This window comes from Faecalimicrobium sp. JNUCC 81 (assembly GCF_053667625.1).
This window is the reverse complement of the sequence record NZ_CM132203.1, coordinates 461,370-576,712: the sequence shown is the minus strand read 5'-3', so window position 1 is coordinate 576,712 and position 115,343 is coordinate 461,370. Positions and strand designations below refer to the sequence as shown.

At 29.0% G+C, this 115,343-nt stretch carries 108 protein-coding genes, 1 tRNA gene, 2 rRNA genes, 1 other RNA gene and 1 riboswitch (2 of these 113 cut by a window edge); of the genes, 17 read left to right on the top strand and 95 right to left on the bottom strand.

What is annotated here, in order from left to right; genetic code table 11:
* From JNUCC81_RS02910 to rnpB, 18 genes are all read right to left on the bottom strand, one after another.
* A protein-coding gene (locus JNUCC81_RS02910; RefSeq protein WP_454095231.1) for a cell wall-binding repeat-containing protein crosses the window boundary here: on the bottom strand, window positions 1-657 show its 5' portion. 1,224 nt of this gene lie to the left of the window's left edge; 657 of the gene's 1,881 nt are visible here — the first part of the coding sequence; it begins with the start codon at window positions 655-657; its stop codon lies beyond the left edge, outside the window.
* 355 nt (window positions 658-1,012) lie between these two features.
* The gene (locus tag JNUCC81_RS02905; protein WP_454095230.1) at window positions 1,013-2,191 is read right to left on the bottom strand and encodes an alginate O-acetyltransferase AlgX-related protein; all 1,179 of its coding nucleotides are present in this window, start codon (window positions 2,189-2,191) and stop codon (window positions 1,013-1,015) included.
* Between the two features lie 11 nt (window positions 2,192-2,202).
* Window positions 2,203-3,624 (bottom strand): MBOAT family O-acyltransferase, encoded by a 1,422-nt coding sequence (locus JNUCC81_RS02900; protein WP_454095229.1) that lies wholly within the window; start codon window positions 3,622-3,624, stop codon window positions 2,203-2,205.
* Between the two features lie 110 nt (window positions 3,625-3,734).
* Window positions 3,735-4,613 carry an FUSC family protein gene (locus JNUCC81_RS02895; RefSeq protein WP_454095228.1) on the bottom strand — a complete coding sequence of 293 codons (879 nt, stop codon included), beginning with the start codon at window positions 4,611-4,613 and terminating at the stop codon, window positions 3,735-3,737.
* 163 nt (window positions 4,614-4,776) lie between these two features.
* Entirely contained in the window at window positions 4,777-6,765 is a 1,989-nt protein-coding gene (locus JNUCC81_RS02890) for an LTA synthase family protein (protein WP_454095227.1), read from the bottom strand.
* A 16-nt stretch (window positions 6,766-6,781) separates the two neighbouring features.
* Window positions 6,782-7,954 (bottom strand): DHHW family protein, encoded by a 1,173-nt coding sequence (locus tag JNUCC81_RS02885; protein WP_454095226.1) that lies wholly within the window; start codon window positions 7,952-7,954, stop codon window positions 6,782-6,784.
* Between the two features lie 9 nt (window positions 7,955-7,963).
* Entirely contained in the window at window positions 7,964-9,373 is a 1,410-nt protein-coding gene (locus tag JNUCC81_RS02880) for an MBOAT family O-acyltransferase (RefSeq protein ID WP_454095225.1), read from the bottom strand.
* Window positions 9,374-9,521: 148 nt separating this feature from the next.
* Window positions 9,522-9,959 (bottom strand): COG2426 family protein, encoded by a 438-nt coding sequence (locus JNUCC81_RS02875; RefSeq protein ID WP_454095224.1) that lies wholly within the window; start codon window positions 9,957-9,959, stop codon window positions 9,522-9,524.
* Between the two features lie 145 nt (window positions 9,960-10,104).
* Window positions 10,105-11,955: a cell wall-binding repeat-containing protein gene (locus tag JNUCC81_RS02870; RefSeq protein ID WP_454095223.1), complete on the bottom strand. Its 1,851-nt coding sequence runs from the start codon at window positions 11,953-11,955 to the stop codon at window positions 10,105-10,107.
* A gap of 120 nt (window positions 11,956-12,075) precedes the next feature.
* The gene (locus tag JNUCC81_RS02865; protein WP_454095222.1) at window positions 12,076-13,563 is read right to left on the bottom strand and encodes a PH domain-containing protein; all 1,488 of its coding nucleotides are present in this window, start codon (window positions 13,561-13,563) and stop codon (window positions 12,076-12,078) included.
* On the bottom strand, window positions 13,544-14,047 hold the full coding sequence (locus JNUCC81_RS02860) for a PH domain-containing protein (protein ID WP_454095221.1): 504 nt from the start codon (window positions 14,045-14,047) through the stop codon (window positions 13,544-13,546). The genes JNUCC81_RS02865 and JNUCC81_RS02860 overlap by 20 nt, the downstream gene beginning before the upstream one ends.
* A gap of 175 nt (window positions 14,048-14,222) precedes the next feature.
* Entirely contained in the window at window positions 14,223-15,911 is a 1,689-nt protein-coding gene (locus tag JNUCC81_RS02855) for a L,D-transpeptidase family protein (protein WP_454096366.1), read from the bottom strand.
* A gap of 350 nt (window positions 15,912-16,261) precedes the next feature.
* Window positions 16,262-16,861 (bottom strand): 30S ribosomal protein S4, encoded by a 600-nt coding sequence (rpsD, locus tag JNUCC81_RS02850; RefSeq protein WP_454095220.1) that lies wholly within the window; start codon window positions 16,859-16,861, stop codon window positions 16,262-16,264.
* A 244-nt stretch (window positions 16,862-17,105) separates the two neighbouring features.
* Window positions 17,106-17,450, bottom strand: a complete 345-nt coding sequence (locus tag JNUCC81_RS02845) for a PqqD family peptide modification chaperone (protein ID WP_454095219.1) — start codon at window positions 17,448-17,450, stop codon at window positions 17,106-17,108.
* On the bottom strand, window positions 17,440-19,368 hold the full coding sequence (locus JNUCC81_RS02840; RefSeq protein ID WP_454095218.1) for an OPT family oligopeptide transporter: 1,929 nt from the start codon (window positions 19,366-19,368) through the stop codon (window positions 17,440-17,442). Before JNUCC81_RS02840 ends, JNUCC81_RS02845 begins: the two co-directional genes overlap by 11 nt.
* Before the next feature lie 548 nt (window positions 19,369-19,916).
* Complete coding sequence (gene galE / locus JNUCC81_RS02835) at window positions 19,917-20,933, bottom strand: UDP-glucose 4-epimerase GalE (protein ID WP_454095217.1); 1,017 nt, start codon at window positions 20,931-20,933, stop codon at window positions 19,917-19,919.
* 56 nt (window positions 20,934-20,989) lie between these two features.
* The gene (gene galU / locus JNUCC81_RS02830; RefSeq protein ID WP_454095216.1) at window positions 20,990-21,910 is read right to left on the bottom strand and encodes a UTP--glucose-1-phosphate uridylyltransferase GalU; all 921 of its coding nucleotides are present in this window, start codon (window positions 21,908-21,910) and stop codon (window positions 20,990-20,992) included.
* Between the two features lie 122 nt (window positions 21,911-22,032).
* Window positions 22,033-22,375, bottom strand: an RNA gene (gene rnpB, locus JNUCC81_RS02825) — RNase P RNA component class A.
* A gap of 198 nt (window positions 22,376-22,573) precedes the next feature.
* Between rnpB and srtB the strand changes: the two genes are divergently transcribed.
* Complete coding sequence (srtB, locus tag JNUCC81_RS02820; protein WP_454095215.1) at window positions 22,574-23,266, top strand: class B sortase; 693 nt, start codon at window positions 22,574-22,576, stop codon at window positions 23,264-23,266.
* Between the two features lie 30 nt (window positions 23,267-23,296).
* Here the strand turns inward: srtB and JNUCC81_RS02815 are convergent, their stop codons facing one another.
* The 10 genes from JNUCC81_RS02815 to JNUCC81_RS02770 all read right to left on the bottom strand — a co-directional run bounded on the left by JNUCC81_RS02815 (window position 23,297) and on the right by JNUCC81_RS02770 (window position 34,099).
* Entirely contained in the window at window positions 23,297-23,917 is a 621-nt protein-coding gene (locus JNUCC81_RS02815) for a LuxR C-terminal-related transcriptional regulator (RefSeq protein WP_454095214.1), read from the bottom strand.
* Window positions 23,918-23,933: 16 nt separating this feature from the next.
* Window positions 23,934-24,012: riboswitch (cyclic di-GMP riboswitch) on the bottom strand.
* Window positions 24,013-24,240: 228 nt separating this feature from the next.
* Window positions 24,241-24,867, bottom strand: coding sequence for a response regulator transcription factor (locus tag JNUCC81_RS02810; protein ID WP_454095213.1), 627 nt, complete (start codon window positions 24,865-24,867; stop codon window positions 24,241-24,243).
* 82 nt (window positions 24,868-24,949) lie between these two features.
* Window positions 24,950-25,540: a class D sortase gene (locus JNUCC81_RS02805; protein WP_454095212.1), complete on the bottom strand. Its 591-nt coding sequence runs from the start codon at window positions 25,538-25,540 to the stop codon at window positions 24,950-24,952.
* A 17-nt stretch (window positions 25,541-25,557) separates the two neighbouring features.
* Entirely contained in the window at window positions 25,558-26,043 is a 486-nt protein-coding gene (locus tag JNUCC81_RS02800; RefSeq protein WP_454095211.1) for a signal peptidase I, read from the bottom strand.
* 83 nt (window positions 26,044-26,126) lie between these two features.
* Window positions 26,127-26,933, bottom strand: coding sequence for a hypothetical protein (locus JNUCC81_RS02795; RefSeq protein ID WP_454095210.1), 807 nt, complete (start codon window positions 26,931-26,933; stop codon window positions 26,127-26,129).
* Window positions 26,933-27,544: a TasA family protein gene (locus JNUCC81_RS02790; RefSeq protein ID WP_454095209.1), complete on the bottom strand. Its 612-nt coding sequence runs from the start codon at window positions 27,542-27,544 to the stop codon at window positions 26,933-26,935. Before JNUCC81_RS02790 ends, JNUCC81_RS02795 begins: the two co-directional genes overlap by 1 nt.
* Window positions 27,537-28,442, bottom strand: a complete 906-nt coding sequence (locus JNUCC81_RS02785; RefSeq protein WP_454095208.1) for an LPXTG cell wall anchor domain-containing protein — start codon at window positions 28,440-28,442, stop codon at window positions 27,537-27,539. The genes JNUCC81_RS02790 and JNUCC81_RS02785 overlap by 8 nt, the downstream gene beginning before the upstream one ends.
* A gap of 77 nt (window positions 28,443-28,519) precedes the next feature.
* Complete coding sequence (locus tag JNUCC81_RS02780; RefSeq protein WP_454095207.1) at window positions 28,520-29,083, bottom strand: hypothetical protein; 564 nt, start codon at window positions 29,081-29,083, stop codon at window positions 28,520-28,522.
* Between the two features lie 388 nt (window positions 29,084-29,471).
* Window positions 29,472-32,373: ribosomal RNA gene (locus JNUCC81_RS02775) — 23S ribosomal RNA — on the bottom strand.
* Between the two features lie 223 nt (window positions 32,374-32,596).
* Window positions 32,597-34,099 (bottom strand): 16S ribosomal RNA (locus tag JNUCC81_RS02770).
* The 16S and 23S rRNA genes sit together here, the layout of an rRNA operon.
* Before the next feature lie 357 nt (window positions 34,100-34,456).
* On the opposite strand from JNUCC81_RS02770, the gene pdaA reads away from it, so the two are divergent.
* The gene (gene pdaA, locus JNUCC81_RS02765; RefSeq protein WP_454095206.1) at window positions 34,457-35,335 is read left to right on the top strand and encodes a delta-lactam-biosynthetic de-N-acetylase; all 879 of its coding nucleotides are present in this window, start codon (window positions 34,457-34,459) and stop codon (window positions 35,333-35,335) included.
* 41 nt (window positions 35,336-35,376) lie between these two features.
* Here the strand turns inward: pdaA and JNUCC81_RS02760 are convergent, their stop codons facing one another.
* Complete coding sequence (locus JNUCC81_RS02760) at window positions 35,377-36,750, bottom strand: hypothetical protein (protein ID WP_454095205.1); 1,374 nt, start codon at window positions 36,748-36,750, stop codon at window positions 35,377-35,379.
* A 177-nt stretch (window positions 36,751-36,927) separates the two neighbouring features.
* Here JNUCC81_RS02760 and JNUCC81_RS02755 point away from each other — a divergent pair, with 177 nt between their 5' ends.
* Complete coding sequence (locus JNUCC81_RS02755) at window positions 36,928-37,710, top strand: threonine/serine exporter family protein (protein ID WP_454095204.1); 783 nt, start codon at window positions 36,928-36,930, stop codon at window positions 37,708-37,710.
* Entirely contained in the window at window positions 37,710-38,168 is a 459-nt protein-coding gene (locus JNUCC81_RS02750; RefSeq protein WP_454095203.1) for a threonine/serine exporter family protein, read from the top strand. Before JNUCC81_RS02755 ends, JNUCC81_RS02750 begins: the two co-directional genes overlap by 1 nt.
* Before the next feature lie 11 nt (window positions 38,169-38,179).
* Here JNUCC81_RS02750 and JNUCC81_RS02745 read toward each other — a convergent pair whose 3' ends face one another.
* From JNUCC81_RS02745 to JNUCC81_RS02735, 3 genes are all read right to left on the bottom strand, one after another.
* A complete protein-coding gene (locus JNUCC81_RS02745) occupies window positions 38,180-38,569 on the bottom strand; it encodes a hypothetical protein (protein ID WP_454095202.1) in 390 nt (129 codons plus the stop codon).
* A 125-nt stretch (window positions 38,570-38,694) separates the two neighbouring features.
* The gene (locus tag JNUCC81_RS02740; RefSeq protein ID WP_454095201.1) at window positions 38,695-39,123 is read right to left on the bottom strand and encodes a SoxR reducing system RseC family protein; all 429 of its coding nucleotides are present in this window, start codon (window positions 39,121-39,123) and stop codon (window positions 38,695-38,697) included.
* A 13-nt stretch (window positions 39,124-39,136) separates the two neighbouring features.
* Complete coding sequence (locus JNUCC81_RS02735; RefSeq protein ID WP_208331845.1) at window positions 39,137-39,430, bottom strand: metal-sensitive transcriptional regulator; 294 nt, start codon at window positions 39,428-39,430, stop codon at window positions 39,137-39,139.
* A 150-nt stretch (window positions 39,431-39,580) separates the two neighbouring features.
* On the opposite strand from JNUCC81_RS02735, the gene JNUCC81_RS02730 reads away from it, so the two are divergent.
* A complete protein-coding gene (locus tag JNUCC81_RS02730; protein WP_208331844.1) occupies window positions 39,581-39,829 on the top strand; it encodes a small, acid-soluble spore protein, alpha/beta type in 249 nt (82 codons plus the stop codon).
* A 148-nt stretch (window positions 39,830-39,977) separates the two neighbouring features.
* Here the strand turns inward: JNUCC81_RS02730 and JNUCC81_RS02725 are convergent, their stop codons facing one another.
* The 6 genes from JNUCC81_RS02725 to JNUCC81_RS02700 form a co-directional block, all read right to left on the bottom strand.
* On the bottom strand, window positions 39,978-41,096 hold the full coding sequence (locus JNUCC81_RS02725) for an ABC transporter permease (protein ID WP_454095200.1): 1,119 nt from the start codon (window positions 41,094-41,096) through the stop codon (window positions 39,978-39,980).
* Window position 41,097: 1 nt separating this feature from the next.
* Window positions 41,098-42,168 carry an ABC transporter permease gene (locus tag JNUCC81_RS02720; RefSeq protein WP_454095199.1) on the bottom strand — a complete coding sequence of 357 codons (1,071 nt, stop codon included), beginning with the start codon at window positions 42,166-42,168 and terminating at the stop codon, window positions 41,098-41,100.
* A gap of 11 nt (window positions 42,169-42,179) precedes the next feature.
* Entirely contained in the window at window positions 42,180-43,112 is a 933-nt protein-coding gene (locus JNUCC81_RS02715; RefSeq protein ID WP_454095198.1) for an ABC transporter ATP-binding protein, read from the bottom strand.
* Window positions 43,113-43,360: 248 nt separating this feature from the next.
* Window positions 43,361-44,806: a cell wall-binding repeat-containing protein gene (locus JNUCC81_RS02710; RefSeq protein WP_454095197.1), complete on the bottom strand. Its 1,446-nt coding sequence runs from the start codon at window positions 44,804-44,806 to the stop codon at window positions 43,361-43,363.
* A gap of 82 nt (window positions 44,807-44,888) precedes the next feature.
* Complete coding sequence (locus JNUCC81_RS02705) at window positions 44,889-45,512, bottom strand: response regulator (protein ID WP_454095196.1); 624 nt, start codon at window positions 45,510-45,512, stop codon at window positions 44,889-44,891.
* A gap of 4 nt (window positions 45,513-45,516) precedes the next feature.
* Window positions 45,517-46,626: a sensor histidine kinase gene (locus tag JNUCC81_RS02700; RefSeq protein WP_454095195.1), complete on the bottom strand. Its 1,110-nt coding sequence runs from the start codon at window positions 46,624-46,626 to the stop codon at window positions 45,517-45,519.
* Between the two features lie 107 nt (window positions 46,627-46,733).
* On the opposite strand from JNUCC81_RS02700, the gene JNUCC81_RS02695 reads away from it, so the two are divergent.
* Window positions 46,734-46,943 (top strand): DUF2500 family protein, encoded by a 210-nt coding sequence (locus JNUCC81_RS02695; RefSeq protein ID WP_454095194.1) that lies wholly within the window; start codon window positions 46,734-46,736, stop codon window positions 46,941-46,943.
* Window positions 46,944-46,965: 22 nt separating this feature from the next.
* Here the strand turns inward: JNUCC81_RS02695 and JNUCC81_RS02690 are convergent, their stop codons facing one another.
* The 22 genes from JNUCC81_RS02690 to JNUCC81_RS02585 all read right to left on the bottom strand — a co-directional run bounded on the left by JNUCC81_RS02690 (window position 46,966) and on the right by JNUCC81_RS02585 (window position 69,684).
* Window positions 46,966-47,631, bottom strand: a complete 666-nt coding sequence (locus JNUCC81_RS02690) for a Bax inhibitor-1/YccA family protein (RefSeq protein WP_454095193.1) — start codon at window positions 47,629-47,631, stop codon at window positions 46,966-46,968.
* A 143-nt stretch (window positions 47,632-47,774) separates the two neighbouring features.
* Complete coding sequence (gene aspS, locus JNUCC81_RS02685; RefSeq protein WP_454095192.1) at window positions 47,775-49,565, bottom strand: aspartate--tRNA ligase; 1,791 nt, start codon at window positions 49,563-49,565, stop codon at window positions 47,775-47,777.
* 209 nt (window positions 49,566-49,774) lie between these two features.
* Window positions 49,775-51,037, bottom strand: coding sequence for a histidine--tRNA ligase (gene hisS / locus JNUCC81_RS02680; RefSeq protein ID WP_454095191.1), 1,263 nt, complete (start codon window positions 51,035-51,037; stop codon window positions 49,775-49,777).
* Window positions 51,027-52,499, bottom strand: coding sequence for a coproporphyrinogen dehydrogenase HemZ (hemZ, locus tag JNUCC81_RS02675; protein WP_454095190.1), 1,473 nt, complete (start codon window positions 52,497-52,499; stop codon window positions 51,027-51,029). The genes hisS and hemZ overlap by 11 nt, the downstream gene beginning before the upstream one ends.
* Window positions 52,500-52,604: 105 nt before the next feature.
* Window positions 52,605-53,219 (bottom strand): MBL fold metallo-hydrolase, encoded by a 615-nt coding sequence (locus JNUCC81_RS02670; protein ID WP_454095189.1) that lies wholly within the window; start codon window positions 53,217-53,219, stop codon window positions 52,605-52,607.
* Window positions 53,220-53,230: 11 nt separating this feature from the next.
* Window positions 53,231-53,680, bottom strand: a complete 450-nt coding sequence (gene dtd, locus JNUCC81_RS02665; protein WP_454095188.1) for a D-aminoacyl-tRNA deacylase — start codon at window positions 53,678-53,680, stop codon at window positions 53,231-53,233.
* 9 nt (window positions 53,681-53,689) lie between these two features.
* On the bottom strand, window positions 53,690-55,909 hold the full coding sequence (locus JNUCC81_RS02660) for a RelA/SpoT family protein (RefSeq protein WP_454095187.1): 2,220 nt from the start codon (window positions 55,907-55,909) through the stop codon (window positions 53,690-53,692).
* A 140-nt stretch (window positions 55,910-56,049) separates the two neighbouring features.
* The gene (locus JNUCC81_RS02655) at window positions 56,050-56,562 is read right to left on the bottom strand and encodes an adenine phosphoribosyltransferase (RefSeq protein WP_454095186.1); all 513 of its coding nucleotides are present in this window, start codon (window positions 56,560-56,562) and stop codon (window positions 56,050-56,052) included.
* Window positions 56,563-56,575: 13 nt separating this feature from the next.
* Entirely contained in the window at window positions 56,576-59,074 is a 2,499-nt protein-coding gene (gene recJ, locus JNUCC81_RS02650; RefSeq protein WP_454095185.1) for a single-stranded-DNA-specific exonuclease RecJ, read from the bottom strand.
* A gap of 10 nt (window positions 59,075-59,084) precedes the next feature.
* Window positions 59,085-60,749 (bottom strand): ABC1 kinase family protein, encoded by a 1,665-nt coding sequence (locus tag JNUCC81_RS02645; RefSeq protein WP_208331826.1) that lies wholly within the window; start codon window positions 60,747-60,749, stop codon window positions 59,085-59,087.
* A 94-nt stretch (window positions 60,750-60,843) separates the two neighbouring features.
* Window positions 60,844-61,344: a gamma carbonic anhydrase family protein gene (locus tag JNUCC81_RS02640; RefSeq protein WP_454095184.1), complete on the bottom strand. Its 501-nt coding sequence runs from the start codon at window positions 61,342-61,344 to the stop codon at window positions 60,844-60,846.
* A 4-nt stretch (window positions 61,345-61,348) separates the two neighbouring features.
* Window positions 61,349-62,728: a thioether cross-link-forming SCIFF peptide maturase gene (gene scfB / locus JNUCC81_RS02635; protein ID WP_208331824.1), complete on the bottom strand. Its 1,380-nt coding sequence runs from the start codon at window positions 62,726-62,728 to the stop codon at window positions 61,349-61,351.
* Between the two features lie 194 nt (window positions 62,729-62,922).
* Window positions 62,923-63,066: a six-cysteine ranthipeptide SCIFF gene (scfA, locus tag JNUCC81_RS02630; protein WP_071119480.1), complete on the bottom strand. Its 144-nt coding sequence runs from the start codon at window positions 63,064-63,066 to the stop codon at window positions 62,923-62,925.
* A 66-nt stretch (window positions 63,067-63,132) separates the two neighbouring features.
* Window positions 63,133-63,495: a TIGR04086 family membrane protein gene (locus tag JNUCC81_RS02625; protein WP_208331823.1), complete on the bottom strand. Its 363-nt coding sequence runs from the start codon at window positions 63,493-63,495 to the stop codon at window positions 63,133-63,135.
* Window positions 63,496-63,553: 58 nt separating this feature from the next.
* Window positions 63,554-63,850, bottom strand: coding sequence for a preprotein translocase subunit YajC (gene yajC / locus JNUCC81_RS02620; protein ID WP_208331822.1), 297 nt, complete (start codon window positions 63,848-63,850; stop codon window positions 63,554-63,556).
* Window positions 63,851-63,939: 89 nt separating this feature from the next.
* On the bottom strand, window positions 63,940-65,061 hold the full coding sequence (tgt, locus tag JNUCC81_RS02615; protein ID WP_454095183.1) for a tRNA guanosine(34) transglycosylase Tgt: 1,122 nt from the start codon (window positions 65,059-65,061) through the stop codon (window positions 63,940-63,942).
* Window positions 65,062-65,078: 17 nt separating this feature from the next.
* A complete protein-coding gene (locus JNUCC81_RS02610; RefSeq protein ID WP_286183976.1) occupies window positions 65,079-65,588 on the bottom strand; it encodes a phosphate-starvation-inducible PsiE family protein in 510 nt (169 codons plus the stop codon).
* A gap of 9 nt (window positions 65,589-65,597) precedes the next feature.
* Entirely contained in the window at window positions 65,598-66,623 is a 1,026-nt protein-coding gene (gene queA / locus JNUCC81_RS02605; protein ID WP_454095182.1) for a tRNA preQ1(34) S-adenosylmethionine ribosyltransferase-isomerase QueA, read from the bottom strand.
* Window positions 66,624-66,795: 172 nt separating this feature from the next.
* Window positions 66,796-67,812, bottom strand: a complete 1,017-nt coding sequence (ruvB, locus tag JNUCC81_RS02600; protein ID WP_454095181.1) for a Holliday junction branch migration DNA helicase RuvB — start codon at window positions 67,810-67,812, stop codon at window positions 66,796-66,798.
* 12 nt (window positions 67,813-67,824) lie between these two features.
* Window positions 67,825-68,427: a Holliday junction branch migration protein RuvA gene (ruvA, locus tag JNUCC81_RS02595; RefSeq protein WP_208331818.1), complete on the bottom strand. Its 603-nt coding sequence runs from the start codon at window positions 68,425-68,427 to the stop codon at window positions 67,825-67,827.
* A complete protein-coding gene (ruvC, locus tag JNUCC81_RS02590; RefSeq protein ID WP_042276782.1) occupies window positions 68,420-68,929 on the bottom strand; it encodes a crossover junction endodeoxyribonuclease RuvC in 510 nt (169 codons plus the stop codon). The genes ruvA and ruvC overlap by 8 nt, the downstream gene beginning before the upstream one ends.
* A gap of 155 nt (window positions 68,930-69,084) precedes the next feature.
* On the bottom strand, window positions 69,085-69,684 hold the full coding sequence (locus tag JNUCC81_RS02585) for a hypothetical protein (protein ID WP_454095180.1): 600 nt from the start codon (window positions 69,682-69,684) through the stop codon (window positions 69,085-69,087).
* Between the two features lie 159 nt (window positions 69,685-69,843).
* Here JNUCC81_RS02585 and JNUCC81_RS02580 point away from each other — a divergent pair, with 159 nt between their 5' ends.
* Both JNUCC81_RS02580 and JNUCC81_RS02575 read left to right on the top strand, forming a co-directional pair.
* On the top strand, window positions 69,844-70,164 hold the full coding sequence (locus JNUCC81_RS02580; RefSeq protein ID WP_208331816.1) for a hypothetical protein: 321 nt from the start codon (window positions 69,844-69,846) through the stop codon (window positions 70,162-70,164).
* Window positions 70,165-70,285: 121 nt separating this feature from the next.
* Entirely contained in the window at window positions 70,286-70,609 is a 324-nt protein-coding gene (locus JNUCC81_RS02575) for a DUF1540 domain-containing protein (RefSeq protein WP_208331815.1), read from the top strand.
* A 57-nt stretch (window positions 70,610-70,666) separates the two neighbouring features.
* On the opposite strand, the gene JNUCC81_RS02570 is transcribed toward JNUCC81_RS02575, so the two are convergent.
* The 6 genes from JNUCC81_RS02570 to JNUCC81_RS02545 all read right to left on the bottom strand — a co-directional run bounded on the left by JNUCC81_RS02570 (window position 70,667) and on the right by JNUCC81_RS02545 (window position 77,065).
* Window positions 70,667-71,815, bottom strand: a complete 1,149-nt coding sequence (locus JNUCC81_RS02570; RefSeq protein WP_454095179.1) for a ComEC/Rec2 family competence protein — start codon at window positions 71,813-71,815, stop codon at window positions 70,667-70,669.
* A 259-nt stretch (window positions 71,816-72,074) separates the two neighbouring features.
* A complete protein-coding gene (locus JNUCC81_RS02565; protein WP_454095178.1) occupies window positions 72,075-73,322 on the bottom strand; it encodes a SulP family inorganic anion transporter in 1,248 nt (415 codons plus the stop codon).
* 488 nt (window positions 73,323-73,810) lie between these two features.
* Window positions 73,811-74,848 (bottom strand): choloylglycine hydrolase, encoded by a 1,038-nt coding sequence (gene bsh, locus JNUCC81_RS02560; protein WP_454095177.1) that lies wholly within the window; start codon window positions 74,846-74,848, stop codon window positions 73,811-73,813.
* 267 nt (window positions 74,849-75,115) lie between these two features.
* A complete protein-coding gene (locus tag JNUCC81_RS02555; RefSeq protein ID WP_454095176.1) occupies window positions 75,116-75,838 on the bottom strand; it encodes a YebC/PmpR family DNA-binding transcriptional regulator in 723 nt (240 codons plus the stop codon).
* A 144-nt stretch (window positions 75,839-75,982) separates the two neighbouring features.
* Window positions 75,983-76,738, bottom strand: coding sequence for an NAD(+) synthase (gene nadE, locus JNUCC81_RS02550; RefSeq protein ID WP_454095175.1), 756 nt, complete (start codon window positions 76,736-76,738; stop codon window positions 75,983-75,985).
* A gap of 138 nt (window positions 76,739-76,876) precedes the next feature.
* On the bottom strand, window positions 76,877-77,065 hold the full coding sequence (locus tag JNUCC81_RS02545) for a ferredoxin (protein WP_208333561.1): 189 nt from the start codon (window positions 77,063-77,065) through the stop codon (window positions 76,877-76,879).
* 191 nt (window positions 77,066-77,256) lie between these two features.
* On the opposite strand from JNUCC81_RS02545, the gene JNUCC81_RS02540 reads away from it, so the two are divergent.
* Window positions 77,257-77,625, top strand: coding sequence for a sulfite exporter TauE/SafE family protein (locus JNUCC81_RS02540; RefSeq protein WP_208333562.1), 369 nt, complete (start codon window positions 77,257-77,259; stop codon window positions 77,623-77,625).
* Window positions 77,625-78,002 (top strand): sulfite exporter TauE/SafE family protein, encoded by a 378-nt coding sequence (locus JNUCC81_RS02535; protein WP_454095174.1) that lies wholly within the window; start codon window positions 77,625-77,627, stop codon window positions 78,000-78,002. The genes JNUCC81_RS02540 and JNUCC81_RS02535 overlap by 1 nt, the downstream gene beginning before the upstream one ends.
* A gap of 34 nt (window positions 78,003-78,036) precedes the next feature.
* Here JNUCC81_RS02535 and JNUCC81_RS02530 read toward each other — a convergent pair whose 3' ends face one another.
* The 5 genes from JNUCC81_RS02530 to hflX all read right to left on the bottom strand — a co-directional run bounded on the left by JNUCC81_RS02530 (window position 78,037) and on the right by hflX (window position 81,953).
* Window positions 78,037-78,558 carry a hypothetical protein gene (locus tag JNUCC81_RS02530; protein WP_454095173.1) on the bottom strand — a complete coding sequence of 174 codons (522 nt, stop codon included), beginning with the start codon at window positions 78,556-78,558 and terminating at the stop codon, window positions 78,037-78,039.
* Between the two features lie 139 nt (window positions 78,559-78,697).
* On the bottom strand, window positions 78,698-79,342 hold the full coding sequence (locus JNUCC81_RS02525; RefSeq protein ID WP_454095172.1) for a YigZ family protein: 645 nt from the start codon (window positions 79,340-79,342) through the stop codon (window positions 78,698-78,700).
* A 109-nt stretch (window positions 79,343-79,451) separates the two neighbouring features.
* Entirely contained in the window at window positions 79,452-79,895 is a 444-nt protein-coding gene (locus JNUCC81_RS02520) for an NUDIX domain-containing protein (RefSeq protein WP_454095171.1), read from the bottom strand.
* A gap of 100 nt (window positions 79,896-79,995) precedes the next feature.
* The gene (locus tag JNUCC81_RS02515) at window positions 79,996-80,661 is read right to left on the bottom strand and encodes a HEAT repeat domain-containing protein (protein WP_454095170.1); all 666 of its coding nucleotides are present in this window, start codon (window positions 80,659-80,661) and stop codon (window positions 79,996-79,998) included.
* A gap of 8 nt (window positions 80,662-80,669) precedes the next feature.
* Window positions 80,670-81,953: a GTPase HflX gene (gene hflX, locus JNUCC81_RS02510; RefSeq protein WP_454095169.1), complete on the bottom strand. Its 1,284-nt coding sequence runs from the start codon at window positions 81,951-81,953 to the stop codon at window positions 80,670-80,672.
* A gap of 187 nt (window positions 81,954-82,140) precedes the next feature.
* Between hflX and JNUCC81_RS02505 the strand changes: the two genes are divergently transcribed.
* The gene (locus JNUCC81_RS02505; protein ID WP_454095168.1) at window positions 82,141-82,419 is read left to right on the top strand and encodes a cysteine-rich small domain-containing protein; all 279 of its coding nucleotides are present in this window, start codon (window positions 82,141-82,143) and stop codon (window positions 82,417-82,419) included.
* 110 nt (window positions 82,420-82,529) lie between these two features.
* Here JNUCC81_RS02505 and JNUCC81_RS02500 read toward each other — a convergent pair whose 3' ends face one another.
* The 4 genes from JNUCC81_RS02500 to JNUCC81_RS02485 form a co-directional block, all read right to left on the bottom strand.
* Complete coding sequence (locus tag JNUCC81_RS02500; protein ID WP_454095167.1) at window positions 82,530-83,165, bottom strand: TIGR01906 family membrane protein; 636 nt, start codon at window positions 83,163-83,165, stop codon at window positions 82,530-82,532.
* 31 nt (window positions 83,166-83,196) lie between these two features.
* Entirely contained in the window at window positions 83,197-84,747 is a 1,551-nt protein-coding gene (locus tag JNUCC81_RS02495; protein ID WP_454095166.1) for an ABC-F family ATP-binding cassette domain-containing protein, read from the bottom strand.
* Window positions 84,748-84,923: 176 nt separating this feature from the next.
* Entirely contained in the window at window positions 84,924-85,631 is a 708-nt protein-coding gene (locus JNUCC81_RS02490) for a zinc dependent phospholipase C family protein (protein WP_208333572.1), read from the bottom strand.
* A 9-nt stretch (window positions 85,632-85,640) separates the two neighbouring features.
* Window positions 85,641-86,423 (bottom strand): N-acetylmuramoyl-L-alanine amidase family protein, encoded by a 783-nt coding sequence (locus JNUCC81_RS02485; protein WP_454095165.1) that lies wholly within the window; start codon window positions 86,421-86,423, stop codon window positions 85,641-85,643.
* 167 nt (window positions 86,424-86,590) lie between these two features.
* On the opposite strand from JNUCC81_RS02485, the gene JNUCC81_RS02480 reads away from it, so the two are divergent.
* Entirely contained in the window at window positions 86,591-86,983 is a 393-nt protein-coding gene (locus JNUCC81_RS02480) for a hypothetical protein (RefSeq protein ID WP_454095164.1), read from the top strand.
* A 321-nt stretch (window positions 86,984-87,304) separates the two neighbouring features.
* Window positions 87,305-88,303, top strand: coding sequence for a SpoIVB peptidase S55 domain-containing protein (locus tag JNUCC81_RS02475; RefSeq protein WP_454095163.1), 999 nt, complete (start codon window positions 87,305-87,307; stop codon window positions 88,301-88,303).
* A gap of 66 nt (window positions 88,304-88,369) precedes the next feature.
* Here JNUCC81_RS02475 and yunB read toward each other — a convergent pair whose 3' ends face one another.
* Window positions 88,370-89,071, bottom strand: a complete 702-nt coding sequence (gene yunB / locus JNUCC81_RS02470) for a sporulation protein YunB (RefSeq protein ID WP_454095162.1) — start codon at window positions 89,069-89,071, stop codon at window positions 88,370-88,372.
* A gap of 272 nt (window positions 89,072-89,343) precedes the next feature.
* Between yunB and JNUCC81_RS02465 the strand changes: the two genes are divergently transcribed.
* The gene (locus tag JNUCC81_RS02465) at window positions 89,344-92,043 is read left to right on the top strand and encodes a transglycosylase domain-containing protein (protein ID WP_454095161.1); all 2,700 of its coding nucleotides are present in this window, start codon (window positions 89,344-89,346) and stop codon (window positions 92,041-92,043) included.
* 82 nt (window positions 92,044-92,125) lie between these two features.
* On the opposite strand, the gene spoVAE is transcribed toward JNUCC81_RS02465, so the two are convergent.
* The 11 genes from spoVAE to JNUCC81_RS02410 all read right to left on the bottom strand — a co-directional run bounded on the left by spoVAE (window position 92,126) and on the right by JNUCC81_RS02410 (window position 101,533).
* Complete coding sequence (spoVAE, locus tag JNUCC81_RS02460; RefSeq protein WP_208334363.1) at window positions 92,126-92,488, bottom strand: stage V sporulation protein AE; 363 nt, start codon at window positions 92,486-92,488, stop codon at window positions 92,126-92,128.
* Between the two features lie 5 nt (window positions 92,489-92,493).
* On the bottom strand, window positions 92,494-93,510 hold the full coding sequence (gene spoVAD / locus JNUCC81_RS02455; RefSeq protein WP_454095160.1) for a stage V sporulation protein AD: 1,017 nt from the start codon (window positions 93,508-93,510) through the stop codon (window positions 92,494-92,496).
* A gap of 12 nt (window positions 93,511-93,522) precedes the next feature.
* Window positions 93,523-93,963, bottom strand: a complete 441-nt coding sequence (gene spoVAC / locus JNUCC81_RS02450) for a stage V sporulation protein AC (protein WP_208334361.1) — start codon at window positions 93,961-93,963, stop codon at window positions 93,523-93,525.
* 2 nt (window positions 93,964-93,965) lie between these two features.
* A complete protein-coding gene (locus JNUCC81_RS02445; RefSeq protein ID WP_208334360.1) occupies window positions 93,966-94,385 on the bottom strand; it encodes a stage V sporulation protein AB in 420 nt (139 codons plus the stop codon).
* A gap of 12 nt (window positions 94,386-94,397) precedes the next feature.
* Window positions 94,398-94,982: a stage V sporulation protein AA gene (locus JNUCC81_RS02440; protein ID WP_454095159.1), complete on the bottom strand. Its 585-nt coding sequence runs from the start codon at window positions 94,980-94,982 to the stop codon at window positions 94,398-94,400.
* Between the two features lie 100 nt (window positions 94,983-95,082).
* The gene (gene sigF / locus JNUCC81_RS02435) at window positions 95,083-95,844 is read right to left on the bottom strand and encodes an RNA polymerase sporulation sigma factor SigF (RefSeq protein ID WP_208334358.1); all 762 of its coding nucleotides are present in this window, start codon (window positions 95,842-95,844) and stop codon (window positions 95,083-95,085) included.
* 26 nt (window positions 95,845-95,870) lie between these two features.
* On the bottom strand, window positions 95,871-96,299 hold the full coding sequence (gene spoIIAB / locus JNUCC81_RS02430; protein ID WP_454095158.1) for an anti-sigma F factor: 429 nt from the start codon (window positions 96,297-96,299) through the stop codon (window positions 95,871-95,873).
* A gap of 13 nt (window positions 96,300-96,312) precedes the next feature.
* Window positions 96,313-96,648 (bottom strand): anti-sigma F factor antagonist, encoded by a 336-nt coding sequence (gene spoIIAA, locus JNUCC81_RS02425; protein WP_042276868.1) that lies wholly within the window; start codon window positions 96,646-96,648, stop codon window positions 96,313-96,315.
* Window positions 96,649-96,731: 83 nt separating this feature from the next.
* Window positions 96,732-98,702 (bottom strand): molybdopterin-dependent oxidoreductase, encoded by a 1,971-nt coding sequence (locus tag JNUCC81_RS02420; protein ID WP_454095157.1) that lies wholly within the window; start codon window positions 98,700-98,702, stop codon window positions 96,732-96,734.
* A gap of 117 nt (window positions 98,703-98,819) precedes the next feature.
* Window positions 98,820-100,451, bottom strand: a complete 1,632-nt coding sequence (locus JNUCC81_RS02415; RefSeq protein ID WP_208334355.1) for a DEAD/DEAH box helicase — start codon at window positions 100,449-100,451, stop codon at window positions 98,820-98,822.
* A gap of 137 nt (window positions 100,452-100,588) precedes the next feature.
* Complete coding sequence (locus JNUCC81_RS02410; RefSeq protein WP_454095156.1) at window positions 100,589-101,533, bottom strand: calcium/sodium antiporter; 945 nt, start codon at window positions 101,531-101,533, stop codon at window positions 100,589-100,591.
* 319 nt (window positions 101,534-101,852) lie between these two features.
* On the opposite strand from JNUCC81_RS02410, the gene pflB reads away from it, so the two are divergent.
* Both pflB and pflA read left to right on the top strand, forming a co-directional pair.
* On the top strand, window positions 101,853-104,084 hold the full coding sequence (gene pflB, locus JNUCC81_RS02405) for a formate C-acetyltransferase (protein WP_454095155.1): 2,232 nt from the start codon (window positions 101,853-101,855) through the stop codon (window positions 104,082-104,084).
* 339 nt (window positions 104,085-104,423) lie between these two features.
* The gene (gene pflA, locus JNUCC81_RS02400) at window positions 104,424-105,161 is read left to right on the top strand and encodes a pyruvate formate-lyase-activating protein (RefSeq protein ID WP_454095154.1); all 738 of its coding nucleotides are present in this window, start codon (window positions 104,424-104,426) and stop codon (window positions 105,159-105,161) included.
* 43 nt (window positions 105,162-105,204) lie between these two features.
* Here pflA and thiI read toward each other — a convergent pair whose 3' ends face one another.
* Entirely contained in the window at window positions 105,205-106,377 is a 1,173-nt protein-coding gene (gene thiI / locus JNUCC81_RS02395; RefSeq protein WP_454095153.1) for a tRNA uracil 4-sulfurtransferase ThiI, read from the bottom strand.
* 19 nt (window positions 106,378-106,396) lie between these two features.
* Entirely contained in the window at window positions 106,397-107,548 is a 1,152-nt protein-coding gene (locus JNUCC81_RS02390; RefSeq protein WP_454095152.1) for a cysteine desulfurase family protein, read from the bottom strand.
* A gap of 776 nt (window positions 107,549-108,324) precedes the next feature.
* Here JNUCC81_RS02390 and JNUCC81_RS02385 point away from each other — a divergent pair.
* Window positions 108,325-109,320 carry an asparaginase gene (locus JNUCC81_RS02385; RefSeq protein ID WP_454096365.1) on the top strand — a complete coding sequence of 332 codons (996 nt, stop codon included), beginning with the start codon at window positions 108,325-108,327 and terminating at the stop codon, window positions 109,318-109,320.
* A 137-nt stretch (window positions 109,321-109,457) separates the two neighbouring features.
* On the opposite strand, the gene JNUCC81_RS02380 is transcribed toward JNUCC81_RS02385, so the two are convergent.
* The 6 genes from JNUCC81_RS02380 to JNUCC81_RS02355 form a co-directional block, all read right to left on the bottom strand.
* Window positions 109,458-111,500: an ATP-dependent helicase gene (locus tag JNUCC81_RS02380; RefSeq protein WP_454095151.1), complete on the bottom strand. Its 2,043-nt coding sequence runs from the start codon at window positions 111,498-111,500 to the stop codon at window positions 109,458-109,460.
* Between the two features lie 172 nt (window positions 111,501-111,672).
* Window positions 111,673-111,978, bottom strand: coding sequence for a hypothetical protein (locus tag JNUCC81_RS02375; protein ID WP_454095150.1), 306 nt, complete (start codon window positions 111,976-111,978; stop codon window positions 111,673-111,675).
* A gap of 143 nt (window positions 111,979-112,121) precedes the next feature.
* Window positions 112,122-113,705 carry a chloride channel protein gene (locus JNUCC81_RS02370; RefSeq protein WP_454095149.1) on the bottom strand — a complete coding sequence of 528 codons (1,584 nt, stop codon included), beginning with the start codon at window positions 113,703-113,705 and terminating at the stop codon, window positions 112,122-112,124.
* A 325-nt stretch (window positions 113,706-114,030) separates the two neighbouring features.
* Window positions 114,031-114,123: transfer RNA gene (locus JNUCC81_RS02365), tRNA-Ser, on the bottom strand.
* Between the two features lie 387 nt (window positions 114,124-114,510).
* Window positions 114,511-115,194, bottom strand: coding sequence for a PoNe immunity protein domain-containing protein (locus JNUCC81_RS02360; RefSeq protein WP_454095148.1), 684 nt, complete (start codon window positions 115,192-115,194; stop codon window positions 114,511-114,513).
* A 15-nt stretch (window positions 115,195-115,209) separates the two neighbouring features.
* Window positions 115,210-115,343: the 3' end of a hypothetical protein gene (locus JNUCC81_RS02355; RefSeq protein ID WP_454095147.1), read on the bottom strand. 1,426 nt of this gene lie beyond the right edge of the window; only the last 134 of its 1,560 coding nucleotides appear in the window; its start codon lies off the right edge, out of view; its stop codon occupies window positions 115,210-115,212.

Here is a 115,343-nt window from a genome sequence, read left to right as displayed (position 1 = left end):
AACTTTATTAGCATCACCAGTTACTATATCCGCTGCATCTGCTTCTGCAAATCTATCAAAAGTTGCATATGTAAGAGCTTCAGTCTTACCATCTGCTGCAACAGGCTTCTCTAAATTTATTTTATTTTGTCCTTTTTTAACTGTTACTGTTTTAACTTTCTTTGCATCTGCTTTATCAGTTACTGTTATAGTTACAATATCACCTTCACGTTTAGCATCTACTTTTGAATCTGCTACTTTCACAACTTTTTTAGCTTCTGTTACTAATTCAACTAATTCTGAAAGATTTGAGTATTTTTCTTTTTCTTCAGATATTATAGTTCCATCTTTAAGAACTTTGTGTCCTTCATCTAATATACTTACTACTAATTCTTTTTTAGCATCTGTTATTGCATCCACTATCTCTTGAACATCAGTTTCAAGGTCATATTCTTTAGCACCTATCTTAACAGAGTATACATTTTCTCCTGCTTTTTTATCACCATCACTGAAAACTATCTTAGATAATCTCTTTATTTCAGATATTAACTTAGACTTTTCACTTTTAGTGAATATATCTTTTTCTATTACTTTATATTCAGCAGCGAATGCTGGTGCTACTGAAGATGCAACTGTAACAGCTGCCATAGCTATTGCCATGCTTTTCTTTTTCATCATGTTTTCGTTCCTCCCAAATATTATAAATTGCATCCCTTATTTATGTATAATATTTCTCACAATATTAATTTTCGTATTTCTCACAAATTTATAATATTATATAAGAAACTTATTTTCAATAACTTTCCAGTAATTTTATTCATTTTTCGTTCGACTTTTATTGACTTATTATTACATTTTATGATATAATTTGTGTTTTTTTGTCGAATTACGTTTTCAATATTAAAGCTTTTGTTTTATTTTTACGTTTTTACTTTTACTTTTTGTCGAACCATGGTATAATTTGTATATACGTTAAAACATCCTTTTAGCGTATTTCTCACAAAAAAACCTTAGCTCTTCGGGCTAAGGTTTTTTAATTTATATTATTCATCATCTCTTCTACATTAAGTCCATTATTAAACATCATCATGATCATATCACTGTCACTTTTGTTTAATATTTTATCTATATTCATATTAACCTGTCTTGGGTCTACAACTTCCACTTGCTTAAATACATCTGAAAATAACCAAGTTAAAGGAGCTTGATAAGAGTCTCTTATTAACAATACCTTTTTATCTGTTATTGCTTTTTCATTAACTATTTTATAATAAGGTAAATTTCTAGTATACGAATCTTCATAATTTACATCTTTACCTTTGATTCCATTTGCTATTATATCATCTCGTTTGGATTCTTCAAACTTACCATCTTTCAACTCATAGTATTTATTATCGTATTCTCTATCCATATATACATATGGTATAGCTTCTTTAGTACTATATAACTTATACAGATTTCTATTATAGCTTCCTATAAAGTTCTTATTTTCCAAATAAGTTGTTTTATAATTATAATTTTTAAGATTTACATCTATTTCATTGTCTTTATTCAAATCTTCAATTAAGTATTTAAAAGCTTCGTATGCTCCTATAGAGTTCCAATGATGATCTGTTTTAAAATAAAATTTTTCTAGTTCCTTATGACTAAAATTATCTGCAAAGTATTTTCCAACATCTATGGTTTTAATATTATCTTTACTAAGCATTGATAATAGTAAATCATTATTTTCTATACCATAGCTTTTATCTATATACTTTGGATACATATAATCTAGTGTGTTTACTTTATGAGGTAGAGATACATAATATGTGTCTTTTCCTAATTGCTTAGCTTTTTTAGCTGCATCATTTATTAAGTCAGCAGCGCCTTTATAATCCTTTTCTGTCTTTTTATTTGTTGCAGTTCCACCTAATATCCATTTATCTTTTGTTATATAATGACCTTTAATATTTGATTTTTTGCTAAGCATTTGAAGTTTTGTATCTAGCTTTAATAATTTATCTCTACCTATAAATTGATCTGTATAGTATGTTTCATAAGTTGTTGTAAAGTTTTTTTCCTTTAGATTTTCTATTGTAGGTCTTTGCTGTAGATTCCTATTTTCAGCTTCACTAACTTCTTTATCTTTTTTTATAAAGTTTATAATACCAATTCCAAATACAATACTTAAAAATGGTACAATTAAATACATTGATTTTCTATTATTCATAAAGTCACCACCTAAAATCTAAAGTATAAAAATGGATTGTACGTAGAGTTTACCAATTTAAATATTACTATTAAAAATAGTATTGTTATTACCGCTGAATTAATTATATATACATAATCTTTTTCTAAGATTTCTTTATTTTTAATTTCTATTTTTGATTTGATGTATTTTACAATAGGCATACTAAATACAATTGACATTAGTATTACTATTAAGTAGTCATTTATATATGCTAAAGTTGAACCATCGTATAATTTATTACTCCCTACACCAAACATAGTTTTTATAAATGATATTGAATAACTAAAGCTATCTGCTCTAAAGAATATCCATCCTATCATAACTGCTATTAATAAATATATATGTCTTATAGGCTTTATTACTTTCTTAAGTACCTTTTCTTCTAAGAATGCTTTTTCAAGTCCTATTAATACTCCAAAGTATAATCCCCAAGCTATAAATGTCCAGCTTGCTCCATGCCAAAATCCAGTTAAAAACCATACTATAAATAAGTTTATATAAGTTCTTAATATACCTTTTCTACTTCCTCCTAATGGAAAATAAACATAATCTCTAAACCAAGAACCAAGTGATATATGCCATCTTCTCCAAAATTCAGATGCAGATGTTGATATATATGGATAGTTAAAGTTTTCTAAGAATTCAAATCCAAACATTTTTCCAAGTCCTATTGCCATATCTGAATATCCACTAAAATCAAAGAATATTTGTAGTGAATAGGCTATTATACCTAACCATGATGATACTATTGTTAGGTCATTACTGGCTGTGTTAAATACTGAGTCTGCTAACATTCCTAGAGAGTTAGATAGTATAACTTTTTTAGATAAACCTATTATAAATCTATTTACTCCGTCTGCAAATTTAGTTATTGTATGTTCTCTATATTCTATTTGCTCTGCTACTGTTTGATAACGCACTATTGGTCCTGCAACTAATTGTGGAAATAAACTTATATATAAAGATAAATTTAATATACTCTTTTGAACCTTTGCATCTTTTCTATATACATCTATTACATAACTCATAGCTTGGAATGTAAAAAATGATATTCCAAGAGGTAATGCTATTTGTGAAACTGGTATATTTACATTTAATAAACTATTTATATTGCTTACAAAAAATCCAGCGTATTTAAAAACTCCTAACATTGATATATTAAATACTATAGAAAGTATTAATCCTATTTTTCTTATTTTTTCTTTTTTTGTTTCTCCTACTAATAATCCACATAGGTAATTTATTAGTATTGATAGTAGCATTATTACTACATATGTGGGCTCACCCCATGCATAAAAAAATAAACTTGCTGCTAATAACAAGTAATTTCTATATTTACCTTTTGATACATAGTACATAGCTAGTATTATCGGGAAGAATACGAATAAAAAGACTAAACTACTAAAAACCATTATTTTTCGACCCCCTTTTACATACTAATAATAATATCATATATAATTTAGTTTTAATACTTATTGACATTAAAATAAATCCACTTATACTAAAAAAAGATTCAATTAAATTATTTAATTGAATCTTTTAATATTTCTCTAAGTTTTTCCATTTCTTTTATAATCTCTTTCAAGTGATAATTAAACACTGGACTATTTTCCTCGTCTTGACTTAGCTTTATTTTATCTTTTTTATATAATTTTTTTACTACTTCATAATTTTCATTATTCAAATAAACCTTTTTACTTAATAGTTCTATAGATTGTATATGAGAGTATAATGTCTTACAGGTATTTATTCCCTCTTCAATTTTAACTAAATCAGCTTCTTGCCTGCTATAATCAGCTTCTTTTAATAATTTTTTATGTACTTCTTCTATTTCACTTATTTTATCTTCTAAAAACTCAGGTTCAAATTTAGATTTACTTTCAAGTAATTTAAATTTCAAGAATTTATTTATGTTATTTTCTACTTGTTTAAAATTTGAATAAATACTAATAGAATGATTCGGTCTAGCTAGTAAGTAATTAGTTGCTATTCCAACTACAACACCTATCGCATTTTCAAATACTTTATTTATAGAATATGAAAGAGCATCTTCTGAAACAGTAAATCCTATTTGAACAGATAAGAATGTAATTGCAGCTATTGACGCTCCACTATTAAGGTTAAGTAAATTACATAAGTAAATAGTTAATATTACTCCTAATCCTGATAAAAGTGAATTCCCCGGATTATAGAATATAAATAGATATCCTATTATACCTCCTAAGACAGTCCCATACATTCTATTTTTACCTACTTCTAATGACCCACTTACAGAATCTTGTACTGATATAATGCATGCTATAGATGGGTTTAGTGAATTACCAGTTGCTATGAATCCAAGTATCGACGATATCACTACTCCGATACCTGTTTTAATAGTTCTCATACCTACTTTTTTCATAACTTACTCCTTTTAAAAGCTAATATAACTCCTTATTTTACTACTGTATTTATTATGCTTTTATTTATAAAAAATACCCTTATAGTAGTCACATTTAGCATCATTATACGATACTTTCTTTTACGTGTCTACTATAAGGGTATTATACTCTTAGCAAGTCAATTTATTTGTTAATAATTATTTTATTTGAAGAACTAAGTACTCCTTCATACTTACCTAATTGCTTAACTTCTAAACTTTTAGCTTTATCTACTTTATCTATTTTTAAAGTATTTTCATCTACCCATGTAGTCTCTACTTTTTTACCATTTACATATACATAACTACAACTTGTAAAATTCTTACCTTTTACAATCATAGTATCTTTATCTTTAATTACCTTTTCTACTACTATATCATCAAGTCCCATTTTCATATTATTCTCTTTAGGCTTATCCTTATCATTTAAATAGAATTGTTTTCCAAATAATATATCATATTGAACTAACTCTAATTCTTCTTGATAGTCTTCGTTATTACCAGCTTTAGCATGTACACTTTCCATTGGTCCATATTCAACTCCTGCTAATCCTAGCATTAATGTACTCATTTGATAAGCTTCTAAATTTTGCTTTTTCTTATCAATTTCAAAGTTGCTGTATATTGCATATGGTGCTTCATATCTCTCTATATAAGTATCATCACTTGATAGTATATTTAGCTTTGGTAAATGATCTGAGAAAAATACTACTATTGTATCTTCTTCTCTTTTATCTACATTTTCTATTACCTTACCTACAAAATCGTCAGTTCCTTTTATTAAGTTTACATAGCTGTATAATTGATACTTATCTTTTTCAGACAAAGTAGTTTCTACTTTTATTGGAAAGTCTTCTCCTCTGTCATAATCAGGATATCCTCCGTGTCCTTCTACACTTATTGCATATACTACGTCACTTTCCTTAGTTTTATTAAGTGCTTTTTCTATATAGTCTGCTAGCACCATATCTTTTCTCCAACCTAATGGAGTTTTTTCTAGGTTTTGCATATATTCCATTGATGTAAATGTATCAAATCCTAGGTTTTTAAATGCAAGGTTTCTATTATAGAAGTTTCCTTGAAAGTTATGCATTATATGTGCACCATATCCTTGATTTTTAAGTGTTGTCGCTATTGAGTTTACTTTCTTTTTCTTTACAAAACTATCATATGGTATTTCACCTGGTATAAGGTAGTCAAAGTTATTACCTGTTAGTATTTCAAACTCTGTTCTAGCTGTTCCACCACCTACTACTGGAACATTAATATATCCACTTTTATTTTCTTTAGATATTTTTCTAAAGTTAGGTATTGGATCTTCACTATATTTAGCTTCTTTTATTACCGTTGGATCCATAAATGATTCCAACTGAATAAATATTATATTTGGTTTATTATCTTTTTTTGCTGAAATATTAATATTTGATGCTTGTATTGTATTTACTTCATTTTTTATATTTTCTATTGATGCTTTATCACAGTCTTCTGGTCTTTTTCTATTATATCCAAAGTATGAGTCTAGTAGTGAATACATAAAACCATTATGTTTATATGATTCTTTTAAGTCCCATCTTAGTGGACTTATTATTTTCCTTTCAGTAAGATCATTTAGTTTTACAGAGTATACACCTATTAATAATATAGCTATCATTATGTTTGCATAACTGATTGATCTGTTAGAGTTTTTCTCTTTTTTAAATACATATATTATAATTCCTATAGTGATTAATAAAAATAATGCTGCTAGCATTACCTTTTTTATATTTATATATTTGTTAGCAATACTTAGTCCATCTTTTATTGAGAATATATCAGAGTATGTTATTGGCATTCCTCTTATTTCTAGCATTACTTTATTAATTATTGATAATAAGATTACTATCATACTTATTACTAAATAAGATGTTTTCTTTCTCTTTAATACAAATATTATTGATGTTAATATTAATATCAGTAGATAATTTATAAAAAATGCGTTGGTTCTATCTTTAAAGAATGTAATTACATCTCCTATACTTTCTCTTTGAAGGTATTCTGATATAAAAAATAATATAGTTCCTCCAACTAACCAACTAATTAATTCTACTATTGATGATTTATTAATTTTAAATTTGCTAATTAACTTGTTGTCCATTTTCTTCACCTAATTTCTATTTTTTATCCCAGTTGAATATATCTGTTGACATTATATAGTTATTGCTTGCCCCTATTAATAAAATTACATCTGGATTTATATTTTCTATCTCTTTTATTAAGTTTCCTTCATATCCTCTTAAATCAAAGCTATAAGTTGTTTTGAAGTGTGATGCTAATAAAGGTATTATAGGATTATCCATTGAATCACCTATAGCTACTACTCTTAACTCATTATTACTTTGCTTATTTTCTATTTTAACTAATGGCTTATCTCCGCCTAAGTATACTTCATAATCATTATCTAGTTTATCCTTTGAAATCTGCTCTTCATAAAATAATTTTGCTTCTCCATTTTGGTTATAAACTTTGTAATCTTTAAAGTTTTTATCTTTATATACTTGGATATCATCCATTTTATCAACTACATTAAGTACTTGTCTTCCATATGAACCTATAAATACATCTTCATAAGTTTTTATTTTAAACTCTGGTTTTTCCTTTGGTTTTTGTACTTGTGGTATATCCTTATTTATACTTTCTATTATGAATTTATAGCTACTATATGCTCCGTTCATATTTAAATGATGGTCTGTTTTATAGTAGTTATTTTTATCTTTTCTTATTTCTTCTGTTAAGTCTAATACTTTTATTTTTGCTTTGTCTATTTTATTAAGTATATCTCCTATAAATATGCTTTGCCCTGATTTAAAATCCTTTATTGGCATTTTTTCTTCATATGCATAGTTTTTATTTGGTATGTTTACTACATAAGTTTTAGCATTTTTAAACTTATCTGCAAATTTATTAAAATGCTCTGCTCTTTTTGTTCTATATTCTTCATCATATATTCCGTAGTTGCCTGATTTTATTAGTTCATTATCTTCACCTAGATAAATTCCATTTATATATTTCTTACCTAAATTCATTTGTATATCTGTATAGGTATTTACAAAATTACTTCTTCCATATATATGGTCACTAAAGTAGTTGTCCCATTTTTTAAAAGCACCCCCATTTAATAATTCTTTTTTATAACTTCCTTCTTCAGATGTTTCACCTTTAGGAAGTGGCTGTAGCGTTCTACCCTCTTGCTGAGATATTAATTTATCTGGTGTTAGGATTGACATGCCCCCTACGAACAATGTAAATCCAATTACAAGTATTGATGTTGTGTATTTGTATTTCATTGTTTCCTCCTAGAAGTTAAAGTATATAAATGGATTAAATGTAGAATTTACTAAGTATATTGTAGTTATTACAAATAAGCTAAATAATACTAGTGGCTTTAATACATTTACTATTTTTAAGATTTTTCTACATTTGATTTTTTTCTTTATTGCTTTTATTATTGGTGTTGAAAGTATTATTGCCATTACTAATTCAACAGCGTATTGGCTAATATAAAAAGTTGTATAACCGTTTATAAATGGATAATCTCCTATACCAATCATTACTTTCATATATTCTATTGCTGATTTTAAATCATGCTTAGAGAATAACACCCAACCAAATACTACTATTATCAGTAAGTATATATGTTGTATAAAATTAGGAAGTTTTTTAAGTAGTTTTTGTAAGAATAACCTTTCAGCCATTATAAATAGACCAAAGTATAATCCCCATACAACAAAGTTCCAGCTTGCTCCATGCCATATTCCTGTTACTAACCATACTATACTTAGGTTTCTATATACTTTTATATTGCTTACTCTATTTCCACCAAGTGGTATATAGATATAATCTCTAAACCATGACCCTAAAGATATATGCCACCTTCTCCAAAATTCACTTACGCTTTTAGATATATATGGGTAGTTAAAGTTTTCTAGGAATTCAAATCCTAGCATTTTTCCAAGTCCTATTGCCATATCTGAATATCCACTAAAGTCAAAGTATATTTGAAGTGTGTAAGCTATTGCTCCTAACCATGCTACTGATACACTCATTTGATAATCCGATAGTGAGTATATTAAAGTTGATAGTTCTCCTACTGAGTTTGAGATTATTACCTTTTTAAATAATCCTCTTATGAACCTTTCCATACCTAGATTGAACTTGTCCATATTATGTTCTCTATGAGTTATTTGATCATCAACACTTTGATATCTTACTATTGGTCCTGCTACTAATTGTGGAAACATTGATATATATAGTGCTAGGTTGAAAATATTTTTTTGTACTTTTCCATCTTTTCTATATACATCTACTACATAACTCATAGCTTGGAAAGTGTAAAATGATATACCTATTGGAAGTGGTATTATAGGTATATTTATAGCAGTATTAAATATAGTATTTATATTGTCTGTTATAAAATTTGTATACTTAAATACTCCTAAGAATAAAATGTTAAATATTATTGCTACTATTAATGTGTTTTTCTTTTTATTATCATTATTTTTGTATTTATCTATTTTAAGTCCAAATATATAATTTGCTATTATTGATATTATCAATAATGGCAAGTATAATAGACCTCCCCATGAGTAAAATACTATACTAAAAAATAATAATATATAGTTTTTCATTTTACTTGGAGATAAGTAATATAGGGTAAATACTGTTGGTATAAAGAAAAATAAAAATGTCACTGAACTAAATAACATATTTGCCCCCCTATTTTTATTTCATATTCAAATATTTATTATATCACAACCTTTTTATTTTCCACAAAAAAGCTACCTAATTTAGATAGCCTTTTTTTGTAAATATATAAATTATTTGTATATTTTTATTTATTAAATAAAAATATAGTTATATTATATGCAAAGATAATCCAGTAACTATGACCCCTGCCATCATGTTACCTATAAGAACTCCTAAAAGTGCATTCTTTATTCTTATTTTTAATATTGATGCAATTGCAGATGCTGTCCATGTTCCTGTAGTAGGTAGAGGTATTCCTACAAATAGCACTATACCTAGTATTGATACATTCGTTAATCTTCTCATACCTGATTCTATTTTTCTATCAACTTTATCTACTATTACTTTAAATAGTTTTTTACCTCTCAAAAAATGTATTATATGCCTAAATGTTAATATTAATGGAATTGAAATCAAAGTAGACCCAATTACACTAACTATATATACACCTATAGGATTTAAATCCAGAGCTATTCCTATTGGTATAGCTCCCCTAAGTTCTGTTATAGGTATCATAGATAAAATCATTATATGTAAATATTTCAATTTGTTCCTCCTATAATTTACTATTTCATTTATATGCAATTTACCATCTTCATATTTATACTTTTTTAATCATATACCACAATATCATACTTCTTTTGTTTTAAACAAGATAAAAAATAAGCACCTTATAAAAGGCGCTTATTTTTTATAGCTCTATATATGCTAAATGTTCTTTCTTAGAATTATAATCATATATTTTTTTAGTTATGTAATTATTTTCTATATATTCATCTTCTAAATCTTCACCTATAGTGACTTTCTTGATCTCATATTCATTATTAATATCTTCTACAAGTATTGATATATTATTATCTTTATTTAAGTTTTCTACATTTCCATTTAGTATAATTTCTGAATATTTTTCTCTCCCACCTATCTTTAATCTTACTCCAGCATAATCACTAAATGTTTGTATATTATTAAGTTTTACTACTGATGAACTTACTTCTATTGCTGGCTCTTTTGATGATGTAGCATAAACTTTTATATTTTCTAATTCTATACCTTTTGCACCTAATATATTTATGACTTTTCCAGCTCCATATACATTAATATTTCTTAGTTCTACATTGTCTTTAGATATCATTATCGCACTGTTGTTTTTGGATTTTGTTTCTATATTATAGTTTCCTAGTTCACTATATCCATCTATTATTACAGGTCTTCTTATTATAACCGGATCTTTTATAGTTATATTTTTTCCTATAATTATAAGCTCTATCTCTTCATTAGTAACAGCTTCTTTTAATTCTTTTTCTGTATTAACTATAGTTTTATTCAAATTAGGCGACTCGGGTTCTACCGGTTTTTCTGGTAATGTCGGAAGTTCTTCCGGCAACTCTGGTTCTGTTGGTTTTTCTGGTAATGTTTGCTCATCATCTGGAATTTCTGGATCTATCGGTTTATCTGGAAACTCTGGTTCTGTTGGCTTATCTGGAAACTCTGGTTCTGTTGGCTTATCTGGCAATACTGGTTTATTCGGTGTTGTAGGTTTACTTGGCAATGTGTCTTGACTGTTGTTATTTCCTTTTACAATTTCATAAAGGTTATTCTTAGATATTTCGCTTATTCCATTTCCAACTTGTATAATTTGCTTTATTTTGAACTTAGAAATTGCCTCTTTTTGAGATTTATTTATACTTTCTCCTAGTAATACTATTGGTGTATTTTTTTTAGATGCTAAAGGTGATATTAAAACTCCATCTACAATTTCGTCTGTATTACCTTTACAATAATAAACTTCGCTTACTTCACTATTTTTATAAAATTCATTTAATATATTTGAATTAGTTTCGTATCTATTTTCTCCATATATTCTTTTAGCATTTTCTAAGCCTTTTTCTATATTTTCAGAGATACAATCTTTTCCTCCTATTATATAGCTTTCTTTTATATTATTATCCCTTAACCATTTATTAGCTTGTCCTAGTGTTTCTTGTTTTGATAGTATTATTGGCATATTTTTATTTCCTGCTAATGGTGATATTGATATACTATCAGCTATTCCATTTTCTCCATTTACTAGTACTACTTTTTCTACTTTATTTGATTGATTTATAATATCTGCTACTTTTATTGAAGTTTCATATCTATCTTTTCCACTAATTCGTTTTATGTCTATTTTCATATCCTTTAATTCATTTTCTATATTACTACTTACCACACTTTTTCCACCTATTATATAAGCTTTGTTTGCATTTAATCTTTTTATCTCTTTTTCTGTTATTTTTCCTAAAGTATTTTCTTTTACTAAAAGTATAGGACAATTATTTTGAGAGGCTAAAGATGTGGCACATAGCATATCAGATATTGATTTTGAATTTACTAATATTACGTTATTTGAACTTTTTAATTCTTTTGATATTTCAACAGCTGTTTCAAATCTGTCTTTTCCTGCTATTATATTTTGATTATTCATTTCATTTGCAAAGATGTGATTTGTTATAAGAATTGATATTATTATACTTACACTTAAAAATCTAAATATTTTATTCACCTCTTTTTATATACTTTACTTTGATTATATATACAAATATTAATGATTATACATAATTTAAAAAATAAAAAATTTTATATAAAAATACCCTCTATCACTTTTTTAGATAGAGGGTTATTTTTATACTATTTTATTCTCCAAAGTAAAGACTAAATCTTTCTCTATATTTTTAACTTTAATTATATCCCCTAAATCATCAGAGTATATATCTATACTGTAATTACATATACTTTTATTTTTTTGGAATATCCCTTGTTTATATGCTATTGACTGTACTTTATCTTTAGGAATAATTATTGTCTTTTTTACTATACTTCCATTACTTAAAAATATATTTTTATCATCTATTCCTATTGCATTATTATTGTAACTCATATATCCTAAGAATGTTTGAATACCTAAAATAACTAGGAATATTATCTTATATATATCAAACTCAAAGTTAGTAAAATTATCAAAGTAAGATACTAATAAAATTATAGTTGTAGTTATAACATATCTCTTAGTTAAGAACATATAACTATATTTTTTATATGGCTTACGTACCTCTTTATCAAATTCAAATTCATTTAATATATTTTTAATTATCTCATCTTTTAATTTTTTATTAGCTATTGGATATAATATCGACTTTATTTTTGAATCATCACTCTTTCCATATCCAATAACTCCTACCTCAATATTATATAAACCAAACATTTGACATAATAGGTTTTGTTTTAACTTTAAGCTGTTTACTTGTTCTAATTTAAAGTTAAACTTATTCTTATTAAGCAAACCATATTGTATAGAAATATTATTGTCTTCTCTATATAAAGTAAAATCATAATATTTTATATAATCTAAAATAAAACAAATTATTGTTGCTATAATATAAATTGTTATTAATAATCCAGCAATCATTAATACCATTGTTAGTATAGGAAACTCAGATACCTTACTTCCTATATTTTCAATATCACCACTGTGTTTTTCTATATATTTATTTAACTCATCAAGACCTATAGTAGAGTCTAACTTATCAATTATAACCCCTATAGGTAAAATAAAATATATCTTACTCTTAGTAAAAGTATATTTTAGTATATCTTTAAAACTAACTTTATAAGTATATTGTTCTTTATAACTTATATTTTCTTCTTGTTGTGTATCTTCAACCTCTAATACTTCACTTTCTTTGTTTTCAGATAGTAATATTTTTTTAAGATCTTCTATCTTTTCATTTTTTAATAAAAACTTAAATTCTGCACTATTAATAACACCAACAGCTCCAGTATTTATACTTAATAATGATACACCTAGTATAGTGTTTAAAATACTAGCTTTAGTATCTACTGTGCTTATTTTCTCTAGCGGTATTTCTTTTTTACTTTTTTCAAATACTCCACTTTCTATAAACAATATATTATCTTTTATATAAAAAGTATTATTTCTCCAACTAATAAAAGCAACTATAATATCAATACTAATTATTAATATAGCTATTAAAATAATATAGTCACTTAACCACTTAGTAAGTAAAACTATAAATATTATATTACTGACTATATTTTTAAATATATTTGTAATTACACTGGACCAATGGTTTCTAGTCGATTCTAGCATCATAACCTTCCACCTTCTTACTTATTTTATCTTTTAAGTATTCACTGATTTCTTTAGCTTTTTCTAACTCTATGTTTGGTATTGTATGTATTCCTCCAGCTGTATGAATATCTACATTTGCAAGGTTAAAAAGTCTATTTATAAATCCTTCAGTTATAACTATATGTTGTATTCTAACCATTGGAACTATCGTTCTTTTTGTAATATATATACCATGTATAAAATCCACTTTATCTTTATTTATAATGTATCTCCACTGCTTATACTCTATAATCGGATATATAAATGTATTAACAAGTAGTAATAAAATAATAATACCAACAGTTATATTTATAGGCGATTCAAACATTACCGCGTATTTAAATTTCATGTTATAAATACTAAACCAAACCCCAACAATTAAAATAATACTTACTATAATAGTAGTTATTAATCTTGCCACAAACCATGATTTTTTAGCCTTTATACTTAAGTTGTCGTATTCCACAATATATCACATCCCCCTTAAATTAATTTTAACGTATCAGTATAATATTAACATAAGTATTCACAAGTCATACTTAAAATGGACTAAAATACTCATTTTATGGAATGAAATATATTTTTAGATAAGAATTTATTAAAATAAAAAGGTACTTACATTTAGTGTAAGTACCTTTTTATTACATTTGTGTAGCTATTCCATTTCCATCTACTACTATTCCATCTTCAACTACTGTATCAACAGCCATTTTTCCATCCTCATAGAAGTAATATTGATTACCATCTATACTTTGTAATCCTCTTTGCATTGCTCCATCTTCATTAAAGTAGTATTTATTTTCATGTATTGTTTCCCATCCTCTTTGCATACTGCCATCTTCATTAAAGTAATACATATTTCCATTTAATTCTTCCCATCTTTGTTGCATTGTTCCATCTGGATTAAAGTAATATCTTTTACCTTCTATATCTTGCCATCCTGTTAAAGCTACTCCTTCATTATTGAAGTAATACTTATACCCTCCACTACTTTGCCATCCTAATCCTAATTGCCCATTATTGTCAAAGAAGTAAGTTGTTCCATCTATTGTATTTACTCCTGTTGCCATTATTCCATCTGGGTTGAAGTAATACTTTTTACCTTCTATATCTTGCCATCCTATTAAAGCCACGCCTTCATTATTGAAGTAATATTTTTTATTTTGATAAGTTTGCCATCCTGATCCCAATTGCCCATTGTTGTCAAAGAAGTAAGTTGTTCCATCTATTGTATTTACTCCTATTACCATTGCTCCATCTGAGTTGAAGTAATATTTTTTACCTTCTATAGTTTGCCATCCTGTTACAGCTATTCCATCATTATTAAAGTAGTACTTTTTATTTTGGTAAGTTTTCCATCCTGAACCTAATTGGCCGTTATCATCAAAATAATATAGTTTACCATCTACATTTTGTACTCCTACTGCTAGTACTCCATCTGATTTTAGGTAATATTTTTTACCATCTATTGTATTCCATCCTTTTAACATTACTCCATTATTATTAAAGTAATATTTATTATTGTTTATTGTTTGCCATCCCTTTTGCATTTCGCCATCTGAATTGAAGTAATATCTATTGTTGTTTATATTTTGCCATCCACTTCTCATTATTCCATCATTACCTAAATAATAAGTTTTGTTGTCTATAGTTTTAAATCCTGTTTGCATTACTCCACTACCATCAAAGTAATATTTCTTTGAACTTATAGTTTGCCATCCTGTTACTTTCTTTCCTTTTGAATCATAGTAATATTTTTTATTATCTATAGTTTGCCATCCTGTTTTTATTGGTGGTGCTGGATTTTCACCTTTGTCATATAATTTTATATTATACTTTGCTGCTATTTGCTTATAGCTTTCATTTGTAGATTTTAATATTACATCTGTTCCAGTTGTAACTTGGTCAAATAGCCATCTTACGTCTTTATTGTGCATTCTTACGCATCCACCAGATACAGATTTACCAATTGAACTTTCATTATTGTTTCCATGAATTCCATATGTTGTTCCGTAGCTTCCTTTTATATGAAGCCCTAACCATCTATCTCCCAATGGGTTTCTAGGGTCCCCACCTGGTATTCCTCCTGAGTAATATGGTCTATTTTTTATCTTATTTACTATTTTGCATTTTCCTTGTGGTGTTGGAGTACTTTTCTTACCTGTAGCTACTCTAAATTCTTTTACGAATTTATTATTTACATAGTATCCCATTTTGTTTGTTTTAGTATTTATGATGATTAAGTGTTTACTTGCAGCTTCTGATATAGGAATTGACCAACCAAAAATTAAGCATGCTGTAAGTAAGAATACCATGCACTGTTTTATCATTTTTTTCAATGTGCTATCCCCTCCCATCCCCTTATATTTCAAGGGTTTTAGAGGTTTTTCCTTTAGTTTTATTTCTTAGTTTTTTAGGTATTTATAACATTATTTAGCAGTTAATTTTATATTTTTTAATTTAATTTATCGAAAAAAAATAAAGCATCTTATATTAAGGCGCTTTATAGTTAATTATTTTTTAATGTTTATACATACCCATTTCCTACATCTTCAAATTTTATATCCACTTGCCATTTTGTTCTTACTTATAAGTAATATAATATATAGCTTTTCTATGTAAAAAACCTTCTATAGAAGATATTTCTTCCATAGAAGGCCTTTGATTTGATAACTTTTAATTACTTAAGTTTTGAGTAGTATTCAACAACTAAAATATCGTCTATTTCAATTGGAATTTCTTGTCTTTCAGGTTTTCTTGAAAGTGTACCTGAGAAACTTTCTAAGTCCTTAGTTATATATGGGTATTGGCTAAGGGCATTATTTTGAAAACTTTCTTTAAATAATGTATTATCTTGAGATTTTTCTCTTAAAGATATAACCTCTCCTATAGATACACCATAAGAAGGTATATCAACTTTTTTACCATTAACTAATATGTGTCCATGAACTACCATTTGTCTAGCTTGTCTTATAGAGCTTGCTAATCCTAGTCTGTAAACTAAGTTATCTAATCTACATTCTAACATTTGTATTAAAACTGTACCTGTAGATTCTTTAGATTTCATAGCCTTTTTAACGTAATTAGAAAATTGTCTTTCTAATACTCCGTAGTATGCTCTTAATCTTTGCTTTTCTAGTAATTGAACTCCGTATGGTGATAATTTCTTATCTGCTCTAGAAGTTCCTTTTGTAGCTCTATCCATAGCTTTGGGATGTCCACATACGTTAATTCCTAATCTCCTACATTGTTTAAATCTAGGTCCCATCATTTTTGCCATAATTATCATTCTCCTCTTAAAATTAGAAAATTTGCCGCGATAACTTTAAGCCTAAAATTAATATATCATATTTTTTTAATTTTGTAAATGAATTTCATTATCATTTTATTAATAATATCAATTAAATACGTAATGATTATATTTAATAATCATTGTTATTACACTATCATTATTAATATATAGAAAACCTCAAAATTTATTGTTATTTATATTAACAATGCATTTTGAGGTTTTTATTATCTTATTAGTTTATCTTTTCAATATAGTTACAGTTTTCACATATATGGTTTAAAAAAAGTAGTAATCTTTCATAAAGCGGGTAAGCTTTTTCGCCATATTTTAGTTCTAAATCTTTCCCTAACTCTTTAACATTTCTTATCCCATCAATTTGTAAGAAAATATAACTACTATATTTATCAAGCTCAATCTTTTTATACATTGGAATTTTTAGTTTTAATTTTCTAAAAAACCTTTGAATTTTATGATCTTGCTTTTCAAGTATTATAACGATATCTTTATCATTTATTTCATATTCTATGTTATCATTTTTTTTAAATACTAAATTTAAAACATCATCATTATTTTTCATTATCTCTTACCTTAGAATTAATAATTGGTAATGCAGTCAAGACTGATAATACTATTAATAATATTATAGCCATCATATTTCCAGAAGCAAATCCTCTAGGTCCAGCTCCTTTTACGATGCCTGCTACTTGTAATATTATACCTACTAATCCTATTATAGAACCACCTGCAACAAGACCAGATGATAAACTTATACCATTTGAAACTTTAACTTCTTTTTCTTTTTCGTTTTTAGAAGTTTTTTCAACTAATACACGTATTAATGCTCCTACTAATATTATAGAAGTTGTTGCAATTGGTAAATAGAATCCTATAGCGATAGTCATTATTGGTAAATCTAAGAAATATAAAACTATAGCCATAAATACTCCAACAATAATCATAGGCCAAGGTAATTGTCCAGACATAATACCTGAAGTAAGTGTTGATATTAAGTTTGCCTGAGGTAATGCAAATGGAGGATTATTTCCTGTAACTGCAAGTTGTCCTGAAAGTAATACTATTGTACCTACAACAACTACTACACCTACTATACCAGCTATTGTAAAATATTTTTGCATTTCAGTTTTGCTACCACCCATTATATATGTTACCTTTTGAGATTGACTATAACCTCCTGCTATTGAAATAGCAACAACTATAAATGTACCAAATAGTAATAACGATTTATTATCCGCTAAATCTTTCCATCCCATTATAACAAATACTAATGTTGCTATAACTAAAGATGCTATTGTCATACCAGATACCGGAAGATTTGATGTTCCTATAGTACCTGTTAAACGTCCTGCAACTATAACAAATAATGCTGCTAGTACAAGAGATACTATTGCTCCAACAACAGCCATAACTACACTTCCTGAAATGAAAAATCCTGCTACAAATGCTATTACTACTCCAGCTAATAATATTATAGTTTGAAGAGCATTTCCACCTTCACCATCGCCTGATGCTGATTTTGCATTAAGTGTTTCTTTTACAGAAGCTATTATAGTTGGTATAAGTTTAACTGCACCAATTATACCACCGCAAAGCATCATACCAGCTCCTATATATTTTACATAGTTACCAGCTATTGCATTTACATCCATTTGATTTAAAGACATTGAAGGGTCGTTCCATACTTTAGCTCCTTCACCTGCCATATCAGTAAAGTAACCTATTAAAGGCATTATACCAAAATGAGATAATATAGAACCAGCAAACATTGTTAATGCTACTTCTAATCCTACTATAAACCCTATTCCTAAAAGAAGGGGGTTAACTTCAACTTCAAATTTCCATTTATAAAATCTGCTTCCAAAAAAGCTTATAACGTTATTTGCTACGTTTAAGAATGAACCTGTTAATACAGTAATAATTCCACTTATTCCAAATCCTATACCCATGTATTTCATTGAATCTCCACCAGCTTCTGAAGCAACAAGTGTTTCAGAAATAGCCATTGATTCTGGATACATAAGTTTTCCATGTTCTTCAATGATTAAATAATTGTAAACAAGTGATGAAACTCCTATACCAAATAAAACTCCACCAACTCCAACTAGTAATCCTTGTAAAAAAGTAACTTGACTACCAACTAATAAAACCGCTGGTAATACGAAAATCATACCACTGGCAACTGATTCACCGCCACTTGCCATACCTTGTACTATATTTTTTCCTAAAATACCTTTTTGGCTAGCAAATGCTGCTATAAATGCAGAACCTATTATAGACCCTGGAATACCAGCAGCAACTGTAAGTCCAGCTTTCATACCTGAATATGCTGTTGATGCTGAGAATATAACTGCTAAAATAATTCCTATAATTAGTACCGCCACATTAGCACCTGTTTTAGATTTGTCTGTTATGTAAGGTACATAATCCTTGCCTGATACCCCTCCATAAGCTTCTTTAGGTAATTTTTTACTACTCATTAAAGTTCATCCTCCTTCATTAAATTGTTACTATTATACCATATTTCTGCAAAATTTTACCTTTTTTTCAATTTTCATTATTTTTTAAAATTTTACTTTTAATAATGTTATATTCTTATAATTGACTTATTTCTTATAAAAATACATATTCTATTTCTATTTAATCTAAAAGTTAATGTACATTTCTTTTAATTTGAACATTTTTCATTAAATTTATGCAGTAAAAAAGCCACGGCGTGCTGTTCCGTGACTTTTTCCATAAATTTAATTAAGAGAATGTTTGTGTAATTATATTAATTTGTTTATTAATATATAAGGTGTAAATGATCATGGCTATTAAATATTCTTTGGTTGAATATTAATGTCATTTACTAGCTTAATATTATTATAACATAATTTTAAATAAATGCAAATGAAAATCATTATTATTTTGTTTTTTTTATAAATTTTATTTTTATAGAATTTTTTACATATTTTACAAATATAAAAAGACCTTCTATTGTAGGCATTCTACTTATAGAAGGTCTTTTGTTTAATTATTTAAAATATTAATTTTCTTTATATCCATTTGGATTATTACTTTGCCATCTCCAAGAGTCTTCACACATTTCATCTATTTCATACTTTGCATTCCATCCAAGCTCTTTCTCTGCTTTTGATGGATCTGCATAACAAGATGCAATATCTCCTTCTCTTCTTGAAGTTATTTTATATGGTATTTCTCTACCACTAGCTTTTTTAAGTGCATTAACTAATTCTAATACACTATATCCTTTACCAGTTCCTAAGTTATATGTAACTAGACCTGGATTTTCATTTAATTTTTCTAATGCCTTGACATGACCACTAGCTAAATCTAGTACATGTATATAATCTCTAACACCTGTTCCATCAGGTGTAGGATAATCATCTCCAAATACATTTAAATGCGGAAGTTGTCCTATTGCAACCTTAGTTATATATGGCATTATATTATTTGGAATTCCGCTTGGCTCTTCACCTATTCTTCCACTTTTATGAGCTCCTATTGGATTAAAGTATCTAAGTATAGCTACATCAATAGTTTTGTCTGCATAACAAATATCTCTTAACATATCTTCTACCATTAACTTAGTTCTTCCATAAGGATTTGTTACTGATAGTGGAAAATCTTCTAATATTGGGCATGTATGTGGATCTCCATAAACTGTAGCTGATGAACTAAATACAAACTTTTTAACATCATATTTTTTCATTAGATCAAGAACTACTAGTGTATTTATTAAGTTATTAGAATAGTATTCAAGTGGCATAGAAACAGATTCACCGACTGCCTTGAGTGCAGCAAAATGTATTACTGAATCAATTTTATTTTCTTTAAATACTACTTCTAATCTTTCTCTGTCCGTTGTATCTATTTCATAGAATTTAGGTTCTTTTCCTGTTATCTCCTTTATTCTATCAATTACAATTTTATCACTATTACTTAAGTTATCTACAATAATTACTTCATATCCGTTTTCTAAAAGTTCTATTGATGTATGGCTTCCTATATAGCCTGCTCCCCCAGTTACTAAAACTGCCATAATACTCACTACCTTTCTATATATTTTAAACTACTATATTAACTATTATATTTAATTTACGCGTTTTGACCAACAACTTCCTTCATATAATTTATTAAGTCGCCTTTTAAATTTTCTCTTTTTAATGCAAAATCTATTGTAGCTTCTAAAAAACCTAATTTATCTCCTACATCATATCTTCTTCCTTCAAAATTGTAGGCATAAATTGCTTCTTGTTTACCAAGAGTTTTAAGTGCATCTGTTAATTGTATTTCTCCGCCCTTGCCTGGTTCTTGATTTTCTAATATATCAAATATAGCTGGAGTTATTATATATCTTCCTAATATAGCAACATTTGATGGTGCTTCTTCTACAGCTGGCTTTTCTACCATATCTTTTACTTTATATACTCTATCTTCTATGTGTTTTACATCTAATATCCCGTATTTGCAAGTATCTTCCTTCGCTACTTCTTGAACGCCTAATATACTCGTCTTATATTCATCATATGCATTTATTAATTGTTTTAAACAAGGAGTTTCGTTATCTACTATATCATCCCCTAATAATACTGCAAAAGGTTCATCTCCTATGAAACTTTTTGCACAATGTATAGCATGGCCTAAACCTTTCGGCTCCTTTTGTCTTATATAATGTATATTAACCATATTAGATATATCTCTTACCATATCTAACATTTCTGTTTTCCCTTTTTGTTCTAACTCTAATTCAAGCTCAACAGATTTATCAAAGTGATCTTCTATTGATTTTTTATTTCGTCCAGTTATTATTAGTATTTCTTCTATTCCTGAGTTTATAGCCTCTTCTATTATATATTGTAATGTTGGCTTATCTACTATTGGAAGCATTTCCTTTGGTTGAGACTTTGTTGCAGGTAAAAATCTTGTTCCTAGCCCAGCCGCTGGTATTATAGCTTTTTTAACTGTCATTATTATTCCTCCGAATTTCATACTTATATTTATACTTAAATATACCATATTTATACTTTTTCTTCAAATTTTGTATATTTATCGACATCTCATTTAATCTATAAATTTAATATTATTTTCCAATTTTTAACATAAAAAAACACTAGACTATTCTAGCGTTTATATCAATTAAAATAAGCAAGTCTATAAGCGGAGTTCTGTATTAGATAATCATCTTTCTAGGCTTATTGTCACCAATAAACTCAAGCGACCTACCAACCGGAGGATGCGAGCAACATCCTTTTAGCCCTATCTTGGTCTTGCTCCAGGTGGGGTTTACACGGCTCGACTAGTCACCTAATCGACGGTGAGCTCTTACCTCACCTTTTCATCCTTACCACAAATGTGGCGGTTATTTTCTGTTGCACTTTCCTTAGGATCACTCCCACTAGGCGTTACCTAGCACCCTGCTCTATGGAGCTCCGACTTTCCTCACGCAGTAAAATTACTGCCCGCGATTATCTGGCTTACTTAATATTCAATTGACTTTTATAATATTATCATAAATATTTATTCATGTCAAAAGTTAAATTTAATCTTATTATCTATAATATGGATTTTAAGTAAATATTAAGTTTTTACGTAAATAATGTTATTAATTATTACAAACTTCGTTTAAATTATTTAACTTTTAAGGTAAAATATAATTATACTTTCTAAAGGAGATTATACATGAAAAGGTTTATCATATTAATAACTAACTTATTATTATTATCTATTTTGGCATATTGCGGGTATAACGTATATATAAAAATGAAAGACTACAAAGAAGCTGATGTAACTTATAAAAAAGTTAGAAAATTAAAGAAAGAAGATTTATCTAATATAAATCCTGATTTTAAATTCTGGCTTACAGTAGAAAATACTAACATTGATTATCCTGTTCTTCAAGGAACTGATAATAATTTCTACTTAAACAAAGATATATATAAAAATAAACTAGGCTCAGGTAGTATATTTATGGATTATAGAAATAAATCTGAAAATGATGAAAATACTATAATCTATGGTCATAATATGAAAAATAAAACTATGTTTAGTCAATTAGAAGATTTTAAAAATGAAAGCTTCTTTAATAAAAACAATAAAATAAGAGTAATAACTAATGATAAAGAATACGTATATGAAGTATTTTCTGCATACTATGTAGATCCTAGCTATAACTATATAATTCCTAGCTTTAATAATAATAAAGAATATGAAAAATATTTAAATCAAATTACTAATAAATCAATTAATAAATCAAATATAAGTGTAGGTGTAAAAGATAAAATAATTACATTATCTACTTGTAGCTATGAAACTAATAATACACGTACAGTAGTACATGGTAAACTTGTTGATGTAATTAATTTAAATAATTAAAAAATAGTACGCCTATATAGGTGTACTATTTTAAGATATAATTTCAAACTTATTTTCATTAACATATATTATAGCTTCTTGCCTGTTTTTTAAATTTAATTTACTTAGTATACTACTAACATGTTTTTTTACTGTATAATCGCTTATATATAATATCTTTGCAATTTCTTTATTATTATAACCTTTCGATATATTGTATAATACGTCTCTTTCTCTTGGTGTCAATACACTTAAATCATTTGATTTATCCCTCTGAACTACAGCTTGCAGTGCATCTGCTTCATATACTTTTTTTCCTTTAAAGACTCGACTCATCGTATATATAAATTCTTCTTTATCATCTATATCTACTATATATCCTTCAATCCCCATATCAACAACTCTTTTGAATATCTTAATATCCTTATTTAAATCTAAAGTGATAACTTTAATATTTCCATATTTTCCTTTTACAGTATTTAAAAACATAATCTTTTGCGGTAAATTTTCTTTCATGTCTAGAAATATAAAATTTATCTCCTCTAGATCTTCTTTTTTCATACTATACAAATCACTTATAATTCCTATACTTGTCACTTTCAAATTCTTTGTAAATAAAGCTCCTACTGCTTCTCTAACTATAAATGATTCTGATATTAGCAATATCCTCACATCACTTCCCCCTCTAGAAAAGCCGGTTGCGCTACTCGCTCCATATACCCCAAGCGCCCAAATACAGAATATACTTCTTAGCTGCTTAAATTTTCAACAACTATATTCTACAATATTTCTACTTTAATTATATAGTTTTTTAGATATCCATTTACGTACCTGACTTTATCTTTATAATATAAACCACCAAACTATAAAATATATTTATATTTTGATTATAGTAAAATATATTTTATTTTTCAATTAAAATTTTAATCAAAAATAATTTTAGAGTATATTATTTATATTACTTTATAATTTTTAAAAAAATAGAGAACTATATTTTAAATATAGTTCTCTATTTTTTTATTATTATTTTGCATATATAATATTATTTCTTGTCTATTCTTTAAACCTAGTTTTTGAAGTATGCTACTTATATGCTTTTTTACTGTATATTCTGTTATAGATAAAGTTTCTGATATTTTATAATTATTAAATCCTTTAGCAACTTCTTTTATTACTTCTTCTTCTCTATTAGTTAATAGACTATTAGATTTATTAAATTTATGTGTAAGTGCCTTATGCATAAGGTCGCCCTCATAAAACTTTTTACCAGCTATAATTTTTCTTACAATATAAATAAATTCTTCTTTATCTTCTATATTAGAAATATATCCGCCAATTCCTAATTTAACTGATTCTATAAACAAACTCTCTTTTTTATGAAAATCTATTGCTAGTATTCTTAATGATTCTTCCCTTTCTCTTAATAAATTAATTCTTTTTAAATCATTTATATTATTCTCATCTATATTTATAAAAATAAAATTATATTCACTTAACTCTGCATCAGAAATATTACTTAAATCTGATATTTGATCTACATATTTTGGGTTAAAATTTTCTATAAATAATTTTGATACAGAGTCTTTCACCATAAATGACTTTGATATTATTAATGTATTCATTTTTCCACCTTTCTAGCTATTAATAAACACTATACTTTTTTAAGAAATTAGACTATAGTGTATTATCCCTAATAGATATAATTTAAATTAATTTACCTTTTATCACTAATCTGTGGCTTCCTACAAACTTTGGAGTACATGTTATTAAGGTTATAGACTTTTCATCTAAATCAGATTTTAGTACTTCTACTTGATCAGGCTCTACTACTTCTGATGAAGTTACTTCGTATGTGTGTAGCCCATCATTATTTAATATTTCTATACTATCTCCTGTTTGTATTTTATCTAAGTTACTAAAAAATTTATTGTATGTATATGCTCTATGTCCTGCTACTGCAAAGTTTCCAGCTTCTCCAGGCATTGATGTTTCTTTAAAATGACCTACTGCATATTTTAAGGTCTCCATATCAGTGCCTTCTTGAACTACTACTTTTAAATCTATCTTAGGTATTTTCAATACTCCTATAATATTTTCTGGTAACTTATCACTATATGATTTTTTATTTTTATCTTTTTTTATACTTTTATCTCCATTTATACTGTTTTCTATTAGATTTTCATAAGCTTCAACTATATCATTATTAGCTTTTTCAACTTTGTAGTTAGTATATAAACTTCCACCTACTATACATAGTCCTATTACTATAAGCAATCTTGCTATAATTTTTTTCATATTTAACTCCTTTAATATTAATCTCTGTTATAAAGTAGTACAAATACTCCAAGTAGTATTAATTCTATTGCTACTATTTCTGGTTTTGCTAAGAATTGAACTACATATCCTACTTTTGGAATTTTAAAAGATACTTCTCCTATTACGTCTTTGTCTTTAAGTATTTTTGCATCTTCTACATCGTTGTTATCACCTTTTGTTTTGTATCCTTCAGTTGTTTTTTCTATTATTCTGTGCGTTACTATTTCATTATCATCTATAAAAGTTATTACATCTTTTTCTTCTAATTTGGCTCTGGTTTTATTTTTTACTATTACTAAATCTCCTGGGTAGTATGTTGGTTCCATACTTCCTGATAGTACTGTGTAGGCTCTGTATCCTATTATGTTAAATGCCGTTTGTGATTTTGATGATACTGATATTGCTACTATTATTATGAATAGTGCTACTACTGTGTAGTATAGGATATTTGATGGTTTTATTTTTTTTTCAATTTTCTCCATAATACTTCCTTTCAGTGAACATATTAAAAAGTGATACCTTATATAGCTATCACTTTTTAATATGTACGTCTATTTTAATTGAATTACTCGTCTAGTGGCATTGGTGTTGGTGTATCCGGTTGAAGTTCTGGCTTTGGCGGTTCTACTACTTCTGGTTTTTCTTCTTTTGGTGGTTCTTTCCCTGGTTTTTGTGTACCTTCTTCCGTTGAAGGCTTATTAGTTTCTGGTTCTGATGGCTTTTCTTCTGTTGAAGGTTTATCTTCTTCATCTGAAGGACCTGCTTCATCACTTGGCGGTGCTATTGGTTTTATATTTCCACCTGGTAAACTAGGATTTACTTCTTCTCCAGATTCTGGTGGTATTACTTCACCTTCTTCAATCTCATCTGACTCAATAGTTAAAGTACTTCCTTGTTTAGTCCAGTATGAATTTAATTTTGTACTACTCTTTTTATCAAATGTTATTTTATATGTTTCTGATGTCCAATTATCTTTTTTGTTATTTTTATATTTTATTTCAACAATGATATAGTCACATGAATTTACCTTATTTATATCTATTTTTTTTCCTGAATAGTCTATATCTATTTCTTTCTTATCATCTAGCTCCTCTTGAGAGTTCCCTGAAAATTCACCAGTTTTTGTTGTAGCTTTTACTTCATAGTATTTATATCCTCTTAGATGATTTGGTAAATCTATTTCTAACTGTGTCCTATCTTCTTCTATTCTGGCTTCAGTCTTATGATTATATGATTTAACCAATTCGCCTATTGATATTGTATTATCACTCAACTTACCTGAATCTACGAACAATGAATACGAAAAATATGTCCCTGTTGATGCTATAGCTATCCCAATACCTGCAGCAATAAATTTATTTTTATACTTCATTAATTATTACCTCCTTGGGCATCTATTTGTTTAGCATCTACACTGATATCAAAGTTAAATGTAGTATTTTGTATTGCCTTCTTATCTGTATCACTCATTCCACTAGGTATATATACTTTTAATTCACAATTAATCATCTCGTTTGGATTCAATTCCTGTATATTTTTCCCATTTTCGATATCTATAAGATTTCCTGTATATATCCCTAATATACTATTATTATTTTTCATTGTTAACGTATAATTTAATTTATTTGTTATATTACTTAACTCCCCACTACCTGATAATTTTGTAAATTCATTTATCTTTATAATTAAATTTTGTTTTAAGCTGCCTCGATTTTCTATTTTAAAGTTTTTAGTTAGCAAATCAATTTTTCCTTGAGGATTTTCATCTGGACATTGAGATGGACTACTATGCTTAGAATTACTTGTATATTCTAAATTAACATCTAGGTTTCCCATAGTAACAATTAAATCATTTTTAACCTCTGCCTTATCAGTAAAATATGCATAACTACCTAAGCTACCAATTCCACCTATAGCTAATGCTAATGCCAAAGCACTAATAGTCGCCTTTATACTTTCTTTTTTATTAGTTTTTTTATCCATCAATCTTACCTCCTTTTTTAGAAGAAGATTTCCTATCTAATGCTATACCAACTCCTGCTACTGAAAGACCTAATATTGTTAATATTGATGAGTTCACAACTCCTCCTGTTTGAGGTAATCTATTTGCAGATCCACCTATATTACTTCCAGGTTTATTCGGCTTTAATGGTTTGTTTGTATCTTCTGATCCCCCTGGTTTATTCGGGTTATTTGTATCTTCTGATCCTCCTGGATTATTCGGATTTTCTGGTTTGTCTGCATCTTCCGATCCTCCTGGATTATCAGGATCTTCTGGTTTTTCTGTATCTTCTGATCCTCCTGGATTATCAGGATTTTCTGGTTTGTCTTCTGATTCTGGAGGTGTTACAGTTCCTCCTCCACCACTTCCACCATTGTCTATTATCTTATATCCAATATCAAAACTATACACACTTGATACTAATTGCGCTACATTTCCCATTTCTTTTTCCATCAATATTTCCATTATTATTGTATCTTCTTTGTTTCCAATTAAATTTATTTGTTTCTCTAACACAATTCCATTCTTACTTATTATGTCTTTTAAACTGCTATTACTTTTTGATATTAACTCTCCTTTATATTTAAAGTTTACTTTAGTATGCTTTTCCATTTCATCTAATGCTTTTTCTAAGCTATTATTTTCACGAGATTTTCTATATATAGATATTTTATCTACTTTTATATTTTTATTTGTATTATTATTCAAACTTATTTCAAAGTCTTTACTTAGTCCAGGTCTCCATCCGCCTTCTGGATTATATCGCTCAATATTTATAGTTAAATTATTATTTGATGTGGCAAAAATTGGAACCGTTAAGGTAATAGATATAATTGAGCTTAGAAAAATAGCCTTTATTGCTCTTTTTATATTTCTCATTTAATCTCCTTCCTAAAAAAGCATTCCTAATTTTTTAAGAATGCTTTTTAATTACTAATATACTTTTTAATTACTTTCTATTTCTCTCTTGTTCCCTCTTGCTCTGCAATTATTTCAAATGTAGGTACTAATTTATTAAAATCAAAACTTGGTTTATTTTCATTATTTACGCTACCTTTTTCATTAAATTTATGATCTTCATTTGACATAACTTGCACATTTATACAAGCTTTTATCTCTTCGCCAGGATTTAACGTTTTATCCGTGCCTATTTCACTTGTTATAGTCTCTCCCACTTTTAAAATACTTGGATATTCTTTTGAAACATCCCCTCTGTTTAATTTTATAACTTGTTTCAAACTTCCATTATTTTTTATAGTCACTTCTTTTATAAAACTATCGTTTGGCTTAACATTTTTAAATATATTTCCTTCTGCATTTTTACTTTGACCAGCTTCAGTGCTTTTATTTTCATTTTTCCAAGGACCTTCCTCAACTAATAAATCTACATTTCCCATTGTTATAACTAAATCATTACTTGCTGTTGCACTGTCAGTAAAAAATGCTTTAGTTCCCATAAAAGTTCCACCTACTAATAATGTTGCTGCTAGCATGTAAGCAATATTCTTATTTTTTTTCATAATATAAATCCCCCTATATGTATCTTATTTTTTTAACTCACAAGTACATAATAATTGATATACTATCAAAAAAATATTCCTCTATATATCTATTTTTACTACCTAAATTTGCCTAAACAATAAGTATAATTCAAATCTTATCCCCTACTACACCTTAGTAGTATATTAACTACCACTTATTATTCTCATAACAAAAAAGAGCTAAATTTCACTAAGATAATCACTTAGTAAAATTTAGCTCTCAAAACGAAAAAAGACTATATATACTATATAGTCTCAACTTAATACTCTGAAAACTGCAAACATTTATCACATTAGTCATTTTAATTTTAGCAACCGGAATCTTCGATTCGGTTGGCGATATAAAAATCTTTAGATTTTTATTTTTTTGGTCAAGTCCTCGACCTATTAGTATCGATAAGCTAAATACATTACTGCACTTACACCTTCGACCTATCAACCAGGTAGTCTTCCTGGGGTCTTACCCTTACGGTGGGAAATCTTATCTTGAAGTTGGCTTCGCGCTTAGATGCTTTCAGCGCTTATCCATTCCGTACATAGCTACCCAGCCATGCCCTTGGCAGAACAACTGGTACACCAGAGGTACGTCCATCCCGGTCCTCTCGTACTAAGGACAGGTCTCCTCAAATTTCCTACGCCTGCGACGGATAGGGACCGAACTGTCTCACGACGTTCTGAACCCAGCTCGCGTACCACTTTAATGGGCGAACAGCCCAACCCTTGGGACCTACTACAGCCCCAGGATGTGATGAGCCGACATCGAGGTGCCAAACCTCCCCGTCGATGTGGACTCTTGGGGGAGATAAGCCTGTTATCCCCAGGGTAGCTTTTATCCGTTGAGCGATGGCCCTTCCATGCGGAACCACCGGATCACTAAGTCCGACTTTCGTCCTTGCTCGACCTGTATGTCTTGCAATCAAGCTCTCTTTTGCCTTTACACTCTTCGTACGATTTCCGACCGTACTGAGAGAACCTTTGAGCGCCTCCGTTACTCTTTGGGAGGCGACCGCCCCAGTCAAACTGCCCACCTGACGGTGTCCCAAGACCTGATTCAAGGCCTCTGGTTAGGATCCCAGTACTACAAGGGTGGTATCCCAAGGATGACTCCACACAAACTGGCGTTCATGCTTCAAAGTCTCCCACCTATCCTGTACATGTAGTACCAAGACCCAACGTCAAGCTACAGTAAAGCTCCATGGGGTCTTTCCGTCCTGTCGCAGGTACCCGGCATCTTCACCGGGATTACAATTTCACCGAGTCTATTGTTGAGACAGTGCCCAAATCGTTACGCCTTTCGTGCGGGTCGGAACTTACCCGACAAGGAATTTCGCTACCTTAGGACCGTTATAGTTACGGCCGCCGTTTACTGGGGCTTAAGTTCACTGCTTCGATTGCTCTAACAGATCCCCTTAACCTTCCAGCACCGGGCAGGCGTCAGCTCCTATACATCGTCTTGCGACTTAGCAGAAACCTGTGTTTTTGGTAAACAGTCGCTTGGGCCTATTCTCTGCGGCCATCCAAAGGATGGCACCCCTTCTCCCTAAGTTACGGGGTCATTTTGCCGAGTTCCTTAACAATAGTTCTCTCGCTGGCCTTAGGATACTCTCCTCACCCACCTGTGTCGGTTTGAGGTACGGGCGCCTTTAAACTCGATAGAGACTTTTCTTGACAGTGTGAAATCAGCTACTTCGCTACTAAATTTCGCTCCCCATCGTACCCCAGCATTATCAAGACGGATTTGCCTATCTTGACTGCCTCAGTACTTAGCCACACATAACCAACAGTGTGGTTAGCTTATCCTACTGTGTCATCCCATTTCTCAAGCGTTTATTGGCGGTACAGGAATATCAACCTGTTGTCCATCACCTACGCCTTTCGGCCTCGGCTTAGGTCCCGACTAACCCAGGGCGGACGAACCTTCCCCTGGAAACCTTGGGTTTACGGCCCGTGGGATTCTCACCCACGTCTCGCTACTCATGCCAACATTCTCACTCGTATACTGTCCACGCGTCCTTACGGTCACGCTTCAGCCTGCATACGAAGCTCCCCTACCCATCATAATGATGCCGTAGCTTCGGTAGTACGTTTTAGCCCCGGAAATTTTCGGCGCAGGATCACTCGACCAGTGAGCTATTACGCACTCTTTAAATGAGTGGCTGCTTCTAAGCCAACATCCTGGTTGTCTGTGCAATCCCACATCCTTTACCACTTAACGTACATTTAGGGACCTTAGCTGACGATCTGGGCTGTTGCCCTTTCGACTATGAATCTTATCACCCACAGTCTGACTCCCAAGTATAAGAATACGGCATTCGGAGTTTGATAGTCTTCGGTAAGTGCAATACCCCCTAGGACATTCAGTGCTCTACCTCCGCTTCTCTCAACCTTGAGGCTAGCCCTAAAGCTATTTCGGGGAGAACCAGCTATCTCCGGGCTCGATTGGAATTTCACCGCTATCCACAAGTCATCCCCGAGCTTTTCAACGCTCGTGGGTTCGGTCCTCCACGAAATTTTACTTTCGCTTCAACCTGCTCATGGATAGGTCGCCCGGTTTCGGGTCTACGTCAAGTAACTTAAGCGCCCATTTAAGACTCGCTTTCGCTACGGCTCCGCACCTTAAGTGCTTAACCTTGCTACTTAACGTAACTCGTTGGCCCGTTCTACAAAAAGTACGCGGTCACACAAATAATGTGCTCCCACAGCTTGTAAGTGCAGGGTTTCAGGTTCTATTTCACTCCCCTCCCGGGGTTCTTTTCACCTTTCCCTCACGGTACTATGCGCTATCGGTCACTAGGTAGTATTTAGGCTTGGAGGATGGTCCCTCCTGCTTCCCACAGGGTTTCACGTGTCCCGTGGTACTCTGGATCATATCTAAAGAATTATCGTTTCAAATACAGGGCTATTACCTTCTATGGCGGAGCTTTCCAACTCTCTTCACTTACGATGACCTCTTCGTTTATGATATGTCCGCAACCCCAACGAAGAAAACTTCATTGGTTTGGCCTGTTCCGCGTTCGCTCGCCGCTACTTACGGAATCGAATTTCTTTCTTTTCCTCCGGGTACTTAGATGTTTCAGTTCCCCGGGTTCCCCTCGCTAAGCTATGTATTCACTTAACGATACTTAGACATTACTCTAAGTGAGTTTCCTCATTCGGAAATCTTCGGATCAAAGTTTACGTGCAACTCCCCGAAGCTTATCGCAGCTTATCGCGTCCTTCATCGGCTCCTAGTGCCAAGGCATCCGCCCTGCACCCTTAATAACTTGACCAGTTATTAAAGTGTTTCGTCAACGAACAAACTTCGTATTCACTCAGTTTATTACGTTACTCAAAGTTGATATTTTAATGACTTATCGTGTCGTTGATATTTTTAGAAGTTATCTTCTTCATATATATAAAATGATGTCATATCACTAAATGTTATGCAGTTTTCAAAGTACTAATTTTGAAGGAATGAACCCTCAAAATTAAACAGTAGGCAATTCTCCTTAGAAAGGAGGTGATCCAGCCGCACCTTCCGATACGGCTACCTTGTTACGACTTCACCCCAGTTATTGATTTCACCTTCGACGGCCGCTTCCAAAAGGTTAGCAAACCGGCTTCGGGCGCCCCCAACTTCCGTGGTGTGACGGGCGGTGTGTACAAGACCCGGGAACGCATTCACCGCAGCATTCTGATCTGCGATTACTAGTAACTCCAGCTTCATGTAGGCGAGTTTCAGCCTACAATCCGAACTGAGAATGGCTTTAAGGGATTAGCTCCGCCTCACGACTTGGCTGCCCTCTGTACCACCCATTGTAGCACGTGTGTAGCCCTAAGCATAAGGGGCATGATGATTTGACGTCATCCCCACCTTCCTCCAGGTTATCCCTGGCAGTCCCTCTAGAGTGCCCAACTTAATGCTGGCAACTAAAGGCAAGGGTTGCGCTCGTTGCGGGACTTAACCCAACATCTCACGACACGAGCTGACGACAACCATGCACCACCTGTCACTTCTGTCCCCGAAGGGAAATCTCCGATTAGGGAGAGGTCAAAAGGATGTCAAGCTTAGGTAAGGTTCTTCGCGTTGCTTCGAATTAAACCACATGCTCCGCTACTTGTGCGGGTCCCCGTCAATTCCTTTGAGTTTCACTCTTGCGAGCGTACTTCCCAGGCGGAGTACTTAATGCGTTAGCTGCGCCACCGAAGGGGGTAACCTCCGACAGCTAGTACTCATCGTTTACGGCGTGGACTACCAGGGTATCTAATCCTGTTTGCTCCCCACGCTTTCGTGCCTCAGTGTCAGTTACAGTCCAGAGAGCCGCCTTCGCAACTGGTATTCCTCCTAATATCTACGCATTTCACCGCTACACTAGGAATTCTACTCTCCTCTCCTGCACTCAAGTTTCTCAGTTTCAAAGGCTTACTACGGTTGAGCCGTAGCCTTTCACCTCTGACTTAAGAAACCACCTACGCACCCTTTACGCCCAGTAATTCCGGATAACGCTAGCCCCCTACGTATTACCGCGGCTGCTGGCACGTAGTTAGCCGGGGCTTCCTCCTCAAGTACCGTCATTATCTTCCTTGAGGACAGAGCTTTACGACCCGAAGGCCTTCATCGCTCACGCGGCGTTGCTGCATCAGGCTTTCGCCCATTGTGCAATATTCCCCACTGCTGCCTCCCGTAGGAGTTTGGACCGTGTCTCAGTTCCAATGTGGCCGATCACCCTCTCAGGTCGGCTACTGATCGTCGCCTTGGTAAGCCGTTACCTTACCAACTAGCTAATCAGACGCGGGTCCATCCTGTACCGATAAATCTTTGATAAGAAAGCCATGCGACTCTCTCATGTTATCCCGTATTAGCATACCTTTCGGTATGTTATCCGTGTGTACAGGGCAGGTTACCCACGCGTTACTCACCCGTCCGCCGCTCTTTCCCGAAGGAAATCGCTCGACTTGCATGTGTTAGGCACGCCGCCAGCGTTCATCCTGAGCCAGGATCAAACTCTTAAATATAAGTTTTGACTTGGGCTCAGATACTGTTATATATCTGGCTTTGTTTGGTTGTTTCAAATTCTATAAATTAACCTACTGTTTAATTTTCAAAGTTCATTTGTTTGTCTCTCTCGAGCACATTTATTATATTATCATCTTGGTTCAACAAGGTCAACTCTTTTTTTACATTTTTTTAATTTATTTTAAATTTAAAATTCATTATAATCTTATTTTATATTATGTAATTGGCCCTATACCTATATTCTATCTCAAATTTTATCAATAAGATTTTATTTATATATTTCCTAAATTTGTATAGATACAAAATATTGGTCAATAAAATATAACATAAGTATTATATCTAAGGAGATGAAAAGTATGCATAAAAAATTAATTTCTTTTTCAATATTATGTCTAATATCTATTTCTTTAACTGGTTGTAGCCCCTTAAAAAACAGTTATATTGATAATAAAACTAATAATATAAAAGAATCTACTAAAGATTCTATAGCTATAAATGATAAATCCGTGGTAAATAGTATCGATACTTCTAATTTAGATAACACTAAAATAAGTTGGTTCTTCGTTCCTAATGATGAACATAAAACTCCAACTGTTAATACTGACCTTAAATTCAATCTAAATGATTATAATGCAGTTTATAATGGTCCAACTAGTAAAAAATCAAAAACTTTATACCTAACATTTGATGAAGGCTATGAAAATGGATATACTCCGAAAATATTAGATGTATTAAAAGAAAAAAATGAAAAAGCAGTTTTCTTCGTTACATCACACTACATAAAAACTAATCCTGATTTAGTTAAACGAATGGCTGATGAAGGACATATAGTTGGAAACCATACTATGAGTCACCCATCTCTACCTGATAGAGCTAATGATACAAATATGTTTAATAATGAATTTAAAGATGTTGAAAATAGATACAAAAAAGTTACCGGTAAGGAAATGGTTAAATTATTTAGACCTCCTATGGGTCAATATTCTCAAAAGAGTTTAGCTATGACTAAGAATTTAGGTTATACTTCTGTCTTTTGGAGTTTTGCTTATCATGATTGGGATCCCAATGAACAACCAAACAATAACGATGCTATTAAAAAAATAATGAACCATTTACACGATGGTTCTATACTATTATTACATGCAGTTTCAAAAACAAATACTGAAATCTTAGGAGATTTTATTGATAAAGCAAAATGTGAAGGATATAAATTTCAATTGTTAGATCCAAAATAAAAGATGGTGGGCATAATGTCCATCATCTTTTTTAATTAATTTTAAATAATCAATATAGCAACTATCGTTGTCACTACTAAACCTACAATTACAGGTATAAAGTTTCTCTTGGCTAACTCAATAGGGCTAACTCCGCAAATTGCTGCTGCTGATACTAAAGCCCAAGGAACTAAACATCCTCCTCCTACCCATATTGCTGCTATTTGACCTAGAGCTGTAAGTGCTCCTGTATTACAATTTATAGCACTTCCAAATACTCCTGCTAAAGAACCAGCTAATGACATTCCTGAAAATCCTGAACCATCAAGACCTGTTATAGCACCTACCACAGTTTCTATACCTGCTACTGCTATTTTATTAAGAGGAACTGATTGTGCTAGAGCTAAACCTATATCTGATAGCAACCCTTGAGATCCTCCTGGAAGTACATCCCCTAGTACTGATGTTAAGGGTGCTACTTCTCCCATATAGAAAAATGCTGCTATTGGAACTATTACAGCAAATATTTTCATACCAAACATAAATCCATCAGTTACATGATCACAGACTTTATCAAATCCTTTTTTTCCATTTTCTAATAAATCTATTATTATTAATAAAAATACTGCTGTTCCACCTAATAATGCAGATGCATCTCCTCCTTTAAGGTCAAATTTATACATACATACTATATCTAAAATAAACCCTATTGCTACTATAAGTGTTGATACTTTAGCTTTAGTGCTGAATTCTTTAATTTCTTCATATTTTACATCTGATATTTCATCTTTAAACATTCCTTTTTTAATATCTCTTCTTAACATATAAAATGATACAGATACTGTTACCATAGACATTACCCAATAAAGTATCATACCATCATTTATAACAGAAGATACTGGTATTCCTGCTGCTCCAGCTGTTATACTAGGTGCTCCCTGTATTATAAAGTCTGTTGATAAAGCAATACCATGACCAAATAAATTAAGTGCAATTGCTACTCCAATTGCTGGTAGACCAGCATTTACCGCTATTGGTAGAAAAATTGCCCCAACTAAAGCTACTGCTGGTGATGGCCAGAAAAACCATGAAAGAAGTAACATAACTATACCTGTTACAAAAAATGCTGTTGTTGAGTTTTTGATAATTTTAGAGAAAGGTTTGACCATATAGTTAATTGAATGATTTTCCTCTAACGCTTTAGATAATGCAACCATAATCGCTATAATTAAAATTATAGGACCTAGCTCATTTAATGATACTATAAAAGAACTAAATACTGCTCCCACTGCACCTACTATGCTTTTTTTATAAAATAACCCTAAACAAAATACCCCCAAAGCACATGGAACTATAATGTCTTTTTTCATAATCATTATGATTAATATCGCTACCATAAATAAAATATAGATATAATGAGCCCCTGTCAAAACCATATTTATGTCCCCTTTTTAATTGTGATATTAACTATTATATGAACTCAAAAATAAAGTTGTTAATAAAAGTTTATTATTTAGGGAAAATAATACATATAATGAAATACATATTTTATTAAATTTGATATAATCTTTATATTATAAAATATTATAGATTTTATTTGGAGGTTTATAGGTATGGAATATAATCAAAACTATAAAAAAGACATACTTCGATTAGCGTTATTTATAGGGGAGCTTATGCTTTCTAGTGGGGCAGAAACATATAGAGTTGAAGACAGTCTTCTTAGGATTTGTAGATCTAGGGGGTTTAATCATGTTAACGTTTTTACAGCGCCTACAGTTATAATTATTTCGGACGATAGATTTGACGGTTTTACTTTTATGAAAACAATAAAAAATAGATCTATAAATCTAAATAGAATTTCCTTGCTTAATGACTTTTCTAGAGAGTTTGTAAGTAATACAGACTTAACAGTTGAGCAAGCTCTTGTAAGGTTAAAAAAACTAGATCAATCTTACTCATATCCTCCATACATAGTTAACTGTGCTACGGGATTCGCTTCAGCTAGTTTCGCATTTTTACTTGGTGGAAATAATATCCCAACATTTTTATTTACTTTTATAACATCTATATTGGCTATAATTGTTTTTAATAAAATGATGAAAATTAGTTCCATATCTACATTTTCAAGTTTAGTTGCATCTATTGTAATAGCATCTGCTGGAGCTTTGCTTACTCAAGTTGGTTTTTTAGCTACTCCTAAAATGCTTATAGTTGGTTCTATTATGCCACTACTTCCCGGGGTAGCATTTATAAAAGGTATTCGTGATTTAATTTCTGGTGATTTAATATCAGGAGTATCTCGTGCCTTTGATGCAGGTATGACTGCTATTGCTATTGCATCTGGAGTTGGGCTTATACTTGATTTATGGATTAGAATAGGAGGTGCTTTTTAATGACTGATATGCCAATTTTTATGCATTTTATATTTTCGTTTTTTGCTACAGTAGGATTTTCAATTTTTCTTAATGCACCAAAATCTGCCCTTTTACCAGCTGGTGTAACTGGTGCTATTGGATGGACTTTATACTTTGTATTAGTTGATGTAACTTCTAATGCAATATTTGCTAACTTTATAGCCGCTGCTGTTGTTTCTCTACTTAGTGAAATATTAGCTAGAAAATTAAAGCATCCTGCTATTTTATTCGTAATTCCAGGTATTATACCATTGGTTCCAGGTCTTGGAATGTATAATACTATGCTTTATTTAGTTCAAAATCACTTTGATTTAGCAATGTCTACAGGTGCGGATACTTTATTTATAAGTGGAGCTATTGCGCTAGGAGTATTAATTATAACTTCACTTTCTAAAACATTGACTATATTACAATTAAAACAAAAAGCTGCTAAATAGCAGCTTTTTTTCTATTGTTCAATATTTTTATCTACAGCTTGTTTTAACTTCTCACCCTTTTGATGACTTATTACATTTTCATTTACCATGTTATCTATAACTTCATCTCTTTTTTTCTTCATTTCAGTGTTTCTTTTTTCTTCTAGTTTTTTATTATACTCATCTATCTTTTTTATATCCTCATCATTTAAAACACCTGAGTCTTTAAGTTCTCTTATACTTTTTTCAAATACAACCTTACCTCTTCTATGGTGTTTTGGGCATTGTTTAATACTTTCTGTAGTATTAGTTTTAGAACTTTCTTCATTTTCTATAGTACTAGCATTTACTATTTGGAAATTTGATGATCCTATCATTAAAGTCATAAGCATTGCTAATCCTACATATTTTTTTAATCTCATAGTCTTTCCTCCTAAAATTTTTTATCTCATATATATCATTCCACTTAACCTTAATTTAACCTTAACTTTGTAAATTTATTTTTTATACTAAAAAAAGACTTCTTAAATTTAAGAAGTCTTTTTTATTAAGTTAGTATTTTTGTAATTGTTGGTATAAAATCTTTGCTATCTTTAAATTTCTTATCATTTTTGTTTAAAACTATATAACAAATAAATGTAGTTAAAAAACCTACTATAGCGCTTATCATCTCTATATTAGATTTAGCACCTAATGATTCTAGTATAAAATATGTTCCTATTGTTCCTATAAGAAGTCCCATAAGAGGTATTAAATATACAAAAGCAGTTGCTTTTAATACTTTTACATTATCCATATTTACTTCTACATGATCTCCAATCTTTGCCCCTATAGCATTTTCTACCTCAACTAATATGTCTTTCTTTTCTGAACTTGTTACACATTTTCCGCATGATGCACACGCTGAGTGTCTTTGCATTTTTAATTTTGCAGTTTTTTCATCAACAATTTCTATAATATATCCCTGTTGATTCATTTATACATTCCCCCTATTTAGTAAACTTATCTATAGTATACATAAGCTCATTTATCATATTCTCTGTATCTTCACAATCTCCTTGCTTTATACTTTCAGATACACATCCCTTTATATGATTCTCTAATATTATAGTACCAACTTTATTTATAGCAGATCTTATAGCAGATATTTGGACTAATATATCTACACAATATCTTTCTTCGTCTAACATTTTTTGAATTCCTTTTACTTGTCCTTCTATTCTTTTAAGTCTTTTCATAAGAGCTTCTTTATCATTAGTTTTTGCTAAATTTTTTTCTTCCATTTTACTACCTCTCCTCTTAATTATAATTATATTATAACTTATTTTTGGAAATACTTGCATAGTAGATATAATTTGTTTTAGACAGTTATAAATTTCTCTTATTATGTGAATTATATTATTAATAATTATTTTATTAAAGGAGATTATATAATGAATTTACAGTCTAAAAATAATGCAAAGCAAGCTTTAAGTAGTTTAAAAATGGAAATAGCTAATGAATTAGGTTACAATTACGATTCTATGAATGATAAAGTAGAAAGTAATGCTCCACAAGGAACATTAGAAGGAGCTGCTCAAAATGTATTAGCAGGGGAAAATTTCGGTGGAATGATGACTAGATCTTTAGTACAAAAAGGCGAAGAAATATTAATGAATCAATATAATTCTCAAAATAAATAATACTATATAAAAATTAGATAATTTAATCCAAGTATAGAATAACTTATTTATAATATTCTAATATGAAAAGCCACTTATTTTTATAAGTGGCTTTTTTAACTAATCTATTTAGATTTATTCTCTAAAATATGCCTTGAATTAAACTTTATCAAGTCACTTTATTTTTTCGTTTAGATTCTACTAATAAAAATAGCATTATAAATACTATTGATATTGCAATTGCTGATAATAAACTCATACTAATATCTATAGCACTATCATTCATAACTACTCCTCTAAAAGCTGAGTTTACCCAAGTAAGTGGTGATATCATAGCAATCTTACCCGCAATTTTTGGCATAAATTCAATTGGTAAAAATCCACCACTTAAAAGTGATACTGGTGTAACTACCATAGATAATATGACATAATACGTTTCAGAATTATTAGATACTGATACTATAAGAAGTGCTATTGATATTCCAACCAATGATAGTACAAATGATAATATTATCATCCAACCAAAATTTACATTAATATCTTTATTAAATAAATAAAACGTAGAGCAAAGTGTTAAGCTTTGTAATATTAATAGTAAAAAACACCCTAATATATGCCCTAACATATATTGTACTTTACTAATCTTTGATACTAATATTCTTTTATCAATTTTCATATCTCTTTCTTTTATTATTGGACTAAGAGACTTTCCGGCAATAAATAAAAATATCATACAGAAAAATCCAAACATCAATATATAAGGTACTGCTTCAGATAAACTACTTCTTTCATTACTGAAAGTATATTTTTCATTTTCATACTTTTCAAAGTTACTAATTATTTCTTCACTACTATCTCCAAGTGATAAAACTTTAGATATTGAACTATTTATAGTACTTAATACTAATTCTTTATCTCGTTCATTTTCACTAGATATTACTTCTATTAAATTTTCTTCATTATTTTTAATACTATTAAGTATATTATCACTATCTATTATTATTCCTACTGATATTTCTTCATTTCTAACCATATCCTTAACTTCTTTAGGTGAGTTTATATTTATAACATTTTTAAATTTATCTTTAGGTATTATTTTTTCATAAATTTCACCGTTATCTTTAGTATAAATACCGATAATATTTTTATCATAAGCATTACCATCTGAATCATTCATAAACATAGTAAAAAATAAATTTATAGCTATTGGAAAAATTATTATTAATAAAAACCAACTTTTCATTACACTTTTTAAGTTATGCTTTAATATAATTAAAATATTTTTCATATTACTTCACCACTTTTCTTTTTAATATAAATATAGCTATTGCTACAAGTACAACTACAAAAAACATAGTTAATATTGTAGCTGAACCTATATTAGAGTAAATATTTGAATCTACTAATTTAAGCATTGATTCACTTAGTAATGTAAATGGATTAAGTTTTAATATTTTACTTACATTATTATCAAACATATTAGGTATAAATTTTCCAGAACTTAATGCTAATACTGTAACTATACATGATACAATATTATCTCCTTGAATTCTCTTTTTAGCTATTGCTGATACGAATATTCCTATACTAACTGCAAATAAACTTAATAAAGCCATTAGATAAATCAAACCAAATATATTTATAGTAGTTATTTTTACCCCGTATATAATTGATATCATTAAAAGTGTTATAACTCCTTGTGTGAATATAGCAATAAATGACCCAATTACTTCCATTATTAATAGTTTTGATATCTTTATTGGAGATGATAATGCTCTTTCTCCTATATTTTCCTTAATATAAAATGTATTTTTAAATGCATATATACTCGCTGTAAGAGTTGCCATTTGTAGCATTATAACTGCAAAATACGCTTTATAGTCCCTATATTCATTAGAATTTGATTCTGATTTTAAAACTGTTTCTTTTATTATACTTTCATTTACCTCTTTATTTTTATTTGCTATCTCATTTATAGTTATTTGATTGAAAAATTCTTCTGTAATATTTTGAACAATACTCTCACTTACCCTTAGTTTTTTGCTTCCAAGGATCTTTACACTTTTATTTTTTTCATCTATTTTTATACCTAAGTCTTCACTTTCAGAATCTGAATTTAGACTGTGAACAATTTTTATATCTTTATTATTTTTTTCAAAGTTATCTATAAATTCTATATAAGATTTAGTTAATGAACTTTTTTCATCTGCAATAATATTAATATTTACAGTTTCTACTTTACTTTCAGATCCGAACATCATAGAAAATATATATGGTAATATTAAAACTAAAAATATCGTAGTAAGTATTATACTTTTATCTCTTAAGCTTCTTTTTATTGTAGATATTATTATATTCATACTCATCACCCCTAATCTCTAAGTTTTCTTCCTGTAAGATTTAGGAATACATCTTCTAAAGTTATAACCTTACTTTTTATATCAAGTATTTTTATATATCTTGATGATAAATAAAGTATAAATTCATTTAGTGAATTTTTTTCTCTATCTATATTTATATAAATTTTATTTTCCTTAAATTCAACACTATCAATTCCTTTTATACTTGATAATTCTTTTTCATCAATGTTTGTTATATCATTTACTAAAACTTCAAATTTATTTTTGTTACTTATTATAGACTTTAGGCTATCCTTACTTCCTTTAGCTATTACTTTTCCTTTATCAATTATTGCTATGTTGTTACATAATGCTTCAACCTCTTCCATATAATGAGTAGTATAAATTATTGTACATCCATTTGAGTTTAGTATTTTTATAGATTTCATTATGTGATTTCTAGATTGGGGATCTATACCAACAGTTGGCTCATCTAGTATTAATATTTCAGGTGCATGTACTATTCCACAAGCTATATTTAATCTTCTTTTCATCCCTCCAGAAAAGGTCTTACTTAGCTTTTTACTTTCTTCTAGCCCTACAAATTCTAAAGCTTTAAGTGATTTTTCTTTTAGCTCTTTGCCTCTTAATCCATATAATGAACCAAAAAACATTACATTTTCAAGTGCTGTCATATCTTCAAATATTGCTAAGTCTTGAGGTACTATTCCTAATTTTCCTTTTACTTCTGAGTCATTTTTCTTTACTTCTTTATCGCATATTTTTATACTTCCTCTATCTTTATCTAAAATATTAGTTAATATATTTATAGTAGTGCTCTTTCCAGCTCCATTTGGACCTAATAATCCAAATATATCACCTTTTTCTATAGTTAAGTTTAAGTTTTCTAAAGCTATAAAATCCCCAAAGCTTTTATATAATCTATTTATCTCAATATATTTCATAATCTACCTCCATTTTTTTATATTTTAATTATATGGAAATTTTATCTAATCCTTAAGTACATATAGTCATAAGTTATCTATGACTTTAGTCATAAATTTAATATTCGTTTCGCTCATATGGCTAAAGTAGCTATTCAATACGTTTATCAAATTCAATAGTTGAAGATTATATTTATCCATAAAATATAATCTTCTTATATAAAAAAGCTATGAATAAATAATTTATTCATAGCTTTTCATAGTTAACTTTATTTTACTGGATTAATACTTAGATAATCATTACTTACATATCCATATGAACTTTCAAACTTGATCTTAACCCATCCTGTTGAGAACATCTCTACTTGTTCTACTCTATCTCCATATAAAAGTCTTCCAATTATAGCATCTCCCGTTGATGGACCTTTTCTAACATTTAATCCACCTGTAGCATTTACATATTTTATTTTTACATTTTCATTATTCTCTTCTGGTGCTTTACTCGTTAAATAAGATCCACTAACATAGCCTACACCATTATTAAACTTTATTTTAACCCATCCAGTATTATACTTTTCTAATACTTCTACTTTATCACCTTTGTGTAATTCACCTATTTTGTTAGATGTTATTATAGCTTTTTCCCTTACATTTAAAGGTTGTCCTTCATCTACGTTAGTTACATACATTATATTTGACTCATTAGGTTTATTGTTATTTGATTGCAGTGATTTTAATTCATTAAATGCACTTTCATTCCCACCGCTACCTACTTGAGTTATTATATTTGCACTTTTGTTTGTAAATAAAGTTTTTTGTGAAGTACTTAAGCTATTTCCAACTATAAGAACTGGAGAATTTTCCTTAGCTGCTAAAACACCAACAGCTAGTGCATCTATAAGTTGGTCTTCTCTATTCATACCGTTCTTTGCCACAAATACATTATTTAATTTGTCAGAAGTATAAAATTTATTTATTACTTTTGCATTAGTTTCATTTCTATTTGAACCGCCTAATCTTTCTGCATTAGGTACTTTATTTTCTATTTGTTGTGATACTGCACTAGTTGATCCTATTATATAAGATTTTTTTATATCAGCATCTTTTATAAATCCTTCAAAGTCTGATATTCCCTTATTAGGTGATGCCGGCAATATAACCATTCCTTTAGATGCTGCTGTTGAAGCTATACTTACTGCATCTGATAATCCTTTATATCCATTTACTACTGCAATTTCAGATACATCTTTTATTTTATTAACTTCATTAGCTATTTTAAGTGCTGTATCGTGTCTATTTGATCCACCAATTCTATTTGTTGTAATACCCATAGATTTTAATTGATTTACTACATTATCTGATATCACTCCTGTTGAACCTATTATATGTACTTTGCTAGCACCTAAATTTTTTAAAGCTTCTTTTGTAGTATTATTTAAAGAATCTTTACCTGTTAATAATATTGGCGCATCTATTAGCTTAGCAAAAGGTGTAACAGATAATGCATCTACTATAGAACTACTATTTACTATTACTACTTGATTTGCTTTACTCCAACCTTTTTTACTAACTTCTACTGCTGTTGAATACCTGTTAGCCCCTACTAACTTATTTTCAATAGCATAACTTTCAATTTCATTTGCGTGTGCTTTTGGCATTACCGATAAAAATAAAGCTATTGATAATACAGATGTTACTAATTTTGACCTTTTCATAATATTTCTCCCCCTCGTTTATTTCTAAATCTTATATAAACAATTATATAGAATTTATGTAAGATTTGATAGCTATTGTAATTTATCTTTTTAAATATTCAATTGCTATTTGTGTTCTATATTTTAAATCCATTTTAGATAATATAGACGTTATATGATTTTTAACAGTTCCTTCTGATAAAAACAATTCACATGATATCTCCTTATTAGATAATCCATCTGATATTAATTTTACTATATCAAGTTCTCTTTGGGTTAATCCATATTTATCCATTTTATTACTACAATTATCTTCTTTTCCTACTAAAAGCTTAGAAACTATATCAGCTTCAAATACTCCATTGCCTAAATATACTGATTTTATAGCACTTATAATTTTATCTGGTTTGCTGCTTTTTAACAAATATCCATTTGTTTTGTACTTTATAGCGCTACTTATTAAATTCTCTTCATCAAATGTAGTTAGAATTAATACCTTAACATCTATATTTCTATTGCTAATTTCAGCTAATACTTCTTCACCATTCATAATTGGCATTCTCATATCTAGTAAAACTACATCTACTTCATTTTGTAATAAAAAATCTATACACTCTTTTCCATTTTCTAACGTTTTAACAACTTCTATATCTTTATCTATATCTATTATTATTTTTAGGCTTTCTCTTATCAAAATATCATCATCAACTATAATTAACTTTATCATTATTTCACCTCTTTAATATTATAAGTATATAGAATCCATCTTCATTATTAAAATAAACATTTCCATTAATGTTAACTATTCTTTCCTCTATGCCTAATAATCCCATTCCCTTTTTAATATTTTTAACTTTACTTCCATTATCTTTTATATGTATTCTTATTATTTTGTTTAAAACACTTATATCTATATTTAATAAATCTGCATTAGAATGCTTTATTATATTAGTTAAGCTTTCCTTTACACAATCTAAAATTATCTTCCAATATACAAAGTTAATTTCATTTATATCTCCTTCAAATGTAATTCTATTTTCAATTTTATACTCTTTACTAAATTTGTCTAATGTAGATTTTAAATTATTAACTCCAATTTCAGTATTTTCTGGTTTTATTTTTCTAAGGGTTGCCCTTATATCATCCATACCTTGTCTTAAATTATTAGTTATGCTATCTAGCATAATAATTCCCTTTTCCCTATCATTATCAATAATTATTTTTAGTGCTTCTAATTGCATTATACTTCCAGCTATTACGTGACCTATATTATCATGCAATTTTTGAGAAATAATATTTCGCTCCTCTACTTTAATAGCTTCTATATTGTGATAATTAGCTTTATTTTCCAGCCTTTTATTTTCTTCTAAGTTAAATATTTTCTCCCTTAAATTATAATTTACTTTTTCAACTATTTTAATTTTTCTTTCATTTTTCATACTTTCATATATAAACATTGATCCTATTATTCCCATTGAAATTAGAGTGTAAGATATATCTATTTTTATTTGAACAATAAATAAAATTAATGTAATTAAGTATACATAAAAATTATCATATTCCTTGGTCTCCATAAACTCTACTGCTATTGGACCTATTAAAATTGATAATGGTAAAAATTCATAAGATGCAATAGACATATATACTAAATTTAATAATAATATTTTCAATTTATTTTTTTTCATAAAATTTAAATTAGATAAAATATATAAAGCTAAACTAATACATATTACGGTTAAAATAATTGGAGCATTTAACTTTTCTAAATACTTTTTTTCTTCTATAGCATAGAAAAATACATTTAGCCCCAAAATAAGATTTATTATAATTTTTAATATCACAACTTCCTCCTAGTATCTCTATTTCCTATTAAACTCTATTTAATTGTAACCTTTTTTACCCTTTTTTTGATATATTATTTATTATATTTAAATTAACTATTTTTTAATTGTTGGATTTTATTATAGATGAAGTAATTTATACTGCTAGTAACTCTTCTAGTTACTATATTACATTTAAATTTGAAAGTAAGGATAGATTAGAATTTGAAGTTAGCAGTAAAAATTATGGCATGATTTGTGAAAATGATTATGGAAAACTTAAGTTCCAAGGAACTAGTTTTTTAAATTTAATAGAGAATAGTAAAAAAGTTGCATAGGCAAACTATGCAACTTTTCATATTAATCATCTAAACTTGACGCTATACCTAGTAAATCTAATAATATATTAATAAAATCTAAGTAAAGGTTAAGAACATGTATAGATAAATCATTTCTTTCTTGTAATGCTCCACTTTCTATTTCATATTTTATTAAACTAATATCATATAGTACATAACCTGAGAAAATTATTACTCCTATTATGCTTATTCCTATATTGAAAGTAGCTCCACCTATAAACATGTTAACTATAGATAAAATTATTAAAGCTATCAATCCTGATAGTAATATTTTTCCCATTCCAAGGTAGTGTCCTGCTTCTCTTTTATATGATATTAATGATAGTACACCAAATAAAACTATTGTACCTATTAATATTGTTATTACTAGGTCACTACCTAAATCTTGTAGATAATATTGAAGTAATGGATACATAATTATTCCATCAATAAATGTAAAAACATATACAAAGTTCATTGAAAAACTTCTAGGTATTATACTTTTTCTTGAAAATAATGCTAATATTAAAAGTCCTATCATTAAAAACATTACGATTTTATTTGCATAATAAACTGCAGTTGGTGGTAAAATTCTTGGCCCAACTAAAAAACCTATAAACATAAATAATACTGAAATAGCAAGACATCTAAATATCTCTGCCATTGGATTTACTATTTTTTTATTCATATTACTCTCCTAAAAATTTAATTTATTCTTTCTATTATTTTTACCCATTATAACTATATATTAAGCTTTATAAAAGTTAATACTAAATATTAAAAGGTAGAGCTATCATTAAGCTCTACCCTTATTGAAATAGAATTAAAATACTATTCTTTATCAGCTATATCAACTTTTATACTTAATTCTTCAAGTTGCGTCGCATCAGCTGATGCTGGAGCATTTGTCATTGGACAAACTGCACTTTGGTTTTTAGGGAACGCTATAACATCTTTTATGTTAGTAGTTCCTGCAAGTATCATTACAAGTCTATCAAGACCAAATGCTATACCTGCATGTGGTGGTGTACCATATTTGAAAGCATCTAATAAGAATCCGAATTTTTCTTGAGCTTCTTCATCACTTAACCCTAATGCTTTAAACATTTTCTTTTGAACGTCAGCGTTAAATATTCTAACACTTCCTCCACCTACTTCATATCCATTTATAACTATATCGTAAGCCTTAGCTCTTAAAGATACTTTATCATCACCTTCTAATTTTTCTATATCTTCATCTAATGGAGATGTGAATGGGTGATGCTTAGCTACCATTCTTCCAGTTTCTTCATCTTCTTCAAATACTGGGAATTCAGTTACCCATAACATGTTGTAAACACTGTTATCTAATAAGTCAAGTCTTCTTGCAACTTCAAGTCTAACCTGTCCTAAAGCATCAAATACTACAGAGTTTTTATCAGCAACAAATAATAATAAGTCGCCTTCTTTTGCATTCATTCTATCTAATATTGCAGTTAATTCTTCTGGTGTAAAGAATTTAGCTATTGGAGAAGTTACTTCTCTATTAGCTCCTATTCTCATCCAAGCAAGACCTTTAGCTTTATAAGTCTTAGCATGATCTTCTATTTTACTTAATTGCTTCTTGCTTATTTCTTCAGATTTACCTTCTACATTTATACCTCTAACACTCATTCCATCTTTAGTAGCGTTAGCAAATACTCCAAATCCACAATTTGCAACTAAATCAGATATGTTAGTTAATTCGTATCCAAATCTAGTATCTGGCTTATCACTTCCGTATCTTTCCATAGCTTCAGCATAAGTCATAGTTTGAAGTGGTAACTGTACTTCTACATTTAATATTTCTTTAAATACAGTTTGTACCATTTTTTCCATTATAGCCATAACATCTTCTTGTTCAACGAAAGACATTTCACAGTCTATTTGAGTAAACTCAGGTTGTCTATCAGCTCTTAAGTCTTCATCTCTGAAACACTTAACTATTTGGAAGTATCTATCCATTCCACTTACCATTAATAATTGCTTAAATAATTGTGGTGATTGTGGTAATGCGTAAAATTTACCTTCATTAACTCTACTTGGTACTAAGTAATCTCTAGCTCCTTCTGGAGTTGGCTTTATTAAGAAAGGTGTTTCTATTTCAAAGAAATCATTTGAACTTAAGTAGTTTCTTACAATGTTTGCCACTTTACTTCTTAACATTAAAGTCTTTTGCATAGATGGCTTTCTTAAATCTAAGTATCTATATTTTAATCTTAATTCTTCTGAAACATTATCGTTATCTTTTATATATATTGGTGGAGTTTCTGATTTATTTAACACTTTAAGCTCCGTTGCAAATATTTCTATATCCCCAGTTGGCATGTTAGGATTTTTAGATGATCGCTCACGAACTTTTCCTTTAACTGCTATAACATATTCTGATCCTAATTTTTCAGCTTTAGCAAAAGCTTCAGCATTAACATCCGTATCAAATATTATTTGGCATAATCCACTTCTATCTCTTAAGTCAACGAATACTAGTCCACCTAAGTTTCTTTTCTTTTGTACCCATCCCATAAGTACAACTTCTTCGTCAATGTTTTGCTCTCTTAAGTCCCCACAGTAGTGAGTTCTTTTTAATCCGTTTAGAGTCTCCATTACTTCCCCTCCAGGTTTTAATTTCATTTATATTATAATTTTATATTTTACGTTTTATTTCTCTATAAGTCAAATAATTAGCTATCTAGAATAAATACTTAAGCTACTGTGTAGGCGAAATGAGTGTAGCAAATTTTTCTAAATAGCTAAAATTTTAAGATTAATTTATATCATTGTCACAATTTACAATAGAATAAAAAAGTAAAATACTATAATCTTTCCTGTAATTCTTTTACTATTTCACTTAATTTTATAGTAGTCTGCTCTGATGTAGCCATATTTTTAAGAGTTGCACTATCATTATCTAACTCATCATCACCTATAACTATAGTAAATTTAGCATTTATTTTATCTGAATACTTAAATTGAGCCTTAACGCTTCTATCTAAGTGATCATTATCTGCACTTATATGGTTACTTCTTAAGTCTTTTAATAACTTAAAGCTCTTAGTCTTAGCTTTATCTCCAATTGTTACTATAAATATATCAGTAGATGTTGGGTTTTCAATTTGAATATTATTATTTTCCATAGTTAGTAATAATCTTTCAGCTCCTATAGCAAATCCTATACCACTTATTCCTTTAGGTCCACCTAATTGTTCAACTAATCCATCATATCTTCCTCCACCACAAACTGTACTTTGTGAACCGATGTCATTAGATATTATTTCAAATGCAGTTTTCTTGTAGTAATCAAGCCCTCTAACTATACTCTTATCAACTACATAGTTTATTTCCATTTCAGTTAAGTATTCTTGTAATTTTCCAAAGTGATCTTTACAATCATCACATATATGATCAGCCATAAAAGGTATATCTGTTAAATTTTCCTTACAAGTTGGAACTTTACAGTCTATAACTCTCATAGGATTTTTCTCTTTTCTTTCTAAGCAAGTATCACATAATACATCCGATTTTTTATCAAGATATTCTTTTAATAAGTCATTGTATTTTGCTCTACAAGTTGGACATCCAACAGAGTTTATACTTACTGCTAAATCTTTAAGTCCTACTTCACCAAAGAATTGTACAGCTAAAGCTATAACTTCTGCATCTATTGAAGGATTATCACTTCCTAGTGCTTCTATACCAAATTGGTGGAATTGTCTTTGTCTTCCTGCTTGCGGTCTTTCATATCTAAAACAAGGAGTTATGTAAAATAACTTTGTTGGTTGAGTATCTGCATATAATTTATTTTCTATAAATGCTCTTACAACACCAGCTGTTCCTTCTGGCTTTAAAGTTATATCTCTTTCACCTTTATCAGTGAACGAGTACATTTCCTTTTGTACTATATCTGTTGTATCTCCAACACTTCTTTTGAAAAGTTCAGTATGTTCAAATACTGGAGTTCTCATTTCCTCATATCCAAATAACGCACAAACTTCTCTAAATTTATTTTCTACATAATTCCATTTATAAGCATCTTTTGGAGTTATGTCCTTAGTTCCTCTAGGAGCCTTAGTTAACATTTTTGTATACCTCCTCTTTCTTTCTATTTATCATTTCTTCTACTCTATCTATATATTGCTCAACATTTTTTACGTTTTCTACTCTTTCAATTCTATCTTCATCTACATATACAAACTTTGAAATAGACCCTGCACCTACTGCGTAGTTGCTTTGCTTTTCTTCCATTATTTGAATATTATATATACACTCATATCCTTCTTTTGCATATCCTATATTCTCTAAATTTCCTAACATATGCTTTTGACGATACATATAATATGGATTAAGTCCCATCTCACGTGCATATTTCATCGATAATTCTATCATCTGTATCATTTCTTCATATTTTGTAAGTTCATACTTATCAAGGTCTTCTTTTAATTTAGAAGCTCTCTTTATTGCTAAAGTATGGACAGTTAAACTCTCTGGTGAAAGTTTTTTAATTTCTTCTAATGTATGATGAACATGTTCTAAAGTTTCACCTTCAAGACCTAATATAACATCCATATTTATATTATCAAAACCTAGTTCACGAGCCATATTGAAACATTCTATTATTTCTAAAACCTTATGTCCTCTACCAATTTTCTCTAAAGTTTCATCGTTCATAGTTTGGGGATTTATACTTATTCTAGTTACATTATGCTTTTTAAGTACCTCAAGTATACCTCTGTTTATAGTATCTGGTCTTCCTGCTTCTACTGTGAATTCTTTTATTTTACTTAAATCCATTTCTTTAAATAAAGCTGTGATTAAAGTATCCATTTCTTCTTCATCTAAAGTAGTCGGCGTTCCTCCACCTATATATAAAGTTTCTATTTCTTTATTGGTATCCTTTATTATTTTTGCGACACCTTTAATCTCTTCTATAAGCTTATTTACATATTCGGCTTTGAAATGTCCAAATTGCTTTAAGGGATTTGCAGGGAATGAGCAGTAATAACATCTTGTTGGGCAAAATGGTATGCTTACATATAAAGAAATTTTATTTTTATCTATTGGGTACATAAATACCCTTTCTCTTTTAGCAATTTCTAAAGCTAATTCAACTTTTTCATCACTTATAAGATAATTAGTACTTAAAATTTCTCTTATTTTTTCATCACTTTTTCCTTCACTAAGTAATGTATGAACTATCTTAACAGGTCTAATTCCAGTAAGTATTCCCCAAGGGACGTAAGAGTTAAATAATTTTTGTAATACCTTGTATATACTTCTTTTAATAGTTTCTTTAGTAACCTTTTTAGACTCTTGCTCATTTAAATTGCTTAAATCACAATGTTCTACACATTCAAATCTAACATTATAATTTTCAAAATACTGAGTTTTAGATATTAAAGTATTATTGTGAACTATAATGCTATTTTCTAAAGTTCTTCCAAGGTCTTTGTTTTCAACAAATCTAAAGTTATTAGTAAATAATTTTACTAATTCAGAAATTTCATATTTAAAATCATGACCTTTTAAAATTATATCAATCATCTTAACTACTCCTTTTATCTTTAATGCTTAAATAGTACCCATAAGATTGGCTAACTACTAATTTGAGTAAATTAGTAGTTGCCTATGAAGTAGTTTTGTTAACTATTACATATATGGGTTACTCATCTTTTCTATACCTAAAGTTGAGCTTGGTCCATGTCCTGGGTATATATTTACATTGTCTTCATATTTAGCTAGTTTTCTAAGAGATTTTTCTATTTGTTTATAATCTCCACTGTAAAGGTCTGTTCTACCTATACTTCCTGCAAATAATGTGTCTCCTGTAAACATTTCATTATTAACTCTTATACACATACATCCTTTTGTATGTCCTGGCGTATGTAAGAAAGTTAATCTTAACTCACCTAAATCAAGTTTGTCTTTATCATTTACATATATATCTGCATCTAATTCTTGTGCTCCACAGTGCATAGAGTAACTTAAATTCTTTCTTTTATCTAATAAAAGATCTCTTTCTTCACTATGAGCTACAACTTTAGCTCCTGTCTGAGATTTAATATAGTTTACTGCTCCTATATGATCTCCATGACCATGAGTAAGTAGTATATATTCAAGTTGTAATGAGTTTTGTTTTATATAATTTAGTACCTTATCTTTTGCTCCACCTGGGTCTACTACTGCACATTTCTTAATTTTTTCATCAACTAGTACATACATATTTTCACCAAAATATGGCTCAACGATTTTTTCTATAATCATAAATATCCCCCTTAGAAACTTTTATTTGACTCTAATAACATCGTAACAGGTCCATCGTTAATTAAGTCTACCATCATATGAGCACCAAATTGACCTGTACCTACTACTACATTTTGTTCTTTTGCTTTTTGAATAAATTCTTCATAAAGCTTCGTTGCTAAATCTGGTCTTGCTGCATTTGAAAAACTTGGTCTTTTTCCTTTTCTGCAATCACCATATAAAGTAAATTGAGAAACTACTAATAGTTCTCCACCTACATCTTTTAAAGATAAATTCATTTTATCATTTTCGTCTTCAAATATTCTTAGATTAAGTATTTTATCTATCATATAATCTACGTCTTTCGATGTATCTTCATGAGTTACTCCAAGTAAAACAAGTAATCCTTTATTTATTTGTCCTATTACATTATTTTCTACTGTAACTTTTGAAGAAGATACTCTTTGTACTACTGCTCTCATAAATTCCTCCTAGTTTATAACTCTGTAAATGTCTTCAACACCTGGAGTAGATTTTATTTTTTTCATTAGTAAATTTAATTCTCCTATGTCATTAACCTCTACTAATAAATTAATGCTTATTATGCCATCTTTTCCTTTTCTAGCATTTATTCCATTTAAGGCAACTTTGTCTACTGCGACTATATGAGTTATATCATTTATTACGCCTCTTCTATCTGTTGCTCTTATTTGTATTTCTGCTTCAAATTTACCTTTTTCTGAATTACTCCAAGAAACATCTACTATTCTCTTTTTGAAGAAGTCTCCCTCTCCATTTGCATTTGGACAGTCTGCTCTATGAACAGCTACCCCTCTTCCTTTAGTAATATATCCAACTATTTTATCTCCTGGAAGTGGATTACAACATTTAGCAAATCTAACTAAAATATTATCTAATCCTTTTACTGTAATTCCTTGAGGGCTATTATTTTTTCTTTTACTTTTATATTCTTGATCTGTTAAATTGTGCTTATTTATATCATTTAATTCATTTAATTTAATTTGTTCTTTATTAATCTTCTTAACTTCTTTTTCATATGCATCTCTTACCTTTGGTACAACTTGAGATGCCATTATTCCACCGTAACCTATTGTTGCTACTAAATCATCAATAGTAGGTTGATTAAATTTCTTAGCTATTTGTTGCATATATTTATCTATAAATGGATCTTTAGTTAATGGTAAATCATATTTTTTAAACTCTTTTTCTAAAATAGATATACCACGATCTATATTTTCTTCTCTTCTTTCTTTTTTGAACCATTGTCTGATTCTACTTTTAGCATTTGGTGTTTTAACAATAGTTAACCAGTCTCTACTTGGCCCATTAGAGTTTACTGAAGTTAATATTTCCACTATATTTCCATTTTGAAGTTTATAGTCAATTGTAACTATTCTTCCGTCGATCTTAGCTCCTACACATTTATTACCTACATTAGTATGAACTCTATATGCAAAATCTATAGGAGTAGCTCCTGCTGGAAGTTCTACTACATCCCCTTTAGGTGTAAATACATAAACCTGGCTATTAAATACATCATCTTTTAATGCATCTAAAAACTCTTGAGGGTCTTTAAGATCTTTTTCCCACTCCATCATTTGTCTTAGCCATTGAAGTTTTTCTTCTACATTTGCTTGGCCTGATTCCGTATTACCTTCTTTATATTTCCAGTGAGCAGCTATACCGTATTCAGCGATATTATGCATTTCCATAGTTCTTATTTGAATTTCTACAGGCTCTCCATCTGGACCTATAACTGTTGTATGAAGACTTTGATACATATTAGGCTTTGGCATTGCTATATAGTCTTTAAATCGTCCTGGAATAGGTGTCCATAGGGTATGTACCATACCAAGTACTGCATAACAGTCTTTTACTGTATCTACTATTATTCTTATAGCAGTTAAATCATATATTTCATCAAAGTTCTTATGCTTATTTTGCATTTTGCTATATATACTGTAGAAGTGTTTTGGTCTTCCATAAACATCGCACTTTATTTTTACACTTTCAAATTTGTCATTAAGTAATTTAAGTATGTTTTCTATATATGCTTCTCTTTGACTTCTTTTTTTAGCTACCTTTTCAACTAATTCATAATAACCTTCTGGGTCTATATATCTTAGTGCTAAGTCCTCTAGCTCCCACTTTATCTTAGAGATCCCTAGTCTATTAGCTATTCCACCATATATTTCTAATGTTTCTTTAGCTTTTGATTTAGCTTTTTCTGGTGGCATAAACTTTAAAGTTCTCATATTATGCAGTCTATCTGCAAGTTTTATAAGTATTACCCTTATATCTTTAGCCATTGCTAAAAACATTTTTCTTAAATTTTCAGCTTGAGTTTCTTCCTTTGATTGATACTTTATCTGCCCAAGCTTTGTTACTCCATCTACTAAGTCCGCTATTTCTTTTGAAAATTCCTTTTCTATATCTTCATAAGTATATTCTGTATCTTCTACAACATCATGTAAAAGTCCAGCCGATATAGTTTCTATATCTAACTCCATTGAAGCTAAAATATTTGCTACTGCTATTGGATGTATAAAGTATGGCTCTCCTGATTTTCTAAATTGCCCCTCATGTGCATTTTTCCCAAAGTAATAAGCTTTTTCTACTAGACTAACATCCGCATTTGGTGCATAGTCTTTTATGTTTTTTATTAGTTCTTTTATCTCTTTATCATGCATAATATCACCTATTTTAAGTATGAAGTTCGCTAAGACAATTGAAACAAATAACTTATTTGTCTCTTAAAATCCGCTGCGTATTATTTTTAAAATTTATATATATTAAAATAGTTGGTGTTATACCAACTATTGTTAAATTACTAGTATTTTACAAGAGAATTAACATCATATTTTGATAATTTTTCTCTTCCATTTAAGAACTCTAGCTCTATTAAAAATTGCATAGATACAACGGTTCCACCTAATTTTTCTATAAGGCTAGCAGCAGCTTCCATAGTTCCACCTGTAGCTAATAAATCATCAACTATTGCTACTCTTTGTCCTGGCTTTATTGCATCTTTATGTATTTCTAAAGTATCAGCTCCATACTCTAATCCATAATCGTAGCTTTCTGTTTCATATGGTAGTTTTCCTGGTTTTCTAACTGGAACAAATCCAATTCCCATTCCGTAAGCAACTGGTGTTCCCATTAAGAACCCTCTTGCTTCTGGTCCTACTATTATATCTACATTTTTATCTTTTAAATCTTTTATAAACTCGTCTATTGTAAATTTAAAAGCCTCTCCATCTTGCATTAATGTTGTTATATCTTTGAAGTTTATACCTTCTTTTGGGAAATTTTCTACTTCTCTTATTACTTTCTTTAAATCCATCTTTGAGTGCCTCCTAATAGCTTTCCTCGTATTCTTGTTTTAGCCTCTTTAGATTATTAAGTATTTTACTTTCATCTAAATTTAATTTCTTATCTGGCTTTGGTAATGATTTTATTAAAATAGATTTTGTTTTGTATCCTTGGTTACATTTCAACTCAAAATCTAATAATGACAATTCTTTAAATACATTTAATATTGTAAATATCTTTAAAGGTATTATATTGAATACCTTTTTTAAATCTAGTAACTTTACTTCTAATTCATTTTGTAATAAAGCTAATTTATATACTCCTATAAATTCTTGCCTTTCTGGAATTAAATGATTTATTATATTCTTTAAATATAATAAATCCGTTTGGCTATAATATTTGATAATTGAAGTTGTATTATTCGTATTTTCACATAAATAAGAATAATCCCCCATATTATACAAATAATCATAAAGAATAATATTATTATATCTTTTTAAATTAATTTTTTCAATGTTTGGTGAAAATATAAGTGTTATATTGTCATTATTTTGGCTAATATTGTTATAATTTATATTAAATTCTTCATCTATAAGAGTTATATCTGATAATGCCCTATAAAATCCATTAACAGTATTTGCTATTACTAAAGTTTTTTCACCTAAATAATCAAATATATTTATGTTTTCATTCCCATCTATAGCTTCTTTTATATCACATGTACCCATTTTCTTGCATATTACATCTATATCTGATGAGTTAGTATTATACAGTTTATTTTCATCTGGTACAATATTTAAAAATAATTCTATACTTCTTTCATCCCAATTAGCATTCTTTGGATGAGATAATCTTATATCTTTAAGTAAAAATTGAACACTTCTATTTCCCATAAAATTATTTTCATCTAGTTGGAATAATACATCTACTTTATCTCCAATATTATATCCACTCTTTAGATATGCCATATTAAACCCTATACAACCATAAGATTTTTCTTTTTCTATTTTAAGCTTTAAATGTTGTTGATTCTTTCCTATAGCACGTATATCTTTAAGTATTGCATCTCTTACTATAAATCTAGGATTTGGATTACTCATTCCAAATGGCTCTAGCTTATGAAGTTCTTCTACTAAATCTAAACTTATAGATTTATCTTGTAGTTCATATTCTACTTTAACTTTTTCTATTAAATCCTCTTCTTCTAAATTATAATCTGCATACTTATTAACTTGTTCATCTAATAAATCTACTTTATCTGCATCTAACCCCAGTCCTGCTGCTTGGTCATGTCCTCCAAACTTATTTAATAAATCTTTAGACTTTACTAATGCATCAAATATGCTAAATCCTTTTATAGATCTCGCAGAACCTGTTGCTTCTCCATCTTCTATAGTTAAAAGTACTGTTGGTTTGTAATATTTTTCTGTAAGCTTAGATGCAACAATTCCGATTATACCATGTTGCCACCCTTCTTTAGCTATAACTAATACTTTATCATCCTTATATTTAGGGTTAGCATCAATAATAGCTTCAGCCTCTTGATACATTTTAGATTCTATCATTTGTCTCTCATTATTTTTTTCTTCTAATAAATTAGCTATTTCTTTTGCTTCTTCACTACTATTAGTTGTAAATAATTGTACTCCAAGGTATGAATGCCCTAATCTTCCAGATGCATTTATTCTAGGACCAATTGCAAAACCTATATGAGATGAACCTATTTTATCACTTTCTATTCCGCATACCTTTATAAGTTCCTTTAATCCTAGATTCTTACCTTCACTCATTAATTTTAATCCGTTTTTTACAATTATTCTATTTTCATCTACTAGTGGTACAACGTCACAAATTGTAGCTAGAGTTACTATTTCTAAATAATCATATAAACTCGTTTTAAATACATCTTTAGGAGTTAAAGCTTGTATAAGTTTAAATGCAACTCCACATCCGCATAACATGTCAAATGGATAATGACAATCTTCTTGCTTTTGATTTATAACTGCATAAGCTTTTGGTATTTCACTTTGGCATTCATGATGGTCTGTTATTATTACATCTAGTCCTAATTCATTAGCTATTTCTACTTCTTTTACAGATGTAATTCCACAGTCAACACTTATCATTAAATCACAACCATTTGAATGTATATGTCTTATTGCATCTTCATTAATTCCATATCCTTCTTCTAATCTATTTGGAATATAATAATTGACAGGATATCCTATGGAATTAAAATATATACATAATATAGATGTTGATGATACTCCATCTACATCATAATCTCCATAAATCCATATATTTTCGTTGTTTTCTATTGCTTTTTTTATTCTGTCTACAGTTTTTTTCATATCTTTCATTAAAAATGGATCTCTAAGATACTCTAATGACGGATTCATGAATATTTCTGAATCTTTTTCGTTGTTTATGCCTCTATTTTTTAATATTTGACTAATTTCCGGGGAAATATTAAGTTTTTGACTAAATTCGCTTTCTCTCAAATTCCCTGTATGCTTTAATATCCATTTTTTGTTTAATATCATTCTCCCACCTCTATCTCTTTTTATATTGAGATCTTAAAGTCTTTATAACTAATAATATACCTATTATAAATGATAAGAAAAAGCCTGTCCCTGCCATAATATTTATCCATATATTTTTGTTTATATTTGGAGATGCAATTATTAATGATGATCCAACTACCATAGCTGCCAACACTAAACTTAATGACAACTGTGTTGCTAAATCTGTTACTCTTTTTTCTAGAGCCGAAAATTTAACTTCATCTATTGAAATTTTTATATTATTTTTTTCTAAATTACTTAAAATAACTTTCATTTGCTTTGGTATAGTTTTTAAGTCTAATAACATTGCCTCTGCACTATGTTTTGAATTCATAAGTATTCTTTTAGGATTAAGTTTACTTAAATAATAATGTTGCATAAATTCATTACCTATAGAACTAACTGAAAAATCTGGATTTAACTCTCTAGCAGTTCCTTCTAATGTTATAATAGTTTTCGCTAAAGTTGCAAGTTGTGAAGGTATAGAAACCTTATATTTTCTAAGGAATCTAAATATTTCATTCAATATATCTCCTAGGCTAAGCCTCTCTATTGGAGCATCATAGTAGTAATGAATTAAATATAATAAGTCTTGTCTTAGGCTATTTGTATCTATATCTGCGTGAACTGAGTCCATTTCCATTAATAAATATATTATTTTATCTACATTCTTTTCTACTAAAGCTATTGCTATTTCATCTAGCATATTTAAAGTTTTTTTGTCAATTATTCCGATCATTCCAAAGTCTATATAAGATATACAGTTTTTAGTTAGCACAAATATATTTCCTGGATGTGGATCTGCATGGAAAAAACCATGTTCAAATATTTGTGTAAATAAAGATCTTATTCCTATTTCACTTACTTTTTTAGTATCCCATCCTAATTCATTTATTTTATCTATATCACTTAGTTTTACCCCTATTATCTGTTCCATTACCAACACTTTTCTTGTTGTATATTCACTATAGACTTCTGGTATATAAACTTCATCATTATCTTTAAATATTTTTTTAAATTTTATAGCATTAATAGCTTCAAAATTATAGTCTAATTCTCTTAATAATTGAGTTTGGAATTCTTCAACTATAGATACTAAATCTATATCTATATCTTTATTTATATCTTTTAAAGCTACTGCCATTCCTCTTAATATCTCTAAGTCTGACTTTATAGTTTCTTCTATATTTGGTCTTTGAATTTTTACTATAACGTCCTCTCCAGTTTCTAATTTTGCCTGATAAACTTGTCCTATAGATGCCGCCGCTAATGGATTATTATTAAATTCTTTAAATATATCATCTACGGATTGACCTATTTCTTCTTTAAAAATATTTCTTGCTATCTCTGTATCAAATGCTTCTACACTATCTCTTAGTTTAGATAATTCATCTATTATATCTTGGTCTACTAAATCTTTTCTTGTGCTTAGTATTTGTCCTAATTTTACATACGTAGGTCCTAATTCTTCAATAACTCTTCTTACTTTTTCTCCAGTAGACATATTTTTTATTTCCTCAGGAGGGTTAGTTATCGGTATTTTATAGGCCACACCTTCTATATTTAATTTTTCTACAATAAATGTAAATCCGTATTTAATTAATATGTGTACTATCTCCCTATATCTTCTTAAGTTCTTATAACTTATTCTCATGTTTCACCACTCCTAAGTTGCTTAGTCTGCAATATATTATAAATTTATTTTATAAAATAAAAAGGGCAATTACAAGATTGCCCTTTTAGTTTTATTACTTATGATTATTTGCAGTTTCTATATATTTTAATGCAGATTTTACAAGATTTTGTTTTTCTTCTTCAGATAATTCTCTAACCACTTTTGCAGGAGATCCCATAGCTAATACTCCTGATGGAATTTTTTTCCCTGGAGGAACTAAACTTCCTGCTGCAAGTAATGTGTATTCTCCTACTTCAGCATTATCTAAAACTATAGATCCCATACCTACTAAAGTATTATCTCCTATTTTACATCCATGTATTAATGCTTTATGACCCACCGTTACATTTTTACCAATTATAGTAGGTGCATCATGTGATATATGAACTACACTTCCATCTTGTATATTTGTATTTTCACCTATAATTATACATTGGTCATCGCCTCTTAAAACTGCATTATACCAAATATTTGCATTTTTTCCTATAGTAACATTTCCTATTATATCAGCTGACTCTGCAATAAATACGCATTTATCAATTTTAGGTTCTATACCTTGGTAGGCCTTAATCATAGTCTTATTCTCCTTCTAGCATTAATTTTGCTTGTATCATTATTGAACATTCTGTACGTTTCTTTTGCATTTCGCACCCAAGTTCATAAGGCTTCATTACATCATTATTGAAATTAGTTGCATTTGCATGACATCCACCTGAACAGTAGAATTTATTCCAACATTTTTGACAGTCTTCTTTACTATAAACGTGAGCATTTCTGAAACTTTCCGTTAATTCTTTAGGGAATACTATTTCTTCATCCATTATATTAGCCATTTTATATTCTTCATTTCCAACAAATTGGTGACATGGATATATATCCCCATTTGGTGTTATTGATAAGTATTCATTACCTGCACCACATCCAGTTATTCTCTTTATTACACATGGTCCTTGGTTTAAATCTACTACAAAGTGGAAGAATGTAAAATCTTTCATTTCCCCTTTTAATTTCATATCAGCGTATTCTATTGCTAATTTTTCGTATTCTTCAAATACTTTTGGCATATCTTCTTCTCTAAGTGCAAATGGATTTGATTCTTCTCCTACAACTGGTTCTATTGATGTAGAAGCAAATCCTTCATTAGCAAAGTGCATAACATCTTTAGCAAAGTCTAAGTTCTCTCTAGTAAACGTTCCTCTTATGTAGTAGTATTTGTCTTTTGGTCTACTTTCTATAAGCTTTTTAAACTTAGGTAGTATAACATCATAACTTCCTTTATCATTTAGAGTAGGTCTCATATTATCATTTATTTCTTTTCTACCATCTAAACTTAAAACGGCATTATGCATATGTTCGTTTATATATGCTATTTTTTCATCATCTAATAACACACCATTTGTAGTCATAGTAAATCTTATATTCTTATTATAGTCTTTTTCTACTTTTCTTCCGTATTCTACTAATTGCTTAACTACATCAAAGTTCATTAAAGGTTCTCCACCAAAGAAGTCTATCTCTAAGTTTCTTCTACTTCCTGAGTTAGCTATTAGGTAATCTATTGCCGCTTTACCAACTTCAAAACTCATCATTTCTTTAGCTCCACCAAAGTCTCCTTGTGCAGCAAAGCAGTATTTACATTTTAAGTTACAGTCGTGTGCAACGTGTAAACATAAAGCTTTAACTACTTTCTTTCTGTTTATGAAACTTGGATGAGTGCTATAAGTATCTTCTGTATATAAAAGACCTTCTTCTTCTAAGTTTTTAATTTCATCATATGCTTCATTTATTTTTTCTACTGAATATTCATTTTGAAGCTCTTTTATTATTTCATCTTTATTTTTTTCTTTATAGCTATCTACTAACTTATAAGCTACATCATCAACTACGTGAACAGCTCCTCCGTTTACGTCTAAAACAATATTATATCCGTTCATTGAAAACTTATGTATCATACTCATATGTATCTCCTCCTAAATTGTTATCTATATCAACACATTTTTTCTGGATGAAATTTAACCTAATCTTCATTATATAACTTATGTAAAATATAGGCAATATTATTCCATAATCAATCCTCTCTTGAAATTATATACCTTCAATAAAAAAGACGCCATATTATATGACGTCTTCATTTTAAATCTATTAAATATGATTATCTTTCGCACTCTTGGTTTGCAACTGTACAAGAAGTTTTGCAAGCTGATTGGCAAGAAGTTTGACATTCACCACATCCGCCTTTTGCTGCACTTTCCTTTAAAGTAGCGCTAGATAAAGTTTTTACATGTTTCTTTTCCATTTTAAATTACCTCCTACTAAATTTTTCTAAACTGATTATATCATAAATTTTCATTATATGGAAAATTTATTTGAAGTTTACTCCTAGAACTCCGCCGATACCACCAGATAGAGACACTAACAACACTTTATATAGCATGTCAATTTCAACTGCGAAATTTTCCTTTGCTAAAAATACTATTACCATAAGACATACTATGTACATAAGACCAACTAAAAGGCCATATATAAGACCCTTTTCTTTTATGTGTTTTGAAGCATAAAATCCTCCGAATGCTGCTGAAGCTGTAGTTATAGCTGATGATGCCATTGCTATTGTATTTCCTGATACACTAGTAAAAGTAAGGAATAGGTTATATATTAATAATGTTGCTAGCGTTAATATATATGAATATCCTAACCCTTTTAGAACATGATTTGTTTTTTCCATAAAAATACCTCCCCTCATTAATACATATATATTCGAGGGAAGGTATCTAAATTCCAAATTATTCTGCTGATTCGTTTTTAGCAGCTTCAACAGTTCCTATAGCCCATTTTTCAAATGGTACTTTAGTTCTGTTAGGCCCTAATTCTAATATAACAACATCTTCTTCAACTTTAGCAACGTTAGCAACTATTCCACCTATAGTTACTACTTTATCTCCAACTGATAGGTTTTGTCTCATTTCTTTTAGTTGTTTCTCTTTTTTCTTTTGTGGCTTTATGAATAAGAAGTAGAATACTCCAAATACTACTACCCACATAGCTACTGCCATTAATATAGATTGTGTTTGTCCAGGCATTATTTTACTCTCCTTTGTAAATTATAGTGTTTATATTTATTTGTTATAATCATTATATATTAAAATATTTAGGATTCATAGAAAAAATTCTATAATTCATATCCATATTTTGTGAAAAATTCTTTTCTAAAGTCTAATAATCTATCTTCCATTATAGCTTCTCTTACTTGCTTCATTAAATCTAACAAGAAGTGTAAGTTATGAGTAGTTATAAGTCTTGCTGCTAATATTTCATTAGCTTTAACTAAATGTCTTATATATGCTCTTGTATAGTTCTTACAACAGTAACAATCACAATTTGGATCTAGCGGTGTAAAATCTTTTGCATATTTTGCATTTCTTACAACTACTTTACCTTCACTTGTCATTGCTGTACCATTTCTAGCTATACGAGTAGGAAGTACACAGTCAAACATGTCTATTCCTCTTACAACGCCTTCTATTAAGTCATCAGGACTTCCAACTCCCATAAGATATCTTGGCTTATCCGCTGGCATTAAAGGTACTGTATAATCTAATACTTCATACATTAAGTGCTTTGGTTCTCCAACACTTAATCCACCTACTGCATATCCTGGTAAATCAAGTTCTAATATTTCTTTTGCAGATTGCTCTCTTAAATCTTTATACATTCCACCTTGTATTATTCCAAATAACGCTTGGTTTTCTGTATTTTTATGGGCTTCTTTACATCTCTTTAACCATCTAGTTGTTCTTTCTAAAGAATTTTTTACATACTCTCTATCTGCTGGATAAGGTGCACATTCGTCAAATGCCATCATTATATCTGAACCTAGAGCATTTTGTATTTCCATAGCTTTTTCTGGACTTATAAAATGCTTAGAACCATCTATATGAGATCTAAAGTTAACTCCTTCTTCTGTTATTTTTCTAAGTGGTCCTAGACTGAATACTTGGAATCCTCCACTATCTGTAAGTATTGGTTTATCCCAATTCATAAATTTATGAAGACCACCAGCTTCTTTAACAAGGTCGTGACCTGGTCTCATGTATAAATGATAAGTATTACTTAATATTATTTGTGAACCTATTTCTTTTAATTCTTCTGGAGTCATAGCTTTTACTGTAGCTTGAGTTCCAACTGGCATAAATATAGGTGTCTCTATAACTCCATGTGGTGTATGTAATCTTCCTAATCTTGCACCACTTTGCTTACAAGTTTTTATAAGTTCATATCTTACTGCACTCATATTATTTCTCCTTAGTATTAATTTTTTACGTCATTAGCGCCTTTTAAACTTTGTTCCCTGCATTTTTTACACTCTTCAGGGTCCTCTATTTCATCGCAATCTTCATAGTGAATACTGGTTATATTCATATTGCTATTATCATCAGTTAGTAAGTACTTTCTAATAGCAAATAATCCGGCTATTGCAACTACACCTAGTAAAATTTCTCCCATTCCTCCAGATTTAGGAAGAAGTAACATTTTTCTTGCTATTGCATATAAAAGTACTTCTAGCAGTGCACCTGGTATATGTAGGGATAACATTACTACAAGCTCAACACCTATAACTAAAAGTAGTATTTGACCTAACATGTCATTTAACTGGCTATATTTAACTGGTGTCTGAAATTCTACTATGTATGCTGTCCATATCATTCTTAGTACATCTATAGTTCCTAAAAATACTGCAAGTAAAACTACCATTGATAAAATGGATTCAAAGATATAAGCTACTCTTAACGACAAATTACTCTTATCTATGTTTTTCATTTGATCCCCCTATTTTAAAATCATAGCATCTCCAAAACTGAAAAATCTGTATCTTTCTTTTACTGCTACATCATACGCGTTTAATACACTGTCTTTACTTGATAATGCACTTACTAACATTATTAATGTAGATTCTGGTAAATGGAAATTAGTTATCAGTCTATCCACCATTTTAAATTTATATCCTGGGTAGATAAATATATTTGTCCATCCACTGCTTTCTTTTATGATTCCATCTTCACTACTTGCTGATTCTACAGTTCTACAACTAGTTGTTCCTACACATATTACATTTTTACCATTTTTCTTAGCTTTATTAATTTTTTGGGCAGCTTCTTTTTCTACCATATAGTATTCTGAATGCATTTCATGATTTAATACATCATCAACTTTAACTGGTCTAAATGTTCCTAGCCCTACATGAAGTGTAACAAATGCTATATCTACACCTTTAGCTTTTATTTCTTCTAATAAATCATTTGTAAAATGTAAGCCTGCTGTAGGTGCTGCCGCCGATCCATTATGCTTTGAATAAACAGTTTGGTATCTTTCTCTTTCTTCTAATCTTTCTGTTATATACGGTGGTAGTGGCATATTTCCTAATTCATCTAAAACTTCTTCAAATATTCCTTCATAGTAAAATTTTACTATTCTAGATCCTTCTTCTGCTAATCCTACTACCTCTCCTATTAATTTTCCATTTCCAAAGGAAAACTTAGTCCCAATTTTTGCTCTTTTACCTGGCTTAACTAATGCTTGCCAAGTATCTTCTTCTGTTCTTTTTAATAATAAAAATTCTATTTTCCCTCCAGTGTCAACCTTTTCTCCTATTAATCTAGCAGGTATAACTCTAGTATTATTAAGAACTAAACAGTCTCCTGGATTTAAATAATCAGCTACATCTTTAAAAATACGATGCTCAATTTCTCCACTTTTTTTATCTAGTACCATTAATTTTGAACTAGATCTATCTTTTATAGGAACTTGAGCAATTAATTCTTCTGGTAGGTCAAAGTAAAAGTCACTCGTCTTCAAAATTCAACTTCCTTTCCAAAATTTTATACAACTTACATAATAACAAAAAAAATTAAATTTTACCATATAGCGCAAATGTTTTTATTTATATTTTGTGTTTTTATAGTGTATGTAATCTACATTATTAATCTAATTTAATTTACTACTTTATTATAATTTTTTATATTTATTCTTACTTATTAGGAATAGCTATATTTAAGTGTTCATATGCAAGTGGCATTGCGATTCTACCTCTAGGCCCTCTATTTATAAATCCTAATTGAAGCAAATAAGGCTCATAAACATCTTCTATAGTGTTTCTGTCTTCTCCTATAGATGCCGCTAATGTATCTAGTCCTACAGGGCCACCTCTAAACTTTTCTATTATAGTCATTAATAACTTTTTATCTACATAGTCTAAGCCTAATGAGTCTACACCTAAAAGCTCTAGAGCACTATTTGCAACTTCATCATTTATATCTCCATCAGCTCTAACTTGAGCATAATCTCTAACTCTTTTTAAAAGTCTATTTGCTATTCTTGGTGTTCCTCTAGAGCGTTTAGCAATTTCAGTTGCTCCACCTATTTGAATTTCAGCACCTAAAATTTCAGCTGATCTCATTACTATTTTAGCTAGTTCATCTACTGTATAGTAATCTAATTTGCAAATAACTCCAAATCTATCTCTAAGAGGATTAGTAAGCATTCCTGCTCTAGTAGTTGCACCTATTAATGTAAATTTAGGAAGGTCTAGTCTTATACTTCTAGCTGAAGGACCTTTACCTATTATTATATCTAGGCAATAATCTTCCATTGCAGGGTATAATACCTCTTCAACACTTCTGTTTATACGGTGTATCTCGTCTATAAATAGTACATCATTTTCATTTAAATTCGTAAGTATTGCGGCTAAATCTCCTGCTCTTTCTATTGCTGGACCTGATGTTATTCTTAAATTAACTCCCATTTCATTGGCAATTATACTTGATAGAGTAGTTTTACCAAGCCCTGGTGGTCCGTATAAAAGAACATGGTCTAATGGTTCATTTCTAGATTTTGCAGCTTCTATAAATATTTTTAATTGCTCTTTAGCTTTTTCTTGACCTAGATAATCATCTAAAGATTTAGGTCTTAAATTATTTTCTATATCGACATCTTCATTTTGCATTCCAGATGTTATAATTCTATTTTCATCTTCAAAATCAAACACTTAAACCTCCCCCTATCTTAATGATTTACTCATTATGTATGTTAAAGATTTTTTTATTATATCTTCTGTATTAAGTCCATCTTTCTTACATCTTTCAACTGCTTCTTTAGCTTCAGGTGCTGAATATCCAAGTGCCAGTAATGCATCTACAGCTTCATCTTGAGATATTCCTATTGGAGCATTTGACAGTAATGTTGGCTCAAATTCTACAGTAGTTTTATCTACCTTGTCTTTTAGTTCTAAAATTATTCTTTCTGCTGTCTTTTTACCTACACCTGGTGCTTTAGACAGTTTTGCTATGTCTTCACTTAATATATATGCACCTAGTTGGCCTGGAGATGCAAAAGAAAGTATAGCAAGCCCAACCTTAGGACCAATTTTTGATACTGATGTTAATAATTCAAACATCTTCATTTCTTCTTGAGTTGAGAACCCACAAAGACTCATATCATCTTCTCTTACAATTAGCTTAGTATATATTTTAGCCATTTTTCCCAATTGTAAGTCTTTTATTGTATTAGATGATGCATTTATTTTATACCCTATATCATTATTTTCTATAACTATACTATCTAAACGAATCTCCTCTATACTTCCTTTTATATAACTATACATATTTACCTCCAATATTTTTTAGAGTTTTCTCAAGTCTGTTTGCATGAGCATGACATATTGCTACTGCTAATGCATCTGCTACGTCATCTGGTTTTGGTACTTGTTTCAAATTTAAAAATGATGTAACCATTTGCTGAACTTGTGCTTTTTGGGCTCTACCATATCCTACTACACCTTGCTTAACTTGAAGAGGAGTGTATTCATATACAGATTTGCCATTATGCGCACATGCAAGCATAGTTACACCTCTAGCTTGTGCTACTGTTATAGCTGTTTTTACATTTTTATTAAAGAATAATTCTTCTATTCCAACTTCATCAACATTATATTTCTTTATTAAAAGATCAGTTCCTTTATATATAGTTTCTAATCTTTTTAATGTATCAGTATGAGCTGGTGTTGTAACTGCCCCATAATCTATTACTCTAAACTTATTATTTTTATATTCTATAACTCCATAGCCCATTATTGCTATTCCAGGGTCTATTCCTAGTATTATCAACTCAATAAATCCTCCTATAAAGCTTGTTTTACACGAAACTTATGTTCTTTTATATTATATCATAAGTTTTTCTATACTCAAAATTCACTTTATATACATCTTTAAAAGAAAATAAAATATAAAAGGACAACCTTAATAGGTTGTCCTTTTATATTTTAGCTTCCGAAATTTTCAAGTCTTGCATAGGCTTCATCTTCTGTATTTACAGTAATACCTTTTTTAATTTCATCTTGAACTGTTTTAGGTAATGAATCTATCGCTATATCTGTCTTTTCAACTAATGACCTAGCACCATCTTTATCATATTTATAAAGTCCTATAAATCCATCATCTATTTCTAACGAAAATTTATTACTTTTTGAAGCATCATTTACTGTCATAGTTTCAGATAAAATTATTTCAAACTTAGTTAAGTTTTCAACTTTTCTATCTGGATACTTATTTTTAAAGTATGCTATTATTTCGTCTTCACTTTTATCTAATAATGCCTTATCTACTATACCTAACATCACTGGTGACTTTCCAGAGTCACTTCCATCTTCATTTTTCTTATGTAACCACACTTCACAATTCTCACTTATCCCAAATGCATCTTTAGTTTTTTCTGACTCTTGGATTTTTTGTGTAGTATTTACATGATTTTGTTCTATATTTCTAGTTTTCACTCCTATATAAATTCCACCACTTAATACCACTATACCTGTCAAAATTAATACTGGTATCTTCCAAGGAAACTGTTCTTTTTTTTCAAACATAAAATTACCTCCTTTTACATATATTTTTTAATAAATTTCTTTTTATAGAATTTTAGGTAAATTTTAGAAATTATTTATATATAGATTTTTATCCCATTTCATTAATTTTATACATATTATAAGGTATCATTTATTTTTCGACTTAAAGGAGGGATTGACTTGAGTTCATACGTTAAAATAATTTACGATAAAATAGACTTTTTAGAATTTAAACAAGATATTTTATTTTTAAAACAACCACAACATAAAGCTTCTATATTTCAAGAACTTACATTAGATGATTTCTTAAAAATACGTGATTTTACTAATAATATTGAGGATAAAATATTAAATGGCGAGCATTATGATATTAATCAATACGAAAAGGAACTATTTGATATCTGGCCTCCAGTTAGGTCTTTACCATCTTCATCTACATTAGTTGCTAAAGCTCTTATGCATGAAGATATTTTTAATTCTCTATTTAAAAACAATAATTAATTTTAAAGAGGAAAATAATATATTTTCCTCTTTTTTACTAACTTTTAATTTTATAAGCTATATTTTTTTATTTATTGGCAATACTCTTTAATGAATAATAGATTTATTAGGAGGTAAAATTATGTCTAGTATAAATTGCAGTGTAAACAACTGTTCTCACAATAATTCAGGAGTATGTTATGCAAATAAGATAACTGTAAATGGTAAAAAGGCTCACACTAGTAAAAATACTTGCTGTAGCACATTTTTAGATGAAAAACATTACGGAACTTTAACTAATAATACTAATGGTGGTGGTTCATGTTCAATGATAGGATGTAATGTTAAAACTTGTACTTACAATGCATCTAATGTCTGTACACTTGATAATATCAGTGTTGATACTCAATTACCTAAAGCTAATCTTTATGAAGAAACATACTGTTCTAGTTTTAAATGTAAATAATTTTAAAAATTACATAATACAAAAGGTGCAATAGTTTTAACTATTGCACCTTTTGTATTAATAACATATGCTACATGCTGTTCTATTGCTTTCACTTATAGTTCCTGATATTGGATTCTTCATTCCAGAACACGTTGGATCACTGTGATATTTCTTACCTGACTTACTCCAATATACTAATTCTTGTTTATTATTTTTTTCTTTTGAATAATCTTTCGATTCTATATTTTTAATATGATTACTTGATGATATTTTTGTATTTTGTTTTACGTAATTATCATTTTTATTTTTATAACCTTTAGAGTTAGCACCTGGATTATAACTTCCTGCTTTACAGTTTGTACTTAGTCCATTTCCAGTTGATACAAAAACTATATCTGAACATTCATCACTTCTATGTACTTCTATATTTTTTTCTTTTAATAAGTCAACAGTTTCCACATGTGGATGTCCATATTTATTATCTTCACCTGCCATTATAACTGCATATTCAGGAGTTACTCTTTCTATAAATTCTCTTTTTGTACTACTATGAGATCCATGATGTCCTACTTTTAACAAGTCCACATCTCCAGGATTTATATTTTTTTCTATTTCAGCTTCTGCATCTCCCATTAATAAAACTTTATCATTTCCATTAGTGTAAAGTAATACTATCGAGTTATTATTAGGATCTTCACTATTTGCTACTGATAGCACTTTAAATGTTGATGTTGATAGTTTAAACTCACTTCCAAGTAAAGGAACACTTGGGTATAGTCCTTTATTAGACGCTGATTTTATAAAGTCTCTATATGATTTTGTTTCGGCATCACCATTACTAACATATAAATTATTTACTTTTATATTATCTATAACCGCATCTAATCCACCTATATGGTCTGCATGAGGATGCGTTGCAAATATATATTCTAACTCTTTAACTCCTTGTTTTTTAAGGTATGATACAACTAGTTGCTCATCATCATTATCTCCACCATCAATAAGTGCTGCTTTTCCATCTTGTTTTATTAATATTGCATCTGAGTTTCCTGTGTCTATAAAGTGTAGTTCTGCACTTTTGCTAGATGCATTTTTGTCACTATATTCTTTTACAACTTGTGGATTACTTTTATCTTTAATATCTTCTGATTTACATCCTATTTGTGTATATCCTAATGTTATTATTAATAACAGACAATACAATTTTTTTAGAAATTTATTCATATTAAATTCCCCCTTTAGCTATTTTTTATGTCATATCCTATTTAATACGATACATATTCTAGCATAATTAAGTATATATTGTCTAATGTGGTAATTTTAATAAAATTTAGTTTATTATATGTTTTAGCTAAATATTTATTTTGACACTTTAAAATTATAGCATGATTTTCGTATAAAAAGAAAAGCATGAATTATATAATTCATGCTTTTCTTTTTATACTAATCGATTATATTTCTATTAAAAAATTAATTTAATATACTAAGCCGATTTTAGTTCATCTTCTTCTTTTTTACTTCTACTTTTTACGAATTTTAATACATAATGCACAACCATACCTACCCCTATGGCAAATACCAAATCAAATACTACTGTAAATACAAATGTTACAACTAATACTAAAACATCTGATTTACTTGAAGATAATAATTTTCTAAAATGAGACCATTCTCCCATATTATAAGAAACTACTATAAGTATTGCGGCTAGTGTAGTCATCGGTATTAGTTTAGCAAGAGGCATTAATACAACCATTATAAGTAATAATGTTATAGCATGCACCATACCTGATATAGGACTTTTGCCTCCATTTCTAACATTAGCTGCTGTTCTAGCTATAGCTCCAGTTGCTGGAATTCCACCAAATATTGAAGATGTCATATTTCCAAGTCCTTGTGCTACAAGTTCCATATTAGAATCATGCTTATCATTTATCATATTATCCGAAACTACACAAGAAAGTAACGATTCTATTGCACCTAGCAAAGCAATCGTTATAGCTGGTTTTATTAAAGTTGTAATTGTTTGTAAATCAATATGTGGTATTTGTGGTTTTGGTATAGATGATGATATTTCATTAAACCTAGAACCTATTGTATCAGTTGGTAAATTAAATAAATTTACAACTAAAGTAGATAATATTAATACTATTATTGAAGCTGGTATTTTCTTGTTTACCTTAGGCCAGTAAACTAATATTAAAATACACGCTATTCCTATTAGAAATGATGCTATATCAAAAGTAGATACATTCTCTATATAACTTTTAACCTTTTCTATGAATTCAGCTGGTACATCTTTTATTCTAAGTCCAAAGAAGTCCTTTAACTGAGTTGTAAGTAATGTTACTGCTATACCACTAGTAAATCCTACTGTTATAGTTTGCGGTACATATTTTATTAAATATCCAAATTTCAGTAGTCCCATAACTACTAATATAATTCCTGACATCATTGTAGCTGTTATAAGTCCAGTTATTCCATAAGTTTTAACTACACCATAAACTATTACAACAAATGCCCCTGTTGGTCCACCAATTTGAACCTTACTACCACCTAGAAAAGATATTACAAATCCTGCAAATATAGCAGTTATAAGTCCCTTTTCTGGGGATACACCAGATGATATGGCTAAAGCTATAGATAATGGAAGAGCTATTATAGCAACTATAATTCCTGCTACTATATCCTTACCTATTTGCTCCTTTGTTAGTTCATTTTCTTTCTTCATTTTAAATAACTTTGGTAACACTTAAACACTTCCCTCCAAAACTAATTATTGCAACATTTACTATATTAGTCCTATTTCTTCATAAAGTCCATAGATAATAACAAATTTTATATAAAAATAAAAAAAGTATTTTTTCTATCCGAAATATATTTATTTTTAAATCCATTTAATTCGTATTTTTGTTTATTTTAACGTCATTAAAACACTTATCTATGTACTAATCTTTATAATTTGTTCGTATAGTTTTTAATGTTAATATATGTTAAAAGTATTATACACTAGCAATCCTACCAGTTAAGAAAACTACATAATTTAAGTTAAGGAGTTTTAAATTTACTAAAAAAATTATTTTTATTTTATTGAATATTATGGATAGCTTTAGACACTTATATTTTGATTTTAAAAAAATATAAGGAGTCGTATTTTACGACTCCTTATACTATCACCTTGATTTAATTATAATTTTTACGAAAATATAATAGTTTTAATTAATTTTCATACTGCAGGTTTAACTTATCTTTATATTCAAATACCTTTATTTGGTCAGCATCTAAATTTTCTTTGTTCATATCTATTACATTAATTTGATTATTATTATATGTATTATAATAATAAAGACCTTTCTCTTGGCACATACAAGAAGTATATTGAGTTATATCATTCTTTTGTTCTGGTGTTTCTACTGATCCTCTTACAAAAGCTACTCCATTTAATATATGGAAAAACTCGATTATTCCAGAATCTTTAGTATCTCTAAAAACTGTATTACTTCTTAAAAATGCGGCTTTTACAAATCTAGATGGTGATGAAAAATCTCCTGGAAGTCCAAACCCACCACTACCTTGTCCTAAAGGTTTTAATTGTTTGTCACTCCATTTCATATCCCTTGGCTGATAAGGAGTTATTCCCATATAATTATTTAAATTTGTTATATGCCAATCAAATGTTGGTGAATTAGTTAGTACACCTACTTTATTATCAAATATACTTAATTTTTCTTTTGTTTTTTCTATTACTATACAATTACCTTTTTTATCTGTTACTATCCAATGAAGAGTCGGTAATGGCGTTGATTCATTAAAAGGTTTTTCAACTATATTTAATTTTTCCAATTCCGGCTTTAATTCCTCAACAGTTTCGAAGTTACCTAATATCCAAAGTATTACATCATATGGTGGTATATTGTTTTTTCCTTCTACAACTTTTTCATCCCAATGTGCATAACCAGGAAAATTTAGACCTGCACAAGCTAACCCTTTTTCATTTAGTGCTTCTGCAAATAAAGGATGATTATCCATTATAATACCCATTCCAATCATAGCATACTTTGTTGTTTCAGTTTCATTTGTTGCTCTATTTTTATAAGTAAATCTTCTAGGTACAAGATCTATCGCTTGATTAAATGAATATTCTAAATCCATATTTCTCCCAAATAAATGATAACCTTCTTTTGTTGTTAAAGTTAATGCTGTACACATAAGTTTATACTTCCCTTCTTTTATCTTGTCTCTATTTATAATTCTCAAAATATTAATATTTTATTGATATATATTACAATTTCTCGTTAAATAAAGGACATTTATTACTTTCAATATTCACTTAGTATGTGTAGTTAGTAATATTAGTCCAAGAGAAAAATCACTATTCTAAGTACGTAAAAACACCTCCAAACTACTTATATGAATTGCATCCATATATTGTAGTCTAGAGGTGTTTATGTATGTCTTAACACTCTAAACGTATCTTATTATCATTTAAAATGTTATATCTAATATTTATCTTAATATTTAAAATTACTCAGCTATTTCCCAGTTATGGTAAATATTTTGAACATCATCATCATCTTCTAACATATCAACTAACTTGTTCATTTGCTTTAATTGATCTTCATCAGTTAATTCTGTAGTAGTTTGAGGTATTAATTTAACATCAGCAGATATAAATTCATATCCTTTAGCTTGTAATTCATCTCTTACTTGAGAGAAATCTTCTGGAGTTGTTACTACTTCATATCCATCTTCTTCAGTTATAAAGTCTTCAGCTCCTGCTTCTAAAGCTACTTCCATTAATTCATCTTCTGATACATCATCATTTGCTTCTATAAGTATTTGACCTTTCTTATCGAACATGAAAGATACACACCCACTAGTTCCTAGGTTCCCACCATTCTTATCGAAGAAATATCTTACGTTTCCAGCTGTTCTGTTTTTATTATCAGTTAATGTTTCAACTATAACAGCAACTCCACCTGGTCCATATCCTTCATAAACTATTGTTTCATAGTTTTCGTTAGCTCCAGAACCTGCACCTTTTGCAATAGCTCTGTCTATATTATCATTTGGCATGTTATCAGCTTTAGCTTTTTCTATAGCTGTTTTTAAAGTTGCATTATATTCTGGATTTCCTCCACCTTCTTTAGCTGCAACTGCTATTGCTCTAGCATGCTTTGTGAATACTTTAGCTCTCTTAGAATCTTGTTTTCCTTTTTTATTGATTATGTTTCCTATACGTCCCATAACTTTCACTCCTTAATACGTATAATTGATTTTATATATTTTTCACGATATATATAACTTTACATATATACCCTTCTATTTAGTTTATATATGGTAAAATTCTTATTACTCGTAAATTTTAGCATAAATATTGAATTTAGTAAATTAGAACTTGGGAGGTTTTGGTGCTATATGCCTTTTATGTTCACTTATTCTATGAAGTCTTGCTATTACATCTTGATCTTTTTTAGGCACACAATCTAACTTTCCTTCTACAACATTGTCAATCATATCGTAAGTAGTTCCCATTTCTTTTTCATCAGTCTGTCCTTCCCAAAGACCTGCTGATGGTGATTTATGTATAACATCATTATGTACTCCTAATTCCTTTGCCCACTCATATACTTCTCTTTTAGTAAGGTTAGCAAGTGGAACTAAATCTACTCCTCCATCTCCATACTTTGTAAAGTATCCTGTATGTATTTCAGCTGCATTATCTGTACCTACAACTAAGTATCCTAAGTTATTAGCTACAGTATAAACAGTACTCATTCTTATCCTTGCTCTAAGATTTGCATCTGTCATTCTTAAATTTTCTTCTTTATATAAATTATTTTCTTTTAGCTTACTTACAACTGTATCTAAAACTAAATCTTGAGGCTCTGTAAGGTCTAAATCAAGATGTTTTATATTACATCCTTTAATAACTTTAAGAGCATCATCTCTGTCTTGTGGATTGCTTTTAATTCCCATGATAACACCCATAGAATTCTCTGGAAAAGCTTTTTTAATTAAATAACAAACTACCGCAGAATCTATTCCTCCAGATACTCCAACTACTAAACCTTTGCAATTCGCTTCTTTAACTTTATCTATTAGCCAATCTACAGTTTTGTCTATTTTTAATTTTATATCTGTCATCTTTATCTCCTATCTATATTTTACATATTTTGTATATTTTCATTATATCATATGTTTATAAATTAAAAAAATCCATCTATTTAGGACTATTTAATTACTTAAACAGCTATCTAAAATAGATGGATTTTTAGCTTTAAATTAGTCTACTTTTATTGCATCAACTGGACAACTTTCTTCAGCTTCTTTAGCTGAATCTTGTTCTCCTTCTGCAACATTTTCAGATATTGCTTGTGCCTTTCCATCATCACCCATTTCAAATACTTCTGGGCTTATACTTGGACATAATCCACATCCTATACAAGTATCTTTGTCTACATGTGCTTTCATAGTTAAATCCTCCTAGGTCAATATCTTTTAAGATAATTTTTTTGAATTTATACTTATTATAAAATTAGTATCAATTCATTCAAGATTATTATAACCATCTACTTAATTTTAAATTCAAAGTTTTTTATTCTATATATTGTATAAATATAATTTTACCTTTATGTAAAAACTATTAATAGAGGGTGATTATAATGGAAGATAAACATTTTAGCTTTAATATTAAAAATACAATAATAGGAATTACTACAGGATTTATAAATGGAATATTTGGATCTGGTGGAGGAACTCTTTTAGTTCCGATATTAAATAATATTGTAAAAGTTGAAGAACATAAATCTCATGCTACTGCACTCGCCATAATAATATTTTTATCGTCTGCTAGTTCTGTAGTTTATTTATCAAAAGGAACTTATGATGTAAACTTAACTATTAAAGTTGCATGCGGAAGTATTATTGGTGGGATAATTGGTGCTAAATTATTGAGTAAAGTTACTGGAAAATTTCTTAGAATTTCATTTGGTTCAATAATGATTATTGCTGCACTAAGGATGGTGTTTTAATGGTTTATGCTGTTATTGGATTTTTTGCAGGAATTATAGGTGGCATGGGAATGGGTGGTGGAACAATACTTATACCAGCACTTATATTATTTACTAATATAGATCCTAAAATTGCTCAAAGTATAAATTTACTTTCATCTATACCAATGACAATCATCGCTTTAATAATACATATAAAAAATAAAAATGTGGTATTTAAACTAGTTATACCTATTGCATTATTTGGTGTATTAGGTGCAGTATTTGGTTCGTTTGTAGCGAATTTTATTTCTTCCAAAATTTTACAGAAAATATTTGGATTATTTTTATTAGTAGTTGGAATTTTCGAAGTAAAAAAAGGGTTATGTAATCAGAAAACTGATAAATGCGGTAAATAAACATAAGGAGATGAAATTAGTATCTCCTTATTTTTTATTTTTTTATTTTAGATTCACCAAGTAAAAATCCAATTGAACTACACATTAAATCTCTAAATTGAGATATTGTAGCAACATTATCATCAATATTAAAAATATACATTAATAACATAGTTAATACACAAATGATACAAATAGCGAATGCTATTATCATTTGTATTGAATTACCTTCTCTATAGTTATGATTTTCTATATCTATTTCACACTCTTCATCGTTAATATCTACCTTTTTACCTACTTCACTTCTAGTAAACTTATTAGTATTTTTACTTTTTCCACAATTTAAATTTGAGCTAAGCACAAATCCAAATATAGATGCTAAAGCAGACCTAAAGATGACTTCTATAGCCTTTAAAATCTCATTTGATCCTTTATTACAAAGTGCTAATCCTATTGATGATAAAAGTACTATTAATCCTATAAAAATTAATAGTTTACCTGCTAAATTTATTTTATCCCAATCACTTATTATCTCTTGTTTTAATAAATTAACTCTACTACATTCAGTATTTTTCATATACATTACACCTCAGCATATATAATAGTACTTCTACATTTCAATGCTTAAGTTATATAATTTTATAACTTTTATATATAATACTCTATGATTTGAGTCATTGTTCACTAAAATTTTTATAAATTAAATTAGTTTTAATTTATAGTATTATTTTCCCATCTTTCTCTGATAGGTAAAATTCTTCTCCTTGGGTTATTTCTGCTGTTGCACTTGTTATATCTGTAATTTTAGATAATAGTGCTTCTACTTCATTAATCCTTGAATAAACAAGTATCTCAACATTATCTTCATATATAGTATCTTTTATAAAATATCCCATATTCATTATCTCATTTTGAACTTTTCCAAGTTGATTGTAGTCTATTTTAACTCCAACTTGCTTATATGATACTTTTTCTATTACTTTAGCTGCTTCGATTCCTATTTTAGCACCTTTAGTGTAGGCTCTAACTAATCCACCTGCACCTAATTTTATGCCTCCAAAGTATCTAGTAACAACAACTACAACATTTCTTAAATCTTCTTTTTTTATAACTTCTAATGTTGGAATACCTGCTGTACCTTGTGGTTCTCCATCGTCACTATATCTTTGTATATTCATATTAGACCCCACTGTATATGCCCAAACATTGTGAGTTGCATCCTTGTGTTTTTTCTTTATTTCATTTACAAAATCCACAGCCTCTTCTTCAGTTTTTATAGGTTTTGCATAACCGATAAAAGTAGATTTATCTATTATAATTTCATCCATTCCAAATTCATGCAATGTTTTATATGTAATCATTATTTTCCTCCGTATTATAAAGTTCTAAATTAATTATATACAATATTTTTTTATAAATCAAAAAAAGAAAGGGATTATCCCCTTCCTTTATATTTTCTATTTATATATTTTAGTTGACAGCAGTTAAACCACTTTCTGCGCTCTTTTTCTTTAAATCTTTAAACTTTTTATAAGATATATCAACTAATGATTTTTCTTTGTTATGTGATAACAGACTTATAGCTTCTTTAACTTTAAAGAATCCACCTTCTAAAAGTTCTTCATTTAATGTATAATTAGCATTATCCGTTTCCATTATATACCAAACAACAGCATTGCATACTTCTTGCTGTCTTGTTCTTGAGAAAAATTCATACATAGTGTCTCCTGCTACCTCTAATATAGAAGCATTAACACCTGTTTCTTCTTTTACTTTTAAAATTGCACTCTCATGTTGAAGTTCCTTATCTGAAATTTTACCTTTTGGAAGTGTCCACTCACCTCTGTCATTTTTTACTATAAGAACTTTATTAGCATAAAATACTACTCCACCTGCACAACGTCTTATTATCATCTAAAACCCTCCTATTAACTGTTTTTTTATGTTAATTCTGGGATACACTGTAGGTAAACAATTTATTAGTTAATTATATGTTAAGTGTTAAATCTTTATGTTACCTATCTTCTTGCTCTAACATATCAATTGCTTCTTCATATGCTCTTAATACATACTCTTTTTCTAATTGCTTTTTGTTTTTTAACTGTCTTAACATTCTTAAGCTATTTTCATTTCCTATTTTAGCAAGTGCTTTTGCACAATATTGCCTTGTTTGTGGATTTGTGTCGTAAAGACCTCGTTGTAAATATTCTCTACTATTAGGTGATTGTATTTTTCTAAGTGCTGAGTAAGTTATTCTCCTTACATCTGAATGTTTATGTCCTGTAAGTGGGTGCAAAAGCTTTAAAAATTTATCTTCCTTTAATTCTCCTGTTGCCCATATTAAAGTCATTAAGTCTTCAGCATTTCGTTCAGTTATTATTCTTTTATAAAGTTTTCTTTTAAAGTCTATCATTTTTTCAGAACTTAAACTTTCCATAAAGTCAATTCTATCAGATTTACTTAATCCTAAAAATTTGTCTATTATATCTTTAGACAACTCTACTTTATCTTTTAGCATCGTCTTTATTTCTAGTTTTGACTTTATTAATTGGTCATTTACTTCTGAAGTTGATATGTTTCTTATTTTACTTATTTGAGATACTGTTTTGGATTCTTTATATAGAAGATAGGTTATATAATAGTCTTCTAAGTTATCTATATTATCCCAACTTATATTCATATTATTTCCTATTTTTCTAATATATAGTCCTTATATATATTATAATCCTCTTCTTCTAAATTTACATCAACTGTTATTCCATTTTCCCCATATTCAAAGTTTTCTACATTGTACTTGTTCTTAACCTTACTAAATATATCTCCTCTTTCATAAGGTAATAAAAGTGTAACTTGATATGTATTTTCCATTATACAATCTTGTACAATATCTAATAACTTATCCATATTTATACCTTTTTTCGCTGATACGTATACTACATCATCATGATTTTTAGGGTATATGTCTAGTTCTAGTCTATCTATCTTGTTATAAACAAGTATAGTCTTTTTACTATCTGCACCTAATTCTTTAAGTACAGTTTCTGTAGTTTTCTTTTGCAATTCATAACTACTATTTGTAGCATCAATTACATGTAAAATTAAATCAGCATATTGAACTTCTTCTAAAGTCGCTTTGAACGCTTCTACTAAATCATGGGGAAGTTTACTAACAAATCCAACAGTATCTACCACTAAAAATTCTTTTTTATTTGGTAAAAGTGCTTTTCTTAAAGTTACATCTAAAGTAGCAAATAACATATCTTTTGCTAATACTTCTTTTTCTTTTTCATAATCTTTATGAGTCTTTATTAATTCATTTAATAAAGTAGACTTACCTGCATTTGTATATCCTACAAGTGCTACTATTGGTATATTAGATTTTAAACGTTGAACTCTTTGGGTTTCTCTATTCTTTTTAACTTCTCTTAGCTCACGTCTAATATCTGCTGCTTTATTAAGAATGTGTCTTTTATCTATTTCTAATTTCTGTTCTCCTGGCCCTCTAGCACCTATACCTGCCCCAGTTCTACTCATTTCTCCACCCATTCCTGAAAGTCTAGGTAATCTATACTTTAACTGAGCAAGTTCAACTTGAAGTTTACCTTCTTTTGTTAATGCTCTTTGGGCAAATATATCTAATATTAATGTTGTTCTATCTATTACTTTTATTCCAACTGCTTCTTCTATATTTCTTATATGGGCTCCTGACAATTCATCATTAAATACTACCATAGTAGCTCCTAATGAATCACAATATGCTTTTATTTCTTCAACTTTTCCTTTTCCAACATAAAATGCAGCATCTCTAGTTTGCTTATTTTGTATTAAACTTCCTACTACCTCTGCTCCTGCAGCTTTAGCTAATTCTTTTAATTCTTCCATTGATTCATTTATGTCTATATCATCAATTTTTCTTGCTGTAGACGTTATATTAAGTCCTACAAGTAATGCTTTCTCTTTAATTTCTTGCACTCTAACACCTCATTTTTTAAAATTCACTTTGAGCAACTTTAACTCACTAAATTTAAATGCTATTTTATAGGCTTATTAATTGAAACCACCTATAACAATTAATTTTGTCATTATTTTTTTTATTATACCACTAATACTTATTTTTAGTATAATTATATTATGAATATAATTCCAGGAGGTAATCAATATGAGTGATAATTATAAATTTTTTAATCATAAAGATTGTGAATATTTTCCATGTCATAAAACTAATAAACCAGATGAATTTAACTGTTTGTTTTGTTACTGTCCACTATATGCCTTAGGCAAAAACTGTGGTGGGAATTTCAGATATAGTGAAAGCGGTATAAAAGACTGCTCACAATGTTTATTGCCTCATAATAAGAATAATTATGAATATATTATGAATAAATTCATAGATATAGTTAAAATAGTCTCAAGCCAAGACAATAATACTAATGATTAAAAATTCCTTTGATCCACGTGTGGTTGAACTATTTTGTTCATATCTTAAACGACCCATAAACCAGGTTCATTGCTAAAATTAACTATTAATATTATAAGAAAGAGAGCAGGTTACTGCTCTCTTTTTCTTTTTAATAACCTGTATACGCTATAACTTACTATACTTGATATAAATATTAAAATTATTATCATAAGCCCAGCATGAAAAAAGAATGTTTCTGGGAGAATAGTTATAACAGGATCTAAACTAGGATCAAATATCCAATAGTCATTACTAAACATTAACTTATGAAAAGTAATAAAGCTTTTTTCAAAGTTTATTATTATCGGTAATGATAGAATCAGTGGAATACTAATCAAAGCTTTTGAAGTTATATTTAAAAATTCTATATTTTTGTTTTTTATATTTATAAATATGAAAGCTACAGAAATAATAAAACATACTTTAAATATTTTATTTATATTTTGAAATATATCTCTTACTTCTTCAAAATGAATCTTACCTTCTTTAGAAGATTTTATAGTTGGCATTTCAAAATCACTCTCATCTTTACTTAAATTGTAATCTATTAGATAATTATAGTTTAGCTTTATTTCTTCTTTAGAATATCCAGATATTTTAGGTATATCTAAATAATCAATATCAAAGTAATACAATTGTTTAAATCCTACACTAAATTGTATTATTGCCGTTATAATTAATATGCTAAATGAAAGTGAAAATATTAGATTTAAAAATTTTTTCATATATCCAAACCTCTGCATTTCAAGTTATTAATTATACTATTTTAGTAGTAAAGTCTTCTATGTTCCACACATCATCAACTATATCTATATAAAATTCAGGCTCATGACATACTAAAAGAACTGTTCCTTTAAATTCTTTTATTGCCTTTTTAAGCTCATCCTTAGCTTCAACATCTAAGTGGTTTGTAGGTTCGTCTAGTACTAAGAAGTTTATATTCTTAAGCATAACCTTACACAATCTAACCTTAGCTGCTTCCCCTCCACTTAAAACTCTCATTTGACTAGTTATATGTTCATTTGTAAGCCCGCATTTAGCAAGATGTTGTCTTACTTCAAAGTTTGAAAGTCCTGGGAATTCTGACCACACTTCTTCCATAGGAGTGTTGTAATTCTCTCTTGAACTTTCTTGTTCAAAGTACCCAAGTTCTAAGTAATCTCCAAGTTCAACACTTCCATCAAAAGGCTTAACCATTCCAAGTAAAGTTTTTAGAAGTGTAGACTTACCAACACCATTCATACCCTTTAATGCTATTTTTTTATTTCTTTCTAATTGGAAATTAAGAGGCTTAGTTAAAGCTTCATCATATCCTAGAACTAAATCATTAGTTTCAAATATTATTTTACTTGCAGCTCTTGCTTCTTTAAATCCAAAAGTAGGCTTTATTTTTTCTTTTGGTCTTTCTAATACTTCCATCTTATCTAGTATTTTTTGTCTACTGTTAGCCATACCACGAGTTGCAACTCTTGCTTTATTTCTAGCTACGAAATCTTCAAGTCTCTTTCTTTCTTCAACTTGCTTTTCATAAGCATTTTCTTCTTGGCGTTTCTTTATTTCATTAAGTCTAACAAACTCATCATAATTACCTTTGTATCTGTTTAATTCACCATTTTCCATATGATAAATTACATTACATGTATTATTTATAAAATCTATATCATGAGAAACTAGTATAAAACTATTTTCATACTCTTGAAGGTATCTTGTTAACCAATTTATATGGTCTTCATCTAAATAGTTAGTAGGCTCGTCTAATATAAGAATTGTAGGATTTTCAAGTAATAATTTAGTAAGAAGTACTTTTGTTCTTTGTCCTCCACTTAAATCAGTTACATCTCTATCTAATCCTATTTCTCCAAGTCCTAACCCATTAGCTACTTCTTGAATTTTTGCATCTATCATATAAAAACCACTATTTTCAAGTATTGTTTGTATCTCAGCAGTTTCTTCTAAAAGCTTAGTCATTTGGTCTTCATCAGCTTCTCCCATTTGATCATACATAAGAATCATTTCTTGCTCTAAGTCAAACATTGGCTTAAATGCATCTCTTAATATATCCCTTATAGTATTTCCTTTACTAAGAACTGTATGTTGATCTAAATATCCAACAGTTGCTCTTGATGACCATTTTATATTACCAGCATCTGGCATAAGTTTTTTTGTTATTATATTTAAGAAACTCGATTTTCCTTCTCCATTTGCACCAACTAATGCTATATGTTCACCTTTTCTAAGTCTAAATGAAACATTTTCTAGTATAGTTCTTGCTCCGAAACCATGACTTACATTTTCTACTACTAGCATTCTAACACCTCTTTACTAATTTTATCGTCTACATTCTATACTATAATATATTCTTTTTTAACTTAAATCAAGTATGGCTTAAATCCACTTATTAACTTTTGTTTACAGCTTTATAAAAAAATAAAATCGGGCTATAAAAATAAACTTTTTATAGCCCGATTTTTTATATATTGTCTTTATATATAGAGTAAGTCTCTAAAAAACATTAACATGCATCCTGCACTAGTTTTTTGAGCTAAAGTAACACTATTTACTGCGGTTAGATAAAATCTTGTACTTAAACTTTCCATATTTCTATACATATGATCTACACGAAGAGCATTATTAGCATTATAGTCTACGTATTCCTCTATAGTATTTAAAATTATACTTCCTGATGTAGCTCTAAATCTTTTTATTTGTTGGTGATTAGATTTAACATAAACTTCAAACTGCCTATGATTATCTAATAATCTTCCCTTTGCATGCTGAGGAATAGTTAAATCTTGAATTATATGACAAGCTGCACCAAAGTAAAACATCGATCTTTCATAATTTTTCATTGCAAAATATTTTAAAGCTTTATTGTAATAGCTTCTCGATACAGTTAATGCATTTTCTTCATATCCAAACTTACCTCTCTTTTGTCTAGGGTTATAAAAATGATGATATGATTTAAAGTCTTGATCTGCCCAAACTAGTCCTTTATTTATTTGAGGTAAATACTGTTTAAAAAATTCATATTCATTAATATATCCTTCATTTTTTAATATCTCTAAAGCATTTTGCTGTATATATATATGAACTTCACAGTTTGTTTGTATTATACTTTTTTTCAGTGGATTTACTACTTTAAAAGTTTTTGATAAAGCTACTGCATAAGCTTTTTCTATATTTTTTTTCATTGCTCTCACCTATTTTGTCTTGAAATATTCTTCCACCCCATCAGCAATAGTCTGCATCAATTTTCTTTGATACTCTGGATTAGACATCATCTGATCTTCATTGTAATTACTTAAAAATCCCATTTCTACTAATACTACTGGTACTTTAGACCAGTTAAATCCTGTTAAATCATCTCTTTCAAATATTCCGTTTAATTCTATTGCGTTACTTTTCATACTATTTTTTATTAATTCTGCACATTTACTGCTGTCTTCATATATTGAAGAAGTATATTTACTATTTTTACCTGGTATTAAAATAGATGCTCCTGTTTTTGATGAGTTATTTAGACTGTCAGCATGTATTCTAACAACCATATCTGCATTTTTTTCGTTAGCTAATGTTGCTCTCTCTGCATTACTTATATTTACATCATGAGTCTCTCTTGTCATGATTACTTCATATCCCTTACCTTCTAATATATGTTTTAAAACTATAGATGCTTCTAAATTTAATACATATTCTGGTTTTTTTGTTGCTACACCAGTAGCTCCTGATGATACTCTAGCCTTTTTCTGAGATGAACCTGGTGCTACTGATTCTGGATTAGAATCTCCTTTTGATTGATGACCTGGGTCTATACATATTAAAAATTTTTTTTCTTTATTATCTTCTTTAACCTCTTCACCTTGATTAATACCCTTACTAATTAAGCTTGTACTTTTATAAAATTTATTAATAGGATTAGATTGACCTATAAGTATTATTCCCATAGCAATTATTATAGTAACTAACACCCTATACTTCTTCATTTTATATCTCCTTTCATATAGATGTTTTATTTTTCATTTATAGTCGTCTATATGATATTATTTCCAATGCTTATTTTTTTATTTCATTTATTAAACTTTTATTTTTAATAGTATAGTTTTTATGGATGTCATATATATTTAATATAATAATTTTTATAGGAGGTTTTATGAAAAGAGTTATTAACGCTGATGATGCTAATACTAATTCAAATAATACTAATAAAACTTCCCCTAAATCCTTTCTTTGTAATTTTGGTTATGTTGATTATATAGTTCTAGCTTCAACAATATCTATAGCATTAGGTGAAGACCTAAGTTCTAACGACTTAAATGTATTAGCAAGTTTTTTTGCTGTATTATCTGATGAATTAGCTTTAATAGCAGCAGTTGAATCTTGTCCTTCTAATAGTGACGATGGTAATAATGATAATTTTACTTTTGTTCCACCTGATGTTGCCAGAACTTCTGACAATACTAATAAAAATGGTTCATCTAAAAAAAGGACTGTTATAAAAAAGAAGGTTATAAAAAGGAAAAGAAAAAAAAGGAAAGACACTTAATCATAAATTTAGTTAAGTGTCTTTTTGTATTTTCAAATTTATATCTTTTATATTACAGACTTTCCATTAATCCTTATGATTATTGTTTTTAATTGTTAGTTTTAAAGTAAAATACGCCTATAGTCGAATAAAAAAAAACATATATATTTTTTTGTTTGTTATTTTACAATTTATATTGACTAACTTGTTTATTTATTATTATTTTTGTAATCTACGGTTTTATTGCTTCTGTTTTCCAAGCATCAAAATTTCAATCCTGCACAACATAATATTAAATCACCGCAAGATAACATTAAAGCATTGACAGAAAGCAGGTGTTTCATGAATTCTAATAATTTAAACTCAAAATATAAAAATTTAATAAAGTCAAAATTTATCTTATTTTCATCATTTTTATTTTTATTATATTTTTTCTCAAATAATTTAATTTATGCACAATCTAACCAAAAATCTGAACCAGATTATTTAATACCAATTGGAAATGTGCTTCAAATTGATGCAGAGTTAAAAAATATAATAGTAAGAAATTATATAGAAGATTCACCTTTTACTTTAGGAGATGCAATTCTTAGTATAAATAATACTCCTATTAGTAGTTACAATGATTTTTCTGAAATATTATGTTCTTTGGATAATAAAGAAGATGTATCTGTTTTAGTTTCAAGAGGAACTAATAAATTGACTATTCATACTAATAAAGAGCATTTAGAAAAAATTAATTTCAATAATTTATTATCTGGTTTTGCTACATTAACTTATATAAATCCAGATACTCAAGAATTCGCTGCGGTTGGTCATCCTATTAGTATAGGTACTTCAAGAAAGATACCAATTAAAAATGGATGTATATCTACTACTACAGATTTAGATATTCAAAAATCCTCTAAAGGTAATGTAGGATGCATAAATGCTAAAAGAAATTCTACTATAGGTCAATTTACTCAAAATACTGATTTTGGTATAAAAGGTAATATTGTGGATTTTGATACGTCAAACTTAAAAAAATATAAAGTAGCTGATTTAAAAGATATAAAATTAGGTAAAGCTCAGTTAATATTACAAAATGACTCTTTACAATGTGAAAAATATGATATCCAAATAGTGAATGTAGAAAATCAACGTTCTGCACAATCTAAAACTATAAAATTTAAAATTATAGATAAAGACTTGTTACTTAGAACTGGTGGAGTTGTTCAAGGAATGAGTGGTACACCTATAATTCAAGGCAATAAAATTATCGGTGCTGTGTCTCATGCAGTTGAAAATGATCCTACTCTTGGATATGGTATATTTATAAAATGGATGATTGAAGAAAAATAATAAATCTTTTAATTATATAAAAAAATATAAGTAGTAGAGTATAATCTACTACTTATATTTTTTTTATTATTTAGTTACATTTTTCATATCTATATTTGGTAATATATTTGAAACTCCTTCTTTAGGTATATTTACGTAGCTACCTGGAACATCTCCTACTATTATAGTTTCACATATAGGAATTTGAGCTTTTATTTCTTTAGTAGATGTTGTAAGAGGTATTACTACTTTTACTTGTGTTTTTGCCTCTAAGTAAATTCTATGTCTAGTTTGGTTTATTCCAGATGATTCAAAATCCGTTTTGAAATCTACAGATACAGTTCCTATTGGTTCTATAGATACCTTTAATTTTGGACCATATTTTGCAAGTATTGGACTTTTTAAAGCTGTTCCTATTGGTATGTAAGATGTAGTTGTCTTTACTTGTTTTAACTCATCTTGAATTTGTAGCGCAATATCTGATGCTATTTTATTCATCATAATTGTATTTGATTGCATCATAGTTATTTTTCCTTGAGAATCTAATTTAGTATTAATTAAATCAGAATAGTTTATTTTATCCTTTACAATCTCTCCTACTGCTTTATTTATTGATCTATTTGCAAGTTCTAATGCTTTAGTTTCTGCAAGCACAGTTATAGTCGGCCTTAAACTTGTATCTACATATATAAAACTTCCTATAAGTATAGATAATATAAGTATAGTAGAAAATATAAAGGTTATTTTTTTAAAATCTTCTTTTTTATTTTCGCTATATTGTTTTTTCAAAATAACACCCCCTACTATTTTATGTAGGTAGTTGTAAGTATTCACATATTTTTTTTATTTTAGTGAAAAATAATTGATACTATATTATATTTTAAGTATATATATATAAATTAGTCTTAAAATAATATTTATCGCATAATATCTAAATAGACTGATTCATTATTTTAAACCTAATTTATGAAGTATTACATTATATTCATTTTTATCTATTGATTACAAAATTATTCATATGTGTGGTATAATATTACATTAAGTAAGGAGGTTAAAACTTAATGAGTAATGATAACAATGAAAATAAAAATAAAATAAGACGAAAGCAGGTTAGCTCTTCTAATAGGACTAGCAAGCCTACTGGTAAACCATCTTCATCTACTCGTAATACTAAGCCTAAACCAAAGTCTAAATCTAATAAAAAGAATGATAAATTCAAGTTTTTTAGAGTTAGTGGGATAGTAATTTTAGTACTATTAGTACTTGGAGCTGCAGGTGGTACTGGATTGGTATTTGCTTCACTAAAAAATGTTCAACCAGTTACTAAGGCTCTATTAGATGAGAAAACTTACCAAACGACTAAGATCAAATATTCTAATAATGAACTTTTATCTAATGCACCTAGTGTAAATAAAAAAGAACCCATACCATTTGATTTAATTCCTCAAAACATAAAAGATGCTGTTGTTGCCATAGAGGATGAACGTTTCTATGAACATAAGGGTGTTGATATTAAAGGTTTATTTAGATCTGTAGTAAAAACATTAACAGGTACAAAGCAAGGTGGTAGTACAATACCAATGCAGGTATCTAAAATGTTATTAACATCTAAAGAGCAAAGTCTACCTCGTAAAATAAAGGATATATACTATGCTTATGAAATGAGTAAAACTTTAAGTAAAAATGAAATACTTGAGGCTTATTTAAATAACTTCTTCGTCGGTAAAGGACTTGCTGGAGTTGAAGCTGGAGCTCGTGGTTATTTTGATAAAAAAGCTTCTGAACTTTCACTTGCAGAATCTGCATTACTTGCTGGTTCTACTAAAAACCCATCAAGGTATTCAGCTTACATGACATCTAAGTTAGATGGTAATGAAAGTAAGGAAGATGTTGAAAATAAGTTGTTATTTTTCATAAATACTCCTGATGATACTCTTGATGACCCTACTCAATTAGATTTTGATATGGTTAAAAAGTTAAAGTCTTGGGGGCTTATACCTAATGAAGATACTTTCAAACAATTAAAATCTGGTACTATGGTTGTAAGAAAAGCTATAAATAATCCAAAGGCTAAACAAAGACAAGAGGTTGTTTTAAAGAAAATGTTAGAAGTTGGATTTATATCTCAATCAGATTATGATGAAGCAGTTGCAGAAAAAATAAAAATAAAGCTTCCTAAGGCTCCTGATAAAGTTGCATCCTCTGTAGAAGACTATATTGAATACAATGTAATTGATGCTTTAGTAGCTCAAGGTAATACTAGAGATGAAGCTTATAATATGTTCTATAATGGTGGACTAGAGATAATGACTACTATAGATCCAAAAATGCAAGGTGAATTAGAAAAACAGTATGATGATCGTAGAAACTTCCCTGGAAATGATGATGGTTCTAAGGTTGATGGGATAGCTCAGCCTCAATCATCTATGGTTATACTTGACTATAGAAATGGTCAGATAAAAGCATTAGTTGGAGGAAGACATATAACAGGAAGAAAAACATTAAACAGAGCGACAACAGCTCAACAGCCTGGTTCAACTATAAAACCATTATCAGTTTATGCTCCAGCTATAGATTCAGGATTAACTCAATCTAATACTGCTAGTGACGCTAAAGGAAATGTTGTTCCATATAAATTTAAAAAGAATAATGAGTGGAATCCTAATACTACAACAGCTGGTAGAGGTTCTATGACCTTACGTAAAGCTTTAGCTTATTCTTCAAATACGATAGCTATAAGAACTGCTGAAATGCTAGGTGACACTTATGAAGAATCTGTTGATGTAATGATGGATTACTTAAAGAACTTTGGTATATCAACATTAGTAGATAGTAAAACTGCTGATTTAGATAAAAGTGATAGAAGATTCCCTTCATTAACACTTGGTGGTATGACTCATGGTATATCTCCACTTGAAATGGCTGCTGCTTACGGTACATTAGCTAATGGTGGTGTTTATGTAGAACCTATAGTATTTACTACTATAACAAGTTATGATGGGCAAGTAATAGTTAAAAATACTCCAGAAGAACATAAAGTAGTTTCTCCTGAAGTAGCTTATGTTGTTACAGACATGCTAGCTTCAGTTATAACTGAAGGTATTGGTAAATCAGCATCTCTAGGTAGTATGCCTGTTGCTGGTAAGACAGGTACAACAAATGAAGCACTTGATGCATGGTTTGTTGGTTATACACCATACTATGTAGGAGCAACTTATATAGGTGATGATGCTGGTAGAAAAGATCCTAATACAGGTAAATTTATAAAACGTAGAAGCGTTAGCGGTGGTAGTGGAACTGCTTCAAGACTATGGGCAAAAGTTATGCGTCCTATTCATGAGAACTTAGAACATAATGTTAAATTTAAAGAACCTGATAATATATACTTTACAAAAATTAACTTAATAGATGGTGGTAAATCATCATTTGGATCTAGTGCAGCATTTATAAAAGGAACTTATCCTACTAGATCATATACTACTCAACCAACTCCTAATGATAAACCTAAGGAAGAGGAAGAACAAACTCCAACAACTCCAGAAAATAGCGGAGGTGCAAACCCACCTGAAGGTGGTGGAACTACTACTCCTCCTGCTGAAGGCGGTGGAAATACTAATCCTACACCTCCTCCTGCTGAAGGCGGCGGTGGAAATACTACTCCTCCTGCTGAAGGTGGCGGCGGAAATACTAATCCTACACCTCCTCCTGCTGAAGGCGGCGGTGGCGGAGCTACAGCTCCTCCTGCCGAACCAGCACAGTAAAAATTTAAACTGTTAAATATTAAAAAGCTAACTATCAGTACTTTGATAGTTAGCTTTTTTAATGTTTTATTTTTATAATGTTTTAAGGTTTTGCCTTTGGAGTAAATACAACTGCCATTATATAACCGAAGAATATAGCTGCTGCTATTCCTCCAGCGGTTGCTATTGTTCCACCAGTAAATATACCTAAAAAACCATCGCTTTCTATAGCTTTCATTACACCTTTTGCTAGAGAATATCCAAATCCAATTATAGGTACGGTAGCTCCTGAACCACCAAAGTTTACTATCGGCTCATATATTCCTAAAAAAGTTAATATAACCCCACTAGTTACATATGTTACCATTACATATGGCGTTTGCATTTTGAAGTAATCCATCATAATTTGAGCTATTAAACAGATTGTACCTCCTACTAAAAATACCTTTAAATAATCCATCAGCATATTAATCACTCCTCATTAACAATTACCACTGCATGTGCTACACATGGTATTGTTTGTTTTTGTAATGTACTTGTTGGAGATAACAATGCTCCTGTTGACACTAACATAACTTTATTGAATTCTTTTTTTGCTAATTTATCATAAATATATCCTGCAAATACTGTAGCAGAACATCCACATCCACTTCCACCACAGTGAACATCTTGTTCTTCTAAATTAAACATTTCAAGGCCACAATCTGTATATACTTTTGATATATCTATTCCTTGTTCTTTTAATAAATCTTCTGTTATCTGTTTCCCTAACTTACCTAAATCTCCCGTAGCTATAATATCAAAGCTATTCGGGTCATCATTTGTATCATTAAAATAAGAATATATTGTATCTATTGCAGCTGGAGCCATAGCCGCTCCCATATTATTTCCGTCATCAATTCCTTTGTCTATTACTTTTCCCACTGTAACGTATTTTATTTTAGGTCCATCTCCATTTGGAGCAATAAGCACACTCCCAGCTCCAGTTACTGTCCACTGAGCTGTCATAGGTTTTTGATTTCCTAACTCTAGAGGAAATCTAAATTGTCTTTCTGCTGTACAATAATGACTAGATGTTCCAGATAAACTTAAATCAGCAAAGCCTCCATCTACAATCATTGCACTTAGACACATTCCTTCTGCCATGGTTGAGCAAGCTCCATATATTCCAAAGAATGGTATTGATAGCTCTCTTGCTGCAAATGATGCTGGTAATAATTGATTTATTAAATCTCCACCAAACATATAATTTACGTCAGTTAGTTTTTTACCAGCTTTTTTTACTGCTTTTTCCATAGCCGTTTCTACCATTTTACTTTCAGCAAGTTCCCATGATTTTTCACCATATAAATCATCTGTTAATATTAAGTCAAAATAATCTTTAAGAGGACCTTCTCCTTCTTTAGGTCCCACAACAGATGCAGCTGATATTATAGTTGGTTTATTTTGCATTTTAACAGTTCTTTGGCCTATTCTTTTGTTTTTCACATTCTCATCTCCTTATTTTACAAGATTAAAGATATAATATACAAATCCACATATAATAGATGATCCTATGCCATATACTAATACCGGACCTGCTATTTTAAATAGGTTTGCTCCAACACCCATTACATAACCTTCTCTTTTATATTCCATAGCTGGAGACACTATCGAGTTTGCAAATCCAGTTATAGGAATTATAGAACCTGCTCCAGCTCTTTTACCTAAAAGATCATATACTCCAAGTCCCGTAAGTAAAGCACCTATAAAAATTAATGTAATTGAAGTTGCATTTGCTGCAGTTAGCTTATCTAACTGTGTAAACTTCATATACAAATCATTAATACCTTGACCTATCATACAAATTATTCCACCCACAATAAATGCCCATATATAATTTTTCAAATATTTAGGCTTAGGGCTTATTTCATCTACATACTTTTTGTAATCTTTATCCATTGTTATAAACCTCCTCTAACTATTGTCCATCCTACAAATGAACCTATTACCTTTCCAATTAGTAAGCATATTATTACATATTTTAAATAAATAGTAGGTACTTTTAGTCTTCTAGATATTGTTGGGATATAATCAAGTACCTCTGTAAGACCTGAAGATAGAAAACCTACAAAAATTCCATATGCTAGTCCAAATATTATTGCTCCTATCCACCCTATATTAATATAAATTTTTTGAATGGATATTAAACTTCCTAGTAAAGTTCCTACTACAAGTATTCCTTCATATAAGCTCATATATTCCTTTGTTTTGCTAACTTGTGCCATTCTAGGTATAATTCCTATTAATATCAGTATTCCTACAACTCCTGCCCCAACCATCATTCCGCATGATAACCCATATATAAATAAAAATAACTTCAAATTATTTAGTCATTACCTTTTTCTAAGTTCATTTTCGATGTCCTTATTTAAGGAAATCATCTTTAAATCTAATGGACTAGGTTCAAGTTTTGAGTATGTAGGAATAAATTTGTTAAAAAATAAAGCTACTCCAATTCCAATACCTATAGAATATGGTATTTGGAAATATGGCAAATATTTTTTCCCATCTTTCGTTATTGAATCTACCATCATAAATTGAGAATATTCCATATTTACGTCGGCATGAAAATTCATTATTCCCATTATTGATCCCATAAGCACTATTATGGATACAATAAAAACTCTTATATACTTTGTTCTATCTTTTTTATCTTCATCAAAAAATATCACAACGTCATCAGTTTTTAAAAAACTAATGTGAACCTGTGGGAATTTTTCTTTAATTATTTGAATTACTTCACCTAAATGTATGACATCGTAATTAGATTTATGAGCTGTATAATTTTTAATACAAATATCACCCAAATAATCTTTTTCACTTTGAGGATAAATATCATAAATATCTTTTAAATAAATCTTATTCTTACTTACCTTAAAAGGTTTTATCCTTATGGGTATTAAGTAAATATCTTCCATATTTAATTCCTCCTTCTCTTTTATTATTTGTCTTATACAAAAAAATAAACCCCTAATTTATGTAAATTTAAATTACATATTATTAGAGGTTTACTTATATTTAGCTAATATATGATTTTAACTTTGATAATACTTTCTTTTCTATTCTAGATACTTGAACTTGAGATATTTTTAACAGTTCACCTATTTCACTTTGCGTTCTATCTTCAAAGTATCTAAGCATAATTATTTGTCTTTCTCTTTTATCTAACTTTCCTAGTATTTCTTTTATCAATAAATTATCTACAACTTTTTCTTCTTCATTTTCGCCTTTTTGACTTATCTTATCTATTAAGCATATTGGCGATCCTTCTTCTTCATGAATAACTCCGTGTAAATACTCAACAGAAGAATTTGATTCCATTGCCATTACTAAATCTTCTTTTTCTATATCTAGTTCCTTAGCTAATTCTTCTATACTAGGTTCTCTACCTAATTTTTTAGTTAGTATCTCACTTGTAGTTTTAGCTTTTATTGCTATTTGTTTAAGAGATCTAGATACTTTTACCATACCATCATCTCTTAAATATCTTTTTATTTCACCTAAAATCATTGGTACTGCATAAGTTGAAAATTTAACATTAAATTTCGGATCAAATTTATATATTGCTTTTATCAAACCTATAGAGCCCAATTGGAATAGGTCATCTCTATCATATCCTATATTTAAAAATTTCGTTACAACACTTCTAACTAGTCCTAAGTTATTCTCTATTAAAACTTCTTTAGCCTCTTCATCCCCTTGTTGTACTCTATCTATTAAATCTAGTGTCTCTTCATGGCTAAGCAATACTCTTTTTTCTTTACTTGCAGTTATCCCCATAATAAAACCTCTATTCTTTTTGGACTTTATTCAGGTAAGTTTATTTTTTTTGTCATTACAATTTTTGTTCCATCATTTTTAATAGAACTTACCTCTACATCATCCATAAAACTTTCCATAACAGTAAATCCCATACCTGATCTTTCAAGTTCTGGTTTTGATGTATAAAGTGGTTGCATAGCCATTTGAACGTCTTCCATACCATGTCCTCTATCTTCTACTACAACTTTAATTGTATTATCTTTTATTTCACATCTAAGATATACAAATTTAGATTCATCTTCATCATATCCATGTATAATAGAATTTGTAACAGCTTCTGATACTGCAGTTTTTATATCCGCTAATTCATCTAATGTTGGATCTAACTTTGCTGCAAAAGATGCAACTATAACTCTTGCTAAGCTTTCATTTTCAGATTTGGCAGAAAACTTTACTTCCATAACATTACTCATAATATATTCCCCCTTACAAAGAACTTACTACTTCTTCATATGTATCGTAAACGCCTATTATCTTGTTCATACCAGATAAATTAAATATTTTTTTTATTCTATCATTTGCATTTACTACTGTTACTCTTCCACCTTCGCTGGAAATCTTTTTATATCGTCCTATAATTACACCTATACCAGAAGAATCCATAAAGTTAATATTCTTAAAGTTAAATATTATATTTTTAATAGATTTCGAAATTAGTATATCATCAATCTCATCTCTAACCTCATTGGCTATATGGTGATCTAGTTCTGTAGCCATAAACTCTATAATTAAGTTTTTTTGGTCTAAAGAATATTTTATCATTAAGCTACCCCCTTACTATCTACAAAAGTATTAACTTCTAATAAATTCTATAATCTAATCTCTTATCCTTCAAAGAAATATCACTACTTTTGTTTTATTATGTCTATGAAAGTTTCATTATATGTTACTTGACCACCCATATCTGATATATCACTATCTGCTATATAGTTTGGATTCCCATGCTTTTTCCACCATCCAACATACATCATTACTACATAGTCACTTATACTATTGTCTATATTTATTTCTGTCTCTATGGTAATATTTTTATTTTTAAGTCTTACAACCTCTTTATTTTCTATATTTACTTTTATTGCCATATTTTCATTAATATATGCTTTTGATATTCCATTTTTATCTATATAATGTTGGCTAAATAGCGTTTCTCTATGGTGATTCGTTAATAGCCTAAATTTATTTTGTTTTGGAGTGCTTATGTAAATAGGTATTGGGCTCAATCCATCCTTTTCAGCTTCTTTTGAATATAATTCAAACATTTTTGAAGGTGTATCAAATACTTTATCTCCCCATGCTATATCTTCTTGTATTGTAAAATATGTATCTCTAATTTTTTCTAAACTTATCTCTTTATCAATTTTTTTAAGAGGTTTTATTGATTCATTTAAATATTCATACTTAGATACATAAGGATAATTTTTTATTTTCATTGCTTTAGCTAGTTCCATAAAGAAATAATACTCATCCATTAATTTATCATTTGGTTCAACTGCTTTTTCATTATAAATTATATATGGATTAGTCATTGAACTATATAATATATCTTCACTTTCTAAAGTATTTGTACAAGGTATAAATAAATCACATTTAGACGCAGTGTCTGTCATAAACATATCAAAACAAACCTTAAAATCAATCTTAGAAAAAGCATCTTCTAGTTCTACTAAATTTGGCAATTGATTTAATAAATTACTTTTTGTTATAATTGCCATTTTTATAGGTATATTATTTTCATTAAAAGAATCATTAATAAATTTACTTATTTTACTAGTATAAAACTCTCTATTCTCACCAAAACTTTCACTTTCATATGGATCTGTATTTATATATTTAGAGTAAACTTTATTTGCATAATTTACTCCTCCTCCACTAAATCCAACTTGTCCAGTAATGGCACCTAATGAATCTATTAGTCTTATTGTATTTCCCCCATTTTTATATTTTTGCATACCATATCCCAAACATATTGTTGAATATTTTTGAGTATATAATTTCACTAATTCTTTAATTTGTTTTATTTCTACTCCACACTCATTTGAAAGATAGTTTAAATCTAATTTCTCGATATAACTTTTATATTCTTCAAATCCTAATACATATGAATTTATATATTCTTTATCATATATTTTTTCATCAATTATAACTTTACTCATTGCAGCTGCTAAAGCTCCATCACTACCTGGATTTATTCTTATGTAAATATCTGCAATCTTGGCAGTTTGTGTATATATAGGATCTATAACTATTATTTTAGCTCCTTTTTCTTTGGCTTTTTTTATAGTTTGCATAGTATGTATAGTTGTATAAGCTGGATTTTTACCCCAAATAAATATATTCTTACTATTAAACATATCTTCTAAAGAATGACTTCTTGCAACTCCAAAATCATATTTTTGAGCTTTAATCCCCGCACTCCAACAAGGTCCACCTTTTGATTTTGATACTCCTCCATAAAAATTAGTAAATATATCTCCTATATCTTTAAGTAAAGATCCACTTCCATACTGAGTATAGTAAAGAACAGATTTTGAAGTATAAGTCTCCTTATAATAACTTAATTTCTTCACCATTATTTGTATAGCTTCATTAAAACTAATTTCTACCCATTTATCTTTGACCTTAAGTAAAGGTGTAATTATCCTATCTTTATGATTCAATCTATCTAAATGAGATCTTCCTTTATTGCATATAAATCCTTTTGTATAGGGATGATTTTTATCTCCTTCAATTTTAATAACCTTGCCATTTTTTACATATATATTAAACTTACATGCATCAAAACAATCTAGCGTACATCCATGACTTAATATCTCCATATACTACCTCCATGTGTCATAATCCTTTAATATATAAAATAATATCACAAATAGTTACTAAATATATATTGGTAAAATAAAAGAAGGTATGATTTTAATCATACCTTCTAAAAATAACTATTTCTTTCTTCTATTAGCTTGTTCTATGTTTATTTTGTTACCTTTGATTTTTATATCTTTCATCTTTTCTAATACTTTCTTAGCATTTTCCTTAGGAACTTCAACGAAAGTATACTTATCATATATATCTATTGTTCCAACTAATTTACCTGGTATTCCAGCTTCTCCAGCTATAGAACCTACTATATCTTTAGCTTGAACTCTTTGGTTTCTACCTACATTTATAAATAGTCTAACCATTCCGTCTTGAGCACCTGTTGTTCCTCTACGTTCTCTACGATCACCACGTTCTCTACGCTCTCTTGGTTTTTCTTCAACTATTTCTTGCTTTTCTTCACCTAAAGATAATTTTAAAAGTGCAGCAGCTACATCTACTGTACTAAAATCAGACTCAGAATCTGCACAGAATCCTTCTATCCATTGTAATTGCTTAGTTAAATGTCCAGCTTCTATAACTTCTTTAACTTGATTAAAGAATGCATTAACTTTCTTTTCTTCAACGTCTGCTATTGAAGGTATCTCATGTTTAACTAATTTAGTCTTAGTGTATCTTTCTATATCTCTCATTTTTCTCATATCTTTACCAAATACGAAAGTGAATGATATACCATTTCTTCCAGCTCTACCAGTTCTACCTATTCTGTGTACATAGTACTCTTCATCTTGTGGTAAATCATAGTTAAATACAGCTTCAACATCATCAACATCTATACCTCTAGCTGCAACGTCTGTAGCTACTAATATATCAATTGTTCCGCTTCTAAACTTATCCATAACTATATCTCTTTGAGTTTGCTTTAAATCCCCGTGTAACGCATCTGCAAAGTATCCTCTAGCTTGTAAATCACTTACTAATTCATCTGCTCCTCTTTTAGTGTTTGTGAAAACAACAGATAACTTAGGGTTGTATACGTCTACTAATCTACATAGTACTTCTAACTTATTAGAAGATCTAGTTTCTATATAATATTGCTTTATATTTGGAACTGTAAGTTCTTTTCTAACAACCTTTATATGTTCTGGATCTTTTTGATATTTCTTAGTTAAATCTAATATCCCCTTTGGCATAGTAGCTGAGAAGAAAGTAGTTTGTCTATCTTCTGGAGTCTTGCTTAAAATCATCTCTATGTCTTCTCTGAATCCCATATCTAACATTTCATCTGCTTCATCTAACATAACCATTTTTACATTATCTAGTTTTAATGTTTTACGATTTATATGGTCTATAACACGCCCTGGAGTACCTATAACTACTTGAACTCCACTCTTTAATGATTTTATTTGTCTATCTATTGGTTGGCCACCATAAACAGGTAAAGTTTTTACTCCGTGCATGTATTTACCTATTTTTCTTATTTCAGAAGAAACTTGTATTGCAAGTTCTCTAGTTGGACAAAGTACTACCGCTTGTAAACTTTTGTCATCTGGATTAACCATCTCTAATAATGGTATACTGAAAGCTGCTGTTTTTCCCGTTCCTGTTTGAGCTTGTCCTATAACATCCTTACCTGATAATATTACAGGTATAGATTGTGCTTGTATCGGAGATGGTTCTTCAAACCCCATTTCTATTACAGCTCTTTTTATATCGTCGTTTATTTGTAAATCTTCAAATTTTATTGTGTTCATATATTACTTCCTTTCCGTAATCAATTTATCTTAACCTACCCATTATATATTTATTTTAAATAATATGCAATTAGTATTTTGTCCCTTATATAGGTATAGTATTCACGACGATATAAACTTAGCTTTTACTTATATGCTTAAATATATATAGAATATAATGTAATTATATATGTAAAATATGTACCTAACATTACTAATCCTTGCCATCTATATAACTTATGCTTTTTAATAGTAGGTAATATTAATGTAAGAAGTAGTAATACCATAAATGGAAAATCTAATGAAATATTTTGAGATAATATAGGTATATTATTTGGTATAGCTGATATTCCTATAACTGATACTATATTTAATATGTTAGCTCCTAGTATATTACCTACTGAAATTGCATGATGTTTTTTTCTTATTGCTGTAATTGATGAAACTAGTTCTGGTAATGATGTTCCTAATGCTATAACTGTTAAACTTATAACGGATTGTGGTATTCCTATAAATTCAGCTATTATTACTCCATTATCTACAAGTAACCTTGATCCTACAATCATCATTATAAGACCTAGTACAAAGAAGATTCCTATCTTTAGAGCCTCTGCTAAACTAGTTTTAGGTTTAGCCTTTCTAGAGTTCATATTTTCATTAGCAACACTTTTATAGTTAGTGTACATATATATTGATAGTAATGCTAATAATGCTATTGAATCTATTTTCGTAATATTTCCATCTAGACCTAAAAGTATTAAAGTTATAACACATATTAAAAGTAGTATTGATTTTGAAATAAACATATTCTTATCTACTTTAAACGGACTTATAAATGCTACTAGTCCTAAAACTAAACCTGTATTACATATTATAGACCCTACTGCATTTCCTAAACTCATCGTCGCATGTCCATCTATTGAAGCAAATAATGAAACAGTCATCTCCGGAAGCGTAGTAGCAAAACTTACTATAGTAGCTCCCAATATCAACTCTGATATATTAGTCTTTTTACCAATTTCAACAGTACAATTTATAAATATATCTGCACCTTTAGTAATTAGTATGAAACCAATTAAAAATAGTAATACTATAATGAACATAAAAATCATCCCCTCCTATATATATAAATATTCAATTTTTATACATATATGATAGAGAGTTTAGTAGTATATCTATTTTTAAAATTTGTAATATTTTCTTGTTTATATGTTTAATTTAGTGGGTATATATTTAATACAAAAGAGAGGAACAATAAAAGTTCTCTCCCATAAAACAACAAAATCATACATAAATATTGTATACAAAATACTAATTCTATGTTATGATTATATTGTTTAAAAAATATCTAGCTAGATTTTAGAAATATAAAAATTAACTTTTAAAAATTTAAACCTGATTTAATTTAAGGAGGCTATCAATATGAATGCATGGCAAGGATTCAAAGAAGGTAGATGGACTAAGGAAATAGATGTTAGAGGGTTCATCCAATTAAACTACACTCCATATGAAGGAGATGACTCTTTCTTAGCTGGAGCTACAGAAAATACTAAAAAATTATGGGACGAAGCAATGGTTCTTTTCAAAAAGGAAAGAGACAATGGTGGAACTTTAGACGTTGATACTAAAACTGTATCTATGATAAATGCTTACGCTCCAGGATATATAGATAAAGAATTAGAAACTATAGTTGGTGTTCAAACTGACGCTCCTTTAAAAAGAGCTGTTATGCCATTTGGTGGTATAAAAATGGTTGAAAATTCTTGTAAAGCTTACGGGTACGAATGTGATTCAGAAATAAGCGAAATATTCACTAAATACAGAAAAACTCATAACCAAGGGGTATTCGATGCTTACACTGCTGAAATGAGAGCTGTTAGAAAATCTGGTATAGTAACAGGACTTCCAGATGCTTACGGTAGAGGTAGAATAATAGGAGACTACAGAAGAGTTGCTCTTTATGGAGTTGACGCTTTAATAGCTGACAAAAATCATCAAAAAGACACTTTAGACGTTTCTACTATGGACGAAGGTGTTATAAGATTAAGAGAAGAAATATCTGATCAAATAAAAGCATTAAATGAATTAAAAGCTATGGCTGCTACTTACGGATTTGATATATCTAAGCCAGCTACTAACTCTAAAGAAGCTGTTCAATGGTTATACTTCGGATACTTAGGTGCTATAAAAGATCAAAACGGAGCTGCAATGTCTATAGGTAGAACTTCTACTTTCTTAGATATATACTTCGAAAGAGATTTAGCTGCTGGTACTATAACTGAAGAAGAAGTTCAAGAAATAATGGACCACTTCGTTATGAAGTTAAGAATGGTTAAATTCTTAAGAACTCCTGAATACAATGATTTATTCTCTGGAGACCCAACTTGGGTAACTGAATCAATCGGTGGTATGGGTATAGATGGTAGAACATTAGTAACTAAAAACTCATTCAGAGTTTTAAATACTCTTTACACTCTAGGACCATCACCAGAACCAAACTTAACAGTATTATGGTCAAACCACTTCCCTCAAGGATTCAAAGATTTCTGTTCTAAAGTATCTATAGATACAAGTTCAGTACAATACGAAAACGATGATTTAATGAGACCATACTGGGGAGATGACTACGGTATAGCTTGTTGTGTATCTGCAATGAAGATAGGTAAGCAAATGCAATTCTTCGGAGCTAGAGTAAACTTAGCTAAAACTTTATTATACGCTATAAACGGTGGGGTTGATGAAAAATCATTAGTTCAAGTTGGACCAAGATTTGAACCAATAACTTCAGAATACTTAGACTACGATGAAGTTATGGCTAAATTCGAGCCATTTACTGATTGGTTAGCTAACCTTTATGTAAATACATTAAACGTAATCCACTATATGCATGATAAGTATTCTTATGAAGCATTAGAAATGGCTTTACATGATAGAGACGTATTCAGAACTATGGCTTGTGGTATAGCTGGTTTATCAGTATGTGCTGATTCATTATCTGCTATAAAACATGCTAAAGTTAAAACTATAAGAAATGAACAAGGTATAGCTGTTGACTTCGAAATCGAAGGAGAATATCCACAATACGGAAACAACGATGACAGAGTTGACCAAATAGCTTGTGACTTAATAGAAAACTTCATGAACAAAATAAGAAAGAACAAGACTTATAGAGATTCTTACCATACTCAATCTATATTAACAATAACTTCAAACGTTGTTTACGGTAAGAAAACTGGTAACACTCCTGACGGAAGAAGAGCTGGTCAACCATTTGCTCCAGGTGCTAACCCAATGCACGGTAGAGATCACAGTGGTGCTTTAGCTTCATTATCTTCAGTTGCTAAATTACCATACGAACATGCTCAAGATGGTATATCTAATACTTTCTCTATAGTACCAGGTGCTTTAGGAAAAGATATGGCAGAAAGAGTAACTAACTTATCAGCAATGATGGATGGATACTTCGGAGACGGAGCTCATCACTTAAACGTTAACGTATTTGATAGATCTACTTTAGAAGATGCTATGGAACATCCAGAAAAATATCCTCAATTAACTATAAGAGTTTCAGGATATGCTGTTAACTTCATAAAATTAACAAGAGAACAACAAATGGACGTTATAAACAGAACATTCCACGGAAAAATGTGCTAATTATAACAACTAAACTTTAAACCAGACAATTTAACAATCAATTAATCAAAGTATAAATATTTTTCAGGGTGTAAGTTTCATCAACTTACACCCTCTTTTTTATATAAATCATATACTTACACCCTACTATCCTATTTTTTACCATTCAATAATGTTATTTTTTTGTTTAAATACATATTTTTTGGGTATATAGTATAATATTAGAAGATAATTATTATATAGATCTGTAGACTTTATGTGCTAATTATCATATAATTTAATTAGAGATGATTTTTGTATACAATATATTTTATTATATATTTAATAAATTTTATAAATACAACTTATGAGGTGAGCGATATGGTTAAAGGAAGAATTCATTCTATAGAAACATTTGGTACAGTTGATGGGCCTGGAATTAGATATATATTATTTTTACAAGGATGTCCATTAAGATGTAAATATTGTCATAATAGAGATACTTGGGATCCAAAGGGTGGAAAAGAATATACAACTGATGAAATAATAGCAGATGCTAAAAAATACGCTTCTTACATGAAGTTCTCTGGTGGAGGTATAACAGCATCAGGTGGTGAAGCAACTTTACAACCTGAGTTTTTAACAGAGTTATTTGCTAAAGCTAAGAAAAATGATATACACACTTGTTTAGATACTTCAGGATTTGTAAATATAGAAACAATAGAGCCTATACTTGATAATACAGACCTTGTTTTACTTGATTTAAAACATATGATTGAAGAAGAATCTAAGAATTTAACTGGTGTAGGAATTGAAAAGTCTATAAAATTAGCTAAACATTTAGATGAAAGAAATATCCCTGTTTGGATAAGACATGTTCTTGTACCAGGAATTACAGACACTAAAGAAAATTTAGAAGCTTTAGGTAAGTTTGTATCTACTCTTAATAATGTTGATAGATTTGAATTATTACCTTACCATACTATGGGAGTTCACAAATGGGAAAGTATGGGAATAGATTACGAATTAAAGGATGTAGAAAATGCTACTAGTGAAGATATAGCTAAAGCTACTGAGATAGTTGAGCAATTTGGAGCTAAAGTATTTAAGAAAAACTAGTAAAAAAGATGGCATTGATTGCCATCTTTTTATTTATATATTATTAAAATTCTATATCTTCTACTTCTACATTAGCTATTGCATCCTCTATTAATTTTTCAACATCTAATGCACTTTCTGATTTTTCTATTCTCTCTAATCTAGGCTTAGTTACTGGTTTTTTTGGAGAAAATACTGTACAGCAGTCTTCTTCTGGTAATATTGATGTTTCAAATGTACCAATCTTTTGTGCTATTTCTATTATTTCTGTCTTGTCCATTGCTATTAATGGTCTAAATACTGGTATACTTACAGCTGCATTAGTACAAGTTAATCCTTGTATTGTTTGAGATGCAACTTGTCCTATACTCTCTCCTGTAACTAAAGCTTCACAATGTCTCTTATCTGCTAATCTCTGAGCTATTTGCATCATAAATCTTCTAGATATTATAGTCATCTCTTCTTCTTTACATTTAAGACCTATCTCTTTTTGTATTTCTAACATATTAACTTTATGAAGTCTTACTCTGCCACAGTATTTTGCTAGTATTTGAGCTAAATCTCTAACTTTCTCTTGTGATTTTTCACTTGTGAAAGGATAACTGTGGAAATGTACACATTCTAACTCCATACCTCTTTTAGCAACCATCCAAGATGCAACTGGAGAGTCTATTCCACCTGATAAAAGTGACATCGCTCTACCATTAGTTCCAAGTGGTAATCCACCATAACCTGCTACAGTATCACTATACACCATAACATGATTTTCTCTTAATTCACACTTTATTTTTACTTCTGGATTTCTAACATCTACTGCTATTCTATCTTTTACGTTATATACTAAATATCCACCTATATCTAAGCTCATTTGTTGAGAAGTTAATTCAAATGACTTATCCCCTCTTCTTGACTCAACTTTAAAACTTTTATATCCTTGCTCTATTTTTTCCTCTAACATTTTTAATGCTAGTTCCTTTAAGTTTTCGTAGCTTTTTTCTCCTCTTACAGCAGGACATACTCCAACTATACCAAATACTTGTCTTACTTCTTCTATAACTTCTTCATAGTCATAATCTTCTAAGTCTACATATATTCTTCCGTACTCTTTATAAACATTAAAGTTACCAATTGGCTTTAACATATTTTTTATATTCTTTATAAGCTTATTTTCAAATAAGTATCTATTCTTTCCTTTTACACCTATTTCTCCGTACTTAACTATTAATATATTGTACAATACCATCACCTCTTAATTTTTATCGTCTTCTTATTATCATTCTTAAGTCGTTTACTAATTCTTTTACTATTTTTATAGTTTCTAATATCTCTTCTTCATTATTCATATCACTTAAACTAAATCTTATAGCTCCTTCAATTTCATCAGGATTAAGTTTTATTGCATTTAGCACATGACTTCCTTTTTTCTTAGATGAACATGCTGATCCTGTAGATACATATATTCCTTTTTGTTCTAAGTAATGAAGTAATACTTCTCCTTTAATCCCTCTAAAAGAAACGTTTAATATGTGGCATACTCCATCATCACTAGAATTTATTTTTATATCATCTATGTTTTCTAATAGACCTTCTTTTAGTATATTTTTTAGGTTATCTATTTTTTCTATATTCTTATCTAAATCTTTATTTGTTATTTTTATAGCTTCTCCTAATCCATATATACCAGGAACATTTTCTGTACCTGATCTTATTCCTATTTCTTGTCCTCCACCTGTTAAAAGAGGTTTCAATCTATTATTTTCTTTAATATACATAAACCCTATACCTTTAGGTCCATGTAATTTATGTCCGCTTACGCTCATAAAATCTATATTATATCTTGATGGCTTAAAATTAATCTTTCCATAAGATTGTACTGCATCTACATGTAGATATACTTTATCATTTAACGTTTTTAGATGCTTACCTACTTCTTGTATAGGCTCAATAGCACCTATCTCATTATTTACATGCATCATGGTTACTAAAGATGTTGTTGATTTTAATGATTTCTTAAATTCCTCAATATCTATTATTCCATTTTCATTAACATCTAAATATGTTACTTCAAAGCCTTCACTCTCTAAGTCTTTAAGTGTATCTAAAACAGATGGATGCTCTATTTTTGTAGATATTATATGATTTTTTCTTTTTTTATATAAATTAGCAACACCTCTTATTATAGTATTGTTAGATTCCGTTCCGCCAGATGTAAAGTATATCTCTTTATCTTTTGCTGAAATAGATCTTGCTATATCTTGTCTTATAGATTTTATATTTTTTTCAACTTCTATACCTTTTCTATGTAAAGAAGATGGATTCGCATAATCCGTACTAAGTGCATAAACCATTTTTTCGACTACTTCTTTATATGGTTTAGTTGTCGCACTATTATCTAAATATATCTCCATATGTTACACCAACTTTCTATTATTGATATATATTATTTATTTTTACCAAATTTATATCTTACGTACTAGAATAATAAAAGTTTTACATAAATCAAACTTTAATTATTTCTTTGCTTTATTGTATATTATGCACTTTATTTAAAATTCATATCTTTATATTATAACATTAAATTTTATATATTTTAATATTTAATACCTTAATGGATTAAAATATGTTGTTTTAATTTATAATAATTACCTGTTTAAGTATTTTTATTTATATAAATTATTTTTTATTAACATATTTTGTAAATTTTTATGTTTTTCGTGGAAAATTATTGATTAAGCTGTCGAATTTTGATATTATTTAATTAAGGTTATCCCCCTGATAACCTTAGTAAAATCTCTATTCACAATACCCCATTTGATGAATACCGAGTATTCATCAGCCTACTTTCAATCGGAAAAGAAGTAGGTTTTATTTTTTTGTTTTTTTATTTAATAAAAATTATTTTTTGAAAAACTATTGATTTTTCTGTCGAATTTTGTTATTATAAATACATGGTTATCCCCCTGATAACCTTAATTAAAATCTCTATTCCCAATACCCCTTTTGAACGGATATACTTTATATCCATTTAAAAATATTAAATTGACTACGGAAATCAATTTAATGCAAAAAAAAGAGCTTCCCCGAGCTCTTTTTTTTTATACTTTTTTAATTTTATCCAATAGACCTATATAGGTTTTTTTTGATATAATTTATTTATTATATATTAAAATGGTAGGAGGATACTATTATGACTAAAAAGAAAGTTGCTATAGTTTTTACTGGTGGTACTATATCTATGACTGTAGATGAAAAAGTTGGTGCTGCTATACCAACTTTATCTGGTGAGCAAATAATGTCTATGGTTACAAACATAGATAAGGTTGCAGATGTTGAGGTTCTTAATTTTGATGAAATACCTGGACCTCATATAACCCCAGAAAGAATGATGGAATTAAAGGATTATATAAATAATTTACTTATAAGAGAAGATATATCTGGTGTAGTAGTTACACATGGTACAGATAGCTTAGAAGAAACTGCTTATTTCTTAGACTTAACTATTACTAGTATAAAGCCAGTTATAGTTACTGGTGCTATGAGAAGTAGTTCTGAGCTTGGATATGATGGTCCTAGTAACTTATCAGCTGCAGTTTGTACTGCTATATCTAATGAGGCTATTGGCAAAGGGGTTCTTATTGTTTTAAACAATGAAGTTATGCTAGCTTCTGAAGCTACTAAAACTAGTACTTTATCATTAAATACATTCCAATCTATTGGATCTGGCCCTTTAGGTATAATAGATTGTAATGAGCTTGTTTTATATAAAACTGTATCTTCTAGAACTGTAATAGACACAGACAAAGTTGAATCTAAAATTGCATTATTTAAATCTGGTGTAGGAATGGATGAAGAATTTATAAAATTTGCTACTGATAATGGATATAAAGGAATTATAATCGAAGCTATGGGTAGAGGTAACATCCCTCCTAAAATGTATGAAGGTGTTAAATATGCTAGAGAAAATAATATACCTGTTGTCATAGTATCTAGATGCCACTCTGGTAGAGTATTTGATAGCTATGGATACTTAGGTTCTGGAAAAGACTTAAGAAATCTTGGATGTATATTCGGTGGAGATCTTCCAGGACAAAAGGCTAGAATAAAATTAATGTTAGCCCTTGGAAAAACTAATGATCTAAATGAAATAAAAGACTTCTTTGAAAAAGGAATATATTACTAGAATTCAAAAGGCTTATCTTAAAGTGATTTTTAAGATAAGCCTTTTATAATACCTATATATGACCTTGGTCAACGGACGCAGGCGTTGGCGACATGAAGTGCAGCACCCACACAGTAGCTTAAGCAAAGCGCATTTTTCTATATTTTCCATATCATATTTTTAGTTAAGCATAATTTATAATCGAATGTTCTTTCTCCATCATTAAACTTTGCTTTAATAAGATTATTCTCTTTTTGTACTACAGTACCTTCTTTAAATCTCTTATGATATATTTTATCTCCTATTATTATATTATCCATCTCTTCCTTTGTTGGAGCCTTTATATCGTCAATAAATCTTGATTTTGATACTTTCTTTCCATATTTATTAATAGGTGAACTTATATATAAATTTTCTTCCGCTCTTGTTATTGCTACATACATAAGTCTTCTTTCTTCTTCAATTTGTTCTGCTTTCTTTTTATCATCATCTAAATCATATGACTTTTCATGAGGTATGGTACCTTCGTTAGCTCCTATTATATAAACATTTTTAAATTCTAACCCTTTAGCGCTATGCATTGTTGTAAATATGACACCATCAGTATTTTTATTATGCTTATTATCAACTAATTCACTCTTTACTCTTTCTATATGATCTAGATATTCCTCTATAGTTTTAAAGTTTGTTGCTGAACTTTCTAATTCATTTAATATATCTACTAATCCATTAGCTTTAATTTTCCTATTTGTACAGTAGTCTAATATATATCTATCATAATCTAAACTTGTCCTAATATAGGATATAGCATTTTTAGGATTTAAAGTTTTTAAGTAACTTAAATCAATTTCTAAATCATTTATCGTTTTTATTTGATTTGGCTTTAGCTCACATTTGTTTATAAGTGAATTTATAAAGTCTTTCTCATCTTTTATCATATTTATACTATCCCTTGATATATATCTAAATGGCTTATTTATAATTCTGACCCAATCTTTATTAGAATTAGGATTTAATCCAATTCTTAAATAAGCTAAGATATCTTGAGATGCCCAATGATCATATATAGTAACTATTGCATCTTTTACAACAAAAGGTATTCTCATATCCATAAAAACATCTACTAATGCCCTTGATTGTATGTTAGTTCTATATATTACTGCAAAATCAGTGTATTCAACATAATCTTTTTTTACTTCTTCTAATATATCTTTACCAATAAAAACAGCTTCTTCTTCTGAATCATCTGGCGAAATATAGTTTACTCTAGCTCCTAAACCTTGGTTGCATTTGATTACTTTTTCATATCTATTTTCATTTTTTTCTATAAGCCTATTAGCTACGTTTATAATTTCATCTTTTGATCTATAATTTATATCTAAAAGTACTTTTTTAGTATTTTTAAAATACTCTTCAAATTGTAGTAAAAAGTCAGGTCTAGCCCCTCTAAATCCATATATACTTTGGTCTTCATCTCCTACTACAAATATATTATTATTAGGATTTGATATTAATTTAAGTACTTCAAATTGAACTCTATTTATATCTTGAAATTCATCTACTAAAATATATCTATATACATTTCTTACCATATCTAGTGCAGATTTTTTATTTTGCAGTAAGTGATATGTCTTTATTAACATGTCATCAAAATCTATTTTATTTATCTGTTCTTTATGTTCTTCATACAAGTTATAAGCTTTTATAAACTCATCACTACTTAGTAATTCTGATTTAAAATCAACTTTATCCATAAGCTCATTTTTTACATACGATATTTCATTTATAACCTGACCTACAACTTCGTCATCTTCTCCATTTTCTACTTCTAAGCTTTTTAAGATTCCTTTTATAGCCATTCTCTTCATTTTTTCATCAAGTATACTTTCAAGATTGTATTTTTCAAAATATCTTAGTATCCTAAAAAACACTGAATGGAAAGTTCCATATGTAACCTTATTCATTCTATAATCGTTACTTAAGCTTAAAGCCCTATTTTTCATTTCTAAAGATGATGCCTTTGTAAAACTTATTGCTAATATACTTGTAGGCTTTATTTCTTCATTTACAACCATATTAGCTATTCTATATGTTATTACTCTTGTCTTACCTGAACCAGGTCCCGCAAGTACCATACATGGTCCATTTATATGTTTAACAGCTTCTAGCTGATTTTCATTTAACTTATCTATACTAATCATATATTACCACCTTAAATTAGTTTCTTATCTTAGGTCACTAATTTATTATAATATATAAATCATAAAACTTATATAAAGTATCCTAAAATAAAACCTCATATCTGATTGTAAACTAAAAAGTATACAGTAATACATAAGTATGTAAGTTTTCCATAGACTTTAAAGTTAGCTACTATTTTTCTTTATATAACTTACGTTCATATTCATCCACTAAATCTTCCAATTCCTTTAGTTCTCTTTCCATTTTTATTTCATAGAAAAATGCACACCATGACCACGTCATATAAATTAACGTTAGAATTGCACATAATGCAGTAAATAGCAATTTTTCAGTCTCATTATTTAGCATTCTTAAGATTAACCATATTGATGGTCCACTACATATAAGTGTCGTGCATATAAGAAGTATAATAGATAATTTTTTTTGTAATTTTATACTATCTTCAATAAGTTTTTTATCATACTCATCATTATTCAAAGACATTCTCCTCATTTCTCTACTTTTCAAATCGCTTTCTATTCATATATATCATAAAAAAGTATTAATTAAATATATAATGTATAAATGGTTATTTTTCTTGATTGAATGGTAAAAAAAAATAGCTAAAGATAATATTATCTTTAGCTATTTTCAGTTTTACTATTTTTAGATAGTTTTGATATCTCTTCTAACACCTCTGATGATGTTGATTCATCTGTCATTACTACCATATAATCACCAACATGTATTTTTGTATTTCCTTTTGGTAGTATTTCTTTATTCCCTCTAGTAATAGATACAACTAGAGCATTTTTAGGCCAATTAATCTCTTTTATATATTTTCCTTCTATACAACTATCTAATTCTATTCCTATTTCCAATAGCGTTTTACTATTTGTTGATATTTCTGTATTACATTTATCTTGCTTATGAAGTATTCTGTCTAAAAGTTCTTCATATATTGGGTTTGCATTTAATAAATCTGATGTTAATTGTGCTATTATTACTACTATAGCTAGTGGTAATAAATGTTCAAATGTGCCTGTCATTTCTGATATAAGTAATATACCTGTTATTGGAGCTTTTACTGACGCTGCAAAATGACCTGCCATAGCAAGTACCACAAAATTAATTAAATATTCATTAGGTATTCCTAAATAATTAACTCCAATTAACCCAACTATATTTCCTACTAAGGCTCCTAATACTAATAATGGGAAAAATATCCCCCCAGGAACTCCAGACCCAAAACTAATAAATGTAAAAATAAATTTTACAAATAAAAATATAAGTAATGTAGTTATAGTAAAATTCATACCTTTTAAACTCATTATAAGTTCATGACCTCCACCTAATAAAATTGGTGATATAATTCCAATTAGTCCTGCTAATAAAAATGGTATTATTATTTTATACTCTATTTTCATTTTACTATTTTTAAATATACTTTGTGTTTTTAAAATTCCTGTATTAAATATTACTCCACTTATACCTACCATAACACCTAGAAAAATTAATACCCAATAATATTTAAGAGGCATAATTGCTAGTTTTGAAAATTCAAGAGATGGTATTATACCAAAAAATCCTTTTGATATAATATCGGCACTTAAAGATGCTACCATAGCAGAAAGTAAAACGAGTGGTGAAAAGTTTTTATGCGCTTCCTCTAATGCAAACATAACTCCTGATAATGGAGCATTAAATGCTGCTGATAGCCCTGCACTTGCTCCACTTGTAATTAAATATTTTTCCTCGTAGTCAAGTTTATTTAGCTTACTAGACACTCCTTGACCTATACAAGCTCCCATTTGAACTGATGGACCTTCTCTACCCACAGATAGTCCTACTCCTAAGCAAGCAACACCACCAATAAATTTATACATCAAAACTCTTAACCAGTTCATATTCAATTTTCTGATAAGTGTTCCTTCAACTTGAGGAATACCACTACCACTTATCATGGGTTCTTTCTTTGATAACTTAGCTACAAAATATCCAAGTATTGCAAGTATTAAAAATACAAATGGTATACTGTATACATGAGATTTCGCAAATTTATACATATTCATAAATAATTTCCCTAATTCACTTGCTAAAAATCTATTTAAAACTATTACTAGACCTACTAGCATACCCACTATTAACGAATCTATAACTATTCTATATTTAAGATTTTTTACTTTATTTAGTATATTAAATGTACTATTTTTAATATCTATCATTTCTAACTTCCCTCACTTGCTCTATAATTTTATCCTATCTAATATTTTATATATGCTTTATTATGAAGAATTTGTTAAATTACAGAAAAAATATAGTTTTATAAATAAAAATCTACTTTTTATATAATTTAAATCTTGTCTTTATATGCTATATGTATCAAATAATTTAATACATATTTCATTATAGCGCTTAATTCTTCTTACTTATTCTTACTTCATTTAAATACCTCCTAATATAATCATATGCTTCTATTATACACTATATTAAGAATTAAATATAATGTTATTATAATAAAAAAGACTATCTAAAATAGATAGTCTTTACTGGCGGAGAAGGAGGGATTCGAACCCTCGCACCGGTTTAATCCAGCCTAATCCCTTAGCAGGGGATCCTCTTGAGCCGCTTGAGTACTTCTCCGTATTAACTTATAAATATATAATATAATATTTTTTTAATAAGGTCAACCTTATTTCATAAATTTGTATATTTTTTATTTTATATAAATTTTAAATATATATTATGATTATCTGCTAAAATACTATATTTATTACCATTTATAAAATAAAAAACTATCTATTTTACTACGAATTTACCACTAATGAAAAAGTCTTGATATGATATAAAAAAAGTTAATGCTTTCTATTATGAAAGATTAACCTTTTAAAACATTTATTATATTTTATATTTTTAGTAGGCAATTTGAGTTGCCTTTCTAAAATCTCTTTTATGGTACTCCATAGATATGTTTGATATTTAATTAAGAGCATTTTAACTAAGGTTTACTTAATTAAAATGCTCTATTTATTAATCGTTAAAATGAACTAAATCGTATGGATAATATTTTTGACCTTCTAATTCTTTGTCATTTAAATTAAAAATTTTCGCAATCGCTCCTAAATCAAAACTCCAGTAACCACAATAAGTATCATTTTTTAACTTATGTGTATCATACCAATAAGCATCTTGATGAAGTTTATACCAATCTTTTAAAATATCTCCTAAAATTTCAGTTTTATTTTCACTATTATCTAACAGATTATTTAAATATGATAATTTTGATTCTTTACTACCTTTGAACTCTAAACCAAGAAACTGTAAGCATAAATTTAACATACCATCATCTAAATTTAAATGATTTATAATTTTAATCAAATACGGAATAAATTCATCCTTTCTTTTTTCATAAAACACTGATATCGAAAACAAGTCTATTATATCATACAAACTATCATTTTCTGAACATACTTCACTATAGTACCTAATCCATTTTTCATAGTAGGAATAAATATCTTCAACAGAATTTCCAATTGAATATGATAGTTTAAAAAGATTTTTATTAAAATTTGCTAAGTATGTTACTGCGTTATTTCTTCCTTTAATATTTTCAATCCCTATACTTTCTAGTGCTTGAGTAAATTTATTTATTCTATCCTTTTCATAACTTATACACGCTATAAAATATTCTTTATTTTTAATAGTATCTCTCATCGTTACCTCCCTTTATTATTTTATTTTTTTTGCAAATTCATCTAAGACCGATTTATTAATAGAACCTTCTGGTGTAACATGAATCAATTGACTTTGAACATTATCAGGATTTAAGATAGATTCCATTCTGATTTTATCTGCCAATTCTT

Bases quoted from the DNA above. Each gene is read 5' to 3' on its own strand.
- JNUCC81_RS02515 (WP_454095170.1), bottom strand. From the start codon at position 80,661: ATGAATATAAGTTGGGATAATATAGATAACTTAGAAGACTATTATATA.
- JNUCC81_RS02390 (WP_454095152.1), bottom strand. From the start codon at position 107,548: ATGGAGATATATTTAGATAATAGTGCGACAACTAAACCATATAAAGAA.
- JNUCC81_RS02760 (WP_454095205.1), bottom strand. From the start codon at position 36,750: ATGGTTTTGACAGGGGCTCATTATATCTATATTTTATTTATGGTAGCG.
- JNUCC81_RS02485 (WP_454095165.1), bottom strand. From the start codon at position 86,423: ATGAAGAAGTATAGGGTGTTAGTTACTATAATAATTGCTATGGGAATA.
- JNUCC81_RS02465 (WP_454095161.1), top strand. From the start codon at position 89,344: ATGAGTAATGATAACAATGAAAATAAAAATAAAATAAGACGAAAGCAG.
- JNUCC81_RS02360 (WP_454095148.1), bottom strand. From the start codon at position 115,194: ATGAGAGATACTATTAAAAATAAAGAATATTTTATAGCGTGTATAAGT.
- JNUCC81_RS02750 (WP_454095203.1), top strand. From the start codon at position 37,710: ATGACTGATATGCCAATTTTTATGCATTTTATATTTTCGTTTTTTGCT.
- JNUCC81_RS02645 (WP_208331826.1), bottom strand. From the start codon at position 60,749: ATGAGAATAAGTTATAAGAACTTAAGAAGATATAGGGAGATAGTACAC.
- JNUCC81_RS02715 (WP_454095198.1), bottom strand. From the start codon at position 43,112: ATGAAATATATTGAGATAAATAGATTATATAAAAGCTTTGGGGATTTT.
- nadE (WP_454095175.1), bottom strand. From the start codon at position 76,738: ATGACAGATATAAAATTAAAAATAGACAAAACTGTAGATTGGCTAATA.
- galE (WP_454095217.1), bottom strand. From the start codon at position 20,933: ATGGCAGTTTTAGTAACTGGGGGAGCAGGCTATATAGGAAGCCATACA.
- hisS (WP_454095191.1), bottom strand. From the start codon at position 51,037: ATGTTAACTAAGGCTCCTAGAGGAACTAAGGACATAACTCCAAAAGAT.
- JNUCC81_RS02845 (WP_454095219.1), bottom strand. From the start codon at position 17,450: ATGAAAAATAATGATGATGTTTTAAATTTAGTATTTAAAAAAAATGAT.
- JNUCC81_RS02525 (WP_454095172.1), bottom strand. From the start codon at position 79,342: ATGATTACATATAAAACATTGCATGAATTTGGAATGGATGAAATTATA.
- JNUCC81_RS02690 (WP_454095193.1), bottom strand. From the start codon at position 47,631: ATGAATAAAAAAATAGTAAATCCAATGGCAGAGATATTTAGATGTCTT.
- JNUCC81_RS02660 (WP_454095187.1), bottom strand. From the start codon at position 55,909: ATGCATGATAAAGAGATAAAAGAACTAATAAAAAACATAAAAGACTAT.
- JNUCC81_RS02865 (WP_454095222.1), bottom strand. From the start codon at position 13,563: ATGATGCTAGAATCGACTAGAAACCATTGGTCCAGTGTAATTACAAAT.
- scfB (WP_208331824.1), bottom strand. From the start codon at position 62,728: ATGAGTATGATACATAAGTTTTCAATGAACGGATATAATATTGTTTTA.
- spoVAC (WP_208334361.1), bottom strand. From the start codon at position 93,963: ATGGATAAAGATTACAAAAAGTATGTAGATGAAATAAGCCCTAAGCCT.
- JNUCC81_RS02500 (WP_454095167.1), bottom strand. From the start codon at position 83,165: ATGAAAAAATTTTTAAATCTAATATTTTCACTTTCATTTAGCATATTA.
- pflA (WP_454095154.1), top strand. From the start codon at position 104,424: ATGGTTAAAGGAAGAATTCATTCTATAGAAACATTTGGTACAGTTGAT.
- scfA (WP_071119480.1), bottom strand. From the start codon at position 63,066: ATGGAAAAGAAACATGTAAAAACTTTATCTAGCGCTACTTTAAAGGAA.
- JNUCC81_RS02780 (WP_454095207.1), bottom strand. From the start codon at position 29,083: ATGAAAAAAAATAAGAATATTGCTTACATGCTAGCAGCAACATTATTA.
- hemZ (WP_454095190.1), bottom strand. From the start codon at position 52,499: ATGATTGATATAATTTTAAAAGGTCATGATTTTAAATATGAAATTTCT.
- JNUCC81_RS02790 (WP_454095209.1), bottom strand. From the start codon at position 27,544: ATGGATAAAAAAACTAATAAAAAAGAAAGTATAAAGGCGACTATTAGT.
- JNUCC81_RS02895 (WP_454095228.1), bottom strand. From the start codon at position 4,613: ATGAAAAAAGTAGGTATGAGAACTATTAAAACAGGTATCGGAGTAGTG.
- JNUCC81_RS02785 (WP_454095208.1), bottom strand. From the start codon at position 28,442: ATGAGAAATATAAAAAGAGCAATAAAGGCTATTTTTCTAAGCTCAATT.
- JNUCC81_RS02625 (WP_208331823.1), bottom strand. From the start codon at position 63,495: ATGGAAAAAACAAATCATGTTCTAAAAGGGTTAGGATATTCATATATA.
- recJ (WP_454095185.1), bottom strand. From the start codon at position 59,074: ATGATATTAAACAAAAAATGGATATTAAAGCATACAGGGAATTTGAGA.
- rpsD (WP_454095220.1), bottom strand. From the start codon at position 16,861: ATGGCAAAAATGATGGGACCTAGATTTAAACAATGTAGGAGATTAGGA.
- JNUCC81_RS02610 (WP_286183976.1), bottom strand. From the start codon at position 65,588: ATGAAAAACATAGATAAGAGTAATTTGTCGTTAAGAGTAGCTTATATC.
- JNUCC81_RS02410 (WP_454095156.1), bottom strand. From the start codon at position 101,533: ATGTTCATTATAGTATTACTATTTTTAATTGGTTTCATACTAATTACT.
- JNUCC81_RS02885 (WP_454095226.1), bottom strand. From the start codon at position 7,954: ATGAAATACAAATACACAACATCAATACTTGTAATTGGATTTACATTG.
- pflB (WP_454095155.1), top strand. From the start codon at position 101,853: ATGAATGCATGGCAAGGATTCAAAGAAGGTAGATGGACTAAGGAAATA.
- aspS (WP_454095192.1), bottom strand. From the start codon at position 49,565: ATGGAGACTCTAAACGGATTAAAAAGAACTCACTACTGTGGGGACTTA.
- JNUCC81_RS02420 (WP_454095157.1), bottom strand. From the start codon at position 98,702: ATGGAGATATTAAGTCATGGATGTACGCTAGATTGTTTTGATGCATGT.
- JNUCC81_RS02570 (WP_454095179.1), bottom strand. From the start codon at position 71,815: ATGAATAAATTTCTAAAAAAATTGTATTGTCTGTTATTAATAATAACA.
- JNUCC81_RS02720 (WP_454095199.1), bottom strand. From the start codon at position 42,168: ATGAATATAATAATATCTACAATAAAAAGAAGCTTAAGAGATAAAAGT.
- JNUCC81_RS02800 (WP_454095211.1), bottom strand. From the start codon at position 26,043: ATGGAGAAAATTGAAAAAAAAATAAAACCATCAAATATCCTATACTAC.
- JNUCC81_RS02505 (WP_454095168.1), top strand. From the start codon at position 82,141: ATGAGTGATAATTATAAATTTTTTAATCATAAAGATTGTGAATATTTT.
- JNUCC81_RS02705 (WP_454095196.1), bottom strand. From the start codon at position 45,512: ATGATAAAGTTAATTATAGTTGATGATGATATTTTGATAAGAGAAAGC.
- JNUCC81_RS02890 (WP_454095227.1), bottom strand. From the start codon at position 6,765: ATGGACAACAAGTTAATTAGCAAATTTAAAATTAATAAATCATCAATA.
- JNUCC81_RS02730 (WP_208331844.1), top strand. From the start codon at position 39,581: ATGAATTTACAGTCTAAAAATAATGCAAAGCAAGCTTTAAGTAGTTTA.
- srtB (WP_454095215.1), top strand. From the start codon at position 22,574: ATGAAAAGGTTTATCATATTAATAACTAACTTATTATTATTATCTATT.
- ruvA (WP_208331818.1), bottom strand. From the start codon at position 68,427: ATGTATAGTTATATAAAAGGAAGTATAGAGGAGATTCGTTTAGATAGT.
- JNUCC81_RS02575 (WP_208331815.1), top strand. From the start codon at position 70,286: ATGTCTAGTATAAATTGCAGTGTAAACAACTGTTCTCACAATAATTCA.
- JNUCC81_RS02735 (WP_208331845.1), bottom strand. From the start codon at position 39,430: ATGGAAGAAAAAAATTTAGCAAAAACTAATGATAAAGAAGCTCTTATG.
- JNUCC81_RS02530 (WP_454095173.1), bottom strand. From the start codon at position 78,558: ATGAAAAATACTGAATGTAGTAGAGTTAATTTATTAAAACAAGAGATA.
- JNUCC81_RS02855 (WP_454096366.1), bottom strand. From the start codon at position 15,911: ATGATAAAACAGTGCATGGTATTCTTACTTACAGCATGCTTAATTTTT.
- JNUCC81_RS02670 (WP_454095189.1), bottom strand. From the start codon at position 53,219: ATGATTATAGAAAAAATCGTTGAGCCATATTTTGGTGAAAATATGTAT.
- JNUCC81_RS02900 (WP_454095229.1), bottom strand. From the start codon at position 3,624: ATGGTTTTTAGTAGTTTAGTCTTTTTATTCGTATTCTTCCCGATAATA.
- JNUCC81_RS02475 (WP_454095163.1), top strand. From the start codon at position 87,305: ATGAATTCTAATAATTTAAACTCAAAATATAAAAATTTAATAAAGTCA.
- JNUCC81_RS02740 (WP_454095201.1), bottom strand. From the start codon at position 39,123: ATGAATCAACAGGGATATATTATAGAAATTGTTGATGAAAAAACTGCA.
- JNUCC81_RS02905 (WP_454095230.1), bottom strand. From the start codon at position 2,191: ATGAATAATAGAAAATCAATGTATTTAATTGTACCATTTTTAAGTATT.
- spoVAE (WP_208334363.1), bottom strand. From the start codon at position 92,488: ATGCTGATGGATTATTTAAAGGTATTTTTAGTAGGAGGTACAATCTGT.
- JNUCC81_RS02380 (WP_454095151.1), bottom strand. From the start codon at position 111,500: ATGATTAGTATAGATAAGTTAAATGAAAATCAGCTAGAAGCTGTTAAA.
- spoIIAA (WP_042276868.1), bottom strand. From the start codon at position 96,648: ATGATAAAATATTCTTTAGACCAAAAAAACTTAATTATAGAGTTTATG.
- JNUCC81_RS02810 (WP_454095213.1), bottom strand. From the start codon at position 24,867: ATGAATACATTAATAATATCAAAGTCATTTATGGTGAAAGACTCTGTA.
- spoIIAB (WP_454095158.1), bottom strand. From the start codon at position 96,299: ATGAGTAATGTTATGGAAGTAAAGTTTTCTGCCAAATCTGAAAATGAA.
- JNUCC81_RS02805 (WP_454095212.1), bottom strand. From the start codon at position 25,540: ATGAAAAAAATTATAGCAAGATTGCTTATAGTAATAGGACTATGTATA.
- JNUCC81_RS02795 (WP_454095210.1), bottom strand. From the start codon at position 26,933: ATGAAGTATAAAAATAAATTTATTGCTGCAGGTATTGGGATAGCTATA.
- JNUCC81_RS02555 (WP_454095176.1), bottom strand. From the start codon at position 75,838: ATGGGACGTATAGGAAACATAATCAATAAAAAAGGAAAACAAGATTCT.
- tgt (WP_454095183.1), bottom strand. From the start codon at position 65,061: ATGAGTGCAGTAAGATATGAACTTATAAAAACTTGTAAGCAAAGTGGT.
- sigF (WP_208334358.1), bottom strand. From the start codon at position 95,844: ATGGGGATAACTGCAAGTAAAGAAAAAAGAGTATTGCTTAGCCATGAA.
- JNUCC81_RS02440 (WP_454095159.1), bottom strand. From the start codon at position 94,982: ATGGAAGATATTTACTTAATACCCATAAGGATAAAACCTTTTAAGGTA.
- JNUCC81_RS02370 (WP_454095149.1), bottom strand. From the start codon at position 113,705: ATGATAGATATTAAAAATAGTACATTTAATATACTAAATAAAGTAAAA.
- yajC (WP_208331822.1), bottom strand. From the start codon at position 63,850: ATGCCTGGACAAACACAATCTATATTAATGGCAGTAGCTATGTGGGTA.
- dtd (WP_454095188.1), bottom strand. From the start codon at position 53,680: ATGAGAGCAGTAGTACAAAGAGTATCTTCTTCAAAAGTTACAGTAGAA.
- JNUCC81_RS02655 (WP_454095186.1), bottom strand. From the start codon at position 56,562: ATGGATTTAAAGAAAGTAATAAGAGAAGTAGAAAATTTCCCAAAAGAA.
- JNUCC81_RS02540 (WP_208333562.1), top strand. From the start codon at position 77,257: ATGGAAGATAAACATTTTAGCTTTAATATTAAAAATACAATAATAGGA.
- galU (WP_454095216.1), bottom strand. From the start codon at position 21,910: ATGGTATATTTAAGTATAAATATAAGTATGAAATTCGGAGGAATAATA.
- JNUCC81_RS02565 (WP_454095178.1), bottom strand. From the start codon at position 73,322: ATGAAGAAAGAAAATGAACTAACAAAGGAGCAAATAGGTAAGGATATA.
- JNUCC81_RS02745 (WP_454095202.1), bottom strand. From the start codon at position 38,569: ATGAGATTAAAAAAATATGTAGGATTAGCAATGCTTATGACTTTAATG.
- JNUCC81_RS02535 (WP_454095174.1), top strand. From the start codon at position 77,625: ATGGTTTATGCTGTTATTGGATTTTTTGCAGGAATTATAGGTGGCATG.
- JNUCC81_RS02880 (WP_454095225.1), bottom strand. From the start codon at position 9,373: ATGTTATTTAGTTCAGTGACATTTTTATTTTTCTTTATACCAACAGTA.
- JNUCC81_RS02495 (WP_454095166.1), bottom strand. From the start codon at position 84,747: ATGCTAGTAGTAGAAAATGTAAGTCATGGTTTCGGAGCAAGAACTATA.
- JNUCC81_RS02480 (WP_454095164.1), top strand. From the start codon at position 86,591: ATGAAAAGAGTTATTAACGCTGATGATGCTAATACTAATTCAAATAAT.
- JNUCC81_RS02755 (WP_454095204.1), top strand. From the start codon at position 36,928: ATGGAATATAATCAAAACTATAAAAAAGACATACTTCGATTAGCGTTA.
- pdaA (WP_454095206.1), top strand. From the start codon at position 34,457: ATGCATAAAAAATTAATTTCTTTTTCAATATTATGTCTAATATCTATT.
- JNUCC81_RS02840 (WP_454095218.1), bottom strand. From the start codon at position 19,368: ATGAGTAGTAAAAAATTACCTAAAGAAGCTTATGGAGGGGTATCAGGC.
- JNUCC81_RS02710 (WP_454095197.1), bottom strand. From the start codon at position 44,806: ATGAAAAGGTCAAAATTAGTAACATCTGTATTATCAATAGCTTTATTT.
- JNUCC81_RS02520 (WP_454095171.1), bottom strand. From the start codon at position 79,895: ATGATAATAAGACGTTGTGCAGGTGGAGTAGTATTTTATGCTAATAAA.
- JNUCC81_RS02545 (WP_208333561.1), bottom strand. From the start codon at position 77,065: ATGAAAGCACATGTAGACAAAGATACTTGTATAGGATGTGGATTATGT.
- JNUCC81_RS02490 (WP_208333572.1), bottom strand. From the start codon at position 85,631: ATGAAAAAAAATATAGAAAAAGCTTATGCAGTAGCTTTATCAAAAACT.
- JNUCC81_RS02725 (WP_454095200.1), bottom strand. From the start codon at position 41,096: ATGAAAAATATTTTAATTATATTAAAGCATAACTTAAAAAGTGTAATG.
- JNUCC81_RS02415 (WP_208334355.1), bottom strand. From the start codon at position 100,451: ATGAACACAATAAAATTTGAAGATTTACAAATAAACGACGATATAAAA.
- JNUCC81_RS02585 (WP_454095180.1), bottom strand. From the start codon at position 69,684: ATGTTTGAAAAAAAAGAACAGTTTCCTTGGAAGATACCAGTATTAATT.
- JNUCC81_RS02640 (WP_454095184.1), bottom strand. From the start codon at position 61,344: ATGATTAAGGCCTACCAAGGTATAGAACCTAAAATTGATAAATGCGTA.